101 protein-coding genes (2 of these 101 running past the window's edge) are annotated in these 113,760 nt (G+C 70.4%); 43 read left to right on the forward strand and 58 right to left on the reverse strand.

Translation table 11 applies throughout. From position 1 onward, the window contains the following. Positions 1–14, reverse strand: the beginning of a protein-coding gene (locus VZL07_RS36100; protein ID WP_426752490.1) for a hypothetical protein. The gene continues 118 nt to the left of window position 1, outside the view; 14 of the gene's 132 nt are visible here — the first part of the coding sequence; it begins with the start codon at positions 12–14; its stop codon lies beyond the left edge, outside the window. A 126-nt stretch (positions 15–140) separates the two neighbouring features. Beyond that, positions 141–617: an FKBP-type peptidyl-prolyl cis-trans isomerase gene (locus VZL07_RS36105; RefSeq protein ID WP_426752491.1), complete on the reverse strand. Its 477-nt coding sequence runs from the start codon at positions 615–617 to the stop codon at positions 141–143. A 171-nt stretch (positions 618–788) separates the two neighbouring features. Here VZL07_RS36105 and VZL07_RS36110 point away from each other — a divergent pair, with 171 nt between their 5' ends. Beyond that, positions 789–1,985, forward strand: coding sequence for a metallophosphoesterase (locus VZL07_RS36110; protein WP_426752492.1), 1,197 nt, complete (start codon positions 789–791; stop codon positions 1,983–1,985). A gap of 12 nt (positions 1,986–1,997) precedes the next feature. Here VZL07_RS36110 and VZL07_RS36115 read toward each other — a convergent pair whose 3' ends face one another. Beyond that, a complete protein-coding gene (locus tag VZL07_RS36115) occupies positions 1,998–2,762 on the reverse strand; it encodes a ZIP family metal transporter (protein ID WP_426757444.1) in 765 nt (254 codons plus the stop codon). Positions 2,763–2,954: 192 nt separating this feature from the next. On the opposite strand from VZL07_RS36115, the gene VZL07_RS36120 reads away from it, so the two are divergent. From VZL07_RS36120 to VZL07_RS36130, 3 genes are read left to right on the forward strand one after another with little or no spacing between them, the layout of a single operon-like run. Then, positions 2,955–3,500, forward strand: a complete 546-nt coding sequence (locus VZL07_RS36120) for an RNA polymerase sigma factor (RefSeq protein WP_426752493.1) — start codon at positions 2,955–2,957, stop codon at positions 3,498–3,500. Beyond that, positions 3,497–4,162, forward strand: coding sequence for a DUF1109 domain-containing protein (locus VZL07_RS36125; RefSeq protein WP_426752494.1), 666 nt, complete (start codon positions 3,497–3,499; stop codon positions 4,160–4,162). The genes VZL07_RS36120 and VZL07_RS36125 overlap by 4 nt, the downstream gene beginning before the upstream one ends. Beyond that, positions 4,159–4,494, forward strand: coding sequence for a Carotenogenesis protein CarS (locus VZL07_RS36130; RefSeq protein ID WP_426752495.1), 336 nt, complete (start codon positions 4,159–4,161; stop codon positions 4,492–4,494). Before VZL07_RS36125 ends, VZL07_RS36130 begins: the two co-directional genes overlap by 4 nt. A gap of 6 nt (positions 4,495–4,500) precedes the next feature. On the opposite strand, the gene VZL07_RS36135 is transcribed toward VZL07_RS36130, so the two are convergent. The 3 genes from VZL07_RS36135 to VZL07_RS36145 all read right to left on the reverse strand — a co-directional run bounded on the left by VZL07_RS36135 (position 4,501) and on the right by VZL07_RS36145 (position 7,472). Further along, positions 4,501–5,013, reverse strand: a complete 513-nt coding sequence (locus tag VZL07_RS36135) for a hypothetical protein (RefSeq protein ID WP_426752496.1) — start codon at positions 5,011–5,013, stop codon at positions 4,501–4,503. Between the two features lie 48 nt (positions 5,014–5,061). Then, the gene (locus VZL07_RS36140) at positions 5,062–6,255 is read right to left on the reverse strand and encodes a hypothetical protein (RefSeq protein WP_426752497.1); all 1,194 of its coding nucleotides are present in this window, start codon (positions 6,253–6,255) and stop codon (positions 5,062–5,064) included. A 62-nt stretch (positions 6,256–6,317) separates the two neighbouring features. Next, on the reverse strand, positions 6,318–7,472 hold the full coding sequence (locus VZL07_RS36145) for an AI-2E family transporter (protein ID WP_426752498.1): 1,155 nt from the start codon (positions 7,470–7,472) through the stop codon (positions 6,318–6,320). A 109-nt stretch (positions 7,473–7,581) separates the two neighbouring features. Here VZL07_RS36145 and VZL07_RS36150 point away from each other — a divergent pair, with 109 nt between their 5' ends. Continuing rightward, complete coding sequence (locus VZL07_RS36150) at positions 7,582–8,067, forward strand: hypothetical protein (protein WP_426752499.1); 486 nt, start codon at positions 7,582–7,584, stop codon at positions 8,065–8,067. A 32-nt stretch (positions 8,068–8,099) separates the two neighbouring features. Here the strand turns inward: VZL07_RS36150 and VZL07_RS36155 are convergent, their stop codons facing one another. The 8 genes from VZL07_RS36155 to VZL07_RS36190 form a co-directional block, all read right to left on the reverse strand. Next, positions 8,100–8,219 (reverse strand): aminopeptidase, encoded by a 120-nt coding sequence (locus tag VZL07_RS36155; protein WP_426752500.1) that lies wholly within the window; start codon positions 8,217–8,219, stop codon positions 8,100–8,102. Positions 8,220–8,262: 43 nt separating this feature from the next. Further along, positions 8,263–9,615, reverse strand: a complete 1,353-nt coding sequence (locus tag VZL07_RS36160) for a P1 family peptidase (protein ID WP_426752501.1) — start codon at positions 9,613–9,615, stop codon at positions 8,263–8,265. A gap of 139 nt (positions 9,616–9,754) precedes the next feature. Next, positions 9,755–10,186: a DUF4156 domain-containing protein gene (locus VZL07_RS36165; protein ID WP_426752502.1), complete on the reverse strand. Its 432-nt coding sequence runs from the start codon at positions 10,184–10,186 to the stop codon at positions 9,755–9,757. 122 nt (positions 10,187–10,308) lie between these two features. Beyond that, the gene (locus tag VZL07_RS36170; protein ID WP_426752503.1) at positions 10,309–12,498 is read right to left on the reverse strand and encodes a D-alanine--D-alanine ligase family protein; all 2,190 of its coding nucleotides are present in this window, start codon (positions 12,496–12,498) and stop codon (positions 10,309–10,311) included. Continuing rightward, positions 12,483–13,127, reverse strand: a complete 645-nt coding sequence (locus tag VZL07_RS36175; RefSeq protein WP_426752504.1) for an RDD family protein — start codon at positions 13,125–13,127, stop codon at positions 12,483–12,485. The genes VZL07_RS36170 and VZL07_RS36175 overlap by 16 nt, the downstream gene beginning before the upstream one ends. Further along, positions 13,124–13,513 (reverse strand): hypothetical protein, encoded by a 390-nt coding sequence (locus tag VZL07_RS36180; RefSeq protein WP_426752505.1) that lies wholly within the window; start codon positions 13,511–13,513, stop codon positions 13,124–13,126. Before VZL07_RS36180 ends, VZL07_RS36175 begins: the two co-directional genes overlap by 4 nt. A gap of 191 nt (positions 13,514–13,704) precedes the next feature. After that, a complete protein-coding gene (gene hemB, locus VZL07_RS36185; protein ID WP_426752506.1) occupies positions 13,705–14,673 on the reverse strand; it encodes a porphobilinogen synthase in 969 nt (322 codons plus the stop codon). Positions 14,674–14,737: 64 nt separating this feature from the next. Continuing rightward, on the reverse strand, positions 14,738–14,947 hold the full coding sequence (locus VZL07_RS36190; RefSeq protein ID WP_426752507.1) for a hypothetical protein: 210 nt from the start codon (positions 14,945–14,947) through the stop codon (positions 14,738–14,740). A 275-nt stretch (positions 14,948–15,222) separates the two neighbouring features. On the opposite strand from VZL07_RS36190, the gene VZL07_RS36195 reads away from it, so the two are divergent. The 3 genes from VZL07_RS36195 to VZL07_RS36205 are packed head-to-tail and all read left to right on the forward strand — an operon-like array spanning position 15,223 to position 18,084. Further along, a complete protein-coding gene (locus VZL07_RS36195; RefSeq protein ID WP_426757445.1) occupies positions 15,223–16,134 on the forward strand; it encodes an ABC transporter ATP-binding protein in 912 nt (303 codons plus the stop codon). Further along, positions 16,131–16,967, forward strand: a complete 837-nt coding sequence (locus VZL07_RS36200) for an ABC transporter permease subunit (RefSeq protein ID WP_426752508.1) — start codon at positions 16,131–16,133, stop codon at positions 16,965–16,967. Before VZL07_RS36195 ends, VZL07_RS36200 begins: the two co-directional genes overlap by 4 nt. A 1-nt stretch (position 16,968) precedes the next feature. Further along, positions 16,969–18,084: a hypothetical protein gene (locus tag VZL07_RS36205; protein WP_426752509.1), complete on the forward strand. Its 1,116-nt coding sequence runs from the start codon at positions 16,969–16,971 to the stop codon at positions 18,082–18,084. Here VZL07_RS36205 and VZL07_RS36210 read toward each other — a convergent pair. Further along, entirely contained in the window at positions 18,017–18,313 is a 297-nt protein-coding gene (locus tag VZL07_RS36210) for a LysR family transcriptional regulator (protein ID WP_426752510.1), read from the reverse strand. The two genes, VZL07_RS36205 and VZL07_RS36210, sit on opposite strands and share 68 nt — an antisense overlap. A 122-nt stretch (positions 18,314–18,435) precedes the next feature. Between VZL07_RS36210 and VZL07_RS36215 the strand changes: the two genes are divergently transcribed. After that, entirely contained in the window at positions 18,436–19,236 is an 801-nt protein-coding gene (locus tag VZL07_RS36215; RefSeq protein WP_426752511.1) for an SDR family NAD(P)-dependent oxidoreductase, read from the forward strand. A 91-nt stretch (positions 19,237–19,327) separates the two neighbouring features. Here the strand turns inward: VZL07_RS36215 and VZL07_RS36220 are convergent, their stop codons facing one another. Both VZL07_RS36220 and VZL07_RS36225 read right to left on the reverse strand, forming a co-directional pair. Next, the gene (locus VZL07_RS36220; RefSeq protein WP_426752512.1) at positions 19,328–20,350 is read right to left on the reverse strand and encodes a deoxyhypusine synthase family protein; all 1,023 of its coding nucleotides are present in this window, start codon (positions 20,348–20,350) and stop codon (positions 19,328–19,330) included. A 211-nt stretch (positions 20,351–20,561) separates the two neighbouring features. Beyond that, positions 20,562–21,086, reverse strand: a complete 525-nt coding sequence (locus VZL07_RS36225) for a TetR/AcrR family transcriptional regulator (protein WP_426752513.1) — start codon at positions 21,084–21,086, stop codon at positions 20,562–20,564. Positions 21,087–21,227: 141 nt separating this feature from the next. Between VZL07_RS36225 and VZL07_RS36230 the strand changes: the two genes are divergently transcribed. Genes VZL07_RS36230 through VZL07_RS36240 form a run of 3 tightly spaced genes read left to right on the forward strand, consistent with a single transcriptional unit; the run spans position 21,228 to position 26,676 of the window. After that, on the forward strand, positions 21,228–23,123 hold the full coding sequence (locus VZL07_RS36230; RefSeq protein WP_426752514.1) for an FAD-binding oxidoreductase: 1,896 nt from the start codon (positions 21,228–21,230) through the stop codon (positions 23,121–23,123). Next, a complete protein-coding gene (locus VZL07_RS36235) occupies positions 23,123–25,729 on the forward strand; it encodes an SDR family oxidoreductase (protein ID WP_426752515.1) in 2,607 nt (868 codons plus the stop codon). Before VZL07_RS36230 ends, VZL07_RS36235 begins: the two co-directional genes overlap by 1 nt. Then, entirely contained in the window at positions 25,726–26,676 is a 951-nt protein-coding gene (locus tag VZL07_RS36240; RefSeq protein ID WP_426752516.1) for an NAD-dependent epimerase/dehydratase family protein, read from the forward strand. The genes VZL07_RS36235 and VZL07_RS36240 overlap by 4 nt, the downstream gene beginning before the upstream one ends. A 212-nt stretch (positions 26,677–26,888) precedes the next feature. Here VZL07_RS36240 and VZL07_RS36245 read toward each other — a convergent pair whose 3' ends face one another. The 3 genes from VZL07_RS36245 to VZL07_RS36255 form a co-directional block, all read right to left on the reverse strand. Next, positions 26,889–27,686: a tRNA1(Val) (adenine(37)-N6)-methyltransferase gene (locus VZL07_RS36245; protein WP_426752517.1), complete on the reverse strand. Its 798-nt coding sequence runs from the start codon at positions 27,684–27,686 to the stop codon at positions 26,889–26,891. 9 nt (positions 27,687–27,695) lie between these two features. Beyond that, a complete protein-coding gene (locus VZL07_RS36250; RefSeq protein WP_426757446.1) occupies positions 27,696–28,841 on the reverse strand; it encodes a DUF1015 family protein in 1,146 nt (381 codons plus the stop codon). A 68-nt stretch (positions 28,842–28,909) separates the two neighbouring features. Continuing rightward, complete coding sequence (locus tag VZL07_RS36255; RefSeq protein WP_426752518.1) at positions 28,910–30,436, reverse strand: hypothetical protein; 1,527 nt, start codon at positions 30,434–30,436, stop codon at positions 28,910–28,912. Between the two features lie 107 nt (positions 30,437–30,543). On the opposite strand from VZL07_RS36255, the gene VZL07_RS36260 reads away from it, so the two are divergent. Continuing rightward, complete coding sequence (locus tag VZL07_RS36260; protein ID WP_426752519.1) at positions 30,544–32,010, forward strand: deoxyribodipyrimidine photo-lyase; 1,467 nt, start codon at positions 30,544–30,546, stop codon at positions 32,008–32,010. Positions 32,011–32,114: 104 nt separating this feature from the next. Then, the gene (locus VZL07_RS36265) at positions 32,115–32,435 is read left to right on the forward strand and encodes a polyhydroxyalkanoic acid system family protein (protein ID WP_426752520.1); all 321 of its coding nucleotides are present in this window, start codon (positions 32,115–32,117) and stop codon (positions 32,433–32,435) included. A 29-nt stretch (positions 32,436–32,464) separates the two neighbouring features. On the opposite strand, the gene VZL07_RS36270 is transcribed toward VZL07_RS36265, so the two are convergent. The 6 genes from VZL07_RS36270 to VZL07_RS36295 are packed head-to-tail and all read right to left on the reverse strand — an operon-like array spanning position 32,465 to position 39,764. After that, entirely contained in the window at positions 32,465–34,267 is a 1,803-nt protein-coding gene (locus tag VZL07_RS36270) for a CheR family methyltransferase (protein WP_426757447.1), read from the reverse strand. Continuing rightward, positions 34,261–35,265, reverse strand: coding sequence for a chemotaxis protein CheB (locus VZL07_RS36275; protein ID WP_426757448.1), 1,005 nt, complete (start codon positions 35,263–35,265; stop codon positions 34,261–34,263). Before VZL07_RS36275 ends, VZL07_RS36270 begins: the two co-directional genes overlap by 7 nt. Before the next feature lie 37 nt (positions 35,266–35,302). Beyond that, positions 35,303–37,618, reverse strand: a complete 2,316-nt coding sequence (locus VZL07_RS36280) for a hybrid sensor histidine kinase/response regulator (RefSeq protein WP_426752521.1) — start codon at positions 37,616–37,618, stop codon at positions 35,303–35,305. A 33-nt stretch (positions 37,619–37,651) separates the two neighbouring features. Further along, positions 37,652–38,905, reverse strand: coding sequence for a methyl-accepting chemotaxis protein (locus VZL07_RS36285; protein ID WP_426752522.1), 1,254 nt, complete (start codon positions 38,903–38,905; stop codon positions 37,652–37,654). 5 nt (positions 38,906–38,910) lie between these two features. Continuing rightward, the gene (locus VZL07_RS36290; protein WP_426752523.1) at positions 38,911–39,285 is read right to left on the reverse strand and encodes a Frizzy aggregation protein FrzB; all 375 of its coding nucleotides are present in this window, start codon (positions 39,283–39,285) and stop codon (positions 38,911–38,913) included. After that, the gene (locus VZL07_RS36295; protein ID WP_426752524.1) at positions 39,282–39,764 is read right to left on the reverse strand and encodes a chemotaxis protein CheW; all 483 of its coding nucleotides are present in this window, start codon (positions 39,762–39,764) and stop codon (positions 39,282–39,284) included. Before VZL07_RS36295 ends, VZL07_RS36290 begins: the two co-directional genes overlap by 4 nt. A gap of 171 nt (positions 39,765–39,935) precedes the next feature. Here VZL07_RS36295 and VZL07_RS36300 point away from each other — a divergent pair, with 171 nt between their 5' ends. Next, a complete protein-coding gene (locus VZL07_RS36300; protein WP_426752525.1) occupies positions 39,936–40,823 on the forward strand; it encodes a response regulator in 888 nt (295 codons plus the stop codon). 168 nt (positions 40,824–40,991) lie between these two features. On the opposite strand, the gene VZL07_RS36305 is transcribed toward VZL07_RS36300, so the two are convergent. Next, positions 40,992–42,296, reverse strand: coding sequence for a radical SAM protein (locus VZL07_RS36305; protein WP_426752526.1), 1,305 nt, complete (start codon positions 42,294–42,296; stop codon positions 40,992–40,994). 186 nt (positions 42,297–42,482) lie between these two features. On the opposite strand from VZL07_RS36305, the gene ald reads away from it, so the two are divergent. The 4 genes from ald (at position 42,483) to VZL07_RS36325 (ending at position 47,340) form a co-directional block, all read left to right on the forward strand. Then, positions 42,483–43,610 carry an alanine dehydrogenase gene (ald, locus tag VZL07_RS36310; protein WP_426752527.1) on the forward strand — a complete coding sequence of 376 codons (1,128 nt, stop codon included), beginning with the start codon at positions 42,483–42,485 and terminating at the stop codon, positions 43,608–43,610. A gap of 242 nt (positions 43,611–43,852) precedes the next feature. Next, the gene (locus tag VZL07_RS36315) at positions 43,853–44,494 is read left to right on the forward strand and encodes a sigma-70 family RNA polymerase sigma factor (RefSeq protein ID WP_426752528.1); all 642 of its coding nucleotides are present in this window, start codon (positions 43,853–43,855) and stop codon (positions 44,492–44,494) included. 22 nt (positions 44,495–44,516) lie between these two features. Beyond that, a complete protein-coding gene (locus tag VZL07_RS36320) occupies positions 44,517–45,419 on the forward strand; it encodes an anti-sigma factor family protein (RefSeq protein ID WP_426752529.1) in 903 nt (300 codons plus the stop codon). Positions 45,420–45,615: 196 nt separating this feature from the next. After that, complete coding sequence (locus tag VZL07_RS36325; RefSeq protein ID WP_426752530.1) at positions 45,616–47,340, forward strand: response regulator; 1,725 nt, start codon at positions 45,616–45,618, stop codon at positions 47,338–47,340. Between the two features lie 48 nt (positions 47,341–47,388). Here VZL07_RS36325 and VZL07_RS36330 read toward each other — a convergent pair whose 3' ends face one another. From VZL07_RS36330 to VZL07_RS36355, 6 genes are all read right to left on the reverse strand, one after another. Next, positions 47,389–48,522, reverse strand: a complete 1,134-nt coding sequence (locus tag VZL07_RS36330) for a hypothetical protein (RefSeq protein WP_426752531.1) — start codon at positions 48,520–48,522, stop codon at positions 47,389–47,391. Then, positions 48,519–49,289, reverse strand: a complete 771-nt coding sequence (locus tag VZL07_RS36335) for a type III pantothenate kinase (RefSeq protein ID WP_426757449.1) — start codon at positions 49,287–49,289, stop codon at positions 48,519–48,521. The genes VZL07_RS36330 and VZL07_RS36335 overlap by 4 nt, the downstream gene beginning before the upstream one ends. A 13-nt stretch (positions 49,290–49,302) precedes the next feature. Further along, positions 49,303–50,307, reverse strand: a complete 1,005-nt coding sequence (locus VZL07_RS36340) for a biotin--[acetyl-CoA-carboxylase] ligase (protein ID WP_426752533.1) — start codon at positions 50,305–50,307, stop codon at positions 49,303–49,305. 35 nt (positions 50,308–50,342) lie between these two features. Continuing rightward, complete coding sequence (locus VZL07_RS36345) at positions 50,343–50,978, reverse strand: hypothetical protein (RefSeq protein WP_426752534.1); 636 nt, start codon at positions 50,976–50,978, stop codon at positions 50,343–50,345. Beyond that, a complete protein-coding gene (locus VZL07_RS36350; protein ID WP_426752535.1) occupies positions 50,956–51,870 on the reverse strand; it encodes a HEAT repeat domain-containing protein in 915 nt (304 codons plus the stop codon). The genes VZL07_RS36345 and VZL07_RS36350 overlap by 23 nt, the downstream gene beginning before the upstream one ends. Before the next feature lie 66 nt (positions 51,871–51,936). Next, entirely contained in the window at positions 51,937–54,444 is a 2,508-nt protein-coding gene (locus VZL07_RS36355; protein ID WP_426752536.1) for an HTH domain-containing protein, read from the reverse strand. Between the two features lie 98 nt (positions 54,445–54,542). Here VZL07_RS36355 and VZL07_RS36360 point away from each other — a divergent pair, with 98 nt between their 5' ends. Then, positions 54,543–56,738, forward strand: a complete 2,196-nt coding sequence (locus tag VZL07_RS36360) for a PQQ-binding-like beta-propeller repeat protein (RefSeq protein WP_426752537.1) — start codon at positions 54,543–54,545, stop codon at positions 56,736–56,738. A 12-nt stretch (positions 56,739–56,750) separates the two neighbouring features. Here VZL07_RS36360 and VZL07_RS36365 read toward each other — a convergent pair whose 3' ends face one another. Beyond that, positions 56,751–57,665, reverse strand: a complete 915-nt coding sequence (locus VZL07_RS36365) for a hypothetical protein (protein WP_426752538.1) — start codon at positions 57,663–57,665, stop codon at positions 56,751–56,753. A gap of 51 nt (positions 57,666–57,716) precedes the next feature. On the opposite strand from VZL07_RS36365, the gene VZL07_RS36370 reads away from it, so the two are divergent. Beyond that, positions 57,717–58,748, forward strand: coding sequence for an alpha/beta fold hydrolase (locus VZL07_RS36370; protein ID WP_426752539.1), 1,032 nt, complete (start codon positions 57,717–57,719; stop codon positions 58,746–58,748). On the opposite strand, the gene udk is transcribed toward VZL07_RS36370, so the two are convergent. Both udk and VZL07_RS36380 read right to left on the reverse strand, forming a co-directional pair. Beyond that, on the reverse strand, positions 58,749–59,384 hold the full coding sequence (udk, locus tag VZL07_RS36375) for a uridine kinase (RefSeq protein WP_426752540.1): 636 nt from the start codon (positions 59,382–59,384) through the stop codon (positions 58,749–58,751). A 69-nt stretch (positions 59,385–59,453) separates the two neighbouring features. Then, positions 59,454–61,103 (reverse strand): DUF692 domain-containing protein, encoded by a 1,650-nt coding sequence (locus VZL07_RS36380; RefSeq protein WP_426752541.1) that lies wholly within the window; start codon positions 61,101–61,103, stop codon positions 59,454–59,456. A gap of 117 nt (positions 61,104–61,220) precedes the next feature. On the opposite strand from VZL07_RS36380, the gene VZL07_RS36385 reads away from it, so the two are divergent. The 4 genes from VZL07_RS36385 (at position 61,221) to VZL07_RS36400 (ending at position 65,665) form a co-directional block, all read left to right on the forward strand. After that, positions 61,221–62,036, forward strand: coding sequence for a GNAT family N-acetyltransferase (locus VZL07_RS36385; protein WP_426752542.1), 816 nt, complete (start codon positions 61,221–61,223; stop codon positions 62,034–62,036). 187 nt (positions 62,037–62,223) lie between these two features. Beyond that, complete coding sequence (locus VZL07_RS36390) at positions 62,224–63,057, forward strand: hypothetical protein (protein ID WP_426752543.1); 834 nt, start codon at positions 62,224–62,226, stop codon at positions 63,055–63,057. Positions 63,058–63,357: 300 nt separating this feature from the next. Beyond that, positions 63,358–64,056, forward strand: a complete 699-nt coding sequence (locus VZL07_RS36395; RefSeq protein WP_426752544.1) for a response regulator transcription factor — start codon at positions 63,358–63,360, stop codon at positions 64,054–64,056. Continuing rightward, the gene (locus VZL07_RS36400) at positions 64,025–65,665 is read left to right on the forward strand and encodes an ATP-binding protein (protein ID WP_426752546.1); all 1,641 of its coding nucleotides are present in this window, start codon (positions 64,025–64,027) and stop codon (positions 65,663–65,665) included. The genes VZL07_RS36395 and VZL07_RS36400 overlap by 32 nt, the downstream gene beginning before the upstream one ends. On the opposite strand, the gene VZL07_RS36405 is transcribed toward VZL07_RS36400, so the two are convergent. Together VZL07_RS36405 and VZL07_RS36410 are read right to left on the reverse strand one after the other, a co-directional pair. Further along, positions 65,653–66,831 carry a hypothetical protein gene (locus VZL07_RS36405; protein WP_426752547.1) on the reverse strand — a complete coding sequence of 393 codons (1,179 nt, stop codon included), beginning with the start codon at positions 66,829–66,831 and terminating at the stop codon, positions 65,653–65,655. The genes VZL07_RS36400 and VZL07_RS36405 overlap by 13 nt on opposite strands. Positions 66,832–66,838: 7 nt before the next feature. After that, positions 66,839–68,167 carry a hypothetical protein gene (locus tag VZL07_RS36410; protein ID WP_426752548.1) on the reverse strand — a complete coding sequence of 443 codons (1,329 nt, stop codon included), beginning with the start codon at positions 68,165–68,167 and terminating at the stop codon, positions 66,839–66,841. 149 nt (positions 68,168–68,316) lie between these two features. On the opposite strand from VZL07_RS36410, the gene VZL07_RS36415 reads away from it, so the two are divergent. Both VZL07_RS36415 and VZL07_RS36420 read left to right on the forward strand, forming a co-directional pair. After that, the gene (locus tag VZL07_RS36415; RefSeq protein WP_426752549.1) at positions 68,317–68,838 is read left to right on the forward strand and encodes a hypothetical protein; all 522 of its coding nucleotides are present in this window, start codon (positions 68,317–68,319) and stop codon (positions 68,836–68,838) included. Next, positions 68,835–69,392, forward strand: a complete 558-nt coding sequence (locus VZL07_RS36420; protein ID WP_426752550.1) for a DUF4123 domain-containing protein — start codon at positions 68,835–68,837, stop codon at positions 69,390–69,392. The genes VZL07_RS36415 and VZL07_RS36420 overlap by 4 nt, the downstream gene beginning before the upstream one ends. A 63-nt stretch (positions 69,393–69,455) precedes the next feature. Here the strand turns inward: VZL07_RS36420 and VZL07_RS36425 are convergent, their stop codons facing one another. After that, a complete protein-coding gene (locus VZL07_RS36425) occupies positions 69,456–71,243 on the reverse strand; it encodes a hypothetical protein (protein WP_426752551.1) in 1,788 nt (595 codons plus the stop codon). 228 nt (positions 71,244–71,471) lie between these two features. Beyond that, entirely contained in the window at positions 71,472–72,464 is a 993-nt protein-coding gene (locus VZL07_RS36430; RefSeq protein ID WP_426752552.1) for a cysteine synthase A, read from the reverse strand. 194 nt (positions 72,465–72,658) lie between these two features. On the opposite strand from VZL07_RS36430, the gene VZL07_RS36435 reads away from it, so the two are divergent. Next, positions 72,659–73,231: a putative immunity protein gene (locus VZL07_RS36435; RefSeq protein ID WP_426752553.1), complete on the forward strand. Its 573-nt coding sequence runs from the start codon at positions 72,659–72,661 to the stop codon at positions 73,229–73,231. A 7-nt stretch (positions 73,232–73,238) separates the two neighbouring features. On the opposite strand, the gene VZL07_RS36440 is transcribed toward VZL07_RS36435, so the two are convergent. From VZL07_RS36440 to VZL07_RS36465, 6 genes are read right to left on the reverse strand one after another with little or no spacing between them, the layout of a single operon-like run. Beyond that, on the reverse strand, positions 73,239–74,471 hold the full coding sequence (locus VZL07_RS36440) for an ABC transporter permease (RefSeq protein WP_426752555.1): 1,233 nt from the start codon (positions 74,469–74,471) through the stop codon (positions 73,239–73,241). A gap of 4 nt (positions 74,472–74,475) precedes the next feature. Beyond that, positions 74,476–75,714 (reverse strand): ABC transporter permease, encoded by a 1,239-nt coding sequence (locus VZL07_RS36445; protein ID WP_426752556.1) that lies wholly within the window; start codon positions 75,712–75,714, stop codon positions 74,476–74,478. Continuing rightward, the gene (locus VZL07_RS36450; protein ID WP_426752557.1) at positions 75,711–76,463 is read right to left on the reverse strand and encodes an ABC transporter ATP-binding protein; all 753 of its coding nucleotides are present in this window, start codon (positions 76,461–76,463) and stop codon (positions 75,711–75,713) included. Before VZL07_RS36450 ends, VZL07_RS36445 begins: the two co-directional genes overlap by 4 nt. Then, positions 76,460–77,719 carry an efflux RND transporter periplasmic adaptor subunit gene (locus VZL07_RS36455; RefSeq protein WP_426752559.1) on the reverse strand — a complete coding sequence of 420 codons (1,260 nt, stop codon included), beginning with the start codon at positions 77,717–77,719 and terminating at the stop codon, positions 76,460–76,462. The genes VZL07_RS36450 and VZL07_RS36455 overlap by 4 nt, the downstream gene beginning before the upstream one ends. Continuing rightward, the gene (locus tag VZL07_RS36460; protein ID WP_426752560.1) at positions 77,716–79,062 is read right to left on the reverse strand and encodes a TolC family protein; all 1,347 of its coding nucleotides are present in this window, start codon (positions 79,060–79,062) and stop codon (positions 77,716–77,718) included. Before VZL07_RS36460 ends, VZL07_RS36455 begins: the two co-directional genes overlap by 4 nt. Continuing rightward, positions 79,059–79,808 (reverse strand): YIP1 family protein, encoded by a 750-nt coding sequence (locus VZL07_RS36465; RefSeq protein WP_426752561.1) that lies wholly within the window; start codon positions 79,806–79,808, stop codon positions 79,059–79,061. Before VZL07_RS36465 ends, VZL07_RS36460 begins: the two co-directional genes overlap by 4 nt. Before the next feature lie 172 nt (positions 79,809–79,980). Between VZL07_RS36465 and VZL07_RS36470 the strand changes: the two genes are divergently transcribed. Further along, positions 79,981–82,515 (forward strand): AAA family ATPase, encoded by a 2,535-nt coding sequence (locus tag VZL07_RS36470; RefSeq protein ID WP_426752562.1) that lies wholly within the window; start codon positions 79,981–79,983, stop codon positions 82,513–82,515. Then, positions 82,512–83,384, forward strand: coding sequence for a Rossmann-like and DUF2520 domain-containing protein (locus VZL07_RS36475; RefSeq protein ID WP_426752563.1), 873 nt, complete (start codon positions 82,512–82,514; stop codon positions 83,382–83,384). The genes VZL07_RS36470 and VZL07_RS36475 overlap by 4 nt, the downstream gene beginning before the upstream one ends. Here the strand turns inward: VZL07_RS36475 and VZL07_RS36480 are convergent. Beyond that, the gene (locus VZL07_RS36480) at positions 83,368–84,693 is read right to left on the reverse strand and encodes a hypothetical protein (RefSeq protein WP_426752564.1); all 1,326 of its coding nucleotides are present in this window, start codon (positions 84,691–84,693) and stop codon (positions 83,368–83,370) included. The genes VZL07_RS36475 and VZL07_RS36480 overlap by 17 nt on opposite strands. A gap of 98 nt (positions 84,694–84,791) precedes the next feature. Here VZL07_RS36480 and VZL07_RS36485 point away from each other — a divergent pair, with 98 nt between their 5' ends. Continuing rightward, positions 84,792–88,442 carry a hypothetical protein gene (locus VZL07_RS36485; RefSeq protein ID WP_426752565.1) on the forward strand — a complete coding sequence of 1,217 codons (3,651 nt, stop codon included), beginning with the start codon at positions 84,792–84,794 and terminating at the stop codon, positions 88,440–88,442. A 28-nt stretch (positions 88,443–88,470) separates the two neighbouring features. On the opposite strand, the gene nadD is transcribed toward VZL07_RS36485, so the two are convergent. The 5 genes from nadD to VZL07_RS36510 form a co-directional block, all read right to left on the reverse strand. Next, positions 88,471–89,043 (reverse strand): nicotinate (nicotinamide) nucleotide adenylyltransferase, encoded by a 573-nt coding sequence (gene nadD / locus VZL07_RS36490; protein WP_426752566.1) that lies wholly within the window; start codon positions 89,041–89,043, stop codon positions 88,471–88,473. A gap of 1 nt (position 89,044) precedes the next feature. Further along, positions 89,045–89,716 (reverse strand): hypothetical protein, encoded by a 672-nt coding sequence (locus VZL07_RS36495; protein ID WP_426752567.1) that lies wholly within the window; start codon positions 89,714–89,716, stop codon positions 89,045–89,047. 3 nt (positions 89,717–89,719) lie between these two features. Continuing rightward, on the reverse strand, positions 89,720–90,901 hold the full coding sequence (locus VZL07_RS36500; RefSeq protein ID WP_426752568.1) for an exo-beta-N-acetylmuramidase NamZ family protein: 1,182 nt from the start codon (positions 90,899–90,901) through the stop codon (positions 89,720–89,722). Between the two features lie 39 nt (positions 90,902–90,940). Continuing rightward, on the reverse strand, positions 90,941–92,257 hold the full coding sequence (locus VZL07_RS36505) for an adenylate/guanylate cyclase domain-containing protein (protein WP_426752569.1): 1,317 nt from the start codon (positions 92,255–92,257) through the stop codon (positions 90,941–90,943). Positions 92,258–92,325: 68 nt separating this feature from the next. Beyond that, positions 92,326–93,054, reverse strand: a complete 729-nt coding sequence (locus tag VZL07_RS36510) for a tetratricopeptide repeat protein (protein ID WP_426752570.1) — start codon at positions 93,052–93,054, stop codon at positions 92,326–92,328. A gap of 75 nt (positions 93,055–93,129) precedes the next feature. On the opposite strand from VZL07_RS36510, the gene VZL07_RS36515 reads away from it, so the two are divergent. Further along, the gene (locus VZL07_RS36515) at positions 93,130–95,535 is read left to right on the forward strand and encodes an endonuclease MutS2 (protein ID WP_426757450.1); all 2,406 of its coding nucleotides are present in this window, start codon (positions 93,130–93,132) and stop codon (positions 95,533–95,535) included. A gap of 125 nt (positions 95,536–95,660) precedes the next feature. Here VZL07_RS36515 and VZL07_RS36520 read toward each other — a convergent pair whose 3' ends face one another. Further along, entirely contained in the window at positions 95,661–96,197 is a 537-nt protein-coding gene (locus tag VZL07_RS36520; protein ID WP_426752571.1) for a tetratricopeptide repeat protein, read from the reverse strand. Between the two features lie 31 nt (positions 96,198–96,228). On the opposite strand from VZL07_RS36520, the gene VZL07_RS36525 reads away from it, so the two are divergent. After that, on the forward strand, positions 96,229–96,822 hold the full coding sequence (locus VZL07_RS36525) for a hypothetical protein (RefSeq protein ID WP_426752572.1): 594 nt from the start codon (positions 96,229–96,231) through the stop codon (positions 96,820–96,822). Between the two features lie 64 nt (positions 96,823–96,886). On the opposite strand, the gene VZL07_RS36530 is transcribed toward VZL07_RS36525, so the two are convergent. After that, positions 96,887–98,236 carry a sigma-54-dependent transcriptional regulator gene (locus tag VZL07_RS36530; RefSeq protein WP_426752573.1) on the reverse strand — a complete coding sequence of 450 codons (1,350 nt, stop codon included), beginning with the start codon at positions 98,234–98,236 and terminating at the stop codon, positions 96,887–96,889. Between the two features lie 3 nt (positions 98,237–98,239). Further along, positions 98,240–99,529, reverse strand: a complete 1,290-nt coding sequence (locus tag VZL07_RS36535) for a sensor histidine kinase (protein WP_426752574.1) — start codon at positions 99,527–99,529, stop codon at positions 98,240–98,242. A gap of 490 nt (positions 99,530–100,019) precedes the next feature. On the opposite strand from VZL07_RS36535, the gene VZL07_RS36540 reads away from it, so the two are divergent. The 5 genes from VZL07_RS36540 to VZL07_RS36560 all read left to right on the forward strand — a co-directional run bounded on the left by VZL07_RS36540 (position 100,020) and on the right by VZL07_RS36560 (position 105,523). Then, on the forward strand, positions 100,020–101,315 hold the full coding sequence (locus tag VZL07_RS36540; protein ID WP_426752575.1) for a TolC family protein: 1,296 nt from the start codon (positions 100,020–100,022) through the stop codon (positions 101,313–101,315). Continuing rightward, a complete protein-coding gene (locus VZL07_RS36545) occupies positions 101,312–102,058 on the forward strand; it encodes an ABC transporter ATP-binding protein (RefSeq protein ID WP_426752576.1) in 747 nt (248 codons plus the stop codon). Before VZL07_RS36540 ends, VZL07_RS36545 begins: the two co-directional genes overlap by 4 nt. Positions 102,059–102,103: 45 nt before the next feature. Next, complete coding sequence (locus tag VZL07_RS36550) at positions 102,104–103,561, forward strand: efflux RND transporter periplasmic adaptor subunit (RefSeq protein ID WP_426752577.1); 1,458 nt, start codon at positions 102,104–102,106, stop codon at positions 103,559–103,561. Between the two features lie 30 nt (positions 103,562–103,591). After that, positions 103,592–104,800, forward strand: a complete 1,209-nt coding sequence (locus VZL07_RS36555; protein WP_426752578.1) for an ABC transporter permease — start codon at positions 103,592–103,594, stop codon at positions 104,798–104,800. Between the two features lie 165 nt (positions 104,801–104,965). Then, on the forward strand, positions 104,966–105,523 hold the full coding sequence (locus VZL07_RS36560) for a type 1 glutamine amidotransferase domain-containing protein (RefSeq protein ID WP_426752579.1): 558 nt from the start codon (positions 104,966–104,968) through the stop codon (positions 105,521–105,523). 21 nt (positions 105,524–105,544) lie between these two features. Here VZL07_RS36560 and VZL07_RS36565 read toward each other — a convergent pair whose 3' ends face one another. After that, complete coding sequence (locus VZL07_RS36565; protein WP_426752580.1) at positions 105,545–106,147, reverse strand: response regulator; 603 nt, start codon at positions 106,145–106,147, stop codon at positions 105,545–105,547. Between VZL07_RS36565 and VZL07_RS36570 the strand changes: the two genes are divergently transcribed. Then, the gene (locus tag VZL07_RS36570) at positions 106,119–107,450 is read left to right on the forward strand and encodes a sensor histidine kinase (protein WP_426752581.1); all 1,332 of its coding nucleotides are present in this window, start codon (positions 106,119–106,121) and stop codon (positions 107,448–107,450) included. The two genes, VZL07_RS36565 and VZL07_RS36570, sit on opposite strands and share 29 nt — an antisense overlap. Before the next feature lie 17 nt (positions 107,451–107,467). Here the strand turns inward: VZL07_RS36570 and VZL07_RS36575 are convergent, their stop codons facing one another. Next, positions 107,468–108,751: a DUF4105 domain-containing protein gene (locus VZL07_RS36575; protein ID WP_426752582.1), complete on the reverse strand. Its 1,284-nt coding sequence runs from the start codon at positions 108,749–108,751 to the stop codon at positions 107,468–107,470. 157 nt (positions 108,752–108,908) lie between these two features. Between VZL07_RS36575 and VZL07_RS36580 the strand changes: the two genes are divergently transcribed. Then, positions 108,909–109,424 (forward strand): hypothetical protein, encoded by a 516-nt coding sequence (locus VZL07_RS36580; RefSeq protein WP_426752583.1) that lies wholly within the window; start codon positions 108,909–108,911, stop codon positions 109,422–109,424. 18 nt (positions 109,425–109,442) lie between these two features. Here the strand turns inward: VZL07_RS36580 and VZL07_RS36585 are convergent, their stop codons facing one another. Continuing rightward, entirely contained in the window at positions 109,443–110,204 is a 762-nt protein-coding gene (locus VZL07_RS36585; RefSeq protein ID WP_426752584.1) for an SDR family oxidoreductase, read from the reverse strand. A 294-nt stretch (positions 110,205–110,498) separates the two neighbouring features. Here VZL07_RS36585 and VZL07_RS36590 point away from each other — a divergent pair, with 294 nt between their 5' ends. The 3 genes from VZL07_RS36590 to VZL07_RS36600 all read left to right on the forward strand — a co-directional run. Continuing rightward, positions 110,499–111,686 (forward strand): metallophosphoesterase, encoded by a 1,188-nt coding sequence (locus tag VZL07_RS36590; protein WP_426757451.1) that lies wholly within the window; start codon positions 110,499–110,501, stop codon positions 111,684–111,686. Between the two features lie 147 nt (positions 111,687–111,833). Further along, a complete protein-coding gene (locus tag VZL07_RS36595; protein WP_426752585.1) occupies positions 111,834–112,619 on the forward strand; it encodes a tetratricopeptide repeat protein in 786 nt (261 codons plus the stop codon). A gap of 159 nt (positions 112,620–112,778) precedes the next feature. After that, on the forward strand, positions 112,779–113,760 hold the 5' portion of the coding sequence (locus VZL07_RS36600; protein ID WP_426752586.1) for an S-(hydroxymethyl)glutathione dehydrogenase/class III alcohol dehydrogenase. 131 nt of this gene lie beyond the right edge of the window; the window shows 982 of its 1,113 coding nt (coding positions 1–982); its start codon is at positions 112,779–112,781; its stop codon lies beyond the right edge, outside the window.

Genomic DNA, 113,760 nt, shown 5'->3' on the forward strand with positions numbered 1-113,760 from the left:
ATCACAGACGCCATGTTGTCAATCCGGGCGGCCGTGCAGGCGGGCCCGGAATGGCAGACATACACCGCGGCAGATGAGAACCACGTGCACACGCGCCGCCTCGTTGTCCGCGAAGCGGCGCGGCGACGGTGCGCGGCGGCTCAGCGGACGGACACGAGCTCGGTGTCGAAGACGAGCACCGTGTAGGGCGGAATCCGGTTCCCCGAGCCCGTCGCGCCATAGCCCAGCGACGAGGGGATGATGAGCCGGCGCCGGCCGCCCACGCGCATCCCCGGGATGCCCTGGTCCCACCCGTCGATGACCTGCCCGGCGCCCAGGGTGAAGGAGAAGGCCGGCCCGTTCCCGGTGGCGTCGAAGCTGCGGCCGTCTGGCAGGTAGCCCGTGTAGCGCACCTGCACGCGCTTGCCCGCCTCCGCCACGGCACCTTCGGGCGAGAGGAAGGTGTCCTGGATGTAGAGGCCGCCGGGCAGCAGCGTCATCTTGGACAGGTCCACGTTGAGCGACTCCGCGTACGTCACCTTGGTGGGGTCACCCGAGTCGGGGTTGACTTCTTCGTCCTCGCCACAGCCGAGCAGTGAGACGGCGAGGAGCATGGGGACCAGCAGCGAGCGGAGCATGAGTGCCTCGAAGGTGTGCGCGGACCGGAAATCGGCCTCGCGGGACGGCGAAGCCTGCCCCGGACCGGGGGCGGGTGAAAGGGGCCCGGGGTGTGTCCCCTGCACCTTCCTGCCTGCTCCCCCGGAATCCTGGAGCGCGTCGGGTGGGGTTCCGTTATGCAGGGAGCCGCAATGCCACGCTGGGTCAGCCTGCTCCTCTTCTTCGTCCCCGTGCTCGCCGTGCTGGCGGTGGGCCATGTCTACCTCTACCGCCGGCTGGTCCGCGACGTGACGCGGCGCCAGAGCCTGCGGCGCGCCGGCCAGGGCCTCTTCGCCGTGGGCTTCGTGGGGGCGCTGGGCGCGCGGGCCATTGGCTCCGCCCTGCCCTCCGAGGCCGCCCGCCGCCTGGGCATCCTCTTCCTCGCGTGGATCGGGTTCGTCCTCTACCTGCTCATGTTCACCCTCGCGGTGGACGCGGTGCGAGCCCTGGCCGCGTGGCGCGCCCGCCGGAAGGAGCGCGCGGCGACGGCGACGCCCTCCGCCCCGGCATCACCGGAGCGACGGGCCCTGCTGGGCCAGGGGCTCGCCGTGGGCGCGGGCCTCGCGGGGGCGGCGGTGAGCTCGTACGGCGGCTGGCGCGCCTTCCACCCACCCGACGTCCGCGACATCCCCGTGCGGCTGCCCCACCTGCCCCGCCAGCTCGAGGGCCTCACGCTGGTGCAGCTCACCGACATCCACATCGGCGGCGTGATTCAGCGCCGCTTCATCGATGAGCTGGTGGCGCGCACCAACGCCCTCAAGCCGGACCTCATCGCCATCACCGGCGACCTGGTGGACGGCTCCGTGGCGGCGCTGGGCGGGTTCGCGGCGGGGCTGGGCAACCTGAGCGCGCGGTACGGCACGTACTTCGTCACCGGCAACCACGACTACTACTCGGGCGCCAACGCCTGGGTCGCCTTCCTGGAAGGCCTGGGCATCCAGGTGCTGCGCAACCGCTCGGTGTCCATTGGCGACCGCGCGGCGTCCTTCCAGCTCGCGGGCGTGGATGACTGGAGCGCGCACCGCATGGGCGAGCCGGGCTACGACCTGGACGCGGCCCTGCGCGACGTGCGCCCGGACCGGGCCTCGGTGCTGCTGGCGCACCAGCCGTCCAACTTCGACGAGGTGGCCCGGCGCGGCGTGGGGCTCCAGGTGTCCGGCCACACGCACGGCGGCCAGATGTTCCCGGGCAACCTCATGGGCGACCTCATCTGGGGCGACCGCAACGCGGGGCTGAGCCGCACGGGGGATTCGCTCATCTACGTCAGCCGGGGCTGCGGCTTCGTGGGCCCGCCCATGCGCGTGGGCGCGCCCCCGGAGATTGCCCGGCTGGTGCTGCTGCCCGCGTAGGCGCCGGGCGCTTCAGCCCAGCGACATGTCCAGCACCAGCGCGAGCACGAAGCCCCACATGAGGCCGGTGGTGGCCTCGCGCTCGAAGCCGCCGCGGTGGCTCTCCGGAATCATCTCGTGGCTGATGACATACAGCATCGCCCCGCCCGCGAAGGCCAGGCCCCACGGCAGCAGCGCCGAGCTGAGCGACAGCGCGCCGATGCCGAACAGGGCCCCCACCGGCTCCACCAGGCCGGTGAGCAGCGCGAGCACGGCGGCGCGCGGCGCCGATGCCCCGGTGGCACGCAAGGCGAGCGCCACCACCAGCCCCTCGGGGACGTTCTGCGCGCCGATGCCCAGCGCCACCGACAGGCCCAGCTCGGGCTGAGGCGCCGCGAAGGACACCCCCACCGCCAGCCCCTCGGGGAAGTTGTGCAGCGTCATGGCCAGCACGAACAGCAGCACGCTGTTCCACTGGGTGCCGCCGTGGCCCTCATGGCCCTTGAGCGAGTGCTCGTGCGGCATCAGGTCATGCCACACACGCAGGAAGAGTCCGCCACACAACACCGCTGCCGCCACGCGCAGCGCCGCGGAGGGGCCGTCGTGGCCCTGGCCTCGCACCAGCTCCATGGCCGGGATGACGAGCGAGAAGGACGTGGCCGCCAGCATCACCCCCGCGCTGAAGCCCAGCATCCGGTCCTGGGCCTTCCGGCTGAGCTCCGAGGTGACGAGCACCGGGAGCGCCCCCAATCCTGTCGCCATCCCCGCCAGCAGGCTTGCCACCAGCCCCGCCCACATGCCTTCGATGCTCCAATGTTCCACGCGTCCGAGGTGCCTCCGCGCTCAACACTAACGGCGTCGCCCCGCGGGGCAGTGCCCGTTGTGACTGGCGCACGCAACCCCGCGACTTTCCTGCCCTTTAGCCTCACGACCTTGAGATTCGCGGCCGCCGGAAACACTTTCGCGGGTGGCCCGTAGATGAGCCGGGTGATGAGGAGTCCAACGGACGAAGAGCTCATGGAACGGTTTCTCGACGGAGCACAGGACGCCTTCGAGGACCTCTTCGCGCGTCACGCGGGGCGGGTCCAGGGGTTCCTGGCCCGGATGGTGCGCGATGGCGCGCTCGCGGAGGACCTCCTTCAGGCCACCTTTCTGTCCGTCATCCGCTCGCGGGGCCGCTATGAGCCCGGCACGCGCTTCACCTCGTGGCTGATGACCATCGCCGCCAACGCCGCGCGCGACGCGCTGAGACACCAGCGGCACGTGGATGCCTACTCCGCCTCGGAGGCCCCCTCCCCGGCCGAGGCCGCCGGGCCCGACGCCAGCGACCCCTCCCTGCGCCGGCACCTGCTGGATGCGCTGCAGCAGCTCCACCCCGACCACCGCGAGGCCGTGGTGCTGAGCAAGGTGGAGGGCTGGTCCTTCGAGGAGATTGGCGCGCTGCGCGGCATCAGCGCGGGCGCGGCGCGGCTCCGGGCCCACCGGGGCTACGAGAAGCTGCGCGAGCTGCTGGGCGAGCTGGAGGTGGCGCGATGAAGCCACCCGTGGACCTCGACGGCCTGCTCTCCGAGCCGCCGGCCCGCGACGCCGAGGCCCTGGCGCGCGTGCTCACGGCGGCCCGCGGTGAGCTGGCCCTGCGGCGGCCGGTGCGGCGCTGGCGCACCCAGGCCGCGTGGCTGATGGCCGCCTCCGCGGGGCTGGGGCTCCTGGCGGCCGTGGTGATGTTCGTGATGGGCGCCGTCTCCGGCCCGCTGCTGCTGGCCCGCGCGCCGCTGCTGGCGATGCTGGTGGCCACCAGCGCGGTGTGCGCGTGGGGCGCGATGTCTCCCGGAGGCAGGTGGCTGCGCAGGCTCGGTGTGGGGCTCGCCGTGGTCAGCGCGGCGGCCGTCGTCCTCGCCCGGGGGACGCCGCACGCCGCGCCCACGCTGCCCGGCTGGGTGTGCACCGTCAGCCACCTGGCCATCGGCGCGGTGCCCCTGGTGGTGGCACTCATCGCGCTGCGCGGCACCGTCTTCCAGCCCCTGCGTGCCGCCGTGGCGGGGCTGTCGGTGGGCTCGACCGGGGCGCTGCTCGGCGAGCTCGCGTGTGAGCAGGACGGGCGGCACGTCATCACCCACCACCTGCTGGCATGGGTCGTCATCACCGTCGTGCTGGTGGTCATCTCCAAGTCGCTCAAGCCCCGTTCCTACGCGCCATGACCCAGGACCCCTCTCTCATCATCTGCCATGACGTGGACGGCGCTCCGGTGCGCATGGGCGAAACCGTGAAGGTCGTCGCGCGCTCCGAGGACGGCACCATCAGCCAGCGCTTCCTGGGCAGGACGGGCGTGGTGGTGGCGCTGGTGTTCGACGACCCGGCGTCGCAGTACCCGGATGACCCGCTCATCCAGGTGCTCGTCGAGGGCCTGGGCGAGGACCTCTTCTTTCCGGAGGAGCTGGAGCTGGCACCGGAGTGGGCACGCAACCGCATCGCCCAGCACCGTCAGGCGGTGCGCGCCGTCAGCCGGAACAGCGCGGAGCGCCTGACCTGACGCGCCTCAGCGGCCACTCGCACGCTGGCGGGCGGACGCCACCGCCTGGGTGATGCGCTGGGAGCTGGGAAAGAGGGTCCGCGCCCGCTCCTCCACCTCCAGCGCGGCGTCGAGCTCACCCTGGGCGCCCAGCGCCAGGATTCGCCCCGCCCATGCCTCTTCCAGCAGCGCCAGCGCGCCCTCGGCCGCGGAGGCGAAGGCCCGCTCCGCCTCCACCGGCGCGTCCCGCACCATGCCGAGGAAGCGCCCCAGCTCCAGCAGCGGCTCCGGTGCCCCCGCGGAGACGTCCGCCGCGGCCCGGAGCGCCTGCTCGGCCTCGGCCACCACGGCCTCCGGGTCCGCCGCCTCATGACGGCCTGCCAGCAACGCCTGGCTCAGGGACAAGAGGTTGGGGACGAAGGCGGGGCAATCCCGGGCCAGCGCCCGGTAGGCCTCCACCCTGCGGCCGCCGTCCAGCGGCTCCGCGTTCGCCAGCTTCCACTGCCGGCGCAGCTCCTGGGGGGACACGTGCTGTGACATGTCCGCACCCTACGCCGCCGGCGCACCCACGTGTGAAGGGAGCGCGCCTCAGTACGTGGCGGTGACGCCCCAGTGCAGGCTGGAGTACGTCTCCGCCGCGACGCCGCCCGCGTCCCAACCCAGCTTCGTCCCGGCGCCGGAGAAGGTGTCCTGGAAGCGCGACACGCGGAAGCGCACCGAGTACCCGAAGGGCCCCCAGATGTCTCCCGCCACGCCCAGCTCCGCCTCCCAGCCGAAGCTGGACACGGACGTGCCGTAGTCACTCAGCTCCGCATCCAGCGCGCTGCCGCCGCCCCCCAGGCTCTTGCCCGGACGCGGGCTCAGGAAGATCTGCCCCGCCCCCTCCAGCCGCGCCCAGTCGACCAGCGGCATCGACACCTCCAGCCCCACCGCGGCGAAGACGCGATGCGTCCCGGTGAGCGGGCTGTCGGCGGACTCGTCCACGTCGAAGGCGCGGGTGCGCAGGCCGCCGCGCAGGCCCGCGTAGCCGGACCGCGGGTTCGCTCCGTCCATGTCGAAGAAGTAGCGGTACATGGCCTGCGCCGTGAGCACCGAGTCCGTGGCCACCACCTCGCGCGTGGTGGACTGGCCCGCGTCCCCCACCAGCGTCACGTTCGTGGACGCGTACCCACGCTGATAGCCGAGCACCAAGCCCAGGCCCCGCAGCAACGACGGGTTGCGCGCCAGCGGCAGCAACTCCAGCTCGGCGAAGATGCCCAGGTACGGCACCGACGAGGAATAGCTCACCGTGTCGCCCAGCCGCTCGTCCTCCGGAAGCCGGTCGTACGCACCACATGACTTCACGCCGGGGCGCGCGCAGTAGCTGCGCCACGTCGTCGTACCGCCCAGCGTGAGCCGGGCCAGCGGCGGCCCCGCCACCGCGTCCCCCACCGTGCCACCCGAGCCCGTGTCCAACGCCACCTCCAGGAACGGGTCGGTGGTGGTGTGCGACGCCGGGCCCACCTCCACCCCTCGCGTCCCTTCGACCTCGGACCGGGACGCCACCGCGGGCTCCTCGGGGAGCGAGCGCGCCTCGTGCCGGGTGCCTCGCAGCGCGGATTCGAGCTGGGCGCCCAGCCGCCGCCGGGAGTCCCCTTCCAGGCCCAACACCACGATGCTCGGCTTCGCGTCCGCCACGGCCTGGCGCTTCGCCGCGGCTGCCAGCGCCGGCGGAGCGGCCAGCGCCACCACGAGGGCGCACCACAGCCCCCAGCGAACCATCGAGTGTCGGGCGTTCGTCATGCCCCACGAGGTTCACCCACCCCGTCGGGGAAGTCCAGGCTCGGCGGAGAAGCGCCCTTCGCTCAGGCATTCAGCGTCGCCGGCTGCCCCATCGCCTGGGCCCCCGGTGACATCCGGGCCGGCTGCGGTGCGGCCTCCGGAGGCGAGGAGTCCGCGTGCTCATTCGCGAGGTGCTCGGCACGGCCGATGCCCAGGAAGTCGCGACGGTAGATGCGGACCATCGCCATGAAGATGGAGGCGATGAGCGGCCCCACCAGCAGGCCCATCATCCCGAACACCGCCAGCCCGCCGAACATGGACAGGAAGACGAGCAGCGGATGCAGCGCCATGCGCGAGCCGCACAGCCGGGGCCGGATGACGTTGTCGATGCTGCCCACCAGGAAGGCGCCCCAGGCCAGGAGGAAGACGCCCTCGCTCACCTGGTCCGCGGCGATGAGCACCACGCCGATGGGTCCCCACACCAGGGCGGTGCCCCCCACCGGCACCAGCGCCACCAGCACCATGGCCGCGCCCCACACCCCGGCGTGCGGCACACCGGCGATGAGGAGCCCGACGAAGCCCACCGCGCCCTGGATGATGGCGGTGACGGTGTTGCCGTAGATGATGGCGTACGCGACGTCGGTGAACTCGCGCGAGAAGGCCTCGAAGTAGCGCCGGTCCAGCGGAATCAGGCGCATGACCTCGGACACCAGCCGCCGCCCGTCGAGGAAGAAGTAGTACATGGCGACGGACATCAGGAACATGTTGATGACCAGGTCCGTGCCCGCCGCCGCCACGTCTCGCAGCAGGGCCGCGCCGCCCGTCACGGCCGACATCAGCGCGCGCTCCGCCTCCACGCTGTCCGTGTCCAGGCGGAGGTAGCGGTCCAGCCCCAGCGGCAGGCTGGCCAGGAATGGCTGACGCAGGTGCTCCTGCTCGAGCAGCTGGTGCGCCTGGCTGACGAACTGGAGCACCTCACGCGCCACCATCCAGCCCACGAGCGCCAGCGGCGCCAGGATGAGGAGGAACACGGTGGCGGTGGACATCCCCGCGCTGAGAGACTTGCGGCCCCGCAGCTTGTCGCACAGGTAGTCCTGTACCGGCATGAACAACACGACCAGGAAGCCGCCCAGCAACACCGGCATCAAGAACGGCAGCAGAATCCTGGAGAAGAGAATCAGCGCCAGGGCAAAGAGCCCGGCGAAAACAAAGTTGGACCACCGCCTCGAGTCACCCACCGCCACACCCCACGCCGCCCTGAGAACCCGCCGAACGCCGCCCTTGCCCAACGTAGGAACCGGGCGTCCCACCGGGAAGTCCGGCTTCCGCCTCACGGAGAACCGACTCATGACTTCTGGACGTTTCCTCCGCTTCTGCGCCGGGTTGCTCACGCTCACCGCCTGGGGCTGCGGCAGCGGAGATACCGGCTGTACGGACTGCCCCGCGGTCGAGGGCCGCTACCCGATACAGCTCACGGGGAGCGCGGGCGTTCCCGCGGAGTGCGCCCTGCTGGGCGTGGAGCTGCCCGAGGGCGAGGTGCTGGAAATCGCGCGAACGGGCGACAGCCTCACCAGCGAGCTCGCGGGGGTCGCCCTCCGGGGAACCATCGGCTTCCAGGGGGCCTTCAATCTGACGGGGAGCGCCACCAACACCGGTGCGTCCGGGGGCGCCCGGACGGACACCCTGAACATCAACGGCAGCTACATCGCCCCGGTGACGGACGGTGGCACGGCGTCCATCTCCGGTGTCTTCACGGGCATGTACGCGCGCGGGTCCAATACGGGCGGCCAGCGCTGCACCGTGTCCAGTCCGTTCTCGGCGACCCGGGACTGAGGCCACGGGCCGCGCGAGAGCGGTGGCGCCTGCTACTTCTTCTTCGACTCGGCGGCGGCCTTGGCCTCGGCCTTGTTCTTCTTCGCCCGCTTCTTCCAGGCCTGCCGGATCTTCATCTGCACGCGACGGTGCTTGCTCTTGCTGCGGGCCATCTTTGACTCCTGTGCTCCGGTACGGAGACGTGAAAAGAGGGGCCTAACTATCAGAACCCGACGGGCTCCCGGAAGAGGAACCCTCGGTCCCCCCCGGCGCATCGGCCGTGTCGGGTGCCGGACGGGTGGGGTACGGGATGCCCTCGGCCCCTCGGACCTGGGTCGGGCGGGCGCTGGACACCGTCACCTCCCCCTCCCGGTCCTCGTCGCTGGGCCGCTCGCGGGCCGCCGGGGCGCTGGACTGCTGGGGGCGCTTCTTCACCGACGCGAAAATCGGCTTGTAGGCGTCCAGGAAGCGCCGGACCTCGTTCAGGGGCAGCGCCGGGCAGTGATTCCCGTTGGCCCCCGTCATGGATGACGCCATGCACATGGCGTTGAGGATGGCCTCCTCGGTGGCCTCCATGACGGCCTCGTAGAGGGGGTCCAGCCGCTGATCCAGGAGGATCTTCAGCTTGTAGACCATCTTCTGCGTGCGCCTGGGGATGATGTTGGCCGTGGAGAAGCCCACGACAATCTCGCCCGAGCCGTGCGCCGCGTAGCTGCCCACCCGGCCAATGCCCAGCGCCACGCGCTTGCAGAGGCGGTTGATTTGATGGCTCAGCAGCGGCGCGTCCGTGGCCACCACCGCGATGATGGAGCCATACGTCTGGCCGCGCTTGGGCGTGCCCTTGAACTTCTCCGCCAGCACCTCGCCCACGGGCAGGCCACCCACCCGCAGGTTGTGCATCTTCCCGAAGTTGGACATCACCAGGACGCCCAGCGTGTAGCCGCCCAGCACCTCCGGCAGCTTGCGTGACGACGTGCCGATGCCGCCCTTGAAGTCGCACGTCACCATGCCGGTGCCGCCGCCCACGTTGCCCTCGGCCACCGGACCGGAGGAGGCGTTGTTGATGGCCTCGAAGACGTGCTCCTCGCGCACGTGCCGTCCGGTGATGTCGTTGAGCCACGAGTCGTCACACTCCCCCACCACGGGGATGATGACGTCGTGCTCGTCGCCGATGCCGGGGTAGCGGTCCACCAGGTAGCGGGCGACGCCGTCCGACACGGCGCCCACCGCCATGGTGTTGGTGAGGAGGATGGGCGTCTCGATGAGGCCCCACTCCATGAGCTGCGTCATGCCGGAGACCTCGCCCGCGCCGTTGAGCACGAAGCCGCCTCCCGTCATGCGCTCCATGAAGATGTTCCCCTTGTTGGGGAGAATCGCGGTGACGCCCGTTCGCACCGGACCGTGGCCGGGCCGCAGCGGCCCGTCGCCCTGTATCAACGTGCTGTGCCCGACGAGCACGCCCTCCACGTCGGTGATGGCGTTCCACTTGCCGGGCTTGAAGCGCCCCAGCGGCAGGCCCAGCTCACGGGCTCGGACGCGCGGACCGTTCTCCTCGGGGATTTGCACCATAGAAGGGGGACACTAACCGACCATCCCCCACCGTCAACCACTCCACCGCGCGGTGCCTGGCCTCTTGGAGAGAGGCCACGGTACGCGGCGGATGGCGGGCCCGCTCCACGACAGGCCCGCCGTCCACACGAACCTGCCGCTACTGCACGCTGTCCGAGGCCGTGGCGGCCGGCGCCGTCTCGGGCGCGGCCTCCGGCGTCGCAGTGACGGGCTTCGCGTCCTCCGAGGGCCCCTTCGCGACGCAGGCGAAGGCGGACCCCGTCACGGTCGCCGTGGTCGTGGTGCCGCTGGCGCCGCCGAGCTGGGGCGCCGTGGTCTGCAGGTGCGTCGCGCCCAGCGCGGCCGCCTTGTTCTGCGCGTCATTCATGGCGTACTGCATCAGCTGATCGTTGCTGATGTAGCCGCCGCCGAACGCGCCGCCGCCCTGCCCGATGACCGTGCCCAGGAACTTGCAGCCGTCCACGTTCAGGTTCGGAGCGGCCACCACCCGGCTCCCCGCCGCGTTCAGCGAAGCGGTCGCGCATCCCGTCAGCAGCGCCACCGCCGCGAGCATCGTGATTCGAAACGACATCCGTCTGTTCCCCTCTTTGTCGCCGCCCTGATGGGCAGGCGTGTGTCAAGAATAGGATACAGGGACGGCACCGCTCAACCGGTGACTCGGTTGAGCGGGCCTGACGCGGGTTCCGGTTTGACTCAGGCCTTCGCGTCCACGCGTGGCGTGGGCTCCCCGGGCGCGGGGGCCGATGCGGCGGCCACCGCCGGCACGGGCTGGGTGGCCGTGGGCGTCCCCTCCTCCAGGGCCACGCTCTTGCGCAGCACGGAGGCGGAGTGCTCGCTGGCGGCGCGGCGCGCCTCCCGCTCCTTGTAGCGTCGGATGGCGGGGGCCATGATTTCGCCAATCAGGCCGCGGTAGTCCATGCCCGCGCCCTGGGCGATGAGGACCAGGTCGCTCCAGCCCGGCGTGAGGCCGGGCAGCGGGTTGCACTCGATGAAGTAGATGCGGCCCTTGTCGTCCATGCGGAAGTCGATGCGCGCCACGTCGCGGCATCCCAGCGCCATGAACGAGTTGCGCGCCGCCGTGCGCAGGCGCTCCAGCAGCGCGGGCTCCAGCCTGGCCGGCGCGTCGTAGCGGATGCGGTCCGTCCAGTCGAGCTTGTGCTGGAAGCTGTAGACGGGGTTCTTCTCCTCCTTGTCGAGGAAGACGATCTCCATGGGCGGCAGCACGCGCGGGCGCCGCTCGCCCAGCAGGCCCACGGTGAACTCGCGGCCGCGGATGTACTCCTCGATGAGCGCCGGCTGCTGGTACTTGCCGGCAATCTCCCTCACCACCTCGCGCAGCTCCGCCTCGGTGTGGCAGACGCTCTTGGTGACGACGCCCTTGGAGCTGCCCTCCGCCACCGGCTTCACGATGAGCGGGAAGGAGGTGAACTCCCTGTTGAGGCGCTCCTTGCCCGTCACCATCAACTGGAAGTTGGGCGTGAGGATGCCGGCCTGACGGACGATCTTCTTCGCCAGGCCCTTGTCCAGGGCGATGGACAGCGTCGCCGGGTCGGAGCCCGTGTACGGGATGTCCAGCAGCTCCAGCATCGCCGGGACCTGGCTCTCGCGGTTGCGGCCCTTGAAGCCCTCCGCGATGTTGAAGACGAGGTCCAGCGGCGTGCTCGCCAGCACCGTGGGCAGCTCGGCCGTCGCCTCCAGGTCGATGACCTCGTGGCCCCACGACGCAATCGCCTCGCGGATGGCCTGGAGCGTGTTCGGCGAGTCGTACTCGGCCTCGCTGTCCTCCACCGCCTCCGCCGTGGCCATGGGCTTCACGCGCTTCACGTTGAAGCTGAAGCCCACGCGCAGCGGACCGCTCTTGCGGGCGGGCTTGCCCTGCCGCCGCGAGGAGTCCTTGATTTTGTACCGCTTCGCCGCGCTCTGGATGATGGAGTTGATGACGCCATCCAGGTGCAGGCCGTCCAGCTCCGCCGACGCGTAGATGCCCGCGCCCGGCTCCAGGCTGGGCAGCGCGTTGAGCTCCAGGAAGTACGGCACGCCCGCGTCGCTGAGCCGGAAGTCGATGCGGCCCAGGTCGCGGCAGTCGAGCGCCTGGTAGATCTTCTGCGCCATCCGCCGGATGTCCTCGGCCGTGCGGGCCGGAATCTGCGCCGGCGCGCGCACGCTGACCGCGCTCTCCCGGGACGTCTTCAGGGCGTAGTCATAGATGGCGTACCTGCGACCCTCGGTGACGGCCGGGTCGATGATGTACTCCACCGGCGTGAGGACGCCGTCGTAGTCGTTGTCCACCGCCTCCAGGAAGGGCACCGTCAGGTCGCGGCCGGCGATGTACTCCTCCACCAGCACACCGGACGGGTACTTCTCCAGCGCGGCGGCCACCTTGACGCGCACCTCCTCCAGCGTCTCCGCGACGGAGTCCTGGGTGATGCCCTTGGACGAGCCCTCGAAGTTGGGCTTCACGATGACGGGGAAGCGCAGGTTCTCCGCCGAGAGCTCGCTGAGCTTCTCCACGTACTGCCAGCCAGGCGTGCGGATGCCCTGCTTGGACAGCACCAGCTTGGTGAGCTGCTTGTCGAGCGTCACCGCCAGCGCGTACGCGTCCGAGCCCGTGTACGGGAAGCCCAGTTCGTCGAAGAGGGCCGGATAGAAGGCCTCGCGGAAGCGCCCGCGGCGCCCCTCGGCGGTGTTGAAGATGAGGTCGGGGCTGTACGCCTCCAGCCGCGCCACGGTGCGCGAGGCCGGACCGCTGACCTCGAAGCGCTCCAGGCGGTGGCCGATGCGCTCGATGGCCGCGGCCAGCGCGTTGACCGTCTCCTGGGTGTCGAACTCCGCCTCTTCTTCCGAATCAGACAGCCTGAGGTTGTGGGTCAGCGCGATGCGCATGGGTACCCCCTTCGCTTCCTGAACGACGAGCGTCCGCGGCGCACCTTCGCCGCGGACATGAGCCTGCCGGGGGCGCGCTCATGCGCGACCGGCGTGCGAGCTGCAACGGTTACGCCCGCGACAACCTTCCCGTCGACCACCTGCGTCTGCGCCCAGGTATCACCCAGCCGCCAGCCCAGCGGATCCCTTAGCACGCGCCACGCTTCCACGCCGCCGATGACCAGGAGCCCCGCGGCGGCGGCCACCGGCCCATGCGGCGCGGGCATCATTCCCAGCAGCACGATGAGCGCCAGCGGCGCGTTGCGAAGGGTGCTGTCGCGGTGCCGCGCCGCCGAGCGCGTGGGCAGGTGCATCACCTTCACGCCGAAGATGCGCTTGCCCACGCTCTGACCCTGAATCATCCCGTCCGCCAGCAGCAGGAAGAGCAGCGCCACCACCGAGCCCGCCGCGCCGCACACCACGTACAGGCCCCAGGCCACCGCCACGTCCACCACGCGCGCGCCCGCGCGCAGCCACAGCGAGGCCTTGGGATAGGGAGAGCTGGGCTTGGCGTCCTCGGACACCAGCCGCAGGACGCGGCCCTCGTGCCGGGCCGACGCCATGAGCACCCGGCTTCGCGAGGTGCTCACTCCTCGGGCTCCAGCATGAGCCCTTCCTCACGCGGCTCCGGCTCGTCCAGCCCCGCCAGCCGGGCCAGCCGTTCGTGGGCGCTCAAAGGAGAGATGCGCGGCGCGGCCCACTCGGCATGCGTCTGCGCGTACTCGGCCGCGAGCGCGGCGGTGGGACTGCCCGTCTCCGACATCCGCAACAGCCGCCCGCGCGCCGCTTCCTCGTCGTGCTCGGCGGGGCTGCCCTCGCGCGTGAAGAGGATGAAGGCCATGGCCGGGCGCTTGGAGGACTCGCGCATCGCGAACTGGATGCCGTCGAGGTTCCAGCCCTTGGCCGTCCATTCGTTGAGGGTGCGCTCCAGGGCGCCCTCGTCCACGGTGGACAGCTCGACCACTTTGTACTGCAAGGGCCCTGGGGGGGTGACACGGGCCGCGCGACCGGCGCCGGCCCGCTTCTTCGCGGTGCGCCGGCGTTGGGGCGGGGGCTTCTGGGACTTTCGTCCAGGCCGCTTCTGGGTTGGCATCGTGCAGCGTCATTTGGACGCAACGCGCGCGGCGGATCAAGGGTCAACCCGCGGCGCGTGCGTCCGGCTGTTGCCTACAGGAGCTTCGCCGCCTCCAGGGCGTGGTAGGTGATGATGAGGTCGGACCCGGCGCGCTTCATGGACGTGAGCGTCTCCAGCATCACCCGCTCGTAGTCGATCCACCCGTTCAGGCCGGCGGCCTTGAGCATCGAATACTCGCCAGACACGTTGTAGGAGACGACGGGCAGGTCCCAGCGCTCGCGCACGGCGCGGATGACGTCCAGGTAGGCCAGCGCGGGCTTCACCATGACCATGTCCGCGCCCTCCTCCACGTCCAGGGCCACCTCCTTGAGGGCCTCGCGGATGTTGCCGGGGTCCATCTGGTAGCCCCGGCGGTCGCCGGAGGCCGGCGTGTTCTGGGCGGCCTCGCGGAACGGGCCGTAGTAGCCGGAAGCGAACTTCGCCGAGTAGGCCATGATGGGCAGCTCGCCGAAGCCCGATTCGTCCAGGGAGCGACGGATGGCGGCCACGCGCCCGTCCATCATGTCCGACGGGGCGATGATGTCCGCGCCCGCCTTCGCGCAGCTCACGGCCATCTTCGCCAGCAGGGGCAGCGTGGCATCATTGACGACGTGGCCTCCCTCCAGCACGCCGCAGTGGCCGTGGTCGGTGAACTCGCAGAGGCAGATATCGACCACGACCTGGAGGTCGGGCTCGGCCGCCTTGATTTCCCGGATGGCGCGCTGGACGATGCCGTCGTCCGCGTAGGCCTGGGTGCCGTGCGCGTCCTTGTGGTTGGGAATTCCGAACAGGAGGACGGCGGGCACGCCCAGCGCCCTGGCCTGACGGGCCTCGGCGACCACGTGCTCCAGCGAGAGGTTGAAGATGCCCGGCATGGAGGTGATGGGACGGCGCACGTCCCGGCCCTCCACGACGAACAGGGGGTAGATGAAGTCAGCCGGGTCGAGGCGCGTTTCACGCACCATGTCCCGCAGAGCGGGGTTGCGGCGGAGGCGGCGGGGGCGGTGGATGGGGTAGGCCATGACGGACGCCGGTATAAACCGGCGGCGCCGCCCCTTCATCGTTTCCGCCCCCCTGCCCGGCTGGTCAGCCTGCGACGAGCTTCCAGCTCCGCTGATGGTGCCGCTGCTCGCGCGCCTGCCGCTGGGCCTGGCGCTCGGCGATGCCCGCCTCGTGCAGGGCACGGGCGTAGCGCACGCGCGCCGCCTCCGTCCCCGCGGACAGGCCCTGCACGGCCGCCTCCAGTTCACGGCGGGCCTCCAGGAACTGCTGTTCCACGCGGTCCTCGTACGTCATGTCCGGCTCTCCTCGCGGTTGGGGTGTTCCGCCCGGAAGTGCACGGGCCGGACCGTGGAGCCCCAACGAGTTGCGAAGCCGCCAAGTCCCCGGAACGACGAGGTACCGCGGCGCGGCAGGCACGGCAGGCGTGCGAAGCGGCCTACCCATGGGCGCGAACACGGCGCCGCAGGGAGCCGCCACGGAGCCGCTCAGCCCGCCCGGACGACCGACCGGCATCCAGACGCAATCGGTGGAGGGCCGGGTCGTCTACAGTCGTGACCGTGACGAACCAGATGCCAGCCATCGAAGTGAGGGGACTGCGGAAGACGTACCATCGGACCTTCCGGAAGGGAGGCAACGAGGCCCTCCGGGGAATGGACCTCACGGTGCCGCAAGGAAGCGCGTTCGGCCTCATCGGCCCCAACGGCGCGGGCAAGACGACGTTCATCAAGAGCATCCTCGGCATCGTCCAGCCCACGGAGGGCACCGTGCGTGTGCTCGGCGGAACGCCAGAGGATCCGCGCATCCGCGCGCGCATCGGCTACCTGCCGGAGCGCCTCCACCTGCCAGGGACGTGGACGGCGCCGGCCTTCCTCGCGACGGTGGCCCGGCTCAAGGGCCTCCGGGCGGACCCCGCCTCGGGCATGCGCCTGCTGGAGCGGGTGGGCCTGGCGGATGCGGTGGGTCGGCGCATCGGCGGCTACTCGAAGGGCATGCGCCAGCGGCTGGGGCTGGCGGCGGCGCTGGTGGGGAACCCTGCCCTGCTGGTGCTGGATGAGCCCACGGACGGAATCGACCCCATGGGGCGCATGGAGGTGCGGCGCATCCTCCAGGACGAGGTGCAGCGCGGCACCACCCTCTTCCTCAACTCGCACCTGCTGGCGGAGACCGAGCGGGTGTGTGACCGGGTCGCCATCCTCGCGGGGGGGCGCGTGGTGCGCGAGGGCCGCCTGGAGGACCTGGCGCGCGGCGGGGCCCGGTGGCTGGTGCGCTTCGCCCCGGGTGCCAGCGCGGAGGCCCTGGCGGCGGCGGGCTTCCACCGGAGCGGCGCCGAGGGCCCGTTTCATGTCGAGGCCGCGGACCCGGCGGCGCTCAACGCGGCGCTGGACCGGGCGCGCGCGGCGGGGGCGCTGATGGTGGAGCTGCGGCGCGATGGAGCGGACCTGGAGTCGGTGCTGATGGGAACGGTGGAGGCCGCGGCGTGAGTCCAGTGCTGGGAATCGCGGGGTACGTGTTGCGCGAGGCGATGTCGCGCAAGTTCATCCTGGCATTCATCGTGGGCATCACGTTGGTGCTGACGGTGGTGGCGCTGAGCCTGCGCATCGATGTCGTGGACGGGGCGCTGGCGGCGTCGCGCCTGTTCGGCGAGGAGCTGCGCACGAGCATTCGCTCCGTGGACGTGGCGCTGCGGCCCGTCTATCAGGCAGCGGCCTTCCTGGTGTTCTACGGCGGCATCCTGTTCGGCATCGTCGCGTGCTCGGACTTCGCGCCGTCCCTGATGTCTCCGGGCCGCATCGAGCACCTGCTCGCCCTGCCCATCCAGCGCTGGCACCTGCTGGCCGGGACCTTCCTGGGCGTGATGACGCTGGCGCTGGGCGGGACGCTGTATGGGACGACGGGGCTGGTGCTCATCTTCGGCGTGAAGGCGGGGTACTGGACGACGGGGCCGCTCATCGCCGGGCTGCTGGCGTGCGTGGGCTTCGCGGCGGTGTACGCGGTGATGCTGACCACGGCGACGCTGGTGCGCAGCGCGGCGCTGTGCGCGGCGGCGGGCTTCGTGTCCCTGGTGGGCGGCATCATCGCGGGCTACCGGCAGGAGCTGACGCCCTTCTTCGAGGAGGGCCTCGGCCGCGACGCCTTCCGGGCGGTGACGCTGGCCCTGCCGCGGCTGTCCTCGCTGGCGGTCGCTGGGGGCGACATCGCGGCGTCCACGCCACTGGAAGTGCGGTCGCTGGGGTTGCTGCTGCTGGGCGTGCTGGTATTCGGCTTCGGAGCCCTGGCGGTGGGCTTCTGGCGCTTCGAAGGAAAGGACTACTGAGATGGACAACCGTGGACGCCGCAGGGTCTGGCTCGTGGCGGCGGCGATGTTGTTCGTGGTGGCCGCGGTGTTGATGTTCACCGGCCAGGGCGAGGAGCCCGCCATGGAGACGCCGAAGGTGGAGTTCCCCCGGCGGATGCGGGCACCGGAGCGCGAGCGCGCGGAGCGGCGGCGCACACACGTGCCCGTGGTGCAGGTGGACGCGGGCACGCCCGAGCGCAGCCGGCCCATGGACCCCGTGCTGGCGGCCCTGCCCCGGGGCGAAGGCAAGACGGCGGTGGTCATCGAGGCGAACGCGCTGAGGCACTCGCCCATTGGCGAGCTGCTGCTGGACTGCCTGATGCGCGACGGCGGCAAGCGGCTGGACGAGCTCCGGAAGCTCAGCGGCGTGGACCCGCTCCAGGACCTGGACCGGCTGGTCATCACCGATGAGGGGATGATGCTCTCGGGGAACTTCGGCAACGCGAAGTTCAAGGAGCTGCTGGGCGAGCGCGTGTCCATGGACTACGGCGAGGGCGCCCGGGTGTACGAGCCCGGCGACATGACGGTGACCCGGCCGGATGGGAGCACCGTGCGCGGGCGGAGCGAGGCGGCGATCGCGACGTGGAACAACCAGCTGCTGGTGATTGGCAAGTCGCCGGATGAGGTGAAGGCGGTGGTGGACCGGGTGGAGGGCCGCGGCCCGGACGAGCCACCCGCCATCTCCGAGGGCAGCACCTATGGCGAGATGTACGGCGTGCTGTCGGTGGAGCAGCTCGCGCGCATGTTGCCGCAGGAGCAGGCGGAGCTGGCCCAGCGCATCCGTGACGTCGCGCAGAACGTGGAGCTGCACGTGGACGCGAGCGGCGACGTGGCCATGGTGGCCGAGGTCCGCGGCAAGAATGACGACGAGGTGACGGACCTGGGCAAGACGCTTGGCGCCGCGCTGAGCATGGCGCGCATCAAGGCGCAGGCGGAGGGCGACAAGGACCTGGCGCAGCTGCTCGACTTCGCGCGTGTCCAGCCGGACGGCTCGTCGTTCAAGCTGGAGATGGCCGTGCCGCTGGACGTCATCCAGCAGCGGCTGGCCTTCTGCAAGGAGGAGCGGAACGCCGCGGAGGCAGCGAAGCAGCAGTAGCCCCTCCCCTCTCGGCGGTGCGCCTGGCCGAACCGCCTGCCTCCTCGGGCGTCAACGGCAGCGCGCACGCCGTGCGCACGAGGAGCGACGTGCCCTGCCCGTCCGCCATGCGGATAACGCGCTTGCTGAGGGCCGAGGGGGCCAGCCCCAGCTTGCCGCTCGCCCTGGCGATACTTCCGCTGCCGGCCGCCGCCGCGGAGTCGATCGGCTCGCCCGCCCGGTCGTCCACCCGGTCACCTTTGAGGCTCCTTCAAAGGCGTTCTGACCCTCCGGAGATTCCATCTCAACGGGCCCGTCACTACATGACGCGGGAGCTCCCTGGCCCGAAAGCCGCAGCCCGCTGGAGAAGACATGGACTTGCAACTCGACGGAAAGACCGCGCTCGTGACGGGCGGCACCGCTGGAATCGGCCTGGCCATCTCGGCACGGCTGGCCGCTGAAGGGGCCCAGGTCGTCATTCCCGGGCGCTCCCGGGAGAAGCTCGACGCGGCGGTCGCCCATATCGAGCGGGCCCACCCTGGCGTCTCCAAGCGCGTGCGGACGGTGCAGGCGAACCCGGCCAACGCGGAGGGCGCTGCGCTCCTCGCTCGCGAGCTCCCGGACGTGGACATCCTGGTCAACAACCTGGGCATCTACGAATCCAAGCCGTTCACCGACATCAGCGACGAGGACTGGCGCAAGTACTTCGAGGTGAACGTCCTGAGCGGCGCGCGACTGTCGCGTCAGTACCTGCCGGGAATGCTGAAGCGGAACTGGGGGCGCATCATCTTCATCGCCAGTGACTCCGGGCTCGTCATCCCGCCCGACATGATTCACTACGGCATGACGAAGACCGCCCAGCTCTCGATCTCCCGGGGCCTGGCGGCGACGACGAAGGGCACCCGCGTCACCGTCAACGCCGTGCTGCCGGGGACGACGCGCTCCGAGGGCATCGAGGACTTCTTCAAGAGTGTGGCGAAGGACCCGAACGCGCCCATGGCCGAAATCGAGGCCGAGTTCTTCCGGAACGAGCGGCCCACGTCGCTGATCCAGCGCGTCATCGAAGCCGAGGAGATCGCATCACTCGTAGCCTTTGTCGCGAGCCCCCTGTCGTCCGCCACCAACGGCGCCGCGCTCCGAGCCGACGGGGGCATCGTGCCGACCATCGCGTGAGCCGGCATGCGCCGCGCCAGCCTCACGCGAGCTGGCGCGGCACCCTCCCCCTGCGGCCGTCAGCGGTCAGCGACGGGCAGCGGGCCCCGGATCAGCCCCGGTGCCTGGCGATGAGCGCGTTCGCCGCCTCCGGGTTGCGCTTGCACTCGAGCAGCGCGCGGAGGATGAGCGGCGCGACGATGGTGGCATCCGACTCGATGACGAACATCGGCGTCGTCTCGGTCAGCTTGTCCCAGGTGATCTTCTCGTTGGGCGTCGCGCCGGAGTACGAGCCATAGGACGTCGTCGAGTCGCTGATCTGGCAGAAGTAGGCCCACGGCTTCACGGGCTTCTGCAGGTCATACTTGATCGAGGGGACGACGCAGATGGGGAAGTCACCGGCGATGCCGCCACCAATCTGGAAGAAGCCGATCCCCTCACCCGCGGAGAGCTCCTCGTAACGGTCGTAGAAGTCGGCCATGTACTCGATGCCGGACTTGACGATGCTCGCGCTGCAATCCCCCGTCTTCACGTAGGACGCGAAGATGTTCCCGAAGGTCGAGTCTTCATACCCAGGGACGACGATGGGAAGCCGGTGCCGCGCCGCCTCGAGCAGCCAGCAGGCCTCGGGGTCTCCCTCGTAGATGGAGGGGTCCAGGGCCGTGATGAACTCGTAGAAGTACTCGTGCCAGAAGCGCCGCTCGCCCCGCTCGCTCGCGCCCTTCCACATCGGGACGACGATCTTCTCGACGGCACGGAACGCCTCGTCCTCGGGGATGCTCGTGTCGGTGACCCGCCGCATCCGCTCCTCGAGGATCCGCGTGTCGTCCTGCTTGGTGAAGTAGCGGTACTCGGGAAAGTCCTTGTACGCCTTGTGAGCGACGAGCCGGAAGAGCGACTCCTCCAGGTTGGCGCCCGTCACCGACATCCCATGAATCAGGCCCGCGCGAATGGCGGGCGCGAGGGTGATGCCGAGCTGCGCCGAGGACATCGCGCCCGCGACGCTCCAGAACATGCGGCCACCCTTGGAGATGTGCTCCCAGTAGGACAGGAGCGCGTCGCGGGTCGCGCGCGCGTTGAAGTTCTTGTAGTTCGCGAGAACGAACTCCAGCACCGGAAGATCGGACGTGGACATGTGGGCCTCCAGCAACTACGGGGTCGAGGCTCGGGAGGCGCCAGACGAGCAAAGCCACCCGAGGACACCCTACGGTCACGACGAGAAGTCGCGCCGCCATCGGAGCGTCAAGTGGCTGCCCATTCACTACCACAGCGCGGCCCGCTCGCAACAACGCCCGCATTCCGGATGACGGAGGCCCTCCGGCCAGAGCGCGGCCGGCCTGGGGCTCTCAGATGCGCTTGACCACCCTCAGGGCGAATCGCACGAATCGCGCGTCCAGCGGCTCATTGAGCATGAGCCGTTGCCAGACCAGCCCTGACAGCACGTTGACCACGAGCTCGCGGTCAGCGGGGCGGCGGTCGGTGAGACACGCCCGGAGCTCGTCCCCGCGCGGCCGCACGAGCTGGGCGACGAGCCGCCCGTGGAGGTCGGCATCGAACTGCGCCTCCGCCATGAGCGCGCGCAGCACGGGTGCCGCCTCCGAGGCCCCCCGGCAGAACTCCACCAGCGTCGAGGACAGCGAGGGCTTCCGGCGGCTGTTGCGTGGCGCCTGGTGCACCCATTCCGCGAACGCGTCGAGCACCAGCGCGCCCTTGCCCGGCCACCATCGATAGATGGTCTGCTTGCCGGCGCCCGCGCGCTTCGCCACGTCAGCCGTGGTGACGGCCGCATAGCCCTTCTCGAGCACCAGCTCCTGAGCCGCCGTGAGGATGGCTCGGCGCACCTGCTCGTCTCTCGGTCTGCCCACACCCATGCCCCGCTTTTACGAGACGACGAGTCTCGGAATCAACCCGCTTTCGAGACTCTCCGTTCCGGAATTGCGTAACGCGGTGCGCACCTGCGTAACCCTCGCGCGTTGACGCGGTGCTGCACCCTGTGTAGCAGTGCCGTCACAATGGCTGAACAATCAGGTTTTCTGCGTCGACTGGGAAAAGTGGTGCTGAACGAAGTGGGCGAGCGAATCGGCGGCACGCCCACCACAGTCTCCTCGGGAGACACACGCTTCACGCCGCCGGCTCCCGCGGCGTCTAACGACCTGGAGTCGCTCGATGGCTGGGGCTTCGCCGATACGCGCTTCGAGGTGCGGCCCGACGGCAGCACCGTGCTGACGGGCACCCGCTACAACATCAGCAACGTCGCCATGCCCGACCTGATGCCCTGGTTCGCCAGCAAGCTGGCCTCGCCGCTGGGCTACGACAACCGCAACGAGCCGCACTACCCGCCCGAGATTCCCGAGGCGAAGAAGGACGACAAGCTCGTGGCGGCGCTGCGCGAGTTCCTGAAGGAAGACCAGCTCACGGACGACCCCAAGCAGCGCCTGCGGCGCGGCCACGGCCACACCGGCGGTGAAATCTGGGCCATCCGCTACCGCAAGCTGGACCGCGTGCCCGACCTCGTCGTCTTCCCGCGGAGCCACGAAGAGGTGGTGAGGCTGGTGGAGGTGGCGACGAAGCACGGCGCCTGCGTCATCCCGTTTGGCGGCGGCACCAACGTGACGGAGGCCCTGCGCATCCCCCTCTCGGAGAAGCGCCTGGTCATCGCCGTCGACATGCGGCAGATGAACCGCATCCTGTGGATCGACCCCGTCAACCGCATGGCCCGCATCGAGGCCGGCGCCACGGGTCGCCACCTGATGACCGAGCTCGCGAAGTTCGGCTTCACCATCGGCCACGAGCCCGACAGCCTCGAGTTCTCCACGCTCGGCGGGTGGATTGCCACCAACGCCAGCGGCATGAAGAAGAACCGCTACGGCAACATCGAGGACCTGGTGCTCGACATGCAGGTCGTCACGTCCCAGGGCATCGTGGACCGCCCGCGCCAGGCGCCCCGGGAAAGCGTCGGCGTCAACCCGCGCCAGTACATGTTCGGCAGCGAGGGCAACTTCGGCATCGTCACCACGGCGGTGGTGAAGCTCTTCCCGCTTCCCGAGGTCCAGCGCTACGGCTCGGTCATCTTCCCCGACCTGGCGGCGGGCCTCGCCTTCCTCTACGAGCTCCAGAAGTCGGGCGCGGTGCCGGCCAGCGTGCGCGTCATGGACAACACCCAGTTCCACTTCGGACAGGCGCTCAAGCCGGCCAAGCATGGGCTGGCGGCGAAGCTGAAGAGCGAGGTCGAGAAGGTCGTGGTCACCAAGCTCAAGGGCTTCGACCCGTACAAGCTGGCCGTGGCCACCATCGTCTTCGAGGGCTCGCGCGAGGAGGTGGAGTTCCAGGAGAAGACGCTGTACCGCATCGCCGCGGAGCACGGCGGCATGAAGGGCGGCGGCGCCAACGGCGAGCGCGGCTACCAGCTCACCTTCGGCATCGCGTACATCCGCGACCTCACCTTCGAGCACTGGGCCATCGCCGAGAGCTTCGAGACGAGCGTGCCGTGGAGCCGCGCCATGGAGCTCTACGAGCGCGTGCAGCGCCGCGTCGAGAAGGAGCATGCCGCGATGGGCCTGCCGGGGAAGGTCTTCTTCACCGGCCGCTTCACGCAGGTCTACCAGACCGGCGTCGTCATCTACTTCTACCTGGGCTTCTACGCGCGCGGCGTGCCCGACCCCGTGGCCGCGTATGCGGCGCTCGAGCATGCGGCGCGCGAGGAGATTCTCGCCGCGGGCGGCTCGCTCTCGCACCACCATGGCGTCGGCAAGATCCGCCGCGGCTTCCTGCCCGAGGTGTACTCGGAAGGCGCGCTGGCGCTGAACCGCAAGGTGAAGGCCGCCATCGACCCCGACAACGTCTTCGGCGCGTCGAACAGCGGCATCAACGGCCCGGTGGCGCTCACCCCGGACGAGGAGGCGCACTGATGGCCCGCCACGTTTTCCTCACGGGTGTCACCGGCTTCGTGGGCAAGGTCGTGCTGGAGACCCTGCTCCGGCAGGACGTCGAGCGCGTCACCGTGCTGGTGCGCGAGTCGAAGGACCGGCAAGGCCGCGTGCAGTCGGCCGCCGAGCGCTTCGAGAAGGTGGCGAAGGCCGCCTGCTTCGCACACCTCCCGTCCGACTGGACGGAGCGCGTCGACGTGGTGAGCGGCGACCTGGAGCAGCCCGACTGCGGCCTGTCTCCCGCAGACGCCGACAAGGTGCGCCACCACGTCACGCACGTCGTGCACTGCGCGGCCAGCGTGGACTTCGACCTGCCGCTCGCGCAGGCGGCCTCCGCCAACATCCGGAGCGCCCTGTCGGTGCTGGCGCTCGCGCGCAGCTGTCCGAACGTGGTGGGCATGGTCGACGTGTCGACGGCCTACGTCAACGTCTGGCGGCCCGGCCCCATCGAAGAGAAGCTGGCGCACCTGCCGAAGCCCGCCGCGGAGCTCTACGAGGCCTTCCAGACGGCGCAGGGAGAGGGCCGCGAGTGGCTGGCGCTCACCGGCCACCCCAATACGTACACGCTGACCAAGAGCGTCGCCGAGCACCTCATCTCCGAGCAGCGCGGGCACGTGCCCGTCGTCATCGTGCGGCCCAGCATCGTGTCGGCGTCGTACCGCACGCCCTTCCCTGCCTGGCTGGACAGCCCGGCGGCGCTGGCGGGCTGCCTGCTGTACAGCGGCCTGGGCGTGGTGCGTGCGTTCAACGCCGACCCGTCGGTGCGGCTCGACGTCGTGCCGGTGGACGTGGTGGCCAGCGAGGTCGTGCGCGCGGTGTTCGGCCCCATGCCACGGCCCGGCGAGCCCGTGCCCATCGTCCACGCCACCATGGGTGTCCAGCGCGCGCTGCGCATCGACATGGCCGCCGCGTCGACCATCGAGTGGTTCAAGCACCGGCCCGGCGTGGTGAAGGCGCCGGACATGTTCGTCGGCCGCAAGGACCACGGCTTCGACAAAGTCGACTTCGTCCGTCGTGAGCTGCCGGTGCAGCTGCAGAAGGCCGCGCTCGCGCTGCTCCGCCGGAGCAAGGCGCACCGCCGCCTCACGCGCGCGGACGAGAAGGTGCAGTACCTCAACGAGGGCTTCGCCTACTTCACCCACCACACCTTCGACTTCGTGCGCAGCACGCCACTCGAGGTGCCCGGCTTCGATCCATTCGAGTACGTGCGCGTGGTGGATGAAGGCATGTACCGGCACCTGCTCTCACGCGACGAGACGCAGGTGTCCTTCGCGGGTCCGAAGCACGACGACGCGCGCGGCGACGGTGAGTGGGTCCGGGAGCGCCAGGTGGGCAACACCACGCTCAAGCTCTTCGGCTATGCCCTGCGCAAGACGTTCCGCCGCTGCATGAGCGACGTGACGTTCGACCGGCCGTCCTTCGAGCGCGCGATGGAGCACGTGCCTCCGGGCGCGCTGGTGGTGCTGGCGCCCACGCACCGCAGCTACTTCGACTTCCTGCTGACCAGCTACCTGTGCTTCCAGCACCCGGAGCTGGGCATCTCCATGCCGCACATCGCCGCCGCGGAGGAGTTCGGTCGCATCCCCGTGGTGGGCCCGATTCTCAAGGACTCCCAGGCCTTCTTCATCAAGCGCGGCGTGGGCCGTGAGGTGCCGGAGCTCGGGGAGGAGCTGCGCCGGCTGACGGAGAAGAACGCGTCGCTCATGTTCTTCGTCGAGGGCCAGCGCAGCCGCGCGCGGTTGATGCTGCCGCCGAAGCGCGGGCTGCTGCGCGCGCTGCAGAACACGGGACGTCAGTTCGTGGTGCTGCCCATCGCCATCTCCTACGACCGGCTCCCGGAGGAGGCGTCGCTCGCGAAGGAGCTGGCCGGACACCCCCGCCCGAAGATGACCCTCACCGGCGTGCTGGGCTGGCTCTCGAAGCTGGTGCGCGGCAACGTGCAGCTGGGCCGCGTCCACATGGCGTGCGGCGCGCCGCAGCTGCTCCAGCGAGACACCGACGTTCGCGCGCTGAGCCATGCGCTCATGGCCGAGCTGCAACGGCACACCACGGTCAGCAGCTTCCACCTGCGCGCCTTCCTCGCCGAGCACCCGATTCCCGGCGTCGACGAGGCGTGGCTGCGCGAGGCCATCGAGCGGCGCGGTGGCCGCGTGCTGGCCAGCGACCTGCCCGTGCCGAATCCCTTGCCTCCCGCGCTGGCGCACTCGCTGCGGAACCAGTGGCAGCACTGGTTCGCGGGCGACGTGCTGGCACGGCAGCCTGGCAACCCCGCGCTGGAGGACCACCTGTCGCGGTACCGCTGGTGCGCCACGCCGTTCGCCGAGATGGGCGATGCGCGCGTCGACGCGGTGGTGAAGGCGCTCTTCGAGCCCGTGGTGCGCGACTACATGGAGGCCACCAAGGTCCGCGCACCCGTCGAGTTGAAGGACGTCGCCGTGACGCACCGGCCGCACCTCGACGGCGTGGTCCAGGCGCTGGTGTCGCTCGACATCGTGAAGCCCGCGGGCGATGGCTTCGAGTGGGGACCGAACGCGGCGCAGCTCTCGCAGTTCCATGAGGCGTGCGCCTGGCGCGGGGTCGAGTCATGAAGACGCTCGTCACGGGAGCCAGCGGTTTCCTCGGCCGCAATCTCCTCGAGGTGCTGGGCGACGATGCCGTCGCCCTGGTGCGCTCGCCCCTGTCGACCCGGGTGGCGCAGATTTCAGGAACGCCGCTCGACCCCGATACCTGGTTGCCACAGGCCCAGGGCGTGAAGGTGCTGATTCACTCGGCCGGCATGGTCCACCACAGCCGGCGGCATGCCGACGAGATGGTGCGCTTCAACATCGACAGCTCGCTGGCCATGGTGCGGGCAGCGAAGGCGCTCGACGCGCGGCTGGTGCTGGTGTCGACCTCCGGCACGGTGGGCTGCTTCCCGCACGCCACCATCGAGGCCGATGAGCACTCCCTCTACGCCGAGGCGATGGTCGGCCGCTGGCCGTACTACCTGTCGAAGATTCGGGCGGAACAGCAGGCGCGGAAGCTGGCCCGGCAGCTCGGCGTGGAGATGACCGTCGTCCGGCCGCCCGTGCTGCTCGGCCCCGGCGACACCCTGGGGCGCTCGACGACCAACGTGGCGCGCGTGCTGGACGGCCGCCTCCCGTTCATCCCCGCGGGCGGCATCGCCTTCACCGATGTGCGCGACGTGGCGCAGGCGCTCGCGAACCTGGCGCGGAAGGCAGACTGGCGCGACACGTACCACCTGCCCGGCACCTCGATGCCGTTGCGCACCTTCTTCGAGCGCGTGGGCGAGGTCGCCGGCATCCAGGTGAACCGCCCCGGCGTGCCGACGCTCGTCGTCGACGGGCTCGCCAGGCTGGGCTCGCGCGTGCCGCTCAAGAAGCTCCCGGACCCCGTGGTGCTCGAGATGTCGACGTGCCACTGGGGCTTCAAGACGCTGTGGAGCCACGAAGAGCTCGACTACCGGCCGCGCAGCCACCGGCAGACGTTGAGTGACACGGTGGCGTGGCTGCGAGAGTCACGGGCGCGGAACTGACCGCCAGGGAGGAGTCGAGGCGCCGCTACCCGCCCACGGTCGGGGAGGCGTGCGGCGCTTCCCCTCCGGCGCGAGGGTGCACAGGCAGGGCGGCGCCCGCTCAAGGGTGAAGGAGCGCACGGCTCGTACCCGCTGGCCCGGTGGAGCGGCGTCAAGTGGGGCGCCGCCTCTCGCGCGTCAGCGACTCCGCTCGCTTCCATCCGCGAGTCCACTCACCCGAGCATCGCGTTCACTTCGTCCGTGAACGCATGCTCGTCCTCGCCGTGGAGCACCAGGGGCGGCAGCACCGTCAGGTCGGCCCTGCCCGCCTTGATGGCGTGGAGCAGCACCAGCTTCGCGGGTCTGCCGGCCAGCGGATGCACGCAGCGCACCGTGCGTGGCTCCATGCGGTGCACCCTCAACACGGACACCAGCTCTCCGAAGCGGGACGCCGGGTGCACCATGAACAGCGAGCCGCGCGGCACCAGCAGGTAGTCCGCGGCGCGCACCACGTCCTGGAGCTCACACGCCAGCTCGTGGCGGGCAATCGCTTTCTCCATGGACACACTGCTGCGCCCCGATGCCCGCGCCCGGTACGGCGGATTGCACAGCACGTGCGCGAAGCTGCCCGCTGGAAACTGCATGCCCACCCGGCGCAGGTCGCCTTGCACCAGCGACACCTCGCGCTCGCACCGGTTGAGATACACATTGCGCTCGGCCAGCGAGAACAGGCGCGGCTGCAGCTCCAGCGCGGTGATGTCCTTGCGCCCGAACTTCCGCGCCAGGACCAGGGGAATGATTCCGCACCCCGTGCCCAGGTCCATCAGCCGGCCCCGCTGCGCCGCGCCCTCCTCCATCGCGAAGTGCGCGAGCAGCAACGGGTCCAACGTGAAGCGGTATCCCTGGCGCCGCTGGAGCACCTGCACCCTGCCCCCGCAGATCGAGTCGAGCGTCTCCCCCGGTCCGGGTCGAAGCTCGAGCGGCACGCGCCGGGGCAGCTCCTCCGGCAGGGTATGCGTCAGGACCCTCACGCAGGCAGGTCAGGCTTCCCGATCCAGGAAGAGCAGGCCCGCGGGCGGCAAGGGTTCGACGCGGAGCGTGCTCGGCGGCAGTGTCGCCTGCGCCTCCATGACGGCCCTCACCTCCCACAGCGGCGGCGGATTGAGCGCGAAGCCTGCCTGGAAGACGCCTGACTCGACGCCATCCACCAGCGACGCCAGCCCCTGCACCGGGAACACCTGCGAGTGCCCCGGCGCCTCCGGGTCCTTGATACCCAGCACCGTCCGCAGCACCAGCGCGTTGAGCAGCGCGAGGTCCAGGCTCCGCAGGGTGGGATTGCGCGGCGCGCCCTTGAGGTGCGCCAGGTCCAGCCCCTGGCGGAATCGCAGAATCCGGCCTCGGCCGCCCGGCAGCACCAGCAACACCGCGTGGTGTCCGGTGATGAGCGTGGCCAACCGCTCACGCGCCACCGCCAGCCCGCGGGGCGTGTTCAGCGGCTCATCCAGCTCGTAGACGCGCGCATATGCCGTCACCAGGGTGAGGAAGGTCTCCTCCTTGAAGGTCTCCACGCCCTTGAGCGCGCGGTGGATGGGCAGCAGCTCCAGCCCCGGGTCGGACAGCGGCACCACCGCCGCCAGCGTCGGGCCTCGCTCGTCCAGCGCCGCCAGCGGGCGCATGGGGGCCTCGTCCAGCACCGTCTGCAGCCGCTTCGAGATGGGCGACGGCTCGATGCGACGCAGCGAGAGCGCGCTCTGCCCGTACTGCCCCTGCCAGACGACGATGGCGCGCTCCGACGCCTCGGCGAGCAGCCCGCGCAGCACGCCATGGTCATCCGCGGTGAGGGTGACGGCGGGCTCCGCCCCCCAGGCGCGGGGTCGGTACGGGTCGTGTTCCAGCGACGTACCCGCGTCCGGGTTCAAGGCGCACAGGAGGAAGCGAACCGGAGGACCGCCGAGCTTCCCGGCGGGGCCCTGGACTTCCACCAGGTACATCGCGGGGCGAGGGTCCTTGAGCAGCGTCCCCGAATCCCTCAGGCGCCGCAGCTCCGCCGCGGGGTTGGCCGCCTCCAGCAGCGGCCGGACATGAGAGGGCTGGGGAACCGCGTTGCCACGCGGCACGTAGCCGCTGGGCTCCAACGAGGAGGCCAGCGGAGCAAGAAGGGCCGTGAAGGGATTGACGCGCGCCATGTCGGTGGGAAGGTGGTGCTTCCTGCCCCGCCGTGCCATGGCGCACGCCAGCCTGCTCTACACCGCGTCTACCACCAGACGTTCGTGTACGGCCGGTCCTTCGCCGAGCGGCTGGACATCCGCACGCTGGAGCGGTCCACGCTCTCCTCCCACAGGAGGCTCACGGTGGTGATGGCACCCGCCGAGCCGAGGAAGGACAGGACATAGGGCGTCGACTGGTCGAACCCGCCGAGCACCAGGCCGGAGACGAGCAGCACCACCGCGCCCACGCCGCTGCCGAAGATGTTCGCTCGGACGATTTGTGACGGCGTCGGGTTGTACCGCATGGTGGCCAGGGCCAGCGCGCCCGCGCCAATGCCCGGTGCGAGGAGCAGCGTGTCTCGCCACGACTTGCCCGACACGGGCGTGCCAGAGAAGTGGATGATGGCCAACAGCAAGGCCGCGTAGGCCGCGCCCCACCCCGCGCCCGAGGAGATGAGCAGCCCGTCATTGAGCGGAAGCTGGCCACCGCCGATGCCCGCCGTGAGCCACGCGCCCAGCTCCGCGCCCAGGAAGGCGGACCACGTCAGCACGCCCGGGTCCTGGGTGAAGAGGTCCATCAGGCCCGCGGTGAACATGCCGCCCACCACCGAGTTGGCGATGCCGAACGTGGCCATGGGCCGGTCCACCCAGTTGTTGAACTGCCACCAGGACGAGGCACCAAAGCCCAGGCCCGCGCCGATGAGCGTGCCCGCCAGCATCGCCTCGCGCGAGCTCTTGTCGAAGTTGAAGTCCTTGGCGAACGCCTGGGTGAAGAAGCCACCGAGCGCGCCCATCGCCGTGTGGTGCACGATGAAGCTGAAGCTTCCGGGACCGGACAGGAAGGGCCCCTGGCGCGGCCGTCCATCCAGCATCACTCCGGTGTCCTCGACGGGCGGCACCTCCGCCCGGGCCCGGGCGCTGGACTTCCCGTCCGGCGTCAGCGGCGACTGCGGCTTCGTGCGCAGCGAGTCCTCGTCCGGAGGCAGCGTGGGCGCGTCACTCACGGACTGCCGCCCCGGCGGCGGAGAGGCATGCTGCGACGGCTGCGCATACGGGTCCGCGGGCTGCTCCGTCGCGGGGGGGGGCGCATACGGGTCCGCGGGCTGCTGCGATGTGGGCGACGCGTACGGATCCGCGGGCTGCTGCGAGGGAGGCGCGTACGGGTCGGCGGGCTGCTGAGACGCGGGCGGCTGCGCGTACGGGTCGGCGGGCTGCTGCGTGGCCGGCGGCTGCGCATACGGGTCCGCGGGCGCCGCATACGGATTCGCGGGCTGTTGGGTCGGAGGCGCGTAGGTGTCCGCGGGCGGCTGCGCATACGGGTCCGCGGGCTGCGCGGACGACGGTGGGGCCGCGTACGGGTCGGCGGGCTGTTGCGACGCAGGCTGCGCGGCCGAATCCACCTGCCGATACGTGGGCTGCGGCGGGGCCGCATAACCCGCGGGGGCGGACGGCGGCTGCGAATTCGCCGGGGATGGATAGGTTCCGCCAGCTTGCGCCTTCGCGGGCTCCGGGAGGACGAGCGCGAGAGCGAGGACGGCGATGGGGAGGCAGCTCCAGGTTCTCAGTGGTGACACGCAAGGACTCCTTCGGTCCGGCCGGCTGGCAGAAAACCACAACCCGTCCTCCGGTGCCGGAAATTGGAGCGTCCCCAACGAACATGGCTCGCGGAAAGTGAGGAACCATGCCGGAAGGCTTTTCGTGGGCCGAGCTCGGGGTCGACTCGTCGCGCGTCCAGGTGGTGAAGGACGCCCCCCTCCCCTCGGGCCGGCGGGAGTTCGTCCTCTACTGGTGCATGGTGAACCATCGCGCCGAGCAGAACCACGCGCTCGACGCCGCCATTGGCCTGGGCAACCACCTGGGTCTGCCCGTCGTCGTCTACCAGGCCATCCGCCCGGACTACCCCTATGCCTCGGACCGGCTCCACGCCTGGGCCCTGGAAGGAATGATGGACATGGCCGCGGGCTGCGCCGCGCGCGGTCTGCCCTACTGGCTGGAGCTCCCCCGCACACCGCGGGAGCACCGCCCCCGGCTGGCCGAGCTCGGCCGCCGCGCCGCCGCCGTCGTGTCGGACCTGTTCCCCACGTACATCATCCCCGGCCACCTGCGCGGCGCGGCCCGGGCACTGAATGTGCCCCTGTTCGCGGTGGACGCCTCGTGCGTGGTGCCCATGCAGCGCATCGGCAGCCGCCAGATAGGGGCGTACACATTGCGGCCCAAGTTGCGAAAGCTGTGGCCTGAGTACCTGGAGCGCACCGTCCCCAACCGCGCAGTGAAGGCCGCCGCGGCCGGGCGCAAGCTGACCCCGGACTTCGCCACGGCCGACGCGCGCGAGGCACGTCACGCCCTGCACACCTTCGACCTGGACCATGCGGTGGCGCCCATCGCCGAGCGCGGTGGACGCAAGGCCGGCCTCCAGGCCCTGCGTGACTTCATCCACCACCGCCTGGACGGCTACGACACCGGCCGGAACGACCCGGGGCTCTCGAAGCACTCGGGCCTGTCCCCCTTCTTCCACTGGGGCAACCTCTTCCCCGGCGAGGCCGCGCGCGCCGCCATCCAGGCCCGTGGTGAGAAGGATTCGTCCGTTCAGGCCTTCCTCGAGGAGTTGCTCGTCCGCCGCGAGCTGGGCTTCAACTACTGCTTCCACACTCCGGGACCACAGCAGCTCTCCATGGCCTCCCTGCCCCCGTGGGCCCGCGAGTCGCTCACGCAGCACCAGAAGGACCCGCGCGAGCACCGCTACGCATTGAAGCAGCTGGAAGAGGCCCGCACCGCGGACGGCCTGTGGAACGCGGCCCAGCGCGAGCTGCTGGAGCGCGGGCGCATCCACAACTACCTGCGCATGCTCTGGGGAAAGAAGATCCTCGAGTGGACGCCCTCTCCCGGGACGGCGCTTCAACGCATCGCGTTCCTCAACGACAAGTACGCGGTGGATGGGAGGGACCCGGCCAGCGTCGCCAACTTCATGTGGGTACTGGGACTGCACGACCGGCCCTTCCAGGAGCGGAAGGTGCTGGGCAAGGTGCGGCCCATGAGCTCTGCCCGCACGGCGGCGAAGTTCGACCTGGCTCCCTACCTGGAGCGCTGGGGTCGGCCGGAGGACCCACCGGTGAAGCTCAAGCGCGTCCGCGGGGCGGCAGGCAGGTGAGCAAGTCTGTTGACATCCGAGCGCCCAAAAGTGAGACGGCGGTTCCATTCCCGCTCGCACACGGCTAAACGCTCGGAGCGGGACACCGAGATCAGGAGCCAGCCATGGGAATGATGAAGTTCGATATCCCCCACTCCCTCCCCAAGGAGGAGGTCAAGAAGCGCGTCGACCAGTTGCTCCAGTACTGGGGCGGCAAGTACGGCGTGAAGGCGGACTGGCAGGGGGAAGGCGCGAAAATCGTCGGCAAGGTGATGGGCATCCAGATGGACGCCTCGTTCGTCATCACCGACAAGGCCGTCGAGGGTGAAGGCACCGACCCGGGCATGCTGCTGCGCGGTCAGGCCAAGAGCTACCTGCAGAAGAAGTTCGGCATGGTGCTCGACCCGAACAAGAGCCTTGAGCAGGTGAAGAGCAGCCTGGACTGACGTGACGTGAAGGCCTCGCGGCCCCTGCGTCAGCGCAGGGGCTGCTCCTCCAGCGCGGCGAGCGCATAGCGTGCCGCGCGGGAGATGGCGTCGGCCGAGTCCGGCATCTCCGGGTAGTGCCCCGCCAGGGGCCGCTGCGGATACCGGAGCTGGGCAATGGCGTTGCGGTAGCTGCGCCGCGCCGCTTCGTGGTCCTGGGTGCGCTCGTGCACCTGCGCGAGGAGATAGTGGCCGATGGCCAGCGTGGGCTCGAGGAACAGGGCCTTGCTCAGCTCGGACCGCGCCTCTCCCAGCTCACCCGCCTGGAGCGCGGCGACCCCGCCGAACACGCGCGCCTCCACACACAGCGGCTCGCGCTGAATCGCCTGCGCGAAGGCCTCGCGCGCCTCGGGGATGCGCCCGGTGAGCGAGAAGAGGTTGCCCAGGGTGAGCAACCCGTCCAGGTCGCTGGGCTCGTCCGCCAGCAGCCGCTGCACGCCGGCGATGGCCGCGGAGAAGTCGCCCTGCATCATCTTCCGCACCGCCATGGCCAGGCGCTCCGCCGGGGGAAGCAGCATGGGCCAGGCGGGCACCTCCGTGGTGGGCGTGCGCGGCGTCGGGGCCACCGCGGGCAGCTCCGTGGTGATGCGGGGTCGCGCGGACTCCTGGCTGCTCACCGAGGGGAGCTCGGCGGTGATGCGCGAGCGCGCACCGCTGGCCGGCGGCGGCGCGGCAATCGCGGGCAGCGGCGCGTGCGGCGACACCGCCGGCAGCCGCCCCGGCACGACGGACCGCGGGCTCGTCGAAGCACCGATGGCCGGCAGCGTCACGCTGGGCGTCGTTGCCGTGGGACTCGGTGACACCGTCACCGCGGGCAGGCGCGTGGTGAGCGGCACGTCCGAGGGCTGCACGCGCTTGTGCACGTCCGCGGCATACGCCTCTGTCGGCGCGGGCTTGCGCGCGGCGATGTCCGGCTCACCCGGATACGGGGTGATGCGCAGCGGCGGCACGCGCAGGGCCTTGTCGTTCAGCGGACGGCGGTAGACGAAGGCTCCCTCCACCTCGATCATCTCGAAGCGGTCGTAGACCTTGAAGAGGCTCTCCGAGTACCCCAGGAACAGCAGCCCGCCCGGACGCAGCGCGGCGAGGAAGCGGTCCATCAGCCCGCGGATGGTGGGCAGGTCGAAGTAGATGATGACGTTGCGGCAGAGGATGAGGTCGAGCGACGACAGGGCCACCTTGTCGAAGACGGGCGCGGCCAGGTTCTGTCCGTCGAAGCGGATGTACTCACGCAGCGCGGGCAGGGCCTCGTAGCCGTCCTCCACGGGGCGGAAGAAGCGGGTGAGCCGCTCCTGGTTGATGCTGATGGCGCGCCGCGAGGTGAAGCGCCCCTGCTTCGCCGCCTCCACCGCCGCCAGGTTGAGGTCGGTGGCCCACAGGTCCACCTCGATGGCCAGCGCGCCCAGCTCCGCGAGCACCATCGCCAGGCTGTAGGGCTCCTCACCCGTCGCGCAGCCCGCGGACCAGATGGAGACCTTGCGCATCTCCCGCCGCGAGCGCGACACCAGGTCCGGCAGCACGCTCTTCTCCAGCGCGCGGAACTGCTTCGCGTCGCGGAAGAACTCGGTGTGCCCCACCGTGACGAGCGGCAGCAGCGAGCGCAGCTCCTCCTCGCCGCCGGGGCCCGTCAGGCGCTGGAGGTAGTGCTCGGGCTCGTCCAGGCCCAGCACGGGCATGCGGGTGGACAGCGCCAGCCGGAGGCTGTGAAAGCCGTCCGGGGTAATCTTCAACCCCGCGCGCTCCAGGAGCAGCGCGGCCAGTTGCTGCAAGACTTTCTGGCTCGCCGTCAGCACAAGTCCACCCACTGCATCAGCGCCGCGCCAATCCGGCTCAGCGGCAGCACCTCGTGCGCCGCGCCCATCAGCACCGCTTCGCGGGGCATGCCCCAGACGACGCTGGACGCCTCGTCCTGGGCAATCGTCCGGCCCCCCCGCTCTCGAATCTCCTTCAGCCCTCGCGCGCCGTCGCGCCCCATGCCCGTCAGGATGACCCCGATGCAGCGCGATCCGAACGACTCGCCCGCGGAAGTAAGCAGCATGTCACAGGATGGCCGGAAACCGCGAAGCGCGGGGCCGGAGTCCAGCTCCAACCTGCCCTCCGGTCTGACCAAGAGATGACTGCCAGACGGAGCGATGTACACCGAGCCCGGCTCCATGACCACGTCATGTTCCGCCTCGCGCACGCGAAGCGCCGTCTCGTTGGCCAGCCAGTGCGCGAGCCCCTCCGTGAAGCCCTCGCTGATGTGCTGGCAGTAGGCGATGGGGGCCGGGAAGCCGCGGGGAATCATCCGCAGCACCTGCGCCACCGCCTTGGGGCCGCCCAGCGAGGCGGCGATGGCCACCAGCGGGTACGGCGGAGGCGGCCGGGCCTCCTTCGCGGCCTGCGGCGCTGGCCGCGACTGCACCTGACGCACCGCCTTCACCTGCGCCAGCAGCACCAGCTTGCGCGACACGTGCGCCCAGAACTCGGGCCCTGGCGACGCCGGGCGCTCCAGCACGTCCAGCGCGCCCGCCACCATCGCCTGGAAGGCCTCCTGGCCGGAGAGCACCCCCGGGTGCAGGGCCAGCACCGGCACGGGGCGCTCCACCATCACCTGCTCGATGGCGGCCAGCGCGTCCAGCGCGCTCAGGTCCACCAGCACCACATCCGGAAAATGGCGCTGCACGGCCACCAGGGCGCCGGCGAACTCCACCTCCGCCGGCCCCACGGGCACCAGGGATTCCCCATCGAACAGGCCCCGGGCCGCGAGCGCACGCAGCCCCTTGCCCACCATGAGCACCCGGAACGCCATTCCTGCGACCGCCGCGCTACCGCCCAAGCCTGGCTCCTCAGGTCAGCCGGTCGATGGCCTGCGCGAGCACCTCCACGCCCAGCTCGCCCTTGACGAGATAGGCGTCCGCGCCCGCGTCCAACCCGCGCCGCTTGTCCTCGGGCGAGGCCAGCGACGACAGGATGATGACCGGAATACGGGCCACGGCGGGCGTCGACTTGAGCCGCCGCGCCAGCGAGAACCCGTCCAGCTTGGGCATCTGCACGTCCGTGAGGATGAGGTCGTACGTGTTGTTCTGCACCTTCACGTAGGCCTCTTCGCCGTCCTGCGCCTCCTCCACGGAATGCCCCAGCGCCTTCACCAGCGCCCCTTCCGTGGCGCGGGCAATGGGCGAGTCGTCCACCAGCAGCACCCGGAGGCGCTTGGCGGCGGGCGCCTGGGTGACGGGGCGGGCCATGCGGCGCACCTCCGCCATGATGTCCGGCACGTGGAGCAGCACCGCGATGCGGCCGTCCTCCAGCGCCGCCGTCCCGGCGATGAACGGCGCGCCCTTGAGGAACTCGCCGCCGCAGGGTTTCACGGCCACCTCGCGCTCGTCCACGAAGCCGTCCACCACGAGGGCCGCGTGGTCCTCGCCGTGGCGCACCACCACCGCGGGCGGCTTGTCGAAGCGGTTGCCGCCGTTGAGCCCCAGCAGCGGCCCCAGCGCCACCAGCGCCGTGGGCTTGCCCCGGTGCCGGACCGCCAGCGTGCCGAAGATCTCCAGCCGGTCCTCCGGCTTGACGCGCATCACCGCTTCCACGTCCGCGGCGGGCATGCCGTAGACGTCATCGCCCAGGCGCACCAGCAGCACCTTCATCAACGCCAGCGACTGCGGCAGGCGCAGGGTGATGGTGGTGCCACGGCCGATGCGGCTGCTCACGCCCACCGAGCCGCCCAGCGTCTCCACCTTGCGCTTCACCACGTCCATGCCCACGCCGCGGCCAGACAGCTCGCTGACCTGGTCACGGGTGGAGAAGCCAGGACGGAACATGAGCTCGATGGCCTCGCGCTCCGACAGCGCCGCCGCCTGCACCGCGCTGATGAGGCGCTTGGAGATGGCCGCCTGGCGCAGCCGCTCCGGGTCGATGCCGCGGCCGTCGTCCTCCACCTCGATGTGGAGCATGTCGCCGTCCACGCGCACGCGGATGCGAATGCGGCCGTTGAGCGGCTTGCCCAGCTGCTGGCGCGTGTCCGGAGACTCCACGCCGTGGTCCACCGAGTTGCGCAGCAGGTGCACCAGCGCGTCGCGCACATCGCCCAGCATGGACCGGTCCACGCCGATGTCGGCGTTCTCGATGACCAGGTCCACTTCCTTGCCCTGCGTGCGCGACATCTCGCGAACGGCGCGCGGGAAGGCGTCGAACACGGTGGACAGCGGCACCAGCCGGGCCTCGGCCACGTGGTCCGCCATCTTCGCCAGGTTGCCGTGCAGCGTGTTGATGCCGTCGTCGTTGCGGCGCACGAAGCGGAACGCGTCGTCGCGCAGCATGTGGAGGTCGCTCTCCACGCGGTCGAGCTGCTCGCGCACCTCGGCGGGGATGTCGAACTCCTCCGCCAACCGGAGGAAGCGGTCCCCCAGGCGGCTGAAGCGCTCGAACAGCTCCTCCGTCTCCGAGCTACGCAGCCGGCCGCGGGCGCTCTCCACGAGCAGGTCGCCCGCGAGCAGCCCCAGCGAGTCGAGCACCTCCACGTTGACGCGGATGCTCCGGTCGGCCACCGCGGACTTCGCGGCGCTCGGGGCCTCCTCGTCACGGCCATGCGCGGCGGGCGGATGCGCCCCGGCCGCCGGATGCGCCGGCGCGGCGGAGGCCACCGCCGGCTCGGGCACGGGGGCGTGCGGCGGAGGCGCGGCCACTGGCGCCTGCACGGGCGGCGCGACGACAGTCGCGGGTGCCGCTACGGGCGCGGGCGGCGCCGCGGGCTTCGCGCCGGCGATGGCCGGTGGCGTCTGTCCGGAGACCTCCGCGAGCGCGCGGACCATCTCCTCGCTGGCCGAGGTGCCCGTGTTGGCACCGGACAGGTCCTCGTTGAGGTCGGAGAGGACGTCGCACGCCCTGAGCAGGACGTCGGTGGCCACCTCGGTGGCCGTCTTGCCCTCGCGCTCGGCGCGCAGGACGTCCTCGGCGGCGTGCGCCAGCTGCCCGATGGCGGCCAGGCCCAGCATGCGGGCCTCGCCCTTCATCGTGTGCAGCTCGCGCGCGACGTCCTCCGCGGCCTGGTCCGCGGTCTCCTTCTCCAGGTCCAGGACCCCCAGCTGAATCTTCTGGAGGCGGTCGGCGGTGACCTCCTGGAACTTCTTCAGGAGGGATTTCTTGAGAGCCTCGGTGTCCATGGCCGGCGTTCGCCCCTCCCCTTCCAGGAAGCGCTAGTCGGCCTTGAACCGCTTGATGAGCTCGGCCAGACGTCCGGCCAGCTGCGTCAGCTCCGCGGCCGCGCCCGTGGCCTGCTTCGACGCCTGCGTCGTCTGGCGCGTCACGTCCTCGATCTCCGCCATGGAGGCCACCACCTGCTCGGTGGCCGTGCGCTGCTGCTGCGTGGCGAGGTTGATGACGCGGGCCGCGTCGCTCGTCTCCTGGACGCCGGCGAGGATGCCCTCCACCGCCTGCGCCGCCACCGCGCCCAGCTTCTCGCCGGACTCGGTCGCGGACTTGGACGCCTCGGCCGCACCGGCCGCCGCGGCCGTGGCCTCGCGAATCTCGGTGATGAGGTTCTTGATCTCCTTGGTGGAGTCCAGGACGTTCTCCGCCAGGCGCCGCATCTCCGCCGCGACGATGGAGAAGCCCTTGCCGGCCTCACCCGCGCGGCTGCCTTCCAGCGCCGCGTTCAGCGCGAGCAGGTCGGAGCGGTCGGCGATCTCGTCGATGACCTCCACCACCGTGCCGATGCGCTCCACCCGCTTGGACAGCTTCGCGATGGAGTCCGCCACCGCGACGCCGTCGCTGCGGATCTGCTGCATGGCCTGGATGAACTCGCCAATGGCGCCCCGGCCCGCGCGCGCCGCGCCGAGCGTCTCCTCCGCCACGCGCGCCACGCTGCCCGCGTTCTCGGCGATCTGCGCCGACGCGTGCTTCAGCTCCTCCATGGTGGCGGTCGTCTCGTGGATGGCCGCCGCCTGCTCCGTGGAGGACGTCTCGTGCTGCGTGGACGCCGCCAGCACCTGGTTGGCGGACGAGGACAGCCTCAGCGCCGCCTCGTTGATTTCGCGCACGAAGGTGCGCAGCGTCTCGATGACCTTGCCGAAGCCCTCCAGCAGGGGCCCCAGCTGGGGGTCCTCGGTGGTGGTGTTCCACCGGGACAGGTCGCCCTCGCGCACCAGGCCGATGAGCGCGTCCAGCGCCTGGTCGATCTCCTGCGCCGCCACGTGCTTGCGGTGCTCGGAGGCGGCGAACTGGTCCAGCACCTGGTTGAGCAGGTGGGCCAGCTCCGCGCTGGACTCCCCCACCAGCTCCTTGGGCACGCGGGCCTGGAGGTTGCCGGACAGCACCGTCAGCAACGTGTCGGTGATGGCCTTCGTGGAGGAGGAGGTCGACGCCGCGTTGGTGGCGCCGGCCTTGGAGGCGGGGGCCTTCCGGGCGCGAGCCTTGGCTGCGGGCTTCTCGTTGGGAGTGTCCAGGGACATGTGTTTCAGTGCCTTCCTTGCGTCCTTGCGGTTTCGACCAGGTCGATGAGCAACACGGTGCGGGCCTCATCCAGGCACACACCGACTGCGTAGGCTGCGGCGCCGGCCGTGGGAGGCATCCGGCGCAATGAATGGATGGGGATGGAGCGCACGCCGTGGACGGCGTCCACCTTGAGGTGGGCCTCCCCTTCCGGCGTGTCGAAGACGATGGCCCGGTTGCCCTTGTGAGGCAGCCCCAGCTCTGGCAGCGCCAGGTCGTCCGGCAGCGCGCGGTCGATGCGCAGCACCTGCGACGCATCCGTCCCATAGAGCGTGGTGCCGATGTCGAAGAAGAGGAGGTCCACCTCTTCCTCCTTCTCGTGGAAGGCGTCGTCGTTCACCGCGCCACCGCCCGCTGCCGCGCCGTCTGGAGCAGCTTGGAGAAGTTGAGGAGATTGATGGCCTCTTGATTGCCGCTGGCCTGCACCACGCCCAGCAGGTGCTCGGCGGCGGCATCCCCACCCAGCGGCGGTGGGAGGATGTCCGCCACGGGAATGCGGCGCAGGCCCAGCACCGTGTCCGCCACGACCCCGGCCACGTAGCTGCCCGTGACGCCGACGAACAGGCGGGTGCGCGGGCCGATGCGGGCCTCTCCCTTGGAGAGGAAGCGCAGCAGGTCCAGCACCGGAAGCACCTCGCCCCGGTGGCCGGTGACGCCCATGATGAAGGACGGGGTCCGGGGCAATGGGGTCAGCAGACCGGCCCGGAGCACTTCGAGCACGTTCTCACTGGGCACGCCCAGGCGGAGGTCGCCCACGCGGAAGCAGAAGAACTCCTGCTCCGGCCGGGCCTGCGTGGCCAAGGCGCGGTCCGGAGCCATCCGGAGTGCTCGCTGGAGGGGAGTCGAGGTCGTGGTCAAGGCGCCAAAGTATCCGGAGGCGATGAATAGCGGTCAAGAGGACCCGATGGCCAGCCCGCCTGGTCGCCGTTTCGATGGTCCGCGCTGCACCAAAGGTGTAGGGTTCCACCCGCGAAGCCCTTGAGGAGGACGATGTCGCGCGTACTGGTCATTGACGACAGCCCGATGCTGGTGGAGCTCACCGTCCGGGCCCTCACCGCCGCCGGCTACCAGGCGAGCGGTGCGCAGGACCTGGCCAGCCTCGAGCAGAAGCTCGCCGAGGGGCCGTTCGCCCTCATCCTCATGGACGTCAACATGCCGGAGATGTTCGGCGATGACGTCGTGGAGTACCTCCGGCGGCAGAAGAAGGTCACCGCGAAGCTGGTCCTCTACTCCGACATCTCCGAGGCGGAGCTGGCGGGGAAGACCAAGGCTTCCGGCGCGGATGGCTACATCCTCAAGAGCGGTGGGCTCGAGGCCGTGCTGGGCGGGGTCATGGGGCTCATTGGACCCCCGGCCCTGAGCGTCCCCGCCGCGGTGCCGGCCCCGGTGGCCGCCGCCGCTGCCCCCGCACCTGCAGCGGCGCCCGCCGCGCCGGCGCCTGCCGCTGCCGCCCCTGCTCCCGCGGCGGCGGGCCTCAAGGCCGCTCCCACCACGGGCGGACGCAAGCCGCGCATCCTCATCGTGGATGACAGCGAGATGACGGCCCGAATCATCGAAGCGGACCTGGTGGCCAAGGGCTTCGAGGTCCACGTCGCCGACACCGCGGACAAGGCCACGAAGATCATCCTCAAGAAGCAGACGCGCCCGGACCTGGTGCTGCTGGACGTGCGCATGCCCAACGTGAACGGCGAGCAGTTCTGCCGCTTCATCAAGAGCAACAGCCTCTTCAAGGGCATCAAGGTGCTGCTGTGCTCGGGTGAGAACGTCGAGGAGCTCCAGCGCATCTGCCGCGAGGCCGGCGCCGACGGCTACATCCCGAAGGACGCGGTGATGGGCAACCTGGTGGCCAAGGAGCTGATGCCCACCGGGAACGAGTAGCTCCCGCCTCGGATGGCGCCCCGGCCGTGGGCGCACGCGTGCCGTGAGACGTAGCGCCCGGGGTCAGCAGCGAGCCCCTGCTCTTCTGAGACGCGGACGTCACCGCCCGCCGTGCCGACCCGAGCCCCCGGCCGCGTCGTCACGCGACGCGGCCATCCAGCGCATGGGCTACCGCACCCCGGCCGCGTTCTCGCGCTCGGCCAGGCCGCGCGCGAAGTTGCCGATGATGAGCCCGGGACGCGCCGCCTTCAGCCGCTGCAGCAACGTGCGGATGCCCACCGGCTCACCACCCGCGCCGCGCTCGCGCGCGACCTCCAGGTACTGCAGTGGATCGATGCACAGCGAGCGCGTCTGCACCTGGTCCACCCGGTACTTCTTCACCAGCCGCTCCAGGGCCTTCACCTCGCCCTCGCGATCGGTGACGCCGGGGAACAGCAGCAGGTTCAGCGCCAGGTACGCACCGCGCTCGCGCGCCAGCGCGATGGACGCCTCCACGTCCTCCCAGCCGTACTTCACCGGCTTGTAGTAGGCCTCGTAGAGGTCCTTCACCGCCGAGTTGAGCGACACGCGGATGGCGTCCAGCCCCGCGTCGAACAGGGCCTCCAGCCCCCGCGTGAGGCTGGCGTTGGTGTTGATGTTGATGGAGCCCGCCTGCGTGCGCGCGCGCATGTAGCGGATGGCCTCCGCGATCTGCTTCCAGCGCGTGAGCGGCTCCCCCTCGCAGCCCTGGCCGAAGCTCACCATCGTCCGGCCCGGCGCGTGCTCCAGGTGGAAGAGCCCAATCTGCCCCATCTCCTCCCCCGTGGGCCCGTCATCCATGCGCTCGTGCGACGCCGGAGGGCCGTCCGCGGGCTGGTCGGAGATGCACCCCACGCAGCGCGCGTTGCACATGACGGACGCGGGGATGGCGGCCTCGTCGCGCACGTAGAACGTGTTCTGCGACGTGAAGCACCGGTAGACGAGCGCGCACGTCTTGAGCTGCTTGAGGACGCGGTTGTCCGGGAAGCGCTCCATGTGCTTCGCCACCAGGTCCTTCATGTCCGGCGTGGAGAAGCGCTCCGGGTCCCAGTGGGAACGACGGTCGGTGTGGATGGCCCACGCCACCGGCCCGTCCCCCACCCACGCCGCGGCGGTGTACGCCCACTGCGGCAGGACCGGCCCGCTCCCCTTCACCTCGCCCGGGAGGAAGGTCCGCGTGTAGCCCGGGGGCAGCAGCGCGCCCACTGCATTGGGCACAAACGACTTGCCCCCGACCTTCATCTCACGCACGAGCTCCAGCTCTCCCGTCTCGGGATGGAGCCCCACCGGCAGGCGCCCTGGCAGGTGCACGAGCCGCCCGGCGGATGGCAACGGAATGGGCTTGTCCTGCGGAGGAACGAGCTCTTCACCGCTGCGCAGCGTGGCGAGCAGGTACGGATGTTCCATCACCCGTCCCTTGGGGTCCGCGAATAGGAGCTTCGGGGCAGACGTCATGTCCAGGCTAACTAACACGAGCGGCGCGCGCTTCATCACGCATCGCATCCAACGCCTCGCGTCATGCAGGTGGGCGCCCATGACGCATTCGTCACTCGCGGACGCCTGCCCGGCCGCGCCTTGATTCCCCTCGGGGCCCCCGTTAGGGTCCGCGCGCTTTTTTACGTCCCCCTCTCGGAGGCAGTCGTGATCGTCGGAGTTCCCAAGGAGATCAAAACCCGCGAGTACCGCGTCGGCATGGTACCGGCTGGCGTGAGCGCCTTCATCAGCGCGGGCCACACGGTGCTGATCGAGACGAACGCCGGCGTTGGCTCCGGCATCCCCGACTCGGAGTACCAGCGCGTCGGCGCGCAGATCGTCTCCAGCGCGGACGAGGTCTGGAAGCGCTCGGAGATGATCATCAAGGTCAAGGAGCCCATCGCGCCCGAGTACGCGCGCATCCAGCCCGGCCAGATCATCTACACGTACTTCCACCTGGCCGGCGTGGACCCGGAGCTGACCAAGACGCTGCTCGACAAGAAGGCCGCGGCCGTCGCGTACGAGACGCTGCAGCTGGAAGACGGCAGCCTGCCGCTGCTCAAGCCCATGAGCGAGGTGGCCGGGAAGATGGCCATCCAGGTGGGCGCCCGGTGCCTGGAGAAGGCCCACGGCGGCAAGGGCATCCTCCTGGGCGGCGTGCCCGGCGTGCGCCGCGGCCGCGTCACCATCATCGGCGGCGGCGTGGTGGGCCTGTGCGCCGCCAAGGTGGCGGTGGGCATGGGCGCCGAGGTCACCATCCTCGACGTCAACATGGAGCGCCTCACCTACCTGGATGACGTGTTCCTCGGCCGCGTCGGCGTGCTCGCGTCCGACTCCGAGAGCATCGCCCGCTCCGTGCGCGAGGCGGACCTCGTCGTCGGCGCGGTGCTCATCCCCGGCGGCAAGGCCCCGAAGCTCGTCTCCGAGGCCCTCATCTCCGAGATGACCCCGGGCGCCGTGGTGGTGGACGTCGCGGTGGACCAGGGCGGCTGCATCGAGACCTGCAAGCCCACCACCCACGACAACCCCACGTTCGAGGTCCACGGCGTCGTCCACTACTGCGTCGCCAACATGCCGGGCGCGGTGCCGCAGACGTCCACCTACGCCCTCACCAACGTCACCCGCCCCTGGTCGCGGAAGATTGCCGACATGGGCCTGGTCGAGGCCGTGAAGGCGGACCGCGCCCTCGCGCGTGCGGTGAACACCTACAACGGCCACGTCACCTACGAGGCCGTCGCGAAGGACATGGGCTACGCCTACATGCCCATCGCGGACGCGCTCGCCGGCCGCAAGTAAGCCCGGCAAGCAGGCAGACGTCGTGATTTCCGACGGGGAGGTTTGGATGGCGACATCCGGCCTCCCCGTCCGTTATCTGTCGTGGGGAATATGTTTCCCCCACCGGCGTCGTGTATTCCCGAAGCGGGCGTGCGGGCGGGTGTCGCGGGATGCCGTTGTTGCCCTGGTTGTTCCCGTGCATACATTTGACGGGTAAGCGACAACTCATTCCCCATTTGTTTCGGGCCCTTGGAAGGCGGGATATGTTGGATTTCAGGCAACCCAACCGGACGAAGCAGGAATTCGAAGAGCTGGCGCTCGCTCACCTGGACCCGCTCTACTCGGCAGCCCTGCGCCTGACGAAGAACGAACGGGACGCCGAGGACCTGGTGCAGGACACCTGCATGCGGGCCTACCGCTTCTTCGACAAGTTCGAGCGCGGCACGAACATCAAGGCCTGGCTCTTCAAGATCCTCACCAACACGTTCATCAACCGCTACCGGCGCAAGGTGAAGGAGCGCACGGTGGTGGAGGGCGTGGAGCGGGAGGCCGTGCACGAGCGATTCGTGAGCCGGGACGCGACGGACTTCGCCGCCAACCCCGAGCAGTACTTCTTCGACCGGCTGCTGTCGGATGACGTGCTGCGGGCCATCGACGCGCTGCCCATCGACTTCCGGCTGGTGGTCATCCTCGCGGACCTCCAGGAGTTCTCCTACAAGGAGATCGCCGAGATTCTCGAGTGCCCCGTGGGCACGGTGATGAGCCGCCTCTTCCGCGGGCGCAAGCTCCTGCAGAAGAACCTGCGCGACTACGCCGAGGGCCAGGGTGTGTTCCGGCACGACGGAGAGCCGGTGAACGCTCCCGCGGACCTGGAAGAGTATCGCCACAGGAAGAAGACGGGGTAGAAACGAGTTCCCAGCGCACGCCATGAACTGCCAGGACCTCGAACGGCTGCTGTATCCGTACCTCGACGGCGAATTCCAGCCCGAGGAGCGGGTGGACCTCGAAACCCACCTCTCCGGGTGCGCTGACTGTCGGCGCCGGGCGGAGGAAGAACAGCAGATGCGGCAGGCGCTGCGCCGCGCCGCGCGCCACTCCGTGTCGGGCATGCGGGCCCCCGCCTCGCTCCGGGCCGGCATCCAGGTGGGCCTCAAGAAGGAGCAGCGCCGCGCCCAGATGGGTGTGTGGCTGCGCGCGGGGGCCATGGTGCTGGTGGTGGCGACGGTGGGCGGCGGCTGGGCCGCGTTCCATACCGAACAGCGCCTGAGCGCCGCGCGCACGGAAGCCGTCCAGCGCCACAGCAAGAGCAAGGCGCTCCCCTTCGAGATTGCCTCCAACACGCCGGAGCAGGTGGAGGAGTGGTTCAAGGACAAGGTGGATCCGCGAATCACCGTGCCCCAGATCCCCAAGGCGAAGCCGCTGGGCGGGCGCATCTCCATCCTCAACGGCCGAGAAGTCGCTTACATCAGCTACGAGACGCTCCCGGACAACGAAGGTGAGCCAAGCCGCCGCCTCGGCGTGTTCGTGCTCCCGAGCGAGGACGAGGCCGTCATCCCGAGACTCCAGGCGCTGCAGGCGGTGGAAGTGGACTCCGCGCAGGGCTTCAACGTCGTCACCTGGCGCGATGACGAGATCGTCTACGAGATGGTGACGGACATGGATGAAGGCGACATCCGCCGGCTGCTCGCCGAGCGCGACAGTGGCGAGAAGCTGGCGCAGAAGGCCGCGTCGCCTGGCGCCGACGAGCCGCTGTATTCGCTGCCCCCCGCGCCGCGTCCGCAGTACTCGCGGCCCGCCGTCTCCATCGAACCGGTGACGTATCCCCAGTAGCGCGTAGCGCCCTGTTGCGGAGAAAACGTCGGCTGTGTGACGGCGCTCGCTCGCTTCCCGGCCAGCCGGAATTCCGCCCGGTCCGAACATTGACGCTCCCGCGCATGGCCGATAGCCTCGACGCACCTTCTCTCCTTGCGCGTCGCGGCCGGTAGGGCGTTTGCGCGCGCCGCACACCAGGACGGGCCGTCCCTCCATGTCGAAGAAAATCCTGATTGTCGAAAGCGACACCGCTCTCTCCGCCTCCCTGCGCTCGGCCCTGGAGGGCCGGGGCTTCACGGTCGAGGAGACGACGGACGGCAAGGGCAGCGTGGAGCAGATCCGCAGGGACCGGCCGGACCTCGTGGTGCTCGCGGTGGACCTGTCCGCGGGACAGAACGGCTACCTCATCTGCGGCAAGCTGAAGAAGGATGACGACCTCAAGAACATCCCCATCGTCATCATCGGCAACCCGGACGGCTTCGCGCAGCACCGCAAGCTGAAGGCGCACGCGGACGACTACGTCGCCAAGCCCGTGGACGCCGACCAGCTGGTGAACGGCGTGGGCGCCCTGATCGGCTTTCCGGAGCTGCCCGCCACCGAGGACGTCGTCGACGAGAGCCTGACGCTGGACGCGCTGGGTGACGAGCCGATGACGGCGGACTTCGGCGAGGAGATCTCCGTCGAGACGGCCGAGGAGCCGCCCGTCACGGGTGAGGAGCTGGACCTCGACGCCGCCTTCGGCGACCTGTCCACCCCCGAGGAGACGCCTGCCTTCGAGGAAGAGGTGGTGGTCGCGCCGCCCGAGCCCGTGGTGGAGGGGGTGGAGGAGGACTTCTCCACGCTGGACTCGCTCGGAACGGACGCGGACGACGCGCTGGATGGGCTGGATGACTCCGAGAAGACGGTCATCGGCTTCATCACTCCGACGCCCGCGGCGCCGCCTCCGCCGGAGCCCCCGCGCGCCGTGGCACCGCCGCCTTCACGTCCCGCCGCGGCGCCCCGCCCTGCCCCGCCGCCTCCCGTCTCGGTGGCGCCGGCCGCGGACGCCGCGGAGCTGCGCAGCCTGCGCGCGAAGGTGGCGGAGCTCCAGGCCGAGCTCGATGACTCGCGCGGCGCGGCGTCCCACGCGGAAGAGCGCGTGCGCGAGCTGGAGGCCCAGCTGGAGAGCCAGGCCACGGAGCTGGAGACCGCCCGGGCCGCGTCCGGGAAGAACGACAAGGACACCTTCGCCCTCCGCGACGCGGCCAACAAGAAGGACAAGGAAATCCTCCGCCTCAAGACGGAGCTCAACCAGAAGGACCAGGAGATTCTCGAGCTCAAGGACCAGAGCCTGGAGCTGGAGCAGAAGGCCAGCACCGCCGAGTCAGAGCTCGCCCAGCGCGACGCCCAGCTCAAGACGCTGAGCGCCCGCGCGGACTCCCTCACCGCAGACCGCAAGCGCCTGGATCAGCAGCTCGCCAGCGCCAAGGAGGAGGCCCGTAGCGCCTCCGCGCAGCTCACCGCGCTCCAGGCGGAGCTGGAAGAGCACCAGGCCCAGGCGCACGCCTACGCCACCGAGCTGGAGGAGCTCCGCTCCCGCGCCGGGCAGCTGGAGGCCGACGTCCAGGCCGCGCAGGAGGCCGCCGACGGCCTCCGTGCCCAGGTGGAGGCCGCGCAGCGCGAGGCCGAGGACCTGCGCGTCCAGCTGGGCCAGGCCCAGGTGGAGCTGTCCGAGCAGAGCACCCGCGCGACGGAGGAGGCGGACGCCCTTCGCAGCCGCATCAGCGAGCTGGAGACGGCCACGGCCCGCAACGAGGAGCGCGTGACGCGCCTCTACGCGCGCATCAAGAGCGAGGAGAAGCTGCGCGAGAAGACGAAGAAGGCGCTCGCCATCGCCCAGCAGCTCCTGGAAGAGCCCGCCTCCGCCGTGGCGGACGACGCCAGCGAGGCCGCGGCCTAGCCACCCTGCCCGCCCCGGGCCCACCTTCGCCCGGGGCACCGCGGACCACTACCCCTGCTTCTTCGGGGTCGTCTTCTTCTCGTGCAGCTTCTTCGCGAAGCCCTGCACGGCCGCGGGCACGTTCTTGTCGCGGCTGAGGTCCTTCAGCTCGGCGTCACGGAACGAGTTGAGGAACTTCATGGTGACGGTGAGCGGGACCTTGGGGTTCTTCACCAGCGCCATCCGCACCTTCTGGTTCTTCGTCCACTCGCGGTTGTTGTAGATGACGCGCAGCACGTCATCCATCATCGCGCGGTTGCCCGCGCACGCGAGCACCTCGCCGTCGGTGATGCGTGGGCTGCGGATGACGGCCACCGCCACCAGCTTGTTCGTCTCGCGGATGAGCGCGGTGCGGGCTTCCTTGTTGCCCAGCGTGGCCAGCTTGATCTTCTCGGAGATGGACATGCGCATGATGCGCTGGGCCAGCGTCAGCCGCTTGCCCTCCTCCATGGGCGCGGCGGACTCGTCCGCGGCTTCCTGGAACTCCTGAAGCACCTCCTCGGCGGTTGGCCCCTGGGGCGGCGGGGCCTCCGCGGCCTCGGGCCCGAAGACGCGCACGCGGGCCGCCTTCATCTGCGGCACGTCCAGCAGCTGCAGCCCGCTGCGCACCGCGAAGTCACAGACGTTGTCGATGAGCGACACGGGCGCGCTCGCGTTGGCGCAGAGGTTCCGGAGGATGTCCTCGTGGCGCAGCAGCCGGAGCTGGTTCTGCCCGATGATTTCCGCCAGCTTCGGACCGCAGTCCTTCGCCACGTCCGCCACCGCTTCGTCCGGCGTGCTGGCATTGAGGACCAGCATCTCCGCGTAGGCCTCCTTGTCCTTGAGGAGCCCCAGGAGGAATCCGAGCACCGGCGGCTGCACCTCTTCGTCGCGCAGCGCGGAGCCCAGAATCTTGTCCGGCAGCGACGCCGACGTCTTCACCGCCGTCTCGCGCACCCCCGCGTCCGGGTCGAACGTGAGCATGTAGAGCGCGCCCACCATGTCGGACGGGTTGAGCGGGACGAGCGACTTGGCCGCCATCATCCGCAGCGGCACCGGCGCCGCCGGGTCCACGTGCTTGCGCAGGTTGGGCGGCAGGAACTCCGCGTCGAAGGGGCAGCCCGGAGGCGGTGCCGGGACGGTGTTGGGGGCGGCAGTGGTCATGACGCGTGATTCCTTCCGTAGATGATGCGCAGGCCCTCGAGCGTGAGGAACTCATCCACCTGGTGGATGGCCTTCGACTCGCTGGCCACCAGCGACGCGAGCCCTCCGGTGGCGACGACCTTCACCGGAAAGCCCAGTTCGGCCTGCATGCGGGCGCAGATACCGTCCACCATGCCCACGTAGCCGTAGACGAGCCCGGCCTGCATGGAGTGCACGGTATTGCGCCCGATGACATGCGGCGGCCGCGCGAACTCCACGCGCGGGAGCTTGGAGGCGTTCTGGAACAGCGCCTCCATCGAGATGTTGATGCCCGGGCAGATGCAGCCGCCCAGGTACTCCCCCTTCGGCGACACCGCGTCGAACGTCGTCGCGGTGCCGAAGTCCACCACCAGCACGCCCGAGTGGTGCTTCTCGTAGGCGGACACCGCGTTGACGATGCGGTCCGCGCCCACCTCGCGGGGGTTGTCATAGAGGATGGGCATGCCCGTCTTCACGCCGGGCCCGACGAACATGGGGCGGATGCGGAAGTACCGCTCACACATCTTCTCCAGGTTGGACTGGAGCGGCGGCACCACGCTGGACACCGCGACCGCCGTCACGCGTGCCGGGTCGATGCCCCGGTGGGTGAAGAGCTGCCGGACCATGATGCCGTACTCGTCCGAGGTGCGGCGCGTGCTGGTCTCCACGCGCCAGTGGTCGAGCAGGCGCCGGCCCTCGAACACCCCGAGAACGGTGTTGGTATTGCCGACGTCGATGGCCAGGAGCATCACACCGCGCACTCTAGCGCCGCGGCCGAAGCTGCTCCACGTCGCCCGCCAACACCCGTTCGAGCAAGCCCTCCGCCGTCCGGACCAGGAGCGCCCCCGACGGGTCGATGTCCTCGGCCCTTCCCCGCAGCTCCTGCCGGTCGGTGCGCACCAGCACGTCCTGCCCCAGCGTGGAGGACAGGGCCTTCCAGCGGGCACGCACCGCGTCGAAGCCCGTGTCCAGGTACAGGTCCAGCCACTCCTCCAGCCGCGTCCACAGGGCGGCGGCGAAGCGGGCCCGGGTCACCGGCTGCCCCAGGGCGAGCGACACCGACGTGGCCGTGGCGCGCAGCTCGTCCGGGAAGTGCTCGGCCTGGGAGTTGAGATTGACCCCCACGCCCACCACGACGAAGTGCACGCGCTCGGGCTCGGCGGACAGCTCGGTGAGGATGCCCGCCACCTTGAGACCATCGATGTGGACGTCGTTGGGCCACTTGATGGCGGCGTCGGCGCCCGCATCGCGCAGCGTCTCCGCCAGCGCCACGGCGGCGACCAGGGTCAGCTCCGGCGCGCGCTGAGGCGGCAGCTCCGGACGGAGGATGGCGGAGAAGTAGAGGTTGAGCCCCGGCGGGGATACCCAGGTGCGCCCCCGGCGGCCCTTGCCCGCGGTCTGCTGCTCGGCCACCACCACCTCGCCGTGCTCCGCGCCGTCCTGGGCCAGGCGAAAGGCCTTCTCGTTGGTGGAGGGCAGCGACTCGAAGTGGTGGATGGTGCGGCCCAGGTCGTGGGTGTCCAGCAGGGGCCCCACCTCCAGCGAGGTGAGCCGGTCCGGCACGGACACCAGCCGGTAGCCCCGGGCCGGCACCGCCTCGATTCGGTAGCCCTTCGAGCGAAGGGACTCGACGTGCTTCCACACCGCCGTGCGGGACAGGCCCAGCTTGCTGGAGAGCGCCTCGCCGGACGTGTAGCCCTCTCCGCTCTCGGAGAGGAAGCTCAGGATGAGCTCTTCCTGGGTCTGCTCGTTCGCGTTGGCGGCCACTGCGGCACCTCGTGGAGAGTCTCGGCCCGGCGGAGTCAGCCCGAGGGCGGCGCCGCGCCGTCGCGGAGCTGCCAGGCCGTCAGCTCCAGCGAGGTCTGCGGCACGAGCTGGCCGTTGGTCTCCACGGCCATCTCGACCCGGACCATGCCGACGCCGGGCGCGAAGGTCATGGTGTTCACGAGCGTGGCCTTGCCGTCCACGCGGTTGCGGCCCTCCACCTGGACGCAGCGCGGGAAGGTGCCCGCGGGCGTCTGGCAGGACTCGCCCGCCTGGACGATGCGATAGCGCTCCGTGGACGACACGGACACCACGTTCGTCCACGAGTGCCCTGTCTTCAGTGGCCCGCGCAGCAGGTAGCGCTTGGGGTCTCTCAGGCCGTACCCGTCCAGGGAGAGCTGGCCGCCCTGGTTGTCATGGAAGAAGCCCGCCTCCTCCTTGACGATCTCCACCGTGACTTCCTTGTCGTCGCGGCCGTTGAGCCGGTACGTCCAGCGGTTGCCCACCGCGAGCGGGTAGTACTCGGACACGTCGCCACTGCTGGAGCCGGTGTCCGCCGCCGCCTCCACGTTCCTGGAACAGCCGGTGCCCAGCACCAGGGCCGCGAGCACCGCCGCTCCGCCCACGCCGAATGAACGCTTCATCTCGATGTCAGTCCGCGCGGCCAGGGCCACGCGCCTCCGCGGGTGAGTGCTTACGTGATGCGTACAGCGTGTCCAGCGCCTGCTGCGCGGCGGCCTGGACAGCGGGCGCATCATGCCCCTGCGCCATCGTGTAGAGGTAGGCCTCCGCCTCGGGCCCGCCGATTTCGCCCACCGCGAAGACGATTTCCTGCACGAAGCCCAGGTCGCGGCCCCGCGCCAGGTCGATGAGCACCGGCACCGCGACCCGCGCCTTCATCTCCACGAGTGCGCCCATCGTCTTGCGCACCGTCTCCGCGTCGGTGGCCTCCTTGAGGCGCTCGATGAGCAGCGGTGCGGCCGCCGGGTGCTGCCGCTCCGCCAGCGTGCGGAGGCTGAACTCCCGGACCCGGGCATCCGTGGCCTTGAGGTCCAGCACCAGCTCGTCGTCGGTGCGGTCCAGGGCCGTCAACTGCATGATGGTGGATTCAGTCACCTGGCGCAGCACATTGGCCAGCGCGGTGCGCATGGCCTTCTGGCGCCCGGCGGGCGAGTCCTCTTCGACGGGCGCCTCGCCAAGCCCCACCAGCTCGTAGCGCTGCGGCAGGCGCCCGCCAAAGCGCTCCAGGACCAGGTTGGCGCCCACCTCCGCGAAGCTGCGAGGGTCGCCGTCCTTCAGCACCTCGCGGGTGAAGGGCACGTCCAGGGTCAAACGCCAGGGGCGCTCTTCACGTGGCGCGTCCGCGCCCTTCTGCTCGAAACGCCCCGAGTCCTTGAGCGCTTGGGTGAAGAGGGTGGCCACGCCCTCGGGAGCCAGGCCCAGCAAGGCGTTATCCCGCAGGGTGGTACCGGAGAGCTCCACCGGCGCCACCGGGTAGCGCGGCGCCTGCCAGCGACAGGCACCGAGCAGGACGACGCAGGAGGCGAGAAACAAGGCCGGCTTCATCGCTCTCCAGGGTAACACCTGGGGAGCGACCGCGCCGGGCAATCCCTCACCTCCTGGAGCGCTGCGTCAGCTTTCGCGCTCGCCGGTCGGTCCGCTGGGGGCCTTGGCCGTATCCGCGGACGGCTCCCCCTCGCCGGGGGAGGAGACAGGCTCGGTCGATGGCGAGGCTTCAGCGGCAACGTCCGCCTGGGTGAGCCCCGGGGCCTCGGAGGGCGCCGGAACGGCTCCCGCCTCGGCCACGCCGCTCCCCACTGTCGCGGAGGCCTCGGCGCGCTGCGTGGCGGACTCGGCGGAAGCCGAATCCCCCTCCGGCGCGGGAGCCGACGTGCTCCCAGAGGCATCCGGAGTCACACCGGCGGTAACCCCTGAGCCGCCAGGAGCCGCGACGACCGAATCCGCGATCCCCGGGACTTCAGCGCCAGCAGCGGCCCCCTGCCCCGAGGTCTCGGAACCAGCCCCCGACGATACGCCGGCGGCCGGAGCCCTCGAAGCCTCGGAGGCAGCGCCCGACGCTTCGGCGATTCCACCGTCGCCCGGTGCCACCGAGGCAGCGCCCGACGCAGCAACGACGCCAGCGTCGCCCGAATTGCTGGAGGCAGCGTCCTGCGCACCGGCGACTCCACCTTCCCCGGCAGCCCCAGCAGCGGCTTCTGGAGCCCCGCTGGCACCGCCTTCGACCGAAGTCCCGGCAGCGGCTTCCGGAGCCCCGCTGGCACCGCCATCGCCCGAAGTCCCAGACGCAGCTTCCGCCGGCGCCCCGGCGGCATCGCCTTCGCCCGAAACCTCGGAGGCAGCCCCTGATGCTCCAGCGGCCTCACCGGCCCCCGCCTCACCCGGAGCCGCGGCGCCCGCCTCACCGGCGCGACTGCCACGGCCGCGACGGCCCCGGCGACGACGGCGGCGGCGCTTGCGGTCGCCCTGGGCCCCATCGGCGCCGGCCTCGGCTGCCGCTCCCTCGGGACGCGCACCACCGACAAAGGCGCTGGCGGCCTCGAGGTCCTCGTCATCCCCTTCCTCGTCGTCGCCCTCCTCGTCGTCCTCACGTCCCTGCAGCACCGGCGCGGCTGGCGCGGGAGCGGCCTCACGAGGCTCCTCCGCGGAGGCACCCGTGGCACCCGCCTCGGCCTCACCCGTCGCGACCTCGGCCTCGCGGGCCTCGCGCTGCTCACGCTCCCGTCGGCGCTTCTCCCGCGGACGCTCGCGCTCCGGTGCCGCGGCCTCGGTGGACTCCTCGCCCTCCCGGGCCTGCTTCTCGCGCTGACGCTCCTCGCGGCGCTTCTGGGCCTCCTCGGCATCCAGCTTCGCGGCCTCGAAGAACTTCTCGTCGACCTCGTACAGCTCGACCTGGGTGACGGAGACGGCCGTCTTCGCCTCCAGGAACTTCTCGCCCAGCGCGTCGCCGCACCAGAGCATCACCAGCGAGCCGCTGGCCTGCGCCTCGGTACGCGCGTCACCGCGCACGTCGCCGGCGCTCACCAGCAGGCCCACCTGCGCCGAGTAGTGGCCCAGGTCCCGCCGCAGCTCCTGCACCGACTTGCGGTCGATGCCGGGCGTGCCCTTCAGCATGCGCACCGCGTAGCGCAGCTCCACGCTGCCCTCGCGCTTGCGCGCCGTGAGCAAGGGCCCTTCCTTGGACCGCTTGGCCACCTTCAGCTCGCGGAAGCCCAGGCCGTGCATCATCTTCACGACGGACTTCTCGAACGTGCCGACGTCCAGCTCGCCCAGGCGCTTGCGCAGCCCGCGCGCCACCGCGCGGCGCGCATCCTTGAGCGAGGCGCGCAGCGTGGCCAGCAGCGCGGCATCCGCCTGCGGCTCGCCCGCGGCGGCGGACGGCTTGCCCAGCACCGGACGGCCACCCTCCAACGGGATGCCCAGCGCCTGCGCGAACGCGGCCTGGAGCTCCAGCGGCGGGGCCTCGCTCGGGGCGCCGGCGCGCTCCAGCGACACCTCGCCGGAGTCCTTGCTGAACGCGTACTGCGGACGGCGGCCGGCGTCGATGCGGCGCTGGTTGTCCTCCAGCAGCGCGGTGAGCACCGCCTCCACGGTGGTGTCCTCGGCGCACAGCTCCTTGGCCCGGGCGCGCTCGATGATCTGCTCGGTGCGAAGCGCGACCTCCGCGTCGCTGAGAATCTCGAACACCACCTCCGGCAGGGGCGGGAAGCGCTTGCGGCGCCCGCCACGCTCCTCCTCCTCGTCCCGGCGGCGCTTGCGGTCGCTGCCACGGCCCGCCACCCGCACGTTGTCCGTGCGCGGCTCGGGGTGGCGCTCCGCCGGGCGGAGCGGCGGCAGGTCCTCTTCCGGATGCGGCTCGACCACGCCAGTCTGAGCCAGTGCCTCGACGTCCTCGGGAATCGCCCAGTCGACCAGCGCGAAGGTGTCCTTCGCCGTGACAAGCACCTTGCGATCCCGCGTGCGGCGCGCCATGGCTGCGAGGCGCGACAGCATCGTCACCTCAGGCGTCTTGCCCACGTGGGACAGCAGGCTCTGCTGGATGGACTTCTCGGTAATTTCAAGGAAGTGGAGGGGACGACCTTCGCTCTCCAGGATGCGGAGCGCGGCCTCGTAGAATGTCATCGAGTATTCCCCAGGAATTCCGAACGGTTACAAAAATGTAGGTCCGTATAGGCGGCGGATGCTAGCCATCGCTAAACTGGCTTGTCAACGAACGCAAGATGACCCGCATACGCATCGGACAGCGCTGGAAACGCGAACCCGCGGCTTCCCCGCTCGATTCCATCGCACTGGAACTGGACGGGGTGGACCTTCTGTCCGGGGCCGTGGAGGAGTCTCTACCAGAAGTGGTGCCCTCCCTGGTGCGCACAGTTGCGGCCCTATACGGAGGGAGACAGAGGCTGGCTCAGGTCTCCCTGCCCGAGGCCCACCTGGAGCTGGTGCTCCGGCGCCTGGGGTCCGAGGTCGAGCTGCTGGTGGCCAACCTCTCGCGTCCGGCCCGGCTGATGCGCCCCCCCGTGAGGGTCGACCTGGAGGAGCTGGCGGAGGCCACCCGTGAGGCCGGGGAGCGCTTCCTGGCGGACGTCACCCAATCCGGCCCCAGGGCGCTCGCGACCACGCTGGCCCAGGCGCTGAAGGAGCCGTTGAAGGGGCTGCGCCGCCCCACCCGCCCACCGGACGAGCCCCCCGCGCGTCCCGCCACCCGGCGGCACGAGCCCTCGGAGCTCCCCGGCTTTGGCTTCGAGCTCCGGGACGCCGGCCTCCCCACCGGCCGCGCGGCCGCGAGGGGCACGTCGGGCCTGCTGGCACCGCTCCTGGCCGGGGGCGAGGTGTGGCTGGCGCTGCCTGGCAGGCCCGAGGCCTGGCGAATCCCCGGCCCCCCCTTCCTCACCGTGCTGGAGCTGTCCCGCCTGGCCGTGGAGCTGTCGCGCGCCGTGGAGCTGGGCGAGGCCCGCTTCGAGCTCGCTCCCGCGGGCGCCAGGCCCCCGCTGCTGCTGGACCTGAAGACGGGCCAGGCGAAGGCCGGCCGCACGGGAACCCCCTTCCCGCTCGCGGGCAACGTGCTCGCCGCCGCCCTCTTCCACCTGGGCGAAGCCCTCGCGTCGGCCTTCGCGGAAGCGGACCGGGCCCTGGTGAGCAACACCTATCGGGTGGAGCTGGCGGAGCGCTGCCGGGAGGGCCTCTCCCACCTGCGAAGCCCGGTCCAGCCTCCCGCGGCCCAGGGCGCGGCGCGGGAGAAGAAGCCCCGCCCCGGACAGGGCGCCACGCGGCCACTGAAGGTTCCAGGGCGCCTGCGGAGGCTGCGCTTCGCGAAGCTGTGGGAGCAGCGAGGCCTTCCGGACGCGGAGGAGGCCCGGCTGCTGCTCGGCCGCCACGGGCCGGTGTACTGCGCGCCGCAGCTGGCGTCCGCGTTCGCCCGCAAGGACGGCGCGCTCCTGTGGAAGCGCGCCGCGGCGCTGGGCGTAGCCGCTTCAGCGGATGGCCACGCGGTGGCGGCGGATATCGCACGCGTCTACGGCTTCACGGGCCGCGGAGGCGGCGCGCGCTGGCTCCATGACCATGATGGCATCCCACTGGGGCCACTGCTGCTGCGCAAGGACGGGCTGCTGCTCACGCTCTCCGAGGACCGCACCGTCGTGGCGTTCGCCGAGGCCACCGGCCGCGAAATCTGGCGGCTGGCCCCGCCCCGGACGCAGCGGAGCTGGCTGGCCACGCAGGGGCACCGCGCGCTGGTGGGGACGGACTCGGGCTACCTCTACGGGCTCGATCTGGAGGACGGGCAGGTGCGCTACCGCATGCGGGCCCCCATGCCCTTCCACGGCGCGCCCGTGACGTGGGGCAAGCGGTTCCTGGCCATGCTGGGCCGCGGCTCGCACTGGGCGCTGCTGCTCGCGGACGCGCACACCGGCGAGTCGGTGTGGACGCATGAGCCCGACCTTTCCCACCTCTCCGCGCCGCTCCCGGTGGGCTCGCGCGTGTTCATCGCGGGCGAGCGCGAGCGAGAAGGCATGTTGCTCTGCCTGGACGCGAAGGGCCGGCGCGTGTGGGAGCGCCCCTTGAACCTGGGGCCCGGCCCCTATGCGCTGGCGCCGCTGCCGCGCGCGGTGGTGGTGACCAGCGCCTCGGGCGCTGCCGCGCGGGTGGCGGCCTCCGGCACGGTGGACTGGCGGGTGGGCGCCGCGGGCGAGCCGCTCATCAGCGCGCTGCCGGCGCACACGGCGCGAGACGTCACACTGGTGCCGGGCGAGCGGGTGCGCGCCGTGGACCCACGCGGCGGTCAGGTGCTCGCGGAGGTCCAGGCCGGCGTGGGGCTCGTCGCGCTCCAGGCGGACGTGCGCCTCAACCTCTTCTTCCTGGACGACGCCGGCACGCTGTCCGCGTACCGGCTCGGCTCTCACTTCGCCGTCGTGGAGTAGCCCCCGGGCCGCCTAGTTCTGCGCGGCCTTCGACGGGTCGATCTCCTCCTCGGGGCGCTCCTCCTGGGTGGCGCCCTCCCACGACTCGCCCGCGCCGAGCTTCCAGTCGGACGGCACGTCCACCTTCCACACGTAGGTGGACGTCGCCGTCCCCCCCGACGCCGCGCTCGAGGTGAGGTTGATGGTCATCTCCATCTTCTCCACCTCGTTCGGCAGCAGGTCCAGGTCGTAGTGGCCCAGCACCATCTGCGGCGGGAACTCGCGAATGAAGCGCTCCGGGTGGTCGATCTTCATCGACGGATCCGCGCCGCGCATCTCGCCCAGCAGCTTCCCCTTCGCGTCGGTGAGCTTCCACACCGTGTCGAACGAGGCGCTGGTCACCATCTTCAGCACCTTGCCATCGTCCTTGAGCACCCGCTGCGCGCCCCACACCGCCAGCTGCAGGCGAATCTGCGGCTTGCCCAGCACCATCACCACGTCCGACGAGATGATGTCCAGGCGCATGCCCTTGTCGGTGGCCGTCCACACCGGGCGGTAGCGGCCCTCGCGCATGCTGTCGAACGTCTTGCGCGTGTACTCGTAGAAGGCCTTGCGGTCATTGGCGCGGTCATCCTTCGCGCCGCTCTCCGCGCGCTTCTCCAGCTCCAGCAGGTAGTCGTCGAACTTCGTGTTCCCGTTGAAGCGCGCGAGGTGCGCGTCCACCTGGTCGAAGTAGCCCTTGAAGAAGGGTTTCAGCTCATCGCGGTAGCTGGCCTCGTCCGGGTTGGCGCGCATCCAGCCGACACGCTCGAGGTACTCCGCATGGATTCGTTGCTGATCCGCGTCGCGCTGCGCCTCCAGCGCGCGGCCGCTCGCGCTGCGGTAGCTCATGACGGCGGCCAGCAGCACGCCCGCGACGATGACGATGACTCCGAAGTAGCGCTTCACGCGGCAGTCTCCTGTGCCTTTGCCCCAGCAGTGATATGAAAATTCCCCAACGTGATCCAGGCCACCGGCACCCACGTGTTCACCACGCCCCTTCCCTTGGAGGAAGGAGAGCTGCTGGGCCATTCCCAGGTGGCCTGGGCGGCCTACGGAGAACCATCAGACGGGAAAGCGGTGGTGTTGCTGCACGACCTCGCCTGCTCGCACCTCGCGTTGGGTCCACCAGAAGACTCGGCGTACCAGCCATCTGGCTGGGGCAAGGCCCTGGTGGGAACGAACCTCGCGTTGGACCCGGCGGTGACGCCCGTCATCGTTCCCGGGCTGCTGGGCAGTCCGTTCGGCAGCACGTCACCGGCGACGATCAATCCCGCGACGGGCGCGCGCTGGGGCCTGGAGCTGCCGCCGCTCACCGTGCAGGACATGGCGCGCGGCGTGTCCGCGACCCTGCGAGCGCTGGGCCTGAGCCACGTGCGGGCCCTGGTTGGCGTGGGCCTGGGGGGCCACGTGGCCTTGCGGCTGGCGGCCCTGTTCCCCGACCTCGCCGAAGGCGTGGTGATCATCGGCGCGGCCCGCGCGTTGCCGGAGGGCGTGCGCGAGAAGCTGGGCCTCTCCTGGCAGGTGCTGCGCGCGGACCCGGACTACCGCGACGGGCTCTATGCGGTGGACGCACCGCCGCGGAAGACGATGCGCAAGCTCCGCCTCGACTTCCAGAAGCTCCAGTGCGGGCGTGAGCACCTGGCCAGCGCGTTCCCGGATGCCGAGTCCGCGCGCGCGGCACTGGAGGCCGAGGCGGACGCCTTCGCGGACACCTTCGACGCCGTGTCCTGGGCGTCGCTGTGCTCGGCCTACGCAGGCAGTGATGTCTCGGATGGCTTCGCGCAGATTCGCGCGCGCGTGCTGCTGGTGGCGGGCGCGTCGGACGCCATGGCCCCCGTGAACCGGGTGCGGGACACCTACCACCTGCTGAGCGCCGCGGGCGTGAGCGCCCGCTTCCTGGAGCTGCCAGGCCCGGGCGACCATGCCGCGCTGCTCCTGGACGCGGAGCGGCTCCACGCGCCCCTGAGCGACTTCCTGCGGCGGTGCTGACTACTCGCGCGGCGGAGCGCCGGAGAGCTTCCCGCGAAGCGCGCCCACCAGCATGCCAATGGCAATCTCGTTGTTGCCGCCGTGCGGGATGATGATGTCCGCGAAGTGCTTGGACGGCTCCACGAAGCCCATGTGCATGGGCCGCACGTGACGCAGGTACTGGCTCACCACGTGGTCGAAGTCGCGGCCCCGGTCCTTGATGTCGCGCGTGAGGCGCCGGAGGATGCGCAGGTCATCGTCCGCGTCGACGTAGATCTTCACGTCCATCTCATCCCGGACCTCCTTCATGTGGAGGACGAGGATGCCCTCGATGAGGATGATGTCGCCGGGGTCGACCTTCTTCGTCTGTGGCAGACGGGACGAGGTGACGAAGTCGTAGACAGGCTTCTGGATGGCCTGCCCGGACTTCAACGCCTGCAGGTGCTTGACCAGCAGCTCCCTGTCGAAGGCATCCGGGTGATCGAAGTTCACCTCGCGCCGCTCCGCCAGCGGGAGGTCCTTCAGGTCCCGGTAGTACGAGTCCTGATCGATGAAGGCCACGCGGCAATCAGCCAATGCCTCGCGAACCTTGCGGGCAACGGTGGTCTTGCCGGACGCGGTGCCGCCCGCGATGCCGACGACGAGGGGGGACGCCATGGCGGCGCGACGTATCTTACCGAGGGCGGTCAACGCAAGGGCTCGGTCCAATCCTGGACATTTCTTGGCCTATCCCCGGCGGATCAGCCCGCGCCCACTTGCCTCGTCCAGCAGCGCGGGCGCGACATCCGCCTCCGCCACGGGCTGTGCCGCCAATTTTCCAAGGAATCCAGATAACGCTGCGGGTGCCGTCATCACCTCGGGCGTCCCCGCCCTGCGGCGGACGATGAATGACCACGGCCCGGGGCCGGGCCGCTCCGCGACCTGGCGCAGCGTCTCCAGCCCGGACAGCTCCAACGTCCCGCACGCCCACGCACGAGCCGTGAGGTGGCGCCGCACGGCGCGCGCGGCATAGACGAGCTCGGACAGGTCCACGGGGAGCGAGCCGATTCGCACATCGTCCCTCAACCCCACCTGCCCCGGCCCGGGGGCGGGCACTCGTCGCATGAACAGCGAGGGCAGCAGCATCTCCAGCGCCAGCGCGGCGGATGCCCCCTCCTCCGGGCGCTCGCGGAGCCGGCGCATGGCCCACGAGCCAAAGGCCTGGGCTGGCGAGCGCCCGCCTGCCTCGAAGACCTTCCGGAACTCCTTCGAGCCCGTGAAGGCCACCAGGGCCTCGCGGGTCCCCGCCAGCAGCAGGCGCGTGAGCGGCCACTCCCGGTCGAGCACCTCCGCGACCACGGCCAGGCGGAAGTCCTGATCCGCCAGCGTGCCCGCTTCGTCTTCCACGGTGCTGGCGGGCGCGGCAGCATAGCCCGCGTCGAACAAGGCCCAGGGCCTGCTCTCCTCCGTCAAGGGAGGCGCGGCGAGCTCTCGCGGCGCACGGAGCGTCAGTGGCGGGCGCGGCCCCGCGGGCACCAGCTTGCGCAGGCGGCGCAGGGAGGCCAGGGCCACCTCGGGCGGGTGACCGTCGCCTTCGAAGGTGACGGCGCGCAGCGACGGGCAGCGGGGAATCAGTGACGCCAGCAGCGTGAACAGCTCCTCGCGCACCGGCTGTGTATGGTCGTCCACGTAGAAGCGGCGCGCCCCCCGGTGCGTCACCACGCCCCCCGCGATGTGCAGCTCGATGACCTGGTCGAGCGGGAAGCCATCCAGGCCGGCCTCCAGCGGGAGCCCCGCGGAGAGCTGGTGGCTGAACAGGTGCCCCAGGTCCAGGAGCAGCGGCAAGCCGGTACGTGCATGCAGCTTCGCCATGAAGTCGAGCACGTGCCACTGCCCGCGCCTCGCCAGCACCGCGGGGTTCTCCAGCGCGAGCGGCATGGACAGGTGTCGCTGCACGTGCAGCGCGTGCGACACGCACTCCTCCAGGCCCGCCTCGTTGAAGGGCGGCGTGAAGTAGAGGTAGCCGGGAAAGGGCTGGCCCTCCACGTGCCACCAGCCCACGTCATTGCCCACCCACGGGCTCTCCACGGCACGCGCATGGGCATCCAGGTCCGTCAGCGCCTTCGTGGGCTCCAGCGCGGGGCCCCAGAGGTTGAGGTGGACGGGGTGGAACAGCACCGGGACCTCGTGCCGGCGGCGCCACATCTCGGGGAACAGGGAGGCGTGCGCCCGGGACTCCTCCAGCGACAGCGGCGCGCTGTATTCCACGTAGTCGAAGAGGCCCGGAGCCTCGTCGAGCAACCGGTAGGGCTGCGGCACATCCGCCACGCTCAGGTTGCTGCTCAGGCCCAGGCCCCGCCAGGGCAGTGTCCACGCTTCGGGCGCTGCATGCGTCATCCTCTCAACGTAGACGCACCGGGAGGCCACCGCCACACACACCTCGCTCTCCCGACGCGCTGGAGTTCCGTGACCTGGGGTAGACTCGCCGGTTCCCCCATACCCCAGGAGCTCCCGATGACCTCCGCCACTCGAGCCGAGATTGACGAGTCCAACGATCAATACCGCGGTGCCTGGAGACTGTTCGCGCTGGGCAGCAAGGGTGGCGAAGTGGTGGAGCGCCCCGACATCTACATCACCGCCTGCCACGTCACCTGGTCGATGATGAACGCCACCTTCCTGCGCGCGCCCGTCGAGACGGAACAGGCACTCGCGGCCGCCGCGGCGTCGGCGGCGCGCTACTACTCCGCGGGCAAGCACGGGTGGTGCTTCGTCATCTGCGATGACTGGCTGGCGCCGTCCGTGCGCGAAGGCGCGGCGTCCATCCTCGCGTGGTACGGCCTCAAGCCCGAGATGAGCGTCACCGGCATGGTCGCGGACACCCTGCAGCCGCCGGCCCGTCCCCTGCCCCCGTTCGACCTCCGCGCCGTCACGGACGCCTGGGGCCGGCAGGCCGTGGCCGATATCAACGCCACCGCCTACGACGTCCCACGGCACTTCGGCCGCGAGGCCTTCGACCAGGACAGCCTCTACACCGAGGACTGCCGGGGCTTCGTGGCCTGCCGGAACGACGAGCCCGCGGCCAGCACCGTGGTGCTGCGCGTGGACCAGGCCGCCTATGTGGCCCTGGTCGCGACCATGCCCCAGCATCGCCGCCAGGGCGCCGCGGAGGCGGTGATGCGGCACGCACTCGCCAAGGCCCAGCAGGCCTGGGGTACCCAGCGCACCATCCTCCACGCCACCGAGGAGGGCCAGCCCGTCTATACGCGGCTGGGCTACCGGCCGGTGACACGCTTCCGAATGTACATGGCACCGCCCCCGGGCCAGCACTGACACGCTTCGAGAGAGCGCCTGGTTTTTTCTAGCGGCTTTGAAAGCCAGGCGACTCCTCTCATTGAAGAATGCCGCTCCCGCGTGAACTGAATCCCACGCACTTCGATGGCGCAAAGGTTATGGCAGACTCCTCCGCAAGGGGGGCTTGTGTCGCGTCTTCCATTGCCCAGCCGCACGGAGTCCGTAGATGGCCAAGTGGGATGAGCTCGTCCTGGCGGTTCCTCCCCAACTGGGAGGCAGGCTGGAAGCGCCCGTCCCGGTGACGCTGCTGGAGACGCTGCTCGGCCTCCAGGACGCGCAGCTCGACCTGCTGCGCGGACTTCAGCGCGATGTGCGGCCGTTCCTGGAAGGGCCCTTCCACGCGGCAAGGACTCACCTGGACGCGGCGCGCACGGCCCACGCGGCGCGCGACGCGCAGCTCGAGCACCTGAAGTCCGCACGTGAGTGCTTCCAGGAAGCGCTGGGGCTGGAGCGCGACAAGGCGCGCCAGTCGCTCATCTCGCTGCACCTGGGCCTCTGCTGGTGGATGTTCGGCGCGGAGCGGGATGCGCGGGAGTGGCTGCAGCGGGCCCACCGCTCGGCGGTCGAGGCCATGAAGGACATCCTCATCGACGCGTCGAACGCCTCGGGCCTCACGCGCAACCGGCTCCTGGACCCGGCGCTGAACTTCTTCATGTTCTTCACCAGCGCCGCGACACTGGGCGCCGGCTACCTCTTCTGGGAGCGCGTCCTCAGCCGGTTCACCGACAAGCGCATGCGCCGCGCCCTGGGGCAGCTGGAATCCCTGGGAGACTGCGTGGACGCGCTGGGGGAGATCCGCCTCCGCATGGGAGCGCTCCCCAGCGAGGTCGCCCGCTACGAGCTGACCCACGGCGTGGATGATCGCCAGGCCGTCGCCCGCATCACCATTCGCAAGCTCATCAGCGACCGGGAGGCCATCTACTTCAACGGTCGCGAAACCCGGAGGGTCACCTGGAATGACCAGGAGCGCTCCGAGGTCCTCACCCGCGAGCTCATCTGAGCTCGGGGGCTGTCACCGTCCCGTCAAAACGTGTTTTCAGGATTGCCGCGAGCGGAACGTCAGACCGGCGCTTCATAGTAGCGGCACTTCCTAGACGGGGGCGGCGGTGATGGTTCAGACCATGCTCATCTTCATTCCAGTGATTCTCCTTTTCGCCGCGGCGGTTGCCATTCCGCGGCCCCGCCGGCGTTCGCGCCGCTAGTCAGTCCCGGCGGCCGGGGTCGACATCCCGGCCGTCTTCCCAAGCCGGAGCGGTGTAGAGTTCGACCGCCGTCGCAACTCCTCCCCTTCCGAGCACCCGTGGCCGAGCGTCCCAGCGTCCTCGTCGTCGACGATGACCCACACCTGAGAGAAATCGTCCGCTTCGCCCTGGAACAGGGGGGCTTCCGGGTGGACGAGGCCGCCGACGGCCGCGCCGCCCTGGCGCAGGTCGACCGCAGCCTCCCGGCGCTCATCGTCTTGGACATCATGATGCCGGAGCTGGACGGCCTCGCCGTCTGTCGCGAGGTCCGGCGCAAACACGAGCTTCCCATCGTCTTCCTCTCCTCGCGCGACGACGAGGTCGACCGCATCCTCGGCCTGGAGCTGGGCGGCGACGACTACCTCACCAAGCCCTTCAGTCCCCGCGAGCTGGTGGCCCGCGTGAAGGCGGTGCTGCGGCGCGCCCGGCCCGCGCCTTCGCCGGAGCCCGACGCCCCCGCGCCCCGGATGCAGGAGCGCGGCCCGCTGCGCATGGACGCCGAGCGCTGGCGCGCGTGGTGGGGCGACACCGAGGTGGTGCTCACCGTGACGGAGTTCCAGCTCCTGGCCACGCTGCTCCGCGTGCCCGGCAAGGTCTTCACCCGCGACGAGCTGATGACGCGCGTCTACGAGGACGTGGTGGTGAGCGACCGGACCATCGACAGCCACGTGCGCCGCGTGCGCCAGAAGTTCGCCACCGCGGGCGGCGAAGTCATCGAGACGGTGCATGGCCTCGGCTATCGGCTCGCCCTCCCCTGAGCGCCGCGCGCGCCCGCGCCTGTGGCTCGTGTTCGCCGCCGTGGGCGTCGCGGGCTTCGTGCTGACACTCGCCGGCCTCGCCTTCGTGCGCGTCTATGACAACCAGCTCATCCGCCAGACGGAGTCGGAGCTGATTGCCCAGGGCGCGGTGATCTCGGAGGTCTTCCGTGAGCGGCTGCGCAGCAGCGTCACGGCCAGCACCTTCGGCCGAGCGCGCACAGCGCCCTGGCCCTTCCCCATTCCCGACGACACCCGGCTGCGCCCCATCCTCCCATCGCTGCGGGCCTCCGATGCACCGCTGCCCCCCGGAGGCACGCCCAAGGCCTCGCGCGTGCCCGCCGAGCCGCTGTCCCAGGCCGCCGGGCTCCAGCTGACGCCGCTGCTCGAGCAGGTCCGGGCCGTCACCCTGGCCGGCATCCGCGTGGTGGACACGGAGGGCGTGGTGGTGGCCAGCAGCAGCCCCAGGCTGCTGGGCACGACACTGGCGGACCGCATCGAGGTGCAGCGAGCCCTCCGGGGTGAGCCCGCCAGCGTGCTGCGCCGCCGCAACGCCGAGCCCGAGGATACCCCGCTGGCATCACTCAGCCGAGACACCGGCATCCGCGTCTCGGTGGCCCTGCCCGTCCTGGAGGGCAAGCGCGTCTGGGGCGCGGTGGTGCTGACACGCACGCCCATGACCATCGCCAAGGCGACGTATGCGGACCGGTGGAACCTCACCGCCACCGGCTTCGTGCTGCTGGGCGCGGTCGGGCTCATGTCGCTGGCCGCCGCCGCGCTGGTGGGCCGGCCGGTGCGGGCCCTGGTGAAGCAGACGCGCGCCATCGCCGCCAGCGACCCCACGGGCTTCGAGCCCGTGGCCCGCCCGGTGGTCGCGGAGCTGGCCGAGCTGTCGGAATCGCTGGCGGGCATGGCCACCGCGCTGCGGGACAGGAACCAGTACATCCGCTCCTTCGCCGCCAACGTGTCGCACGAGTTCAAGACGCCCCTGGCCTCCATCCAGGGCGCGGTGGAGCTGCTGCGCGACAGCGCCGACGCCATGACGCCGGAGCAGCGCTCCCGCTTCCTCGCCAACGTGGACGCGGATGCCCGCCGCCTCACGCGGCTGGTGCAGCGCCTGCTGGAGCTGGCCCGCGCCGACTCCATGACGGCCACGTCCGCGCAGGTGGAGGTGGCCCCGCTGCTGGAGTCGCTCGCCGCCCGGGCGCGCGCGGAGGGCGTCAGCGGCCTCCACGTGACGCCACCGCCTCCGGGGTTGAAGGTGGCCCTGCCCCAGGAGGTGCTCGACGACGTGCTGTGGCAATTGGTCACCAACGCGCGCCAGCACGGGGGCGAGGACGTCCGGGTGGACCTGGCGGTGGAGCAGGACGCCGAGCCGGGTGCCGTACGCGTGGTGGTGCGGGACGATGGGCGCGGCATCTCCGAGGCCAACCAGGCGCGCATCTTCGACGCCTTCTTCACCACCGCCCGCGAGCGCGGTGGCACCGGGCTCGGATTGACGATTGCCCAGTCCATGCTCCGGGCCTTCAGCGCCCGGCTGGAGCTGCGGCCCTCGGCCAAGGGGACCGCCTTCGCGGTGGTGGTCCCCCTGCCCCGCCCTCAGCGGAAGTAGCTGCCGGAGATGTCCACGGAGTAGCCCAGCTCCAGCGTGGGCGCGGACGCCGCCACCAGGAACTGACGGAAGTGCAGCGCCTTCCCGGGCAGGCCCGCGGCCGCGGCGTCCGTGCCTTCCGAGGACTCGTACTGCTCCAGGCTCCCACCCTCACGCCGGTAGTTGAACACCGCCGGGAAGTGCGCCCGGGCGCGAAGCTCGGCCACCGGCCAGGACACGCGCGGCAGCGCCAGACTCAGACGCCCGGAGAGGTGGAAGACGCCCAGCTCACGCGACAGCACCACCTCCAGCGTCCCCGTCGTCTCTCCCAGCCGGGCCGGCGCCGCTTTCAGCGTCAACGTCCCGTCCCCTGACGTCACCGGCACGGGAATCGCGTTGAGGGTGACGCGCTCTAGCCGGTGCCCCTCCGGCAGCGCCAGCTCCAGCGGCTGCTCCCGGTCCAGGCTCAGAGCATAGCTGACGCGAAGCGTGGCGCGCCCCTCCAGCGTGGACACCCACGATGCGGTGGCCTCGGTGATGCGCGGCTCCAGCGGAGGACGCACCTGCTGCTTCTGGGCCTGCGCGGCCTGCGCCACGGCCGCCCGCCAGCCGACGCGCAGCGTGCCCTGCTGGGGATAGACGGCGTACGCCTCACCACCCGAGGCGGGCAGTGGCTCCGTCAGGGTGAACACGGAGGTGTCCGCCTCCAGCGTCAGCGGTACGGGCGCCACGTGGGGGCCGAAGCGCACCTGCGCGCGGCGCTCCGGGCCCGCCCCGGGCGAGCGGATGGAGACCCCCACGTCGAAGGCATACCGCCCCGCCTTCCGGGTGAGGAGGCACAGGTGCCCATCGACGACGCCCACGGTGGCATCCTCCAGGGTGGGCAACGTCCCCGGAAAGCTGTCCGCGTCGAGCTGGAGCAGGCGCACCTGCGTCCAGCGCCCGTCCGCCAGCACCTCCACGTCGAAGTGCCCCTCCACGACGAGGGCGTCCGCGGTGAGCCGGCCCTTGAGCTGGCTCTTCACCAGCGCCTCCGTCGGAGGGGGCGTGGCCGGCGGCGACTGGCGCTGGGCGTAGAGCGGAATCAGCTCCTCGAGCGGCACGGTGGCGGTGCCCGACGGGGTCGCGGTGGCCGAGGCATCGGCCATGGTCAGCAGCAATCCAACGATGAGCGGTACGGTCCACATGGCGGAATCAGCTCGCTTCCGGGGTGACGGGGGTGGAGGCAGCGGAAGGCACGGCGGCGCGCGAAGGCTCACCGGGCAGTGACACATCGGAGAGGAAGGCCCGCACACCGGCGCGGGTGGAGAGCACCATCAGCCCGAGCAGCGCGGCGAGAATCTCCAGCGTGTAGATGAGGCCGGTGTAGCCCTGGAGGATGACGGCGCCGGTGGGCACCACCAGCGTGGCGCCCCAGAGCGCCGCGAGCACGGACGTGCGCTCCTTCGGGAAGAGCCAGCGGACGTACACCACCACCGCCGCGCCCAGGCCCAGGGCACAGAGCGCGTACGCGGCATAGAAGTTCATGAAGGCCGCCAGGTACGCGAGCAGCACGAAGAAGAAGCCGTACACCGCGGCCAGCAGGTACGTCTCGTAGAGCGCCAGCGGGCGGCGGTGGCGCAACCCCAGCGCGGCCAGCAGCGCCAGCAAGGCCAGGAACGGCACCCACGCCCGCGTGGCCATGGTGCCCACCAGCGCGTCGAACGTCTTCTCCGAGGGCAGGATGACGCCCAGGTTGACGCCCGACTCCAGTGACTGGAACGCCCAGTCCAGCGTCACCGCGTCACCCGTGGCGTTCACGGACGAGGCGGCCAGCACACCGGCCGGGTAGTCGTAGTTCTCTCCGCCCTCCACCGCGACATGGACGCGCACGTCCCGCGCGGGCAGCGCCGGGTCCAGGCGGTACACGAACGAGTTCAACCCCCGGGCGCGGTAGCGGATGGTGAAGCGGGACGTGGCGCCCTTGGCGATGCGGCCCGTCCACACCAGCCGGTTGCCGGACTCGCCCAGGTCCAGGCTGGACTCCTTCCCGTCGACCAGGAACTGGAGCTCCGACAGCAGCACCTGGGACTTGTCCATCTCCATGGGGAAGATGAACGCCACGTCGATGTCGGTGCTCTCGCGGTTGACCACCGCGTAGTCGGCGCTGAGGGTGAAGTCGAAGCCGGAGAAGTAGCGCAGCCCCCGCTTGCGGTAGTTCATCTTCGCCTGCACCTCGACGTGCTGCCGGTCGAAGGGCAACGGCTTCAGCTCGGTGAAGATGGTGCCGCTGTGCACGTAGCGCAGCGATGGCGCGGGCTGGGCCACGGGCGCGCCCCAGCGGTCCTCCACCCCGGCGGCCAGCTCCGAGTTGGCGAAGTCCGTCCGGTCCGCCACCTGCCCGGCGATGACCGCCGTGGCGAAGACGACGATGGCCAGACTCCCGAAGACGTGGTGGGCCACGAGCCAGCGGACCACGCGGCGGAGGGTGCCCTCGGGCACGCGCGCGGGACGGGGAGGAAGCGGCGGAGGAGGTGTGTTCATGGGCGCAGGATGGGCGCCCTCCGTGCAACGCCGATGTCCCTCCTGTGCGGCTCCCGAGGAATGTTCGTGCAGAATTCGTGCAGGCCGGGGTGCACCCTCCGCCTGTCCCGGGTACACTTTGCGGCCGGTCCGCGATTGAGAAGGTCGTCATGTCCGTCCCTGGAATTGGCTTCCCTGGCCCCTGGCGGCTCCGCAAAGGAGCCGAGGAGTACGAGCTGGTCATCGTGCGAGCGGGCTCCGGGCTCGACGCAGCGCAGTTCGTCCCGGCCGGGCACATCGCCTGGCAGCTCGACCACTGGATGACGTCCGCGCGCCGGGCCCTGCTGGAGATGTACGAGGCCCTGGGCGGCATCCTTCCGTGGAACGCGAGCACACTGGAGCGCGCACGGCTGGACACGCGCGTCCGGGAACGGCTCGCGCAGGCCCTGGAGCGTGGGGAGCTGGCGGCCCTGCGCGTGGAGCGCCGCGCCGCGGCCTGGGCCTGGCCCGAGGAAATCGTGCCGCCTCCCCGGCCCGAGCCCGAGGTCACCCCGCTGGCGCGTCCGCCCGTGGAGCCCTTCACCCTCTTCCCCGACCCCGCCCGGCAGGCGGAGGCGCTCCGCCAGGCCGCTGCGGCGGGCGTGCCGTTCTGCGAGGAGTGCGAGAAGAAGAAGCAGCGGGCGGCGGCGTGAGCGCGCCTCTCCCCCAGCTTCCCGGCCTGCTGCAGTGGGTGCGTCAGGCCACGGAGGCCGCCCCGACGTCAGCGCTCTACGCCATCCTCGATGGCGCACGGGCGCCCAACATCCACCGGATGGTCCTCCATTGCGGGCTGACGCAGAGCTGCCTCTACGCGGGGAAGCTGCCCCCGGAGCTGGTGGAGGTGGCGCCCTACCTGGTGCAGCTGCGGCCCGGAGCCCCTGCGACGGAGCAGCTGCTCGCGGCTGGCTGGGGCAAGAGCTGGGGCATCTTCGTGCAGAGCCCGGCCCATCCGGATGCGCTGCGGCGGCACCTGCGGCGCTTCCTCAAGGTCAAGGACGCCCACGGCAAGACGCTCATCTTCCGCTACTACGACCCACGCGTGCTGCGCGTCTATCTGCCCACGTGCACGGACGACGAGCTGGACTTCCTCTTCGGCCCCATCGAGCAGTTCTTCGCTGAATCCGAGGACGGGGCCAGCATGCTCGCCTACGCGCGCCGCCCCGAGGACGCGCCGCCGCTCTCCATCCTCCCGACGCCGCTCGTCTGAAGCCTGTGCTGTTGCCCTGCCCGGGGCGCAAGGACGCCGCCCCGGGCGGACACTCACATCACGTCAGTGAGCCGACGTGAGCCGCCGATGGAAGGCGCTCGCCAGGCAGGACTGGTTCGCCAGGCTGTCCAGCTTCGACGCGCGCATCTCGATCTCGAAGAACTCGCGATTCAGCGACGTGTTGACGGGGTCCTGCACCACGTAGGCGATGGAGGGGTCGCTCATCCCCGTGGCGAGGAACGGGGACAGCGTGCCGAACTCGTCGATGTGCGTGAAGCCGGTCTTCGTCTCACGGCCGTGGCATCCGCTGCACGTGTTGAGCGAGAACTTGTGCCGGGCCTCGTTGACGGAGATGCCCGTGGCGCGCCAGAAGGACGTCGTGTCCGAGGCAATCCAGGGGAATGCCCCCAGGAACGGCGTGCTCGCGGTGGGGAACGTCGTCGGCACGGTGTAGGTGTTGGCGAGGATGGCGGGCGTGTTCGCGTTGATGAAGTCGCGCAGCACGGGCGTGTCGTTGTGCGCGTCGCCCGGCGTCAGCACCGTCGGCTGGCCCTGCAGGCGGTTCACCGAGGGGCCCGAGCCCATCAGGTGGAACTCGCGCAGCTCCCACGGGTAGCGCAGCCACTCCTCGTTGGTGCGAATCTGGTTGATGGCGCTGCCGTTCGGCTTGCGCGGCGCCGCGTTGCGGACCACCACCTGCTGCGTGAGGCTGGCCAGGGCGGCGTTGTAGGCCGAGCTGCCCAGCACCATGGAGGGCGCCGACAGTTCCAGCCACCGCTGCGCCCACGTCTTCACCGCGTCACACGAGCTGTGCGGCACGCCGTACTCGAAGATGACCAGGAAGGGCCGGACGCCACAGGTGCCGCTCGTGCGGTCCACCGCGGCGAAGACGAAGCGCAGCTCGCCCGCGTTGCCGGAGGCATATCCCGCCGGGCCCCGGCCGCCCCCCAGGTCCAGCCGGTTGACGATGGCCACCAGCTTGAATGGCGACCGCGTCAGGTCCAGCGCTCCACCCACGCGCGGCCACGGCGTGAGGATGTACGGCATCATGGCCGTGCGCGCCGGCACCGTCCAACCGTTGATGTTCTGATTGACGGTCCACTGCCGCAGCCAGTGCTCCGTCAGCACCGACGGCGACACGTAGGTGTTCGCCATCTCCCGCATCAGGTGGTTGAACGTCCAGACGCCGTTCGGGTTGCCGCTGTTGCTGCACGGGTCATACGTGCGCGTCGGGTCGTTGATGACGCTGGCATCGGTGATGATCAGCGAGTTCGCCGGCTTCACCGCGAACGTGATGCCCGCGGGGAAGATGGGAATGGGCACACCGGGCTGGAAGACGCTGGGCGACAGCGCCGTCAGCGGGCGCGTGGAGACGCGGACGCGGTTGTCGAACGTCGAGGCCATGAGCGGCCGCTGGGGATTGCGCGCCTGGAACTCGCGGATGCGGTCCTGCGTTGCCTGATGCGTCACGAAATCGACGTCGCCAATGGCAGAGAAGAGGCCATCGCCGGCCGTCACGTCGCCGTTGAGCCCCTGGTCATTCAAGAAGAGCTGCTGCCCTGAGTCCGATACGACAGGAACTTGCTGATGGACTTGCGCCTGGCCTTGCGCGAGCCGTGCGCGGATGAGGCTGCGCGTCCTCGACGTGAGCGTTCTATCGAGCGCGATGGCGTCCATCGACTCGACGATGGGCGCGGCCGCCACGTTCTCCTGCGCCTGCTCCTGCGTCTGGGGGAATGGCTCGTCCGGGTGGACAGGCTCTGCGCCACCGCATCCTGCCAGCAGCGTTGCGGCGACAACGCCAGACCAGACACGCAACGTGCCTGAAACCTTCCGGTTCGACTGCTTCATGGGGGACTCCTCGCGGGTGGACTGCGAAGTCGGCCCGTGCACCCCCCAGGCCAGCCTCCCCACCTCGCGCATACCCAGGCATGCCTGTCATTCCGTGCCGCAGGCCGTGACTCAACACGACACATGACCTCACGCCATGTAACTCGCGTTGTTACAGACGGACTTGCTGGCGCTGCCGCAATGCCTGTCCCGCCGGATGACGCAGCGGCGGGAGCCCGCCCTCCCCGCTCAGTCCACCGGGAGCGACTTCACCTGGAGCTGCTTCGACGCGAGGAACTCCGCGTTGAACACCTTCGACGCGTAGCGGCTGCCGTGGTCGCAGAGGAAGGTGACGATGCGCAGCCCCTCGCCACGGTGGCGGCGGGCCAGCTCCCACGCGGCGCGGACGTTGAGGGCCGCGGAGGTCCCCACCACCAGCGCGTCCTCCCGGGCCAGGTGGTAGAGCATCTCCACCATCTCCTGGTCGCCCAGGCGCATGGCCTCGTCCACGCGTGCGCGGCGGAAGTTCTCGGTGAGGCGCATGATGCCAATGCCCTCGGTGATGGACGAGCCGGGCCCCTCCATCTTCCCCTCCCGCACGAAGCTGAAGAGGCCCGAGCCCGGCGGATCCACCAGCACCACGCGCACCGCGGGGTTCTTCTCCTTGAGGTACCGGCTGACGCCGGACATCGTCCCGCCGCTGCCCACGGACGCGACGAGCACGTCCACGCGGCCCTCGCACTGCTCCCAGATTTCGGGGCCCGTCGTCTCGTAGTGAGCGTCGCCGTTGGCCGGGTTCTCGAACTGGTTCGCCCAGAAGCCGCCCTGCGCTTCCGCCAACGCGCGGGCCTGGTGGAAGAAGTGCGCGGGGTTGGCGAAGGGCACGGCGGGCACCTTGCGGACCTCCACGCCCATGGCCTCCAGCAGCTCGTACTTCTCGCGCGCCTGATTGTCCGGCATCGTCACGACGACGCGGTAGCCGCGCTCGCGGCCCAGAAGTCCCAGGCCGATGCCGGTGTTGCCCGCGGTGCCCTCGAAGATGGCGCCCCCTGGCTTGAGCAGGCCCTGTGCTTCGGCGCGCGCAATCATCCCCTTCGCGGCGCGGTCCTTGATGCTGCCGCCGGGGTTCATGAACTCGGCCTTCGCGAGAATCTCACACCCCGTCTGCCGGCTCAGCGAGCCGATGCGCAGCAAGGGGGTGTTGCCGACGGAGTCCCAGAGCGAACCGATGCGAGGCGCCATGGGGCGTGCTTAACCCGAAGGCCGGTCCCCGTCACCGGGAAGCACGCTCAATCCGCCCGCATCGCCTCCACCGGGTCGAGCTTCGCGCCGCGCGGGAGGCCGAGCCACCTTTCGAGATACCCTTGCACGGGCCCGCCTGAAGCCGTTTCTATCGGTCCCTTGCGGAGCACCATCGTTCGGAGTCAATGACAGAGATGCGCAACTCGGGAGCGACCATCGGACGTAGGCCCGCTGAGCCGGGCGAGCTCGACCTTGGCATGCATGAGCTCCGCGCGGTCGCCGGGTACGCGGCGGCGTGCGCGCGAACGGCCTTGGCGCTCTTCGAGCGTGAGCGCCCGGACGATGAGCGCCCACGGGCCGCGATCGACGCAGCGCAGGCGTTCGCGGATGGAGCCGCGCGAAGCAAGGTGCTCCGTGACGCCGCCTGGGCGGCCCAACGGGCGGCACAGGAGGCACGCGACGCGGGGCTGGCTGCCGCGAGCGACGCTGCGCGCGCGGCACTCGCTGCAGCCGGTGCGGCGTTCCTCCATCCCCTGGCAAAGGCCACGCAGGTGAAGCACATCCTCGGCGCGGCCGCGCATGCGGCACGCGCGTTCGAGCTCGCCGAGGGAGACGATCCGGCCATTGGCGCCAGCCACATCGCGCAGGCGCGGGCCCTTGCGCCGCCCGTCGTGGTGGACGTCCTGAGGCGCTACCCGGCCGCCCCGAGCGGCGGTGGGCGGGCCGGTGCGCTGCTTCGCGAGCTCGACGCGGCCTTGCGGCGATAACGTCCCCTCAATCCGCCCGCATCGCCTCCACCGGGTCGAGCTTCGCCGCGCGGGCCGCCGGGTAGATGCCGAACAGCAGGCCCACGCCGCAGCTCATGAACAGGGCCAGGGCCACCGCCCAGGGCGGCACCTGCATGGGGAAGCCCATCATCCAGTTCCCCAGGAACACCAGCCCGAAGCCCATGCCCACGCCGATGGCGCCTCCCAGCAACGCCAGGAGGATGGCCTCGGTGGCGAACTGCCCCAGGATGCGCCGCCGCTTCGCCCCCAGCGCCTTGCGCACGCCAATCTCCCGCGTCCGCTCCATCACCGACACCAGCATGATGTTGAGGATGCCGATGCCGCCCACCACCAGCGACAGCAGGCACACGCCCACGCCCGCGATGGTGATGACGCCGGAGAGCTGGTTGAACGACGCCGTCACCGACTCGTTGGTGTGGATTTCGAAGTCGTTGGGCATGTTCGGCGGCACGTCCCGGCGGCGGCGCATCAGCGCGGCCACCTCGTCCTGCGCCTTCTTGAACAGCTCCGGCTCCTTCGCCTGCACGCTGATGTCCAGCGAGCGCTTCTTGCCGAAGAGCTGGTGGAAGGCGCGCAGCGGTATCATCACCTGGTTGTCCATGCTGAACATGCCCAGCATACTGCCGCGCTTCTGGAGCAGGCCGATGACGAGGAAGGGCCGCCCCAGGATTCGCACCTCGTGGCCCACCGGGTTCATCCCAGGGAACAGCGCGTCCGACACGTCCGTCCCCAGCAGCACCACGTGCCGGCCGTCCAGCGCTTCCACCTCGTTGAAGTAGCGCCCGGCCTGGACCGCGATGCCGCTGACGATCGGGTATTCGGCGGTCGTGCCGAAGACGCGGACGGAGGGCCGCGTCTCCGCGCTCGCCGTGGTCAGCTTCTCGCCGCCCTCGTCATCGGTGGGGGCCACGATGCCCACGGACGGACAGGCCTCCGCGATGGCGCGCACATCCGGCATCTCGAAGTCCGCGCGCTTGACGTACTTGGCCCAGTTGATGCGGCCGAAGCCGCCGGCGGGCCACTTCGTCACCTGGAAGGTATGGGCCCCCATCCGCCCCAGGTCGTTGTTCACCTTGATGCGCAGGCCTTCGATGAGGCCCATCATGGTGATGACCGTGGCCACGCCAATGACGATGCCCAGCAGCGTCAGCAGCGAGCGCAGCGGGTTGCCCAGGAAGGTGCCCAGCGCCAGCCGCAGGTTGTCCAGGAACGCTCGCATCGCCTCACTCGTAACGCAGGGCTTCCACCGGGTCCAGGTTCGCCGCGCGCGCCGCCGGCCAGATGCCGAACAAGAGGCCCACGAGCGCGGCGAAGCCCACCCCCGCCACCACCGTCGACGGCCGCACGTCCGCCGCCAGCGGCGTGATGAGCGACACCACCTTGGCCGTGCCCAGGCCCACGGTCGTTCCCAGCAGGCCTCCGACGGCGGACACGCTCGAGGCTTCCATGAGGAACTGGAAGACGATGGTCCGCTTCCGCGCGCCCAGGGCCCGACGCACACCTATCTCCCGCGTCCGCTCGCGCACCGACACCAGCATGATGTTCATGATGCCGATACCGCCCACCAGCAGCGTGATGAGCCCCACGCCCACGGCCACGCCATACAGCGCGCCGGTGAGCTGCTCGTACGTCTGCGCCATGGCCTCGGGCCGGTTGATGGAGAAGTCGTCCTCCACGCCGGGCGGCGTCGAGCGCACGCGGCGGAGGATGCCCACCAGCTGGTCCTCCGCGGCCCGGATCTGGCTGGCGTCCTCCACCGCCATGGCAATCTCGAACCCGCGGCGATTGCCGAAGCTCGAATAGAACGTCTTGAAGGGGATGAAGACGATGAGGTCCAGGCTCTCGCCCACCATCTTCCCCTTCCGGCTGAGCGTCCCCACGATCTGGAACGTGCGGTTGTCGATGCGGAGCGTCTGCCCCACCGGGTTGACGCCCGGGAACAACCCGTCCACCACGTCGGCGCCCACCACCGCCACCGGCCGCGTCGTCGTGTCGTCGGCCTCCGTGAGGAAGCGCCCGCCGGTGATTTCGTAGCCGGAGATGTTGAGGTACTCGTGCGTCACGCCCTGGATGCGCACGGTGGACAGCTGCTCGCCGCCGTGCGCCACGTCCGACAGGCGCTGGACCGACGGCGACATGGCGGACACGAACGGCGTCAGCGCGCGCAGCCGGTGCAGCTGGTCCATCGTGAAGTTCTTCCGGTTGCGGTAGCGCCACCAGTCGCCCTTGATCATCCAGGGGAACTTGGACACGTACATCGTGTTCGCCCCGAACGTCGCGAGCTGCTGGTGGAAGGACGTGTTGAGCCCCTGGATGATGCCGACAATCGCCAGGAGCGTCGCCACGCCGATACCAATCCCCATCGTGGTCAGCATCGTCCGAAGGCGGTTCGCCTTCAGCGAGTAGACCGCGATGCGTGCGCCCTCCAGGACATCCACGCGGAAGGCGGACGGCTTGCTCATGCGCCCCCCACGTTCAGCACGTCGGACGCCGTCCCCAGCGCGACCTGGCGTCCGTCACCGTCGGCGACGATCTGCCCGTCGCTCAGGCGGATGGCCCGGGGGCAGCGCGCCGCCAGCTTGGGCTCGTGGGTGACGAGCACCAGCGTGTGCCCCGACTGGTGGAGCTGCTCGAACAGCCGGACGATCTCCTCGCCCGTGGCCGAGTCCAGGTTGCCCGTGGGCTCGTCGGCCAGCAGCATGGACGGCTCCGCCACCAGCGCGCGGGCAATGGCCACGCGCTGGCGCTGACCACCGGACAGCTCGTTGGGCCGGTGGTGCATGCGGTGGGCGAGCTGCACCTTCTCCAGCGCCGCCGTCGCCCGCGCGCGGCGCTCCCGCGCGCCGATGCCGCGGTACACCAGCGGCAGCTCCACGTTGGCCAGGGCGGTCTCCTTGGGCAGCAACTGGAACGTCTGGAAGATGAAGCCAATCTCCACGTTGCGGATGACGGCGAGCTCGTCGTCGGTCATCCGCGACACGTCCTTGCCGTTCAGCATGTACCGGCCGCTGGTCGGCGTATCCAGGCAGCCGAGCACGTTCATCATCGTGCTCTTGCCCGAACCGGACTGGCCGATGATGGCCACCCACTCCCCTCGCTTGATGCCAAAGGAGACGCCGCGCAGCGCGCGCACCTCCTCGCCACCCACGTGGAAGACGCGGGTGATGTCCTCCACCTGGATGAGATTTCCCGCGCTGCTGGCTGCACTCACGACTTGCGACCGCCCTTCATCCCGGCGCCCGGCTCGGGCTCACGCACGATGTCACCGTCGTTCAGCTCCTTCGACAGCGTCCGGTACGGACCTTCAATCACCCGGTCCCCATCGTTGATTCCGGAGAGGATCTCCAGCTCCGTGTCGGAGGCGATGCCCGTCTGCACGCGGCGGACCTGCGCCTTGTTGTTGCTATCCACCACGAACACGACCTTGGCCAGCGACTCGGTGCGCTTCGCCGTCAGGCCGCCGCCCTCGATGGGCGCCTTGTAGTCCGGCAGCGTGCGCTCGGAGCGCACCGTCACCGCCTGGATGGGCACCAGGACCACGTCGTTGTGCGTCTCCGCGGAGATGCGCACCTCGGCGCTCATGCCGGGGAGCACGTTGGGCGGGCGGGTGTCCAGCGCCACGGTGATGGGGAAGCTCGTCACCTCCGCCTCCGTGCCCTCGTTCTTGATGAGCGCCTTCTGGGCAATCTCCACCACCGAGCCCGTGTACGTCTGGCCCTCCAGGGCATCCAGCGTGATCTCCGCGGGCTGACCGGGCCGGAGGTGGACCACCTCGTGCTCACCCACCTCGAACTTCACCTCCATGGCGCTGAGCGCGGCGATGGTCATCACCACGTCCTCGGACAGGTCCGAGCCACGCACGCGCTCACCCACCTCGCGCGACAGCTCGATGACGTTGCCATCGATGGGCGACAGCAGCGTCGTGCGCGTCAGGTCGGTCTGCGCCTGGTCCACGATGGCCACGTTGCGGGCCAGCAGCTGCTTGGCGGCCGCCAGCCGCGCTTCCGCCGTGTTCAGGGAGGCGCGCGCGGTGTCCACCTCGGCGGTGGACGCCAGGCCCTTGTTCGCGAGGTCCTCCACGCGCTTGAACTCCAGCTGCGCGCGGCCGACCTCCACCTCCGCCACCTGCACGTCGGCGCGCGAGGCGTTCAGCGACGCCAGCGCCTGCTTGTGCGCGGCCTGGTAGAGACGCGGGTCGATGCGGCCCAGCACCTGGCCCTTCGTCACCGCCTCGCCGTCCTTCACGGCCAGCTCCACCAGGTCCCCGGAGAGGCTGGACGAGATCTTCACCGTCGTGGCCGCCTGCACCTTGCCCGCCCCCGTGATGGTGCGGGTGATGGAGCCCTTGCGGGCCTTCGACAGCTGGACCTCGAGCGACGGCGGAGGCCGGTCCTTCAACCCACCCACGGTGATGGCCGCGGCTCCGAGGAACAACGCGCCAGCAATGGCACCCTTCCACCACTTCATTTCGACTCTCCCGGGCTCAGGGCGCCCATGGCCCGCAGCAACGAGTAGCGGGCGATTTCGACATCGATTCTGTTTTCCAACAAGGCGAGCTCGGCCCGCGTCAGGCTGAGCTGCGCGTCACGGACCTCCAGGGTGGAACCCGCCCCGGCGCGGAAGCGCTCCTCCTGCACCTTGAGGCCCTGGGCGGCGGCCTCGGCGTTCTGCGCGGCCAGGCGAGCGGCTTCCAGCTGCGTTTCCAGCGTGCGGTGCGCGGCGCGCACCTCCCCTTCGATTTCGCGGGCGGCCTGCTCCAGGTTGAGCTGCGCCTTGCGCATGTCCGCCTCGGCGCGGCGGGAGCTCGCCCCGGTGGACAGGCCGGTGAACAGGTCCCAGCTCAGGCCGATGGCCGCCGAGAAGCGGTTCTGCAGGCGGGGCTCGGTGAACACCAGCGAGGCATCCGGACCGCCGCGGTTGTAGAGCCCCTGGGCCACCAGGCGGGGCAGGTACTCCGAGCGGGCGATGGAGCGCTGCAGCTCCGCCGCGCGGATGCGCAGCTCGAGCGTCCTGAGCAGCGGGCGGTTCGCGCGGGCCGAGGCGAGCGCCTCGTTGACGGAGGGCGCGGGGGGCGGCTCCGTCGTGAGCACGCCCGGGTCCTCGGCCGTGAGCGCCTCGGTTCCCGGCCGCGCCAGCCACACCGCGAGCTGGGCCTGGTCGGAGACCAGCTGCCCGAGCATCGCCGTGTAGTTGATGCGGTCGGTTCCCAGGTTCACCTGCGCGGTGATCTCCTCGTTCCTGCCCATGCGGCCCGCCTGGAAGAGGGCCTGGGCGCGCTCGACCTGCTGCTCGCTGCGCTCGACGGTGGCCTTCAGCACCTCGAGCGTCGCCTGGGTGCGATACAGGGTGAAGAAGCGGCGGATGGCCTCCAGCTCGGAGGTGTCCGCCTCCTCCTGCGCCTGCCCCTTCTGCGCGTCACGCACCACGCCGCTCTGCTCCAGCTGCTTCCAGCGCGCGCGGTCGTAGATGATCTGCGTGAGCGACATGCCCAGGTCGTAGTTCTGGGTGCTGGTGGACGGTGTCTCCACCGCGTTGCGGATGAACTGGCCGGGGTTGGCCGGGTCCGGAACGGTGGTGAACTCCTGCCTGCGGCCGAACCAGATCTTCCCCGCCGAGGCATCGAGCGAGATCTGGGGCAGCAGCGCGGAGCGCGACAGTTTCACGTCCTCGTCCGCGATGGCCACGTCCAGCAGGGACTGGATGGCGTTGACGTTCTGACGGCCCTCGGCGCGCGCCTGCGCCAGGGAGATGGGCGTCCCGGAGCTCACGGGCGCGGCGGCCAGCGCGGCCGCGATGACGAGCGCGTTCATTGCGCACCTCCCTGCCCCGGCAACCCGATGAGGAACACGCCCGCATACATGGCGTACAGCGCCAGCGCGAGCAACAACCCCCGCCCCCGGCTCATGCCCGTGGCCGCGGAGAAGCCCAGCCCCAGCAGGCCCGTGCTCCAGAGGTTGAAGAAGTCCACGGCGGACGCCACGCGCTGCATCTTCGGACTCAGCCCTTGCAACACCACTCCCAGGTTGGACGGTACGAGGTTCCCCACTCGCGCCACGGTGATGGAGTGCTGCGCCGCGACACAGAGGGTGAAGATGAGGTGATAGAGTGCGATGGGCAGCAGCGCGAGCGCCGCCGCCGACAGGAGCCGCTCGAAGGGCGCGGGCCGGTCGAACAGCCAGCTGGCCAGCCAGAGGATGCAGGCCAGCAGCAGCGCCATCAGGGGCATCAGCAGCACGCCCTTGGCGATGCCACCCACGAGCGCCTTGCGCGACTCGGTCTCGATCTTCTCGAGCAGGTCCGCCTCGGACAGCCCCATGAGCTGCCCGGAGCTTTGGAGCTGCCGGATGACGTCCGGGGTCGCGTCCCACCGCAGGGAAAAGAACGTCCCGGAAGCGGACACACAGAGCGCCAGGATCAGGAGAGGCCACACCCAACGGCGGGCCTCGACGGCGGCACGTGTCCCATCGAGGGGATCGATGAAGACGCGAGCCGGTTGAACGAGAGAAGTCATATGGTGGAGGTCTCGGAGCGAAGTACGTCGCTCGCCCTCAGGCAATTGCCTGGCCAGCCGAAGAAAGGCGCCGAACAGGCAGGCAGACGGCCGAATTCCGTTGCCGGACGCTTTCTACTCCACCGCTTTACGGCACATGTAGCGGCCTGTAGCGGAAATTTTGCCGGAGGCCCGGAGAGGGTGTATTGCGCTCGTCTGGTCGCTTGCCGGAGTTCGAATGGTCGATAGCACGGACCTCGCGCAGGTCCTCCACGAGGCGAATGACATCGCACAAAGCGTGGTCCAGAGGGTCACCTCTGCCCACGTGCTCCTGGCGCTGTTCACGGTGGAGAACCGTGCGCAGGTGCTGCTCAAGGAGCGTGGCGTGGACGAGGATGCCATCCTCCAGCTCCTGACGTCCGCTCCCGCCGAGCCGGACGGCCTGCTCCGGGAGCTGCGCGAGAAGACCCGGGAGATTGCCACCAGTGTGGGCTCCTCGGAGGCGGACTGCCTCCACCTGCTCATCGCCGTGGCGCGGGTGCGCTGCGCGGCCCAGGAACTGCTACAGCAGGCGGGCCTGGACCTGGGCGGGCTGATGCGCACCGCGTTGTCCTACTTCACCAGCGGCCACATGCCGCGCCGGCTCCAGCTGGGCCGCGCGCAGGCCACGGGCCCCCGGCCCTCGAACCGCCCCCTGGGTGCGCCGCCGTCGCCGCTGCCCGCCTCGGCCGTCGCGCTCAGCCTGCCGCGCACGCGCCCTGGTGCGCCGCCGACCCCTCCCCCCTTCACCCTTCCTTCGTTGCCGCCGCGTTACAGCACGCCCGCGCTGTCGCCGCGCGACCTCATCGACGTGGACGAGGAGCCCGAGACGCTCCCGCCGCCTCCTCCGGTCACAGCGCCCGTGGCGCGCGCCACACCGGCGGCACCTGCCCCGGCGCCCGTCACCCCGGCGCCCGCGGCGCGGACCGCAACGCCCGCGACTGCTTCCCCGGTGCTGGATGCCAAGGCGTTCCCGCTGCTCACCTCCCTGGGGCGCAACCTGAGCCAGGCCGCGCACGAGGGGCGCCTGGACCCCGTGGTGGGTCGCGCCCGCGAGGTCGAGGAGGTCATCGACATCCTGGGCAAGCGCCGCACCAACAACCCCTGCCTGCTGGGCGAGCCCGGTGTGGGCAAGACGGCGGTGGTGGAAGGGGTGGCCCAGCGGCTGCTGGAGCTGCGCGGCTCGCTGGCGGAGAAGGTGCTGGTGGAGCTGGACATGGCCACGCTGGTGGCCGGCACCCAGCTGCGCGGCTCGTTCTCCGAGAAGCTCAACGCGCTGAAGGAGGAGGTCCGCCGCGCCGACGGCCGCGTGGTGGTCTTCATCGACGAAATCCACACCCTCGTCGGCGCGGGCTCCACGGGTGACGGGCCCCAGGACGCCGCCAACGAGCTGAAGACGGCCATGGCGCGGGGCGAGTTCCCCTGCATCGGCGCCACCACGCACGACGAGTACCGCAAGTTCATCAGCACCGACCCCGCCCTGGAGCGCCGCTTCACGGCGGTGGTGGTCAACGAGCCCTCCGTGCCCGACACGGTGGAAATCCTCCGCGGCATCATCGGCCGCTACGAGGAGCACCACGGCCTGCGCTACGCGCCCGAGGCGCTGGAGGCCGCGGCATCCCTGGCCAGCCGCTACGTCACGGACCGCTTCATGCCGGACAAGGCCATCTCCGTGGTGGACCTGGCGGGCAGCCGCTGCCACCGCGAGGGCCGGGACGTGGTAGAGCCGTCCGACGTCGCGCGCGTGGTGGCCAAGCTCGCGGGCGTGCCCGAGGAGCGGCTGCTGATGAACGACTCGTCGCGCCTGCTCCGGCTGGAGCAGGACCTGGCGGAGCGGGTCATCGGACACTCCGAGGCCGTGACGCGCATCGCGCGGGTCATCCGCCGCAACTACGCGGGCTTCGCGTCACGCCGCCCCATGGGCAGCTTCCTCTTCCTGGGCCCCACGGGCGTGGGCAAGACGGAGATGGCGCGCGCGCTGGCGGACGTGCTCTTCGGCAACCGGGACGCGATGGTGCGCCTGGACATGAGCGAGATGTCCGAGCAGCACGGCGTCTCGCGCCTCATCGGCTCGCCCGCGGGTTACGTGGGCTTCGGCGAGGGTGGCCAGCTCACCGAGCCGGTGCGCCGCCGCCCCTCGTCCGTGGTGGTGCTGGACGAAATCGAGAAGGCGCACCGCGAGGTGCAGATGCTCCTCCTCCAGGTGCTGGAGGAAGGCCGCCTGACGGACGGCAAGGGCCGTCACATCGACTTCTCCAACACGGTCATCGTCATGACGACGAACCTGGGCGCGGAGGCCTTCTCGCGCACGGGCCGGCCGGTGGGCTTTGGCGCCGACGCCGCGGGCCCCGGGGATGCCATGGACGCGGCCTCGGCGGTCGCGCGCAAGGCGCTGCCGCCGGAGCTGTGGAACCGCATCGACGAGCGGCTCCCCTTCCGTCCCCTGGCGGAGGTGGAGGTGGCTCGCATCGCCACGCTGCTGCTGGAGGAGAGCAGCAAGCGGCTCGCCACCGAGCGCGGCATCGAGTACGTGGCGGACGACGAGGTGGTGGGCCACCTGCTGAAGTCCGGCGGCTTCGACCCACAGCTGGGCGCGCGCCCCATGCGGCAGATGGTGCAGCGGCTGGTGGAAGGCCCCCTGGCGGAGCGCATCCTGTCGGGTGAGTTCGGCACCGGAGACCGCGTCCGCATCGCCGTGCGCTCCGGCCAGCTCCAGTTCCAGCGGGAGCGATGAGCCCCGCGCCCCGCCGCCGCGCCGGGCCGTCCTCGCGGCGCCCGCCCGTGGTGATTGTCGGGATGGGCCGGCTTGGCGGAGCGCTCGCGCTCGCCTTGCAGGCAAAGCGCTGGCCCGTGCGCGTCCACTCGCGCACGGACGCGGGACGCCAGCGGGCCGAAGCCCTGGGCCTGAAACCCGCCACGCCCGCAGACTTGAAGCGGGCTCGCGTCGTGCTGCTGTGCGTGCCCGACGCCTCGGTGCCCCCGGTCGCCCAGGCGCTGTCCACCACCCTCCCCCGCACGGCCGCGCTGGTCCACACGGCCGGCGCCCTGTCGCTCGACGCGCTCGGCCCGGCCCGCGGAGGCCGCAGCCGGGGCTCCTTCCATCCGCTCTGCGCCGTCTCGTCGCCGCGCGACTCGCTCGCCGGAAGCACGGTGGCGGTGAGCACCCGCTCACCCGCGCTGCGCGACGTGCTGCGCCGCATTGCGGTGGACGCGGGCATGCGCATCATCGAGGTGCCGGAGGCGCACCGCGCGGCCTACCACGCGGGCGCGGTGCTCAGCGCGGGTGGGCTGGTGGCGCTGGCGGACGCGGCCGTGTCGGCCCTGGGGGCCGCGGGCATCCGCCCCGAGGACGCGCTGGCAGCGCTGCTGCCGCTGATGCAGTCGGCGATTCGGGGGCTGGAGAGCCGGGGCCTCGCGGGCGGGCTGACGGGGCCCATCGTCCGCGGTGATGCTGGCGTGGTGGCCGCGCACCTGGAGGCGCTCCCGGCGGAGGTCGCCCCCCTCTACCGACTGCTGTCGCGGCGCGCGCTGCGGCTGGCCGGAGACCGGCTGGAGCCCGCGGCGCGCACCGCGCTGGAACGGCTGCTCACGCCGTCAGGATGATGGAGCCTTGAAGGGCCTTGCGCACCACCGCCAGGGCCTGCTCGGACGCAGCCTCGGCCTCGGTGAGCCGGCGCAGGGACAGCACGCCGCCCTGGACCTGCGTCACGGAGCGCTTCAGGTCGGAGAGCAGCGTCAGCGCGGCCTGCAGCATCTCCTTGCCCTGCGGCGACTCGGTGGCGGGCTTCCCGGCCGCCTGCGCCACGTACTCGGTGAAGCGCTGGAGGGTCTCCGCCGTCTTCGCGGGGTCGAACTGCTCCAGCAGCGGCTGGATGCGCGCGGCGTTGACGCGGATGAGGCGCAGCGCGCCCACGCGGCCGAAGCCCTGGTGCACCAGGCCAATGTCGCTCATCTCGAAGGCGCCCAGCAGGCCCTCATCCGGGGCCTTGTGCTGGTGCGGCACCACGTCCACGAAGAGCGGCAGCGGATCCGCGCCCTGGCGGAACATCTCCAGCTCATCCTCGTCCAGCGGCGGGAAGCTCGCGGGGGTGCCGATGAACAGCAGGGGCAGCACGATGTCGTGCCAGAAGTCCTCGGGCGCCGAGCCCGTGCCTCCCACGGTACCGAACAGGTGCGCCATCAACTCCGCCAGCCGCGGCGCGCGGTCCGCCTGGTCGATGAGCGTCTTGGTGGTGTCCAGGCGCTGGAGGGACTGGACAATCTGCCCCTCGAACTGCTGCCGCGCCTCGGGCGGCAACGGCGGCTGCGTCCGGCCCAGCGCGTTGCGCACATCCCGCGCGAGTCCATCCGGCTTCGTCTCCAGGGCCGTGGTCGTCTTCTTGGGGTCCAGCACGACAAACTGCAGGAACCCCGGGTCGAACAGGCGCTGGTAGTCCACCGGCGTCAGCTTCGGGGCCTGGCCGCCCAGGGCCTGGGCGGGGTTTGCGCCAAAGCGGGCCTGCCCCAGCGAGCGGCGGATGTCCGCGGCCAGGTCCTCCAGGCGGTTCAGTTTGCCCTGTCCCAGCGAATCCATCACCGCGCCGAACGGCGACAGCATGATGATGGCCTCGGGGAAGCCCAGCGTGGCGCCCTCGGGGGAGTCGCGGTTGGGGAACCAGAACGCCTGGTGCTCCTGGATGAGGCGCAGCGCGAACGCGCCGGCCAGCCCGAGCGCCAGCGTCTGGTGCTCCGGCTTGTTCACCTGGAACGCGCCCCCCGTCAGCTTGGCGACGGCGGTCTCGATCTCCGTCCACGGCGCCTTGAGCAAATCGACAGGCTTGCCTTCGGCCTGCTCGATGGCGGCGGCGACCTGCATCTGTGCGTTGTGGACGTGCTGCGGAACGGGATGCGCCTGGGTGGCGGGTTCAGACATGGCGGAATCCAGACTCGGAAATAGGGAGGCGACGGGGCCACCCCTTACCGTGAAAATCGCGGTCGTGGCTACGATTTGTGGCCTGTAGGATGGCCTGCATGCCCGCTTCCCGCTGGTGGCTTCGCTGGGCTGTCCTGGCCACCTGTCTCTTGATGACAAACGGCGGGTGTGCCTTCGTCACACCCCGTTTCCCCCAGAACATCCAGGCCTCGTTCGCGCGGGACGAGATGCGGAAGCTGACCACCGAGTCGCTGGAGCTCTACTACCCGGCCCACCTCCGGGGAGCAGCGCTCCGGATGGCATCGCGCCTGGAGGGCTGCGTGGCGCGCCTCCGCGGGCAGACGTGGCGCAAGAAGCCTCGGGACCGGGTGCTCGTCTACCTGACGAGCTCGAACTTCAACAACGCCTACGTGGTGCCGGACTACGCCAGCACGCCGCAGCAGATGGTGATGCCGGCCCACCTGACGATGGAGCTGTTCCACCTCTTCAACCTGGGCGAGGTGGACGTGGGCGACGTGGCCTGCCACGAGGCCGTGCACTACGTGCAGCTCCAGCAGACGGACGGCGTCTGGGGCTTCCTCAACCTCGTCACCGGCGGCCTCTTCCAGCCCAACTCCTACACGGAGTCGTGGTTCCTGGAAGGCCTGGCCACCTACTACGAGGGCCAGTTCGAGAAGGACGCTGGGCGGCCCCACAGCCCCATCTGGCGCGGCTGGTACGCCGCGGTGGTGCAGGCGAAGGAGGGCCGCCTGAACCCCGGCTACCTGTCACCCGAGCAGCGCGCCCTGGACCCGTTCGGCGGCAACTACATCACGGGCATGCACTTCGTGGAGTACCTCGCGAAGCAGTACGGGGAATCCAAGCTGTGGAAGCTGGTGGATGAACAGGGCGACTCGCTGGTGCCGCCCCTGGCGGTGACGCTGCGCTTCAAGCGCGTGTACGGGCGGGACATCGGCTCGCTGTTCGACGAGTACACGCAGCGCCTGTGCCAGACGCTGAGCGTCCGCCAGCGGCCGCCAACCCAGCGGACATGGGTGCCGGACGCGGGCTACTTCTCGCGGCTCGCCGCGCATACGGCCAGCGGCGTCACGGCGACGGTGGGCGTGGGGCGCGAGCGCTACACCCGGCTGACGGTGCTGGAGGCGGATGGACGGGTGCGCTTCGAACGCCCCCTGGTGGAGCTGCTGCCCCTGCGCCGCTGGGTGCTGGGCTCCGCGACGCTGGTCAGCGGGATGTCCTTCAGCCGCGATGGTGCGTGGCTGTATCTGGTGATGGCAGACCTGAACGCGGAGGGCGGCTACACGGCCCGGCTGTGGAAGGTGGATGCGCGCACCGGAGACGTCGTGCGCCTCTGGGATGACGTCTCGGGCATGGGCGGCGGCATCACGCCGGATGAGACGGGGTACGTCTACGTCCACGTCGACGGAGACGCGGCGAACGTGGTGCGGTTGAACCTGGAAACGGGTGCGCGTGAGGCGCTCACGGACTTCGGCGCGGGCACCTCCGTGGGACCGCCGGCGGTCGCGCCGGACGGCGTCAGGGTGGTGTTCCCGCTGTCGACGACCGCGGGCTGGGACCTGGTCCTCCGCGAGGGAGATGGGCGCCTGCGCTGGCTGACGCGGGACGGGGAGTTCAACTACTCGCCGCGCTGGCTGGACGATGAGCGCATCCTGTTCCTCCGCAAGCACGAGGGCCGGCTCCAGGCCCACCTGCTGTCCGTGGCCACGCGCGAGGTCGTCCGCATCACCGACGCGCCTCACCTGGTGATGGACGCCCATCCCGTGGGGACGGGCGAAGTCGTGTTCCTCAACCGCGATGGGCTCGACTTCACCATCGACCGCGCCCCGCTGGTGCCCATCACCTCCATTGCTCGCGCCCCCGAGGCCGGCCCGGCACCGGCGGATGGCGAGCAGGCGATGACGCCGCGCACGGCCGCGCCTACGGAGGCCAATGGCCACGTGCTGCCTCCACCGCCGACCATCGCAACCGCCAGTGCGTCTGCGGCACCGCAAGCGAACGAAGCGCCCGGCCTCACGGAGGCACACGCGTCCGGCGCAGGCGCGGCGGCCCTGACGACGAATGACACCCCCAGCCTCGTCGAGGCCCCGACATCAATGCCCTCGGTCGGGGCGACCTCGCGGGTCGGGCCCGGCACGACACCTCGAGACGCCAGCGCTGCCGACGCCCCACCGGCGACGCGCCTCCCCGGAACGAAGGCAGTCGCCGCGCCAGGCACGACGGACGAAACCACCGGCCCTGTGGCGACACAGCTACGTGCAAGCTCGCCAGTCACGGACCCCGCCCAGGCGTTTGTCGCCTTTCCCACCCCAGCGTCAGCCGATGTACCGTCATCAGCGGGCACAGTCCCGGCTTCCTCATCCGAAGCGGGCCCACGAGACGTGGCGCGAGGCCCGCCATCCGCCACGGCCCCAACAACCACAGGCGTCAGTCCCCAGGTCGAAGCAACAAACGAGCCCTCCGAGGGCAGTGTCACCGCCATTGCACCTACGGCCGACCGTCCCGACGATGGTGCCCCCTCCGCCGACGAGCGCCCCGATGCCAGTGCCACGTCTCCCAGCCCTGCAGTGGCCGATGCGCTGACGGCGCTGTCCGGCCTGGACGCCCCGGTCGTGGCGCCGCCCGATCCGGGGGCCGAGCTCACGGTCCTCTCGGACAAGCCCTACTCACCGCTGGAGCGCTTCTTCATCCCCGAGCTCCGCGTTCCCTACCTGCTCGCCGCCGCCGATCCCGACAACACGGACGAGACGTACGCGTTCGGCGGCCTCGCCCTGGCGGGTCAGGACCGGCTCGGCTTCCATGCGTACTCGCTGCTCCTCTCGTTCGACTCGCGCGAGGACGCGCCCAGCATCTCCCTGGCGTACGGCAACGCGAACCTCGCCCCCTGGTACATCCAGGTCTCCGGCGCGCGTATCCGCCAGAACGAGCGCACGGACCTCCAGGCCACGGCCTTTGCCTCGCGCTCCTTCTGGACCACGCCCGTGACGCTCGGCGTGCTCGCGCTGCGGCGCGAATACGACGCCACGGACCGCTTCCCAGAGCTCGTGACGCGCATCATCGGTCCGGAGCTCTCCGCCTCGTACTTCGCTGGCGACGCCACCTCCTACGGCGGTACACAGCGGGGCTTCGGCATCACCGGCGCGGTGGGCGTGTATCCGGGCGCGTTTCGCCGGGAACCGACCATGGCCGACCTGCGCCTGGGGCTCGACGGATTCTTCGGCGGCCTGCCCTTCACGGGGCGCGACAACCTCCACCTCACCGCCGTGGGCCGCTTCCTCCCGGGCGCGCCATCCGGCCTGCTGCAGGTCGGCGGCCTGAGCGCGGGGCAGGTCTGGTACAGCAACCGCACGAGCCAGACGACCGCGCCCCTGCCCCTGGAGCTCCAGCCGGGCATCGCCTTCAGCGAATACCTCCGCGGCTACGAGGACCTGGAGATCCGCGCACGCAACGCGCTCGTGGGCGCCGCCACGTACCAGTACCGGGTCCCCATCGACTACGGCTGGGCCTCCACGCTCTGGCTCTTCCCGTCGCTCTTCGTCCGGGACATCGGCTTCGACGCCTTTGGCGCGCTGGCGCGCACCGACAACCGGGCCAACCACGCCGCCGTGGGCGCCTCTGCCTCGCTCCACCTCACCTTCGGCCAGTCCGTCCCGGTATCGCTGTTCTACCAGTACGCGTACCGGTTCGAGCGGGGACTGGATCACCTGCACCTCGTCGGGCTCGGTCTGTGACCGACGTCAGGGACGACGGAGCGCGGCGCTAGAACGCGCGCTTCAGGCCATACAGGCCATGCTCGCGCGCATAGGCAATCGCCCGCGCGGGCACCAGCTCCGAGGGCGCCTCACCGCGCGCGAGCAGGTCGCGAATCAGCGTCGAAGACACCTCCGCCAGCGGGGGCCCCACCGTGTCGGGCGCCGGGTAGCCCGCGCGGTTGAGGACGATGACGCGCGACATCTCCTCGATGCGGTGGAAGTCCTTCCAGTGCGGCAGGTCGCGCAGGATGTCGCTGCCGATGATGAGCGACCAGCGGATGTCCGGGTGTCTCTCCACCAACCGCGTCAGCGTATCCACGGTGCGGCCGGAGAGCCCGGGCTCCTGCTCGACGAGGCTCGTCTTCAGCCAGCCGGACGTCTCCGCGCAGAGGGCCTCGCACATGGCGACGCGATGCTCGAAGGGCTCCATCTGCTTGCCGAACGGATGCTGCCAGGACGGCATGAGCCACACCTCGTCCACGCCTTGCGTGGCGTGGACATACGTCGCGGCCATCAGGTGCCCCACATGGGGCGGGTTGAACGAGCCTCCGAGAAGCGCGACCTGCACGGCGGGCCTCATGTCACTTGAGGGACAACTTCGGGGACTTCTTCTCCAGCACCACCACCTGGGGCGCCAGCACCACGTGCCCATCCAGCCGGAAGGCGGAGAAGCGAAGGTTCCGGTCCACCTTCTCCAGCAGCGCGCACGTCTGCTCGGCGGCGCCCGTCAGCCGGCCCGGCGTGAGGAAGTAGCGCGGGCCAATCTGCACCACCTTGGGCTCCGGCTCCTTGCCGTGGATGAACACCAGCGCGTTGAGCAGGTCATCGCGCGTCAGGTCGTTCTTGTCGTGCACCACGCAGCACAGCGTATCCCCCACCAGGTCCATGGCCTTGTTGTTGATGGAGGGGTCCCGGTACTGGAGCGACTCGCGCTCGGGCACCCGGACGAAGCGCTCCATGACGAGCCGCCGGTCGTCCTCGGATGCCACATCCGTTGGCGCCTCCGCGCGCGACGGCGTGCGAGGCAGCGCGTCCTGGCTCCCGAGCCAGCTCGTCACATCCGCCAGGAAGTCCGCATCCGAGTACTCACGCCCGCCCCGGCTCTTCTGCCGCCGCCACAGCACCCATTCGTCCAGGTCCGAGTAGCGCGCGCCCGTGAAGAGAAAGCGCCGCGCCCCTTTGGAGCGCAGCAGCTCGTAGGCCGCGTCGAAGGCTTCGAGGTCCCCATGACTGTCGGAGAAGACGCCGATCACCGCTCAAGCGTACAGCAGGTAGGGTGTCCTGTGCCGCGCGAACATTTCCGTCTGCGCGGAGAACCCCTCCATCAGCCGGTCCAGGGGCCAGCCCGCCTCGATGCCACGGCGCACCTGGTCCGTCCCGCAGAGCAGGTCGAAGGCAGGCACGTCCTCGACGAACTCGTAGGCGTCCGCGCGCCAGCCGAACTTCCCCGGCCCGATGTCATGCAGCGCCTGGAAGATGGCGATGCCGGTGCGCAGCGGCTGGAAGGCCTGACGGTCCGTCACGTGGATGAAGGCCCCGCTGCAGGACTGGCCCGTGTACTTGTCGAAGGTGGGCGTGAACCCGACGGCCCGGAAGGCGACGCCAGGCAGGTCCTCCTTCGCCAGCCGCGCCAGCAGCTGGTCCGTGTCCACCCACGGCGCGCCGAACTGCTCGAAGGGGCGGCAGGTGCCACGGCCCTCGGAGACGTTGGTGCCCTCGCCCAGGCACATGCCCGGGTACACCAGCGCGGTGTCCGGCGTGGGCATGTTCGGTGACGGCGAGATGAACGGCAGCCCCGTCTCGGCCCAGAACTGGCCACGGCGCCAGCCCTCGCAAGGCACCACCGTCAGCTCGCAGCCGAAGCCCTCCTGCGCGTTGAAGAGGCGGGCCAGCTCGCCCGCCGTCATGCCGTGACGGTTGGGCAGCGCGTAGAGCCCCACGAAGGAGCGGAAGCCCTCCCCCACCAGGTTGCCTTCCATGGCCACGCCGCCCAGCGGGTTGGGCCGGTCCAGCACGTAGAACGGCACGCGCGCGCGGGCCGCGGCCTTCATGGCCAGGGCCATGGTGTAGACGTAGGTGTAGTAGCGGCTGCCCACGTCCTGGATGTCGAAGACGAGCGCGTCCAGGCCCTGGAGCCACTCCTGCCGCGGGGACAGGGACTCGTAGGTGGAGCCGTAGAGGCTGTACACCGGCACGCCGGTGCGGCGGTCACGCGCCTCGTCCACGGCGACCATGTACTGCGCCTCGCCGCGAATGCCGTGCTCGGGTCCGAAGAGCGCAGCCAGCGTGATTCCGTCCGCGTTGGCCAGCAGGTCCGCCAGGTGGCGGAAGCGCGCATCCACGCTGGTGGGGTTGACGATGGCGCCCACGCGCTTGCCCTTCAACGCGGAGAAGCCCTGCTCGACCCACACGTCCAGTCCCGTCTTCACCTTCGTCACGGCCTTCCCTTCCTCACCCGGGCCCCGAGGGCCGGAACGTCAACGGTCCTTGAAGTGCTTGAGCGCGCTCTCCGCGGCCTGCTTGGAGTCGCACCTGGACAGGCCAAACAGGCCCGTCCTCGCGCCGTCGTCCGGCCCGCCGTCCGACTTCAGGCGCTCCAGGGCGCGCACGGCGCGCTTCATCTGGAGCCTGCCCGCGGTGGCCGCCGCGTCCGAGCGCACGTCGCAGCGCGCATGCTCCAGCAATTCGAGGATGCGCTCTTCCGCGTCACCACTGCCCGCCTTCACACCCGAGGCATAGTTCTTCAGCGCGTCGTCGGGCTTGCCCATGGCCTCGGTCAACCGGCCCAGCAGGTAGTGGCGCCGCCCCGAGTCCTGCTCTTTCGAGATGAGGGCCCGGACATCCTTCGCCAGCGCGGCCCGCTCTTCCTCGGGCGCCCGCTCCACGTCCTTGATGGCGCGCAGCGTCTCGTCGCCCCCGAGCGCCAGCACCGCGACTCCCGCGAGCAGGGCCAGCGTCCCCACGCCCACCGCCACCCGGTGCCTGGCCACCGGCTCAGGCAGGGCCGCCAGGACGCGCGAGAAGAATGAGCCTCCCACGGTGCGCGCCTGGCGCCCGAGCTCCGCGGCCTGATGCCCCAGCACGGACGCGCCCGCCGCCGCGCGCTGGCCGATGACCGCCGCGCCCGCAGCCGCCCGCTGCCCCAGTCCAGACAGGTCCACCACCGCCCCCTGCGCTGACGCTTCAGCCACGCGCGAGAGCGCCAGGTTGCCGAAGGGCGGCATCGTCTCCGCGCCGGGCTCCTCCGCGATGGCGCTCGCGGAGGGGGCCTCCACGCGGTACGGCGCCCGGGGCACGTGGAAGACGCGAATCTTCCCGGGGATGCCCTTCAGCTCGAAGGCGCCCACCTCCTTCGAGGGCACCTCGGCCTTGTTCATCGACAGGTAGACGGCCTCGGTGAAGTACACCTCGCCCGCCTCCGCGATGCCCTCGACGCGGGCGGCGATATTCACCGGCTCGCCGAAGATGTCGTTGGCCTCCAGCCGGACCTCGCCCACGTTGATGGCCACGCGGACGTGGAGCTGCTCCGACGCCTCCACCGTCCGGTTGTGGTGCCACAGCCGGTCCTGGATGGCGATGCCACTGAGCACCGCCTGGGTGGGCGACTCGAAGGTGACGAGAAAGGCGTCGCCGATGGACTTGATGATGCGCCCGCCAAACGCCTTGAACAGCGGCGCCAGCAGGTCATTGTGGACCTGCAGGAGACGCTGGTTCTCCTCCAGCGTCTGCCGGCTGGTCCGCTCGGTGAAGCCCTTGATGTCGGTGAAGACGATGGCGAGGTTGGCGGTCTTCAAAGCCCGCGCAGTGTATGCGCCACTGCCTGAGGTGCAATCGCAACCGCGTTCGCGATGGCCGCCTGCTGTCAGCGACGCGATGGTTTGAGCTCGCGCATTCGGCGCTTCGGCGGAGCCTCCATCGACTTGCGCACCCGCTCCGCGAGCTGCGGCCGCCCCGTCCGCTCGTAGAAGTCGGCCAGCCGCTTGAGCACCAGGGGGCTGGACGGCTGGTAGTCACGCGCGGCCAGCAGCTCCTTCTCCGCGTCCAGCAGGCGCTCCTGCTTCTCCAGCACGCCCGCGAGCTGGAGGCGCACCTGCACCCACTCCGGCTTCAGCCGGGCCAGGTAGCGGTAGTGCAACTCGGACTTGAGCCAGTCCCCCAGGTCGAACCAGAGCGTCCCGAGCCGGAAGCGGGCATCCTCGTAGGAGGCGCGGAGCTTCACGGCTTGCTCGTATGCCTGCACGGCCTGCCTGCGGTCGTCCCGCTCCTCCCACAACAAACCCCGCAGGTACCAGGCGCGGGGGTTATGGGGAGCCTGCTGGAGAGCGGCGTCCAGATGGGACTCTGCCTGCTCCAGGGCGCCGCCCGTCTTCAACAGGAGCCGGGCCATCTCCAGCCGGGGCAGCTCCCACGCGGGCTGGGCGCGAATGAGGGCGTCCAGCGCGGCGAGCGCACCCGCATCGTTTCCCTCCGCCTCCAGCGCCAGGGCCTCCGGCAGTGACGGCGCCGGCCGCGAAGGGGGCCGTGTCAGGGCGGAAGGCTCCGCCGCGTCAGTCGCGCCCGCCAGCAAGGCCACCAGGATGACCCACCTCATGTGCGGCAGATAGCAGAGCCGGGCCGGGCGCCTCAATAGATCCTCTTGACGGCCAAACGGCCGCGCATGAAACCCATGACCGTGCAGATATCTCAAAGAACGCTGGAAGACCTTGGCTTCTCGGATGTGCTCCGCGCGCTGGCGCAACGGTGCAGGACGGAGCCCGGCAGGGAGCGGGTGCTCGCCCGGCCGTTTCTCGACACACCGGAGCAGGTGACCGAGGCCCTGGCGCTCGTCGCCGAGGCTCGCGCCCTGTCCCAGGAGCAGTTCTCCCTCCCCCTGGGCGGTGTGACGGACCTCCGCACCCCCATCGGGCATGCAGCCAAGGGTGGCATGCTGGAGCCCCGCCAGCTCATCGACTCGGCCCAGCTCCTCTTCGCCTTCGTTCGCACCCGCGAGGCGCTGGACGAGCGCAAGGCGCGCGTCCCGCGGCTGGTGGAGATTGCCCGGCGGATGCCCGCCCTGGAGGCGCTGGCCCGCCGCATCGACCAGTGTTTCGAACCGGACGGTGAGATTTCCGACCGCGCCAGCCCCGAGCTCCGCGAGGCGAGAGACCGGGCGCGCGGGCTCCACCGCCGCATCAAGTCCCGCCTGGACGAGCTGCTCCACGACGAGACCTTCACGAACAAGCTGCGCGAGAACTACTACACGCTCCGCAACGGCCGTTACGTGGTGCCGGTGGTGTCCAACTACCGCTCGGAGGTGGACGGCATCGTCCACAACGCCAGCCAGACGGGCCAGACGCTCTTCATGGAGCCGCAGTCCATGGTGGGCCTGGGCAACGACCTCGCCATCGCCCAGTCGGAGGTCCTGGAGGAGGAGCGCAAGGTGCTCCAGGCGCTGAGCGACCAGCTGGGTCGCGAATCGGAGCGCATCCTCGAGGGCCTGGAGGCCGTGGCGGAGCTGGATGAAGTCGAGTCGGTGGCCATCCTCTCCGCCGACCTGGGCGCCAGCACCCCCGACTTCGCGGACGTGACGGACATGCAGCTGCGTCAGCTGCGCCACCCGCGCCTGGTGCTCAAGGGCGCCGACGTCGTGGCCAACGACGTGACGCTCACCGGAGAGGCCAAGGCGCTGGTCGTCTCCGGCCCGAACGCGGGCGGCAAGACGGTGACGCTGACGGGCGTGGGCCTCTGCTCGCTGATGCTGCGCGCGGGCCTGCCGATTCCAGTGGCCGAAGGCTCCCGCATGCCGCTGTACCGCTCCGTCCACTCCACCGTGGGCGACGCGCAGAACCTGGAGCAGGGCCTGTCCACGTTCAGCGCGCACGTGGTGATGTTGCGCGACATCATCGCGGCCGCGGGCGAGGGCTCGCTGGTCCTCATCGACGAAATCGCCGCGGACACCGACCCGCGCGAGGGCGCGGCCATCGCCATCGCCGTGCTGGAGGAGCTGATGTCCAAGGGCGTGGTGGTGCTCGTCACCACGCACCTGGAGGAGCTCAAGGCCCTGGCCCACATGGACCCGCGCTTCCTCAACGCGCGCGTGGGCTTCGACGCCAAGCGCATGGCCCCCACCTACCGCCTGCAGATTGGCGCCGCGGGCCAGTCGTCGGCCATCGAGATGGCGGCGCGCGTGGGCCTGCCCCAGAACGTGTGCGAGCGCGCCCGGGAGCTCTCCGTCAACGCCGGCGGTCCGCTGACCAAGGCGCTGGCGGCGGCGGAGGACGAGCGGCGCAAGCTCTACGAGGAGCTGGAGCGCGCCCGTGTGGCGGCGAAGGAGGCCGAGGCGCTGCGGGCCGACCTGGAGAAGCAGAAGCAGACCTTCGAGCGCGAGCGCCGCGCGAAGATGATGCAGTTCAACGAGGACGTGCACGCGGCCAGTGAGCACGCGGCGGCGGAGGTGCAGAAGCTGCTGGCCAAGCTGCGGGCGGAGCAGAACGAGAAGGCCCTGGCCGAGGCCCGGCAGCAGCTCCAGCAGCGCGCGGACGAGGCGCAGAAGCGCGCCCTGGCCGCCAAGGCGGAGCTGTTCCAGGTGGAGGCCCCCGGCCCCGCCAACCTGAAGGTGGGCGCGTGGGTGCACCACTCGGGGCTCAACCGCGACGTCGAAATCCTGGAGCTGGTGGACAGCCACGCGGTGGTGTCCGCGGGTGGCGCGATGAAGATGCGCGTGCCCACCTCGGAGCTGTCGGGCGCGCGCACGCGCAAGCCGCAGCAGGCGAAGTTCCCGGAGCGGCAGAAGCAGGAATCGGCGCTCAAGCGTGCGGCCTCGGCGGCCCCCGCCGAGGTGGAGGCCACGAACTTCCGCTGCGACGTGCGAGGCATGCGCGCGGACGACGCGCTGGCGGAGCTGGAGTCCTTCCTGGACCGAGGCATGCGCAGCGGTGAGGAGGCAGCGCTCGTCATCCACGGGCACGGCACGGGGGCGCTGAAGCAGGCCATCCGTGACTACCTCGCAGCCTCGCCCTACATCCGCATGTACCGCCCGGGTGAGGGCCACGAAGGCGGAGATGGCGTGACGGTGGTCTCCCTGCGCGCGTAAGAGGCCAGGCCGTCGTGAAACACCCGGGGCCGGGGGGTGCTGGTGACAGCGGCCTCCGGCCCTTCACGTTTCGACAGGGTCCATCGACGAGGGTCCCCAGACCATGCCGGGCGCGCCCCTCCCCTTCAGGACGCCCCCTGGTGCGCCGCGAGCACGCCGTCCAGGGCCTGCGCCTGCTGCTTCACCTCGGGGTCTGGGTCCTTCATGGCCTTCGCCGCGTGAACCCGGGCCTTCACCGCGTCCGTCTTCGCCAGGGCCATGGCCATGTAGAGGTTCGCCCGCGTGTCTTCCGGGTGCGCCTGGAGCACCGGCGAAATCACCTGTACCGCCCGTGCGTCCTCCTCTCGCTCCAGCAGCGCCATGGCCAGGTCCAGGGCCGGTCCCGGCTCCGAGGGCGCCCTGGCATGAGCGTGCTCCAGAAGTTCCACGGAGCGTGCGCGCTCACCGGCCAGGTCCAGCGCGCGAGACAGCCCGTGCATCACCGCCACGTCACCGGGGGACTTGCGAAGCGCCTCCTCCAGCAGACGGCGGCCCTCCGCCACATCCCCTGCGTCCAACCGGGCCATTCCGTCGCGATAAAGGTCCGTTCCCACTGAGCTCTCCTGGCACCACGCGGTGCGTCGGTCATTTCCACGCAACTTCAAGTCTACAAACTGCGACAAACTGAGAGAAAGCCTTCCCCCGGACCCCATCATGCTCGTTCGAAACACGCCCGTCTCGGCCCGCCGCACGGCGACTTCCCCCTCGGAGTCGCCCGCCGCGGAGAAGCCCAACGCCGCCGCCGTTCCCGCGGCCATCCACCAGAAGGACTCGTTCAGCGCCACCACGACGGCGCTGCAGCGCACGGCGAAGGTTGGCGCGGCACCCGCGGGCGACCACGGCAAGCTGATGATGGAGTACCTGACCGGCGCGCGGCCGCCCCCGGCGGACTTCGAGCAGGTCATCGGCTACAAGCCCTACGCCATCCAGACGCCGCACGGGCAGCGGATGCAGGACCCGCTGGGCTACGCCTCCGTCCCGCTGAAGATTGGCCCGGACAAGGAGTTCGACCCGGCCGCCAAGACGCACGACTACGGCTACGACCTGCTGCGCTACTTCGACCGCAAGGGCACGCCGCTGGGGCCCGAGGCGCGCAAGGCCGCCGATGCCCTGTTCCGCCAGGACATGTTCGACTACGCGAACGACCAGAAGGGCGCGCTGGACCGGTTCAAGTTCCGCTCGTGGGCGCAGATCTACGCCACCGCGGTGGAGCTGAACTCGCGCGTGCAGGGCTACGGCCCTCCGTGAAGCCCCTCGTGGTTCCGACGTACCTCGGCGGCGCGGACGAGGAGGTCCGCGCCGCTCGACGTGCTCACGGCGCCTCGTAGCGCCGCAGCTTGTCGTACAGCGTCCTCAGGCCAATGCCCAATCGCTGGGCCGCGCGTTTGCGGTTGCCCGCCTCGTCCGCGATGGCCTGTTCAATGGCCCGCCGCTCCAGCTCTTCCAGCGTCAGGCTGGGAAGCCTTCCCCCCTCCGACGACGGTGCCTCTACCGGACCGGCGGCCCCGGTCGGATCCAGCCACAGGTGCCGAGGCTCCACCACCGGCCCATCCGCGAGGATGGCCGCCCGCTCGAGCGCGTTGCGCAGCTCGCGGACATTGCCGGGCCAGGCGAACGCCTCCAGCCGCGCCACGGCCTCCGGAGACAGGCGGAGCCCCGGGCGCCCCAGCTCCTCGCCGATGCGGCGCAGCAGCAGCTCCGCCAGGGGCCGCAGGTCCTCGCGCCGCTCGCGCAGGGACGGCAGCCGGATGGGGAACACGGCGAGCCGGTGGTAGAGGTCCTCGCGAAACTCGCCGCGCGCCATCATCGCCTTGAGATCGCGGTTGGTGGCGGCCACCCAGCGCACGTCGGCCTCCAGCGTCCGCGTGCCGCCCACTCGCTCGAAGCGCCGCTCCTGCAGCACGCGCAGCAGCTTCGCCTGGAGCTCCGCCTTCAGCTCGCCCACCTCGTCCAGGAAGAAGGTGCCACCCTGCGCCAGCTCGATGCGGCCGCGCCGCTGAGCCACCGCGCCGGTGAAGGCGCCCTTCTCATGGCCGAACAGCTCGCTCTCCAGGAGCGTCTCCGTCAACGCCGCGCAGTTGACGGCCACGAAGGGCCCCTCCGCGCGCTCGCTCCACTGATGCAGGGCCCGCGCCGTCACCTCCTTGCCGGTGCCACTCTCCCCCACCAGCAGCACCGTGGCCTGCGTGGGCGCCACCTTGCGCAGCGCCTCCACCACCGGAGCCATGGCCGGAGCGCCCCAGCTCAGCTCCACCTCCCCCGCGGACTGCCGCGCCTCGGTCTTCCAGTTGAGCAGCGCGCGCCGCTCCAGAGCCCGAGCCACCGTCAGTCGCAGCTCCGCGGGACTGCCTACGGGCTTCAAGAGATAGTCGAAGGCTCCCGCCTTCATCGCCGCCACGGCGCTCTCCACGGTGCCCACCGCGGTGAGCACCACCACCTCCACGTCGGGCTGCTCCTCACGCACCTTGCGCAGCAGGGACAGTCCATCCATGCCGGGCATCCGCAGGTCCGTCAGGAGGAGGTCCACGCCCTGTCGGGCCATGAGGCGCGCGGCCTCGTCACCGTCGGCGGCTGTCGTCACCGTGTGACCTTCGAACTCCAGCGCCTCGGCGAGGAACGAGCGCACACCCTCTTCGTCATCCGCCACCAGGATTCGTGCCATGGCTCAGGCTCCTCTCGCCGGAACCGTCAGGCGGAACTCCGCGCCGCCCCCGGCATGACTGCGCGCGCTCACCGAGCCTCCATGAAGCTCGACGATGCGGCGGGTGATGGCCAGCCCCAGCCCCACGCCCCGCAGGCGGCCGGTGACGAAGGGCTCGAAGATGCGGTCCTCCTCCCCCGCGGGAATGCCCGGGCCGTGGTCCTTCACGGTGAACACGAGCGCCTTCTCCTGCTGCTCCACGCTCGCCTCCACCGGCCGATCCGCGGGGCTGGCCTGGACGGCGTTGCGCAGTACGTTCTCCAGCGCCTGCTGCAAGCGGCCCGCATCCATCGACCAGGGCGTACGCGTGGGCAGGTAACGGACCTCCACGCGCGCGGCCCCCGTGCTCTCCACGGCCGCGCGGAGCACGTCGTTGGGGTCCGCGTCCATGCGCCGCAGCTCGCCGCTGGCCACGAAGCCCAGCAGGTCGTTCATCAACTGCTCCAGGCGCACGGCCTCCGACACGACGCGGTCGGCCTTGGGCCCCAGGACGGTGTCGCGCTCCACGCGCTCGGCCAGCAGCTGTGCATGCCCCTTGAGCGAGGCCAGCGGGTTGCGCAGCTCGTGCGCCAGCACGGCGGACATGGTGCCCAGTGCCGCCAGCCGCCGGCCCCGCTCCAGCTCCTCCGCCAGGGCCTCGCGCTGCGCCAGCGAGCGGGAGAAGGCGAAGGCCAGCACGAGGATGCCCACGCACGAGGCCACCGCCACCCCCAGCAGGCGCTGGGAGCGCGACTCCAGCTCCAGCGCGGTGAGCGGCTCGAACTCGTAGAGCATCCGCAGGTGCCTGCGAGGCTCCTGGACATCGCCCGGCTCCGACAGCGCCCGTGCCTCCTCCAGCGTGAGCGGACCATAGACGGGCCGAGGCCGCCGGATGCGGTGGATGAGCCGCGCGCGGGCGCCCTCCACCACCAGCGGCGAGCCGTCCTGGATATCGCGGGTGCCCACCTTGCCTTCACCAGCCGACACCAGCGGCTGGTCCTCATCCAGCACCGCCACGTAGCGAAGGCCGCCTTCCCGGTGGGAGGCCAGGAAGGCGTCCAATGCGGCCTGGTCCGGCAGCCCGTCCGCGTCGCGGAAGGCCTCGAAGCCCGCCACCATGATGACGTTGGCCATGCCCCGGGCGACCAGGGCGGATGACTCCAGCGCGGTGCTCCGGATGAACAGGGCCGCGGACATCAGGACCGCGCACATCAGCACCGCCGCCACCCAGGGCGCTCGGGGCCCGAGCGGACGCCACCAGGGAGCGCCGCTCATCGCCGACCTCCGCCGGGGGGACTCCAGCTCCATCGCACACCTCCACAGGCTGCGAACTCTGCATGCGGAGTGCGGAATCCGCACTCTCTTCCGTCAGCCATGTGCGCCTCACGGGCCGTACGTCGACCGGGCATCTCAGGGGACATGGGCATCTCTCCCGGGGGTGGAGGGCGGCCACGAGGCCGCTGGCAGGGCGACGGAGCAGCCGCGCCACACCGGCGCACCTGCTCCGGGCGGACACCCAGTGCAATCACGGGGCCCACACCCGCTGTTGAGGGGCGCGTGCCTCGACCACCCCGGACGCGGGCCGCGCCCGTGCTGAATTCGCCAGCGGCCCATGCGGAATCCGCACTCGCACTGCGGTTCCCGCAGCCCTTGGGCCACTTTCCCTCCTCATTTCCAGAGGTTGGAGTCTGGCAAGGCAAATGCAGTGGCCCGCCTTGCGATGAAAAACGCACAGACACCGTGGTGGAAGCGGAAACCGTACCGGATGACGGCCCTGGCCCTGGGCTTCCTCGGGCTCGTGACGGTGCCCGGTGTGGGGCTGGCGCAGGAGACGCCCCAGCGGATGAGCGTCACGCTGGAAGAGGCCATCGCCCGGGCGCTGAAGACGAGCCCCCAGGTCGCGCAGGCGGCCGGAAGTGTCACGACGACGGGCGCGGCCGAGCGCAGCGCCTTCGGCGCCTACCTGCCGTCCCTGTCGGCGACCGCGAACAGCTCCCTGGCGAGCAGCCAGCGCCTGGACCCGAACACGGGCGCTGTGTTCAACGCGCCCAGCGACACGTACAGCGCCGGCGTGTCGGCGTCGTGGAACGTCTTCACCGGCGGCCAGCGCGGTGCCAACAGCCGGCAGGCGCAGGCGCGCTCCAGCGCGGCCCAGGCCGGGCTCATCGCGCAGCGCGCCTCCGCGGTGCTCGACGTCGAGCGCGCGTACTACGAAGTGCTGCGCGCGGGGGGGCTGGAGGAGGTCGCCCTCTCCCGCATCGAGCGCGCGAAGCAGAACGCGGAGGCCGCCGAGCGGCGGTTGGCCGTGGGCTCGGCGACGCGCTCCGACGTGCTGCGTGCGAAGTACGACCTCACCGCCGCGCAGGAGGCGCTCCTCTCCGCGCAGACGCAGCACACCGCCGCGGCGCTGTCGCTGGGACGGCTCATCGGCGAGGACGTCCCGGTGGACGCCCAGCCGCTGGAAGCCCAGGACGAGGCGCCGCTCGCGCTGACCGAGGAGGCGCTGGCCGATGAAATCACCGCCCGGGCCCCCTCGGTGCTGGCCGCGGAGGCGGACCTGCGGGCCGCGGAGGCCAGCGTGAGCGCGGCCAAATCGAGCTACCTGCCCACGGTGCGCCTGTCGGGTGGCTATGACTGGTTCAACGACGCACCCGCCATCGACGGTGGCCGGACGAGCTGGTCGGTGCGGCTGGGCCTCTCCTACCCCATCTTCGACGGCTTCGTGCGCGAGGAGCGGGTGGTGAACGCGCGGACGCAGGCCTCGGTGGCGCAGAGCACGCTGGCGGACACCCGGCGCGCGGTGCGCTCCAGCGTGGGAACCTCCCTGAGCCAGCTCAAGCTGGCGTCGAACCGCATCGCCCTGGCGACAGAGTCCGTCGCGGTGGCGCAGGAAGACCTGAAGGTGCAGCAGGAGCGCTACAAGCTGGGGGCCACCACCATCATCGAGCTGCTGACGTCCCAGGAGAACCTGGTGCAGGCGGAGACCAACCTGGTGGCCTACCGCTTCGATTACCGCATCGCGCGCGCGGAGCTGGAAGCGCTCGCGGGGAGGCCGCTATGAGCACGTCCACCCAGCCGCAGCAGTCGCAGGACACGGGCCCGGCCCGGGACATCTCCGACGTGGTCATCCGCGTCGAGGGGCTGCGCAAGGACTACACGATGGGCTCCGAGGTGGTGCGCGCGCTGCGCGGCGTCAACCTCACCATCCGCCGCAACGAGTACGTGGCCGTCATGGGCCCGTCCGGCTCGGGCAAGTCCACCTTCATGAACCTCATCGGCTGCCTGGACGTGCCCAGCGAGGGACAGTACTGGCTCAACGGCCAGCCGGTGGCGGGCATGTCGGAGAACGCGCTGGCCCGCATCCGGAACCGCGAGCTGGGTTTCGTGTTCCAGAGCTTCAACCTGCTGCCCCGCGCGTCGGCGCTGGACAACGTGGCCCTGCCGCTCATCTACGCCCGGGTCCCCAAGAAGGAACGGCGTGAGCGCGCGGCGGCGATGCTGGAGAAGGTGGGCCTGGGCGCGCGCAAGGACCACCGCCCCAACGAGCTGTCCGGCGGTCAGCGCCAGCGCGTGGCCATTGCCCGCGCGCTGGTGACGCAGCCGGCCCTGCTGCTGGCGGACGAGCCCACGGGCGCGCTGGACAGCCGCACGGGCGAGGAGATCATGGCCCTCTTCGGCGAGCTGCACGCCCAGGGTCAGACGCTGATGCTCGTCACCCACGAGTCGGACATCGCGGCATACGCGCAGCGGGTGCTGTTCCTGAAGGACGGCGTCATCGAGCGGGACGAGCGGAATCGGAACTGAATTTTCGCCACGCTCGCAGCGTGGAACAGGGTACGGGAGGTCGTCGTGAGCAAGACGAAGAAGTGGATCATCTCGGGCAGCGCGGCGCTCCTTCTGGGTGCAGGGGTGTACGTCACCCAGCGCGGCGAGGAGCCCCAGGCGCAGGCGCAATCGGCGGCGGTGGCCACGGCGGAGCGCCGGGACATGGAAGTGGTCGCCGAGTCGGCGGGCCTCGTGGAGCCGCTGCGCGTGGTCGAGGTGAAGTCCAAGGCGTCTGGCGAGGTGCTGAAGGTCCACTTCGACACGGGTGACACCGTGGCCAAGGGCACGCTGCTGGCGGAGATCGAACCGCGCGACGTGCTGAACGCGCTGGCCCAGGCCCAGGCCGACCTGGAGTCCGCGCGAGTCCGGCTGAACACGACCGAGGCCCAGCGCCAGCGCATGGAGGCGCTGCGCAAGGACGGCTACGTGACGCAGCAGGAGTACGAGACGGCCGTGGACGCCTCGGCGACCGCGCGCGCGGCGAAGGTGCGGGCGGAGACGAACCTGCAGCTCGCGAAGGAGCGCAGCCGTGACGTCACCATCGTCGCGCCGAGCGCCGGCACCATCCTGGAGCGGGCCATCCAGCCGGGCGTCATCATCGCCTCGGCCACGAACAACGTCTCCGGCGGCACCGCGCTGTTCAAGATGGCGGACCTGTCGGTGATGCAGGTGCGCGCCAAGGTGGACGAAACGGACGTCGGGCAGATCAAGCCCGGCCAGAAGGCCCGCGTCACCATGGAGGCCTACCCGGGCCGCACCTTCATCGGCGAGGTGGTGAAGATCGAACCGCAGGCCCTCGTGGAGCAGAACGTCACCCTCTTCCCGGTGCTGGTGCGGATGGACAACCCGGACGGCCTGCTGCGCCCGGGCATGAACGCCGAGGTGGCCATCGAAATCTCCCGCCGGCGCAACGCCATCACCGTGCCCAACACCGCCGTGGTGGGCGTGCGGGACGCCCGGAGCGCGGCCGCCGCGGTGGGGCTGTCCGAGGACGCGGTGCGCGCGGCGCTGCGCCCGTCGGGTGCCCCGAGCCAGAGGAGCACGCCGGGCGAAGCGACGACTGTGTCCGCCGTCGGTGAAGTCGGCGCGGGGGCCACCCAGGCCGCGATGCAGGGCTCCGGCACGAGCACCCCGGTGGTGCCGGCGAAGGCCGAGGCGGGGACGGGCCCTCGCGGCGGCCAGGGCGGCTCGGGCGAGGGCTCGACGGGGCGCAGGTTGCGGGAGGAGCGCCAGGGCTCGGGAGACACGCGGATGGGCGTCGTCTTCGTCCAGGGAGCCAAGGGCATCGAGCCCCGCCGCGTCACGCTGGGCCTGAGCGACTGGGAGAGCACGGAGGTGGTGAGCGGCCTGGAGGAAGGTGAGCAGGTGCTGCTCATCTCCGTGGCGAAGCTCCAGCAGCAGCAGCAGGAGCGCAACGAGCGGATGCGCCAGATGTCCGGAGGCGTGATTCCGGGCGCGGGCGGCGCGCGCATGCGGCGGTAGGTCGGGTTCCAGGAAGGAGGAGGACACGTCATGGGTGAAATCATCCGGGTCGCATTCGATGCGGTCCTCGCCAACAAGCTGCGGTCGCTGCTGACCATGCTGGGCATCGTCATCGGCATCGCCGCGGTCATCACCATGGTGGCGCTGGGTGAAGGCGCGCAGCGCTCGGTGGCGCAGCGGCTCCAGACGCTGGGCACCAACGTCCTCACGGTGCGCCCCGGCCAGTCCTTCGCCGGGGGCGGCATGATTCGCGCCCAGGCGTCGTTGACCATCGACGACGCGGAGGCCCTGAAGGAGAACGCCCGCCACATCCAGGCCGTCTCGCCGGAGATCGAGTCGCGCTTCCAGGTGGAGTACGGCGCGAAGAACGCGAACCTCTCCGTCGTCGGTACCTGGCCGGACTACTTCAGCGTCAACCAGGGGCAGATTACCCACGGCCGGCTCTTCACGGACGCGGAGGACCGGGGGCGCCGCCGGGTGGTCGTGCTGGGCGCGCTCGCGGGCACGCAGCTGGGCCTGACGGACACCGCGTCACTGGTGGGCGAGTCCATCCGCATCCGGGGCATTCCCTTCGAGGTCATTGGCGTGCTGGCCGAGAAAGGCGCCCAGGGCTTCAACAACCCGGACGAGAGCCTCTACATCCCGCTGTCCACCGCGCAGTTCCGGGTGATGGGCAGCGACCGCATCCGGTCCATCGCGGTCCAGGCCGTGAGCGAGACGTCGATGGACGACGCGATGGCGGAGATCGACCAGAAGCTCCGCCGCGAGCACCGGCTGCGTCCGGAACAGCCCGCGGACTTCAACATCCGTGACCAGGCCTCGCTGCTCACCACCATGCAGGAGACGACGCAGACGTTCTCCCTGCTGCTGGCCGGTATCGCCGCCATCTCCCTGCTGGTGGGCGGCATTGGCATCATGAACATCATGCTCGTGTCCGTGACGGAGCGGACGCGCGAGATTGGCTTGCGCAAGGCGCTGGGCGCCACGGGCCTGGACATCATGCTCCAGTTCCTCGTCGAGTCGCTGGTGCTGTGCCTGGCGGGTGGAACGCTGGGGCTGCTGCTGGGCGTGGGCGGCGCGGCGATGCTCGAGCGCATGGCGGGCTGGACGGTGGTGGTGGCACCGGAGGCCATCGCCGTGGCCATCGCCTTCTCCGCCACCGTGGGCGTGTTCTTCGGCATCTGGCCGGCGCGGCGCGCGGCGAGCCTGGCGCCCATCGAATCGCTCCGGTACGAGTGATGGTATCGGCGACCCCCGGAGCCGCGGGGACCGCTGCCTCAGGCGCCTGCCTGCCCGCCAAGGTGGCGGCAGGTACGGCGCCTGTGCGCGTCCAGAGGGCTCCCCTTCCTGGCTGGGGCTGCACAGCGTGCAGATGTTTCGAGACCCCACCCGAGGAGGGACAACATGGCTGACAGGAAGCGGATTGCGTGCATCGTGGGCGAGGGCTTCGAGGACTCGGAGCTCCGGATTCCCTACGACCGGCTGCGCCAGGCGGGCCACGAGGTGGTCCTCATCGGCAAGAAGGCCGGTGACGAGGTCGCGGGCAAGCAAGGCAAGGAGAAGTTCCGCCTGGAGCGCAGCATTGATGACGTCCAGGTGAATGACTTCGACATGCTGCTCATCCCTGGCGGCCACTCCCCCGACAACCTCCGCGCCGACGAGCGCTTCGTCCGGTTCGTGAAGGAGTTCGATGACCGCGGCAAGCTCATCGCGGCGGTGTGCCATGGGCCGCAGCTCTTCATCTCCGCGGGCATCGTGGATGGACGGACGCTGACGGCCTGGACCACGATCCGGCACGACCTGAAGCTGATTCCCAATGTCACGGTGAAGGACGAAGCCGTGGTGCGGGACGCCAACTGGATTACCAGTCGCAAGCCCGATGACCTGGAGGACTTCAGCCGGGCCATCCTCGAGGACCTGAAGAGCGCGGGCGCTGCGGCGGGCCAGGAAGCGCGGACCTGAGCGCGCGAAGGAAGGAAGTGACTACTTCCGGCCGCTGAGGATGTGCTGGAGGAGCTGCCGCGAGATGTGGAGCAGCTTCGCGGCGCCCCGGATACTCCCTTCCGACTTCGCCAGGGCTTCGTCCACCAAGGTGTCGCGGACGAAGCTCTCGAAGTCGTGGAGCGGCACCCGCCCCGCGCTCGCGCGTAACGCGGAGGCCAGGTCGGGAGGACGTGACAGCGTCTCTAGCCACACGGCCTCGAGTCGGGCGAGGTCCAGCGGCTTGGGCAGGAAAGCCCGCACGCCGCCCTGCGCCAGCTGAAAGGCCTGCTCGGCCGTCGCCGTACCGCTGATGGCGATGACGTGTGGCAGCGGCTCCACATCGCACAGCGCATCCAGCAGCTCGACGCTGGCTCCGTCAGGCAGACACACGTCCAGGATGACGGCATCGGGTGGATCGCTTCGCAGCGCGTGACGCGCCGCAGCGAGCGACGCGACATGCGTGCATCGCTCAAAACGAGCCCGCAGCGCGTCCTCAATCGCTCGCGCCAGACTCACAGCGTCCTCGACGACCAGCAGATGCCGGACACTCCCCACCCGTGGCAACGTACCACGAATGTCTGAGAGTCCTCGGCTGCCAGCCATGGACCTGCTGGCGCACCGCGTTTTATCCGACGCTTCGAACGAAGGCGAAGCGCTGGTCAATGGCATCCGGATTGGCTTCTGCGCGCTCATCCTCGCGCGGTTCCTGGCGCTGGGCGGAAGCCAGGCCGAGGGAGGCGCGGCCGCCGCATGGCTCCAGCTTCCCCTCCTGCTGGGCTGCATCGCGCTCTCCGTCGGGGCGCTCTGCGCCGCTCGGCGGCGGATGTTCGGCACGGGGCTGCTCGTCGCATCCACGGTGCTGGATGGCGTCGTCGCCCATGCCTCGCTGCTCTCCACGGTGCTCTGGCACGGCCCTCACTACACCGGGCTGCTCCGTATGCCGGACCCCTCCGCGGCCATCGCGGTGGTTTTCATCACCGCCGTACGCCTCTCCCCGGTGGCCGCATGGACGGGAACCGCGGTGAACCTGCTCCTGATGGGAGGCCTGACGGCGCTCGACCTTCACGTCCACCGCCAACAGGCCACCTATGGCCTCAAGGAGGTGATGCTGCTCTTCATCTTCATGGGCAGCGCCGGCGTCGTCGCCTCCGTGCTTTGCGGCATCGCGAGGCGGCTGGTCCTCAAGGCCGGAAACGCGAGCGCACGCGTCGAGAGGGCACGAACGCAGATGCGCACCCTGCTGAGAGAGCATCACGACGTGCGGACGCTGCTGTCCGCGGCGAGGCTGCGCGCGGACCTGCTCGTCCGCGACCCCGCGGGCGCTTCAACACCTGCCCACGCGAGCGCCCTGGCCCAACACCTTGCCGAGCTGAGCGGCTTCATCGAGAGCGTGAAGACCCGAGCCCTGGGTGAGCTGACCCTGATTGACGATGCGACCGCCGTCGACATCGGCGCAACGCTGCGCCGCACCGCGGAGGTCGTCCAGGCGCGTTTCGGCGGCGTCAAGTTCGACCTGGAGGGCGCTGCGCCACAGCCTGTTGCGACTCGTGACATGAAGGTCCGGATCGTCGGCGGAGAGCGAGGGCTGGTGCATGTGCTGACCAACCTCTTCGTGAACGCCTGCGAAGGCGATGGCCAACAGGGCGCGCGCACGGTCCGCGTCGACGTGGAACCCGATTGGGAACTGCAACGCGTGCTGCTCCGGGTCAGCGACGACGGGCCGGGCTTCCGGGCCGGGCTGTTGGAGGGGCAGCGACCGCGAGGTGGTACGACGAAACATCATGGCTCGGGCCTGGGCATGCTCCTCGTGAGCGGACTCATCGAGGCCAGTGGAGGAACCCTCCGCGCCTGCAATCCACCCGAGGGAGGCGCGCGGATCGAGGTGACGCTGCCCGCCCAAGGGTAGCCTCGCGCCCGGTTCCATCAGCCCGGAAGCATCCGATGGCCTGAAGCATGGAGCCTCCGGGAGGGCCGTCCCCACCGACAGGCATGAGCGAGTCCCAGGCCGAGGTTCGCAACCAGCCCCACAACCATGGCCTCCCGGGTGTCCTGGTCGAAGAACGAGAGGCCCTTGAGGGCCAGTGCGACCAATGCCCCGACCACGAGCAAGCAGGCGCAGCGGCGAGCCCAACGCTCCGCGCGCGCGCTCCCGAACACGATGAGGATACCGAGCGGCACCAGTCCGAAGGCCACCGGGTTGGCGAACCACAGGTTCTCGTTGCGCTGCATGACGTCCAGCCTGGAGAACAGCATCAACCCACCGACCGAGACACCCCAAGCGCCGAGCACGAGGCCGAACAACACGTGATAGAGCCCGAAGAGGACCCGGAACAGCGGATGGGCACTGCGCCCTCGTAGAAGCGCAGCCAGGACGGCCAGGGACGCGAGCGCGCCCCCGATGCGCCACGCCAGCGTGGTCCCCGCCGTCCCGGGAACGGCCGGCGCAGAAGCAACGGTGGCGAGTGCCTCGACCGTCGTGCGACGGACCAGCCGGATGCGTTCACCAGCGTCCCCCAGGTAGGTGACGCCCTCGAGCAGCGTCGCGAGCTCGCGTGGGAGGAAGGCCGCCTGCCAATGCGTCGTGGGCGCGTCCACCTCGTCGTTGAGCCACGACATCAGCAGCACCTCGAACATGGGATGGGTCTGGATGGACTGACGCAGCAGCTCACGCCGCGTGGCCCGTGCCGGCCCCCGGAGCGCCTCACGCAATGTACCGCCCAGCACCTCGTCAAGGACATCCCTCACGCGGGTCGCGCAGTTGTCCTCCAAGGGGTGATACGCATACTCACGTGTGGCGGGCTGCACGTCATGCTCCAGTCGCCGCAACAGCTGCTTCCGTTGGGGGGCCGTGAGCTGGAGCTCCTGTACCGTGATGGAACGGCCCAGGGCCCGATACAGCATGAACGTCCGGTCCACTGGAAGACGGGCCGCCCAGAACGTCGGTCGGCCCAGCAGGAAGCGAGTCGAGTCGCCGTCCGAAACGGATGTTGTTCCATAGCTGTAGAGGACGCCTGCCCTCAGCCGCGTGTCCTCGACCCACAGCGCGCTATGCCCGAAGTACTGATGCAAGGCCTTGCCGGGTCCGAAGGTCACTAGGTTGATACGAAGTGCCTCGGGCGCTTCACCAAAGTCCGCTGGAAGGGTTCTGGCTGACGACGCCCGGCAGAAGAGCGCCGCGACCAGGATGAGCGCCGCGTGTCGTGTCATCCCGTTGCTATGCACCAGGACGGCGCGAGCATGGCACTGCAAGAAGATTGGCAGTGTTCACGCGGAAGGCGTCACGGCAGGGTTCTGGCCGCTCGCGTGCGCTGAGCCGCGAGCCAATGACACGCACACCCCAATGGCAGCTCAAGGAGGCATTCTCGTGAACACGCTCCCTATCCTGAACACGATTTCCAGACGCGCCGTGGCGGCTTTCACCGCCATGCTGGCCCTGCTCCTGATGGCTCCTGCCACGGCGCACGCCGTGGACGGTGATCGTCAGGTGACCCACCTGCGCGTTCGAATCGTCACCGGAAGCGATGACCTGCGCGAGGCAAGTCACGCTTTCGCGGAGATCAAGTACATCAACCTCGACGATGACCTGACCTCCATGAGCCAGAGTCTGAACAACGCTCAGAACTGGCCCAACGGCTCGACACGCACCGTCGACATCGCGCTTCCCGCGGGCGTCCTGTATGTCAACCTGCGCGAGTTCGCCATCCGATTCCAGTCCGGGCAGCGCAACCCGTTCGACACTGGAGACAACTGGAACCTGAACGACATCCGGGTGACCGCCATCCTGGATGATGGCTCCGAGGCGCTCCTCATCCAGGACTCCGGCAATCCCTTCTACCGCTTCAAGAGCGACCACAACACCCGGTGGGCGTGGGCGCTCTGAGCGTTCGAGCGGCGGCCTTCAGGGCTCGCGCAAGCCAGCCTCGAAGGCCCCCACATCGCGGTAGTACTTCTCGACCTGCGCCTGGGTCACGGCCTGCGTGTAGACCTCGGGCCGCGGGTGCTCGATCACACCGAGGATGACTTTCGCCGCGTCTTCCACGGACTGAGCTCCCGGCAACTTCCGTGAGTCCGGGCCGCCACCGAGCGCGTTGTCTCCGAAGCCGGTGGCGACCACGCCCGGCATCACCACTGTGACGGTGATGCCGGGATGCGTCTCCCGCAGCTCCTGACGCAGGCACGCGCTGAGCGCATTGAGCGCATGCTTCGCCGCGCTATACGCGGAGCGGTGCGGAACGATGGGCAGCCGCCCCAGCGTGCTGGAGACGTTGACGAGCTGCCCTGCGTTCCGCGCCTGGAAGTGCGGCAGCACCACCTGCATCCCGTAGAGCGCGCTGTTCACGTTGTCGCGCCACATGGACTCCAGGTCCGCATCCGTGAGCTCCGCCACGGAGCGGGTGATGCCGCGCCCCGCGTTGTTCACCCACACGTCGATGCGGCCAAACCGCGCGAGCGCCGCGTCGCGCAGCCGCTCCATGTCCTGCCGGCGTGTCGCGTCGGTGACCATCGCGAGCGCTTCGCGCCCACACTGCGCGGCAACGGCCTCCAGTTCCGCCTTTCGCCGTGCGGCCAGCACCAGCCGAGCCCCCTGCCCGGCTGCCTGCCGCGCCAGCTCCGCGCCAATGCCTCCGCTCGCTCCGGTGATGACGATGACCTTGTCCATGTCCTCGCGCTCCTCCCTGCCACCCGACGAGCCCTGAGCCCCGGCGACGTGCTCAGCGGACTGGCGCTCCCGGGACGGTACGTGCCCGGATGTAACCTTGCCGCCCCGTCCTGCCTCTCCCCGTGGCCATGGCACCGGGTGCTCCCGGATGCCAGGGAATGTTCGTCGCGGACTCGCGCCCGCGCTCGGGCCCTTGCCCTGATGTGACGGCGAGGTCACCCGGGAGCGTGTTACCCTGGCACTTCTCCCGCTGTCCCTATCTCCTCGACTCCGTTGCGACTCTTCTCTTTCTCCATGCTCATCGGGCTCGGCGCGGTGCTGGGCCACCTGTACCTGTACCGTCGGCTGGTCCGGCAGCTTGTGCACGGCCGCCTGCCCCGGCTGCTGGCCATGGCCGTGCTCGTGTTGATGACGGGCGTGCTGGGAAACCGGCGCACCGTGGTCGACCTGCTCCCTGAAGGCGCAGAGGGTCCGCTCACCATGGCGATGTACACCTGGATGGGCGTGGCGCTGTGCCTCGTCATCGCCCTGCTCCTCGTGGACACGGGCCGGGCGCTCGCGACCCTCGCCAGGCGGTTGCGGCCCGCTGCCGCGCAGCCCACGCCTCCCCTCCAGGAGGCCGAGGCACCGCCGTCCCCCCGTGTCGACGAGGACCGCCGGCGCTTCCTGGGGCAAGCCGTCGCGGGCGGCGCCTTCGTCGCCGGTGGAGGACTGGCCGCCTACGGGAGCTGGCGCGCCTTCTCGCCGCCCATCGTCACCGAGCTCGCGGTGAAGGTCCCCAAGCTGCCCAAGGCGCTCGACGGGCTCAGCATCGTGCAGCTCACCGACATCCACGTGGGGCACTTCATCCAGCGGCGCTACATGGACGCACTCGTCCAGCAGGCCAACGCGCTGCGCCCCGACCTCTTCGCCATCACCGGAGACTTGGTGGACGGAGACGTCGCCACCCTGGGCGGCCACGTCGCCGCGCTCGCGGCGCTGAAGTCCCGTTACGGCAGCTACTTCGTCACCGGCAACCACGACTACTACTCGGGCGACGAGGAGTGGTCGGCGTTCCTGGAGTCGCTCGGCATCGAGGTGCTGCGCAACCGGCACGTGCGCGTCGGTGACGCGGGCGCCTCGTTCGACCTGGTGGGCGTGGACGACTGGAGCGGCGGCCGGCGGCGGAACAAGAAGGGCTACGACCTGGACCAGGCGCTCGCGGGGCGGGATCCCGACCGCGCCGCGGTGCTGCTGGCGCACCAGCCCGCGAACTTCAAGGTGGCGGCGGAGCGCGGCGTGGACCTCCAGATTTCGGGGCACACCCACGGTGGGCAGCTCGTGCCCATGACGCTGCTGATTGGCCTCGCGTGGGAGCACTCCGCCGGGCTGTACGCACACGGTGACTCCAGCATCTACGTCAGCCGGGGCTGCGGCTTCTGGGGGCCCCCGATGCGCGTCGGCAGCCCGCCCGAAATCGTCAAGCTCGTGCTGACGGCATGACGCACCTGGACATCCCGTGCGAGGGCTGCCTGCTCCCCAGGGGGCAGGCCAACGGGCAAGGGCCCTGGCGGCGCGACTTCGGGTATGCTCCCAGCCAAATCAGGACCCGTGAGGGCGGGTCCTCCAGAGATCTCGAGAGGCACGCACATGAAGCGCTTGGGAAAAATCGGACTGGTGGTCGGGGCGCTCGCGCTGGGCGGCGCAGTCGTCGGGTGTAAGGCCGAGGACGACACCGCGAAGAAGCACCGCATCGCCGGCAGCGACCACCTGAGCAAGAAGGAATACAAGGAAGCGGCGGCGGCCTACGCCCTGTCGCTGCAGGCCGACCCGAAGCAGGAGAAGGTCTGGGAGAAGAAGGCCTTCGCCCACATGCAGCTCGGGCAGATGGACGAGGCCGCCGAGGCCGTCCTGAAGATGGGCGAGTTCAAGACGACGCCCGCGGAGAAGGCCGAGATTCACCGGACGCTGGCCAGCATGTACATGACGGCCAACGACACCGAGAGCGCCGAGAAGTACTTCAACGAGGCGCTGAAGCTGGAGCCGAAGGACGAGGCGTCGCTCGGGTGGATCGCGGAGATCTACGCGCAGCGTGGCGGCGCCCGCTCGATGGGTGCGCCCATCATCAAGGAGTCCCTGGAGAAGGCGCTCGGCTATTACGACCAGGTCATCGCCATCAACCCCAACTCCGCCAACACCTACCTCAACAAGCGCGTGGTGATGGGCCGCCTCATGGAGTTCGAGCGGCAGCAGAAGGAGATGGCGCTGTCCGAGGCGACGGAGAACGCCAAGGACAAGGCCATCGTCGCCGAGGCGACCGCGCGCGCCGAGGAGCACCAGAAGCGCATGGACGAGTACCAGGTGCAGTTCGCGGAGATGACGAAGAAGTTCGCCGAGGCACAGAAGGCCGCGAAGGCGGCGGCGCCGGCGCCGTAATCCACTGCGGGTTGCTGAACAGTACGCAGGGGCCTGGGACCGCGAGCCGGTTCCGGGCCCTTCGCGTTCCTGCGTATGGGAGCCATCCGAATTTTTGGCCCGCGGTCCAGCGTGCGCTGACCTAACCTGCGCCGCCTCAACGACACGAGGAGAAGAACCATGGACGTCCGCGCAGCGGTAGCGCTCGAGGCAGGCAAGCCCTTGAGCATCGAGACGGTGCAGCTCGAAGGCCCCAAGGCCGGCGAGGTGCTCGTTGAGCTGAAGGCCACCGGCCTCTGCCACACGGATGACTTCACCCTGTCCGGGCAGGACCCGGAGGGCTTGTTCCCCTCCATCCTGGGCCACGAGGGCGCCGGCATCGTCGTGGACGTGGGGCCGGGCGTCACGTCGGTGAAGAAGGGCGACCACGTCATCCCGCTCTACACGCCCGAGTGCCGCCAGTGTAAGTCGTGCCTGTCCCGGAAGACGAACCTGTGTACGGCCATCCGCGCCACGCAGGGCAAGGGCCTGATGCCGGACGGCACCAGCCGCTTCAGCCTGCACGGCAAGCCGGTGCACCACTACATGGGCACGTCCACCTTCGCGCAGTTCACGGTGCTGCCGGAGATTGCCGTCGCGAAGATTCGCGAGGACGCCCCCTTCGACAAGGTCTGCTACATCGGCTGCGGCGTGACGACGGGCATCGGCGCCGTCGTGTACACGGCGAAGGTGGAGGCTGGCGCCAAGGTGGTGGTGTTCGGCCTCGGCGGCATCGGCCTGAACGTGGTGCAGGCGGCGCGCATGGTGGGCGCCGACATGATTGTCGGCGTGGACATCAACAACGGCCGCAAGGCGATGGCGGAGAAGTTCGGCCTCACCCACTTCGTCAACCCGAAGGAGATCGGCGAGGACCTGGTGCCGTACCTCGTCAACCTCACGGGCGGCGGCGCGGACTACAGCTTCGAGTGCATTGGCAACGTGAACACCATGCGCCAGGCGCTGGAGTGCTGCCACCGCGGCTGGGGTGAGAGCATCATCATCGGCGTGGCGGGCGCGGGGCAGGAGATCCGCACCCGGCCGTTCCAGCTCGTCACCGGCCGTGTGTGGAAGGGCAGCGCCTTCGGTGGCGCGCGTGGCCGCACCGACGTGCCGCAGATCGTCG

This window comes from Pseudomyxococcus flavus, from assembly GCF_050038885.1.
Taxonomy (GTDB): domain Bacteria; phylum Myxococcota; class Myxococcia; order Myxococcales; family Myxococcaceae; genus Myxococcus; species Myxococcus flavus.

Bases quoted from the DNA above. Each gene is read 5' to 3' on its own strand.
- VZL07_RS36460 (WP_426752560.1), bottom strand. From the start codon at position 79,062: ATGAACGCGCTCGTCATCGCGGCCGCGCTGGCCGCCGCGCCCGTGAGC.
- VZL07_RS36125 (WP_426752494.1), top strand. From the start codon at position 3,497: ATGAAGCCACCCGTGGACCTCGACGGCCTGCTCTCCGAGCCGCCGGCC.
- VZL07_RS36150 (WP_426752499.1), top strand. From the start codon at position 7,582: ATGACTTCTGGACGTTTCCTCCGCTTCTGCGCCGGGTTGCTCACGCTC.
- VZL07_RS36295 (WP_426752524.1), bottom strand. From the start codon at position 39,764: ATGGCTCCGGACCGCGCCTTGGCCACGCAGGCCCGGCCGGAGCAGGAG.
- VZL07_RS36540 (WP_426752575.1), top strand. From the start codon at position 100,020: ATGACGGCCCTGGCCCTGGGCTTCCTCGGGCTCGTGACGGTGCCCGGT.
- VZL07_RS36440 (WP_426752555.1), bottom strand. From the start codon at position 74,471: ATGCGAGCGTTCCTGGACAACCTGCGGCTGGCGCTGGGCACCTTCCTG.
- VZL07_RS36260 (WP_426752519.1), top strand. From the start codon at position 30,544: ATGCCGGAAGGCTTTTCGTGGGCCGAGCTCGGGGTCGACTCGTCGCGC.
- VZL07_RS36410 (WP_426752548.1), bottom strand. From the start codon at position 68,167: ATGAACACACCTCCTCCGCCGCTTCCTCCCCGTCCCGCGCGCGTGCCC.
- VZL07_RS36135 (WP_426752496.1), bottom strand. From the start codon at position 5,013: ATGTCACAGCACGTGTCCCCCCAGGAGCTGCGCCGGCAGTGGAAGCTG.
- hemB (WP_426752506.1), bottom strand. From the start codon at position 14,673: ATGGCCTACCCCATCCACCGCCCCCGCCGCCTCCGCCGCAACCCCGCT.
- VZL07_RS36225 (WP_426752513.1), bottom strand. From the start codon at position 21,086: ATGGGTGTGGGCAGACCGAGAGACGAGCAGGTGCGCCGAGCCATCCTC.
- VZL07_RS36380 (WP_426752541.1), bottom strand. From the start codon at position 61,103: ATGACGCATGCAGCGCCCGAAGCGTGGACACTGCCCTGGCGGGGCCTG.
- VZL07_RS36565 (WP_426752580.1), bottom strand. From the start codon at position 106,147: ATGGCTGGCAGCCGAGGACTCTCAGACATTCGTGGTACGTTGCCACGG.
- VZL07_RS36300 (WP_426752525.1), top strand. From the start codon at position 39,936: ATGTCGCGCGTACTGGTCATTGACGACAGCCCGATGCTGGTGGAGCTC.
- VZL07_RS36430 (WP_426752552.1), bottom strand. From the start codon at position 72,464: ATGGCGCCTCGCATCGGTTCGCTCTGGGACTCCGTCGGCAACACCCCC.
- VZL07_RS36265 (WP_426752520.1), top strand. From the start codon at position 32,115: ATGGGAATGATGAAGTTCGATATCCCCCACTCCCTCCCCAAGGAGGAG.
- VZL07_RS36170 (WP_426752503.1), bottom strand. From the start codon at position 12,498: ATGCGCATCGCGCTGACCCACAACCTCAGGCTGTCTGATTCGGAAGAA.
- VZL07_RS36285 (WP_426752522.1), bottom strand. From the start codon at position 38,905: ATGTCCCTGGACACTCCCAACGAGAAGCCCGCAGCCAAGGCTCGCGCC.
- VZL07_RS36140 (WP_426752497.1), bottom strand. From the start codon at position 6,255: ATGACGAACGCCCGACACTCGATGGTTCGCTGGGGGCTGTGGTGCGCC.
- VZL07_RS36250 (WP_426757446.1), bottom strand. From the start codon at position 28,841: ATGGCGCGCGTCAATCCCTTCACGGCCCTTCTTGCTCCGCTGGCCTCC.
- VZL07_RS36335 (WP_426757449.1), bottom strand. From the start codon at position 49,289: ATGCTCCTGGCCATCGACGTCGGCAATACCAACACCGTTCTCGGGGTG.
- VZL07_RS36355 (WP_426752536.1), bottom strand. From the start codon at position 54,444: ATGACATTCTACGAGGCCGCGCTCCGCATCCTGGAGAGCGAAGGTCGT.
- VZL07_RS36515 (WP_426757450.1), top strand. From the start codon at position 93,130: ATGACCGTGCAGATATCTCAAAGAACGCTGGAAGACCTTGGCTTCTCG.
- VZL07_RS36525 (WP_426752572.1), top strand. From the start codon at position 96,229: ATGCTCGTTCGAAACACGCCCGTCTCGGCCCGCCGCACGGCGACTTCC.
- VZL07_RS36455 (WP_426752559.1), bottom strand. From the start codon at position 77,719: ATGAAGTGGTGGAAGGGTGCCATTGCTGGCGCGTTGTTCCTCGGAGCC.
- VZL07_RS36385 (WP_426752542.1), top strand. From the start codon at position 61,221: ATGACCTCCGCCACTCGAGCCGAGATTGACGAGTCCAACGATCAATAC.
- VZL07_RS36350 (WP_426752535.1), bottom strand. From the start codon at position 51,870: ATGAAGCCGGCCTTGTTTCTCGCCTCCTGCGTCGTCCTGCTCGGTGCC.
- VZL07_RS36280 (WP_426752521.1), bottom strand. From the start codon at position 37,618: ATGGACACCGAGGCTCTCAAGAAATCCCTCCTGAAGAAGTTCCAGGAG.
- VZL07_RS36195 (WP_426757445.1), top strand. From the start codon at position 15,223: ATGCCAGCCATCGAAGTGAGGGGACTGCGGAAGACGTACCATCGGACC.
- VZL07_RS36315 (WP_426752528.1), top strand. From the start codon at position 43,853: ATGTTGGATTTCAGGCAACCCAACCGGACGAAGCAGGAATTCGAAGAG.
- VZL07_RS36130 (WP_426752495.1), top strand. From the start codon at position 4,159: ATGACCCAGGACCCCTCTCTCATCATCTGCCATGACGTGGACGGCGCT.
- VZL07_RS36485 (WP_426752565.1), top strand. From the start codon at position 84,792: ATGCCCGCTTCCCGCTGGTGGCTTCGCTGGGCTGTCCTGGCCACCTGT.
- VZL07_RS36230 (WP_426752514.1), top strand. From the start codon at position 21,228: ATGGCTGAACAATCAGGTTTTCTGCGTCGACTGGGAAAAGTGGTGCTG.
- VZL07_RS36275 (WP_426757448.1), bottom strand. From the start codon at position 35,265: ATGGCGTTCCGGGTGCTCATGGTGGGCAAGGGGCTGCGTGCGCTCGCG.
- VZL07_RS36330 (WP_426752531.1), bottom strand. From the start codon at position 48,522: ATGACCACTGCCGCCCCCAACACCGTCCCGGCACCGCCTCCGGGCTGC.
- VZL07_RS36510 (WP_426752570.1), bottom strand. From the start codon at position 93,054: ATGAGGTGGGTCATCCTGGTGGCCTTGCTGGCGGGCGCGACTGACGCG.
- VZL07_RS36190 (WP_426752507.1), bottom strand. From the start codon at position 14,947: ATGACGTACGAGGACCGCGTGGAACAGCAGTTCCTGGAGGCCCGCCGT.
- VZL07_RS36555 (WP_426752578.1), top strand. From the start codon at position 103,592: ATGGGTGAAATCATCCGGGTCGCATTCGATGCGGTCCTCGCCAACAAG.
- VZL07_RS36360 (WP_426752537.1), top strand. From the start codon at position 54,543: ATGACCCGCATACGCATCGGACAGCGCTGGAAACGCGAACCCGCGGCT.
- VZL07_RS36160 (WP_426752501.1), bottom strand. From the start codon at position 9,615: ATGGTGCAAATCCCCGAGGAGAACGGTCCGCGCGTCCGAGCCCGTGAG.
- VZL07_RS36220 (WP_426752512.1), bottom strand. From the start codon at position 20,350: ATGTCCACGTCCGATCTTCCGGTGCTGGAGTTCGTTCTCGCGAACTAC.
- VZL07_RS36320 (WP_426752529.1), top strand. From the start codon at position 44,517: ATGAACTGCCAGGACCTCGAACGGCTGCTGTATCCGTACCTCGACGGC.
- VZL07_RS36535 (WP_426752574.1), bottom strand. From the start codon at position 99,529: ATGAGCGGCGCTCCCTGGTGGCGTCCGCTCGGGCCCCGAGCGCCCTGG.
- nadD (WP_426752566.1), bottom strand. From the start codon at position 89,043: ATGAGGCCCGCCGTGCAGGTCGCGCTTCTCGGAGGCTCGTTCAACCCG.
- VZL07_RS36415 (WP_426752549.1), top strand. From the start codon at position 68,317: ATGTCCGTCCCTGGAATTGGCTTCCCTGGCCCCTGGCGGCTCCGCAAA.
- VZL07_RS36400 (WP_426752546.1), top strand. From the start codon at position 64,025: ATGGCCTCGGCTATCGGCTCGCCCTCCCCTGAGCGCCGCGCGCGCCCG.
- VZL07_RS36530 (WP_426752573.1), bottom strand. From the start codon at position 98,236: ATGGCACGAATCCTGGTGGCGGATGACGAAGAGGGTGTGCGCTCGTTC.
- udk (WP_426752540.1), bottom strand. From the start codon at position 59,384: ATGGCGTCCCCCCTCGTCGTCGGCATCGCGGGCGGCACCGCGTCCGGC.
- VZL07_RS36390 (WP_426752543.1), top strand. From the start codon at position 62,224: ATGGCCAAGTGGGATGAGCTCGTCCTGGCGGTTCCTCCCCAACTGGGA.
- VZL07_RS36110 (WP_426752492.1), top strand. From the start codon at position 789: ATGCCACGCTGGGTCAGCCTGCTCCTCTTCTTCGTCCCCGTGCTCGCC.
- VZL07_RS36595 (WP_426752585.1), top strand. From the start codon at position 111,834: ATGAAGCGCTTGGGAAAAATCGGACTGGTGGTCGGGGCGCTCGCGCTG.
- VZL07_RS36545 (WP_426752576.1), top strand. From the start codon at position 101,312: ATGAGCACGTCCACCCAGCCGCAGCAGTCGCAGGACACGGGCCCGGCC.
- VZL07_RS36475 (WP_426752563.1), top strand. From the start codon at position 82,512: ATGAGCCCCGCGCCCCGCCGCCGCGCCGGGCCGTCCTCGCGGCGCCCG.
- VZL07_RS36480 (WP_426752564.1), bottom strand. From the start codon at position 84,693: ATGTCTGAACCCGCCACCCAGGCGCATCCCGTTCCGCAGCACGTCCAC.
- VZL07_RS36155 (WP_426752500.1), bottom strand. From the start codon at position 8,219: ATGGCCCGCAGCAAGAGCAAGCACCGTCGCGTGCAGATGAAGATCCGG.
- VZL07_RS36405 (WP_426752547.1), bottom strand. From the start codon at position 66,831: ATGTGGACCGTACCGCTCATCGTTGGATTGCTGCTGACCATGGCCGAT.
- VZL07_RS36105 (WP_426752491.1), bottom strand. From the start codon at position 617: ATGCTCCGCTCGCTGCTGGTCCCCATGCTCCTCGCCGTCTCACTGCTC.
- VZL07_RS36445 (WP_426752556.1), bottom strand. From the start codon at position 75,714: ATGAGCAAGCCGTCCGCCTTCCGCGTGGATGTCCTGGAGGGCGCACGC.
- VZL07_RS36235 (WP_426752515.1), top strand. From the start codon at position 23,123: ATGGCCCGCCACGTTTTCCTCACGGGTGTCACCGGCTTCGTGGGCAAG.
- VZL07_RS36570 (WP_426752581.1), top strand. From the start codon at position 106,119: ATGTCTGAGAGTCCTCGGCTGCCAGCCATGGACCTGCTGGCGCACCGC.
- VZL07_RS36325 (WP_426752530.1), top strand. From the start codon at position 45,616: ATGTCGAAGAAAATCCTGATTGTCGAAAGCGACACCGCTCTCTCCGCC.
- VZL07_RS36115 (WP_426757444.1), bottom strand. From the start codon at position 2,762: ATGTGGGCGGGGCTGGTGGCAAGCCTGCTGGCGGGGATGGCGACAGGA.
- VZL07_RS36305 (WP_426752526.1), bottom strand. From the start codon at position 42,296: ATGACGTCTGCCCCGAAGCTCCTATTCGCGGACCCCAAGGGACGGGTG.
- VZL07_RS36435 (WP_426752553.1), top strand. From the start codon at position 72,659: ATGCGCAACTCGGGAGCGACCATCGGACGTAGGCCCGCTGAGCCGGGC.
- VZL07_RS36470 (WP_426752562.1), top strand. From the start codon at position 79,981: ATGGTCGATAGCACGGACCTCGCGCAGGTCCTCCACGAGGCGAATGAC.
- VZL07_RS36205 (WP_426752509.1), top strand. From the start codon at position 16,969: ATGGACAACCGTGGACGCCGCAGGGTCTGGCTCGTGGCGGCGGCGATG.
- VZL07_RS36425 (WP_426752551.1), bottom strand. From the start codon at position 71,243: ATGAAGCAGTCGAACCGGAAGGTTTCAGGCACGTTGCGTGTCTGGTCT.
- VZL07_RS36590 (WP_426757451.1), top strand. From the start codon at position 110,499: ATGCTCATCGGGCTCGGCGCGGTGCTGGGCCACCTGTACCTGTACCGT.
- VZL07_RS36240 (WP_426752516.1), top strand. From the start codon at position 25,726: ATGAAGACGCTCGTCACGGGAGCCAGCGGTTTCCTCGGCCGCAATCTC.
- VZL07_RS36560 (WP_426752579.1), top strand. From the start codon at position 104,966: ATGGCTGACAGGAAGCGGATTGCGTGCATCGTGGGCGAGGGCTTCGAG.
- VZL07_RS36575 (WP_426752582.1), bottom strand. From the start codon at position 108,751: ATGACACGACACGCGGCGCTCATCCTGGTCGCGGCGCTCTTCTGCCGG.
- VZL07_RS36165 (WP_426752502.1), bottom strand. From the start codon at position 10,186: ATGTCGTTTCGAATCACGATGCTCGCGGCGGTGGCGCTGCTGACGGGA.
- VZL07_RS36585 (WP_426752584.1), bottom strand. From the start codon at position 110,204: ATGGACAAGGTCATCGTCATCACCGGAGCGAGCGGAGGCATTGGCGCG.
- VZL07_RS36120 (WP_426752493.1), top strand. From the start codon at position 2,955: ATGAGGAGTCCAACGGACGAAGAGCTCATGGAACGGTTTCTCGACGGA.
- VZL07_RS36215 (WP_426752511.1), top strand. From the start codon at position 18,436: ATGGACTTGCAACTCGACGGAAAGACCGCGCTCGTGACGGGCGGCACC.